The organism is Streptomyces sp. CNT372, assembly GCF_000377145.1.
Map to the genome: position 1 here is coordinate 229,254 of NZ_KB897777.1, position 115,343 is coordinate 344,596.

Annotated in this window: 95 protein-coding genes and 6 pseudogenes (2 of these 101 cut by a window edge); 47 read left to right on the forward strand and 54 right to left on the reverse strand. The window is 73.5% G+C overall.

Annotation, left to right across the window (positions count from 1 at the left end):
- Positions 1-1,749, reverse strand: the 5' portion of a protein-coding gene (locus C593_RS0103600; RefSeq protein WP_018845946.1) for a DUF262 domain-containing protein. 78 nt of this gene lie to the left of the window's left edge; 1,749 of the gene's 1,827 nt are visible here — the first part of the coding sequence; the start codon lies at positions 1,747-1,749; its stop codon lies beyond the left edge, outside the window.
- Positions 1,750-1,921: 172 nt separating this feature from the next.
- Here C593_RS0103600 and C593_RS0103605 point away from each other — a divergent pair, with 172 nt between their 5' ends.
- From C593_RS0103605 to C593_RS0103615, 3 genes are all read left to right on the forward strand, one after another.
- Positions 1,922-2,170: a type II toxin-antitoxin system CcdA family antitoxin gene (locus C593_RS0103605; RefSeq protein WP_026277314.1), complete on the forward strand. Its 249-nt coding sequence runs from the start codon at positions 1,922-1,924 to the stop codon at positions 2,168-2,170.
- Complete coding sequence (locus C593_RS0103610) at positions 2,167-2,568, forward strand: PIN domain-containing protein (RefSeq protein WP_018845948.1); 402 nt, start codon at positions 2,167-2,169, stop codon at positions 2,566-2,568. Before C593_RS0103605 ends, C593_RS0103610 begins: the two co-directional genes overlap by 4 nt.
- A gap of 806 nt (positions 2,569-3,374) precedes the next feature.
- Entirely contained in the window at positions 3,375-5,270 is a 1,896-nt protein-coding gene (locus tag C593_RS0103615; RefSeq protein ID WP_051093610.1) for a hypothetical protein, read from the forward strand.
- A gap of 26 nt (positions 5,271-5,296) precedes the next feature.
- Here the strand turns inward: C593_RS0103615 and C593_RS31240 are convergent.
- A pseudogene (locus tag C593_RS31240) lies at positions 5,297-5,531 on the reverse strand (SDR family NAD(P)-dependent oxidoreductase); the annotation flags it as partial.
- 201 nt (positions 5,532-5,732) lie between these two features.
- On the opposite strand from C593_RS31240, the gene kdpF (C593_RS31245) reads away from it, so the two are divergent.
- On the forward strand, positions 5,733-5,822 hold the full coding sequence (gene kdpF, locus C593_RS31245) for a K(+)-transporting ATPase subunit F (protein WP_018845950.1): 90 nt from the start codon (positions 5,733-5,735) through the stop codon (positions 5,820-5,822).
- 257 nt (positions 5,823-6,079) lie between these two features.
- On the opposite strand, the gene C593_RS0103625 is transcribed toward kdpF (C593_RS31245), so the two are convergent.
- From C593_RS0103625 to C593_RS0103675, 10 genes are all read right to left on the reverse strand, one after another.
- Complete coding sequence (locus tag C593_RS0103625; protein WP_018845951.1) at positions 6,080-8,626, reverse strand: sensor histidine kinase; 2,547 nt, start codon at positions 8,624-8,626, stop codon at positions 6,080-6,082.
- A gap of 182 nt (positions 8,627-8,808) precedes the next feature.
- Positions 8,809-9,444, reverse strand: coding sequence for a potassium-transporting ATPase subunit KdpC (kdpC, locus tag C593_RS0103630; RefSeq protein ID WP_018845952.1), 636 nt, complete (start codon positions 9,442-9,444; stop codon positions 8,809-8,811).
- 21 nt (positions 9,445-9,465) lie between these two features.
- Positions 9,466-11,604: a potassium-transporting ATPase subunit KdpB gene (kdpB, locus tag C593_RS0103635; RefSeq protein WP_018845953.1), complete on the reverse strand. Its 2,139-nt coding sequence runs from the start codon at positions 11,602-11,604 to the stop codon at positions 9,466-9,468.
- A complete protein-coding gene (gene kdpA / locus C593_RS0103640) occupies positions 11,601-13,265 on the reverse strand; it encodes a potassium-transporting ATPase subunit KdpA (RefSeq protein ID WP_026277316.1) in 1,665 nt (554 codons plus the stop codon). The genes kdpB and kdpA overlap by 4 nt, the downstream gene beginning before the upstream one ends.
- 8 nt (positions 13,266-13,273) lie before the next feature.
- Positions 13,274-13,363, reverse strand: coding sequence for a K(+)-transporting ATPase subunit F (kdpF, locus tag C593_RS31250; protein ID WP_018845955.1), 90 nt, complete (start codon positions 13,361-13,363; stop codon positions 13,274-13,276).
- Between the two features lie 169 nt (positions 13,364-13,532).
- Complete coding sequence (locus C593_RS32890) at positions 13,533-13,709, reverse strand: hypothetical protein (protein WP_018845957.1); 177 nt, start codon at positions 13,707-13,709, stop codon at positions 13,533-13,535.
- Positions 13,710-13,783: 74 nt separating this feature from the next.
- Entirely contained in the window at positions 13,784-13,930 is a 147-nt protein-coding gene (locus C593_RS32895; protein WP_018845958.1) for a hypothetical protein, read from the reverse strand.
- 60 nt (positions 13,931-13,990) lie between these two features.
- The gene (locus C593_RS0103665; RefSeq protein ID WP_018845959.1) at positions 13,991-14,821 is read right to left on the reverse strand and encodes a hypothetical protein; all 831 of its coding nucleotides are present in this window, start codon (positions 14,819-14,821) and stop codon (positions 13,991-13,993) included.
- Between the two features lie 278 nt (positions 14,822-15,099).
- On the reverse strand, positions 15,100-15,825 hold the full coding sequence (locus C593_RS0103670; RefSeq protein ID WP_018845960.1) for a sigma-70 family RNA polymerase sigma factor: 726 nt from the start codon (positions 15,823-15,825) through the stop codon (positions 15,100-15,102).
- A gap of 121 nt (positions 15,826-15,946) precedes the next feature.
- Positions 15,947-16,744 (reverse strand): hypothetical protein, encoded by a 798-nt coding sequence (locus C593_RS0103675; protein ID WP_018845961.1) that lies wholly within the window; start codon positions 16,742-16,744, stop codon positions 15,947-15,949.
- 285 nt (positions 16,745-17,029) lie between these two features.
- Between C593_RS0103675 and C593_RS0103680 the strand changes: the two genes are divergently transcribed.
- The gene (locus tag C593_RS0103680) at positions 17,030-18,385 is read left to right on the forward strand and encodes an MFS transporter (RefSeq protein ID WP_018845962.1); all 1,356 of its coding nucleotides are present in this window, start codon (positions 17,030-17,032) and stop codon (positions 18,383-18,385) included.
- Positions 18,382-19,812 carry a hypothetical protein gene (locus C593_RS33570; RefSeq protein WP_018845963.1) on the forward strand — a complete coding sequence of 477 codons (1,431 nt, stop codon included), beginning with the start codon at positions 18,382-18,384 and terminating at the stop codon, positions 19,810-19,812. The genes C593_RS0103680 and C593_RS33570 overlap by 4 nt, the downstream gene beginning before the upstream one ends.
- 684 nt (positions 19,813-20,496) lie before the next feature.
- Here C593_RS33570 and C593_RS0103690 read toward each other — a convergent pair.
- Positions 20,497-21,705 (reverse strand): acyl-CoA dehydrogenase family protein, encoded by a 1,209-nt coding sequence (locus C593_RS0103690; protein ID WP_078521157.1) that lies wholly within the window; start codon positions 21,703-21,705, stop codon positions 20,497-20,499.
- Positions 21,706-21,869: 164 nt separating this feature from the next.
- On the opposite strand from C593_RS0103690, the gene C593_RS0103695 reads away from it, so the two are divergent.
- Both C593_RS0103695 and C593_RS0103700 read left to right on the forward strand, forming a co-directional pair.
- The gene (locus C593_RS0103695) at positions 21,870-23,837 is read left to right on the forward strand and encodes a CoA transferase (protein ID WP_018845965.1); all 1,968 of its coding nucleotides are present in this window, start codon (positions 21,870-21,872) and stop codon (positions 23,835-23,837) included.
- Positions 23,834-25,639, forward strand: coding sequence for a class I adenylate-forming enzyme family protein (locus C593_RS0103700; RefSeq protein ID WP_018845966.1), 1,806 nt, complete (start codon positions 23,834-23,836; stop codon positions 25,637-25,639). Before C593_RS0103695 ends, C593_RS0103700 begins: the two co-directional genes overlap by 4 nt.
- A gap of 178 nt (positions 25,640-25,817) precedes the next feature.
- Here C593_RS0103700 and C593_RS0103705 read toward each other — a convergent pair whose 3' ends face one another.
- Genes C593_RS0103705 through C593_RS0103715 form a run of 3 tightly spaced genes read right to left on the reverse strand, consistent with a single transcriptional unit; the run spans position 25,818 to position 28,089 of the window.
- Positions 25,818-26,633, reverse strand: coding sequence for a metal ABC transporter solute-binding protein, Zn/Mn family (locus C593_RS0103705; RefSeq protein WP_018845967.1), 816 nt, complete (start codon positions 26,631-26,633; stop codon positions 25,818-25,820).
- A complete protein-coding gene (locus C593_RS0103710) occupies positions 26,582-27,454 on the reverse strand; it encodes a metal ABC transporter permease (protein WP_018845968.1) in 873 nt (290 codons plus the stop codon). Before C593_RS0103710 ends, C593_RS0103705 begins: the two co-directional genes overlap by 52 nt.
- Positions 27,451-28,089, reverse strand: coding sequence for an ATP-binding cassette domain-containing protein (locus C593_RS0103715; RefSeq protein ID WP_018845969.1), 639 nt, complete (start codon positions 28,087-28,089; stop codon positions 27,451-27,453). The genes C593_RS0103710 and C593_RS0103715 overlap by 4 nt, the downstream gene beginning before the upstream one ends.
- 330 nt (positions 28,090-28,419) lie before the next feature.
- Between C593_RS0103715 and C593_RS0103720 the strand changes: the two genes are divergently transcribed.
- A complete protein-coding gene (locus C593_RS0103720) occupies positions 28,420-28,629 on the forward strand; it encodes a hypothetical protein (protein ID WP_018845970.1) in 210 nt (69 codons plus the stop codon).
- Between the two features lie 55 nt (positions 28,630-28,684).
- Here C593_RS0103720 and C593_RS31255 read toward each other — a convergent pair.
- Positions 28,685-28,885: pseudogene (locus tag C593_RS31255) on the reverse strand (citrate/2-methylcitrate synthase); the annotation flags it as partial.
- Between C593_RS31255 and C593_RS31260 the strand changes: the two are divergent.
- The 3 genes and pseudogenes from C593_RS31260 to C593_RS0103735 form a co-directional block, all read left to right on the forward strand.
- Positions 28,876-29,348: pseudogene (locus C593_RS31260) on the forward strand (DUF2083 domain-containing protein); the annotation flags it as partial. The pseudogenes C593_RS31255 and C593_RS31260 overlap by 10 nt on opposite strands.
- 293 nt (positions 29,349-29,641) lie before the next feature.
- Positions 29,642-30,295 carry a fasciclin domain-containing protein gene (locus tag C593_RS0103730; RefSeq protein WP_018845972.1) on the forward strand — a complete coding sequence of 218 codons (654 nt, stop codon included), beginning with the start codon at positions 29,642-29,644 and terminating at the stop codon, positions 30,293-30,295.
- A gap of 101 nt (positions 30,296-30,396) precedes the next feature.
- Positions 30,397-30,648: a hypothetical protein gene (locus C593_RS0103735; RefSeq protein WP_158686796.1), complete on the forward strand. Its 252-nt coding sequence runs from the start codon at positions 30,397-30,399 to the stop codon at positions 30,646-30,648.
- Positions 30,649-30,679: 31 nt separating this feature from the next.
- Here C593_RS0103735 and C593_RS0103740 read toward each other — a convergent pair whose 3' ends face one another.
- The 4 genes from C593_RS0103740 to C593_RS0103755 all read right to left on the reverse strand — a co-directional run bounded on the left by C593_RS0103740 (position 30,680) and on the right by C593_RS0103755 (position 35,620).
- On the reverse strand, positions 30,680-31,702 hold the full coding sequence (locus C593_RS0103740; RefSeq protein ID WP_018845974.1) for a hemolysin family protein: 1,023 nt from the start codon (positions 31,700-31,702) through the stop codon (positions 30,680-30,682).
- Entirely contained in the window at positions 31,699-33,027 is a 1,329-nt protein-coding gene (locus C593_RS0103745) for a hemolysin family protein (protein WP_018845975.1), read from the reverse strand. The genes C593_RS0103740 and C593_RS0103745 overlap by 4 nt, the downstream gene beginning before the upstream one ends.
- Before the next feature lie 239 nt (positions 33,028-33,266).
- Positions 33,267-34,289, reverse strand: coding sequence for a hemolysin family protein (locus tag C593_RS0103750; RefSeq protein WP_018845976.1), 1,023 nt, complete (start codon positions 34,287-34,289; stop codon positions 33,267-33,269).
- A complete protein-coding gene (locus C593_RS0103755) occupies positions 34,286-35,620 on the reverse strand; it encodes a hemolysin family protein (protein WP_018845977.1) in 1,335 nt (444 codons plus the stop codon). Before C593_RS0103755 ends, C593_RS0103750 begins: the two co-directional genes overlap by 4 nt.
- Before the next feature lie 376 nt (positions 35,621-35,996).
- Between C593_RS0103755 and C593_RS0103760 the strand changes: the two genes are divergently transcribed.
- The 3 genes from C593_RS0103760 to C593_RS0103770 all read left to right on the forward strand — a co-directional run bounded on the left by C593_RS0103760 (position 35,997) and on the right by C593_RS0103770 (position 37,889).
- Positions 35,997-36,215 (forward strand): hypothetical protein, encoded by a 219-nt coding sequence (locus tag C593_RS0103760; protein ID WP_018845978.1) that lies wholly within the window; start codon positions 35,997-35,999, stop codon positions 36,213-36,215.
- 70 nt (positions 36,216-36,285) lie between these two features.
- Positions 36,286-37,296, forward strand: coding sequence for a sporulation protein (locus tag C593_RS0103765; RefSeq protein WP_018845979.1), 1,011 nt, complete (start codon positions 36,286-36,288; stop codon positions 37,294-37,296).
- 137 nt (positions 37,297-37,433) lie between these two features.
- Positions 37,434-37,889 carry a tellurite resistance TerB family protein gene (locus tag C593_RS0103770; RefSeq protein ID WP_018845980.1) on the forward strand — a complete coding sequence of 152 codons (456 nt, stop codon included), beginning with the start codon at positions 37,434-37,436 and terminating at the stop codon, positions 37,887-37,889.
- Between the two features lie 260 nt (positions 37,890-38,149).
- Here the strand turns inward: C593_RS0103770 and C593_RS0103775 are convergent, their stop codons facing one another.
- Both C593_RS0103775 and C593_RS0103780 read right to left on the reverse strand, forming a co-directional pair.
- A complete protein-coding gene (locus C593_RS0103775) occupies positions 38,150-39,085 on the reverse strand; it encodes a M56 family metallopeptidase (protein ID WP_018845981.1) in 936 nt (311 codons plus the stop codon).
- Positions 39,086-39,089: 4 nt separating this feature from the next.
- Positions 39,090-39,494 carry a BlaI/MecI/CopY family transcriptional regulator gene (locus C593_RS0103780; protein ID WP_018845982.1) on the reverse strand — a complete coding sequence of 135 codons (405 nt, stop codon included), beginning with the start codon at positions 39,492-39,494 and terminating at the stop codon, positions 39,090-39,092.
- A 212-nt stretch (positions 39,495-39,706) separates the two neighbouring features.
- Between C593_RS0103780 and C593_RS0103785 the strand changes: the two genes are divergently transcribed.
- Both C593_RS0103785 and C593_RS28775 read left to right on the forward strand, forming a co-directional pair.
- On the forward strand, positions 39,707-40,282 hold the full coding sequence (locus C593_RS0103785) for a TerD family protein (protein ID WP_018845983.1): 576 nt from the start codon (positions 39,707-39,709) through the stop codon (positions 40,280-40,282).
- 49 nt (positions 40,283-40,331) lie between these two features.
- Positions 40,332-40,649, forward strand: coding sequence for a twin-arginine translocase TatA/TatE family subunit (locus C593_RS28775; RefSeq protein ID WP_018845984.1), 318 nt, complete (start codon positions 40,332-40,334; stop codon positions 40,647-40,649).
- Positions 40,650-40,674: 25 nt separating this feature from the next.
- Here the strand turns inward: C593_RS28775 and C593_RS28780 are convergent, their stop codons facing one another.
- On the reverse strand, positions 40,675-40,929 hold the full coding sequence (locus C593_RS28780; RefSeq protein ID WP_018845985.1) for a hypothetical protein: 255 nt from the start codon (positions 40,927-40,929) through the stop codon (positions 40,675-40,677).
- Between the two features lie 246 nt (positions 40,930-41,175).
- On the reverse strand, positions 41,176-41,574 hold the full coding sequence (locus tag C593_RS0103800; RefSeq protein ID WP_026277320.1) for a nuclear transport factor 2 family protein: 399 nt from the start codon (positions 41,572-41,574) through the stop codon (positions 41,176-41,178).
- A gap of 114 nt (positions 41,575-41,688) precedes the next feature.
- Here C593_RS0103800 and C593_RS0103805 point away from each other — a divergent pair, with 114 nt between their 5' ends.
- Positions 41,689-42,261, forward strand: a complete 573-nt coding sequence (locus C593_RS0103805) for a PadR family transcriptional regulator (RefSeq protein WP_018845987.1) — start codon at positions 41,689-41,691, stop codon at positions 42,259-42,261.
- Positions 42,262-42,307: 46 nt separating this feature from the next.
- On the opposite strand, the gene C593_RS0103810 is transcribed toward C593_RS0103805, so the two are convergent.
- The 3 genes and pseudogenes from C593_RS0103810 to C593_RS0103820 all read right to left on the reverse strand — a co-directional run bounded on the left by C593_RS0103810 (position 42,308) and on the right by C593_RS0103820 (position 45,276).
- Entirely contained in the window at positions 42,308-42,493 is a 186-nt protein-coding gene (locus C593_RS0103810) for a hypothetical protein (protein WP_018845988.1), read from the reverse strand.
- Between the two features lie 153 nt (positions 42,494-42,646).
- A pseudogene (locus C593_RS28785) lies at positions 42,647-43,183 on the reverse strand (PadR family transcriptional regulator); the annotation flags it as partial.
- A gap of 44 nt (positions 43,184-43,227) precedes the next feature.
- A complete protein-coding gene (locus C593_RS0103820; RefSeq protein ID WP_018845990.1) occupies positions 43,228-45,276 on the reverse strand; it encodes an NADPH-dependent 2,4-dienoyl-CoA reductase in 2,049 nt (682 codons plus the stop codon).
- Positions 45,277-46,106: 830 nt separating this feature from the next.
- On the opposite strand from C593_RS0103820, the gene C593_RS33230 reads away from it, so the two are divergent.
- The 6 genes from C593_RS33230 to C593_RS0103850 all read left to right on the forward strand — a co-directional run bounded on the left by C593_RS33230 (position 46,107) and on the right by C593_RS0103850 (position 53,296).
- The gene (locus C593_RS33230) at positions 46,107-46,262 is read left to right on the forward strand and encodes a hypothetical protein (protein ID WP_199789989.1); all 156 of its coding nucleotides are present in this window, start codon (positions 46,107-46,109) and stop codon (positions 46,260-46,262) included.
- 45 nt (positions 46,263-46,307) lie between these two features.
- A complete protein-coding gene (locus tag C593_RS0103830) occupies positions 46,308-47,093 on the forward strand; it encodes a bestrophin-like domain (protein WP_018845992.1) in 786 nt (261 codons plus the stop codon).
- A 185-nt stretch (positions 47,094-47,278) separates the two neighbouring features.
- Positions 47,279-48,472, forward strand: coding sequence for an LLM class flavin-dependent oxidoreductase (locus tag C593_RS28795; protein WP_078521193.1), 1,194 nt, complete (start codon positions 47,279-47,281; stop codon positions 48,470-48,472).
- A gap of 5 nt (positions 48,473-48,477) precedes the next feature.
- Positions 48,478-49,158: an FMN reductase gene (locus C593_RS0103840; RefSeq protein ID WP_018845994.1), complete on the forward strand. Its 681-nt coding sequence runs from the start codon at positions 48,478-48,480 to the stop codon at positions 49,156-49,158.
- A 127-nt stretch (positions 49,159-49,285) separates the two neighbouring features.
- Complete coding sequence (locus C593_RS0103845) at positions 49,286-49,732, forward strand: universal stress protein (protein ID WP_018845995.1); 447 nt, start codon at positions 49,286-49,288, stop codon at positions 49,730-49,732.
- Between the two features lie 288 nt (positions 49,733-50,020).
- Complete coding sequence (locus tag C593_RS0103850) at positions 50,021-53,296, forward strand: AAA family ATPase (RefSeq protein WP_026277321.1); 3,276 nt, start codon at positions 50,021-50,023, stop codon at positions 53,294-53,296.
- Positions 53,297-53,522: 226 nt separating this feature from the next.
- Here C593_RS0103850 and C593_RS0103855 read toward each other — a convergent pair whose 3' ends face one another.
- The 4 genes from C593_RS0103855 to C593_RS0103870 all read right to left on the reverse strand — a co-directional run bounded on the left by C593_RS0103855 (position 53,523) and on the right by C593_RS0103870 (position 56,712).
- Entirely contained in the window at positions 53,523-54,380 is an 858-nt protein-coding gene (locus C593_RS0103855; protein WP_018845997.1) for an ABC transporter permease, read from the reverse strand.
- Positions 54,377-55,348: a daunorubicin resistance protein DrrA family ABC transporter ATP-binding protein gene (locus tag C593_RS0103860; protein ID WP_018845998.1), complete on the reverse strand. Its 972-nt coding sequence runs from the start codon at positions 55,346-55,348 to the stop codon at positions 54,377-54,379. Before C593_RS0103860 ends, C593_RS0103855 begins: the two co-directional genes overlap by 4 nt.
- A 126-nt stretch (positions 55,349-55,474) precedes the next feature.
- Positions 55,475-56,116: an NAD(P)H-dependent oxidoreductase gene (locus C593_RS0103865; RefSeq protein WP_018845999.1), complete on the reverse strand. Its 642-nt coding sequence runs from the start codon at positions 56,114-56,116 to the stop codon at positions 55,475-55,477.
- 188 nt (positions 56,117-56,304) lie between these two features.
- Positions 56,305-56,712 (reverse strand): hypothetical protein, encoded by a 408-nt coding sequence (locus C593_RS0103870; protein ID WP_026277323.1) that lies wholly within the window; start codon positions 56,710-56,712, stop codon positions 56,305-56,307.
- A gap of 244 nt (positions 56,713-56,956) precedes the next feature.
- On the opposite strand from C593_RS0103870, the gene C593_RS0103875 reads away from it, so the two are divergent.
- The 4 genes from C593_RS0103875 to C593_RS0103890 all read left to right on the forward strand — a co-directional run bounded on the left by C593_RS0103875 (position 56,957) and on the right by C593_RS0103890 (position 61,681).
- A complete protein-coding gene (locus C593_RS0103875) occupies positions 56,957-57,967 on the forward strand; it encodes an endonuclease/exonuclease/phosphatase family protein (protein ID WP_018846001.1) in 1,011 nt (336 codons plus the stop codon).
- A gap of 84 nt (positions 57,968-58,051) precedes the next feature.
- On the forward strand, positions 58,052-59,056 hold the full coding sequence (locus tag C593_RS0103880; protein ID WP_018846002.1) for an NADP-dependent oxidoreductase: 1,005 nt from the start codon (positions 58,052-58,054) through the stop codon (positions 59,054-59,056).
- Between the two features lie 117 nt (positions 59,057-59,173).
- A complete protein-coding gene (locus tag C593_RS0103885; protein ID WP_018846003.1) occupies positions 59,174-59,419 on the forward strand; it encodes a DUF2630 family protein in 246 nt (81 codons plus the stop codon).
- 171 nt (positions 59,420-59,590) lie between these two features.
- Complete coding sequence (locus C593_RS0103890; protein ID WP_018846004.1) at positions 59,591-61,681, forward strand: FUSC family protein; 2,091 nt, start codon at positions 59,591-59,593, stop codon at positions 61,679-61,681.
- Between the two features lie 236 nt (positions 61,682-61,917).
- Here C593_RS0103890 and C593_RS0103895 read toward each other — a convergent pair whose 3' ends face one another.
- Positions 61,918-62,313 (reverse strand): RNA-binding S4 domain-containing protein, encoded by a 396-nt coding sequence (locus tag C593_RS0103895; RefSeq protein ID WP_026277326.1) that lies wholly within the window; start codon positions 62,311-62,313, stop codon positions 61,918-61,920.
- A gap of 205 nt (positions 62,314-62,518) precedes the next feature.
- On the opposite strand from C593_RS0103895, the gene C593_RS0103900 reads away from it, so the two are divergent.
- Together C593_RS0103900 and C593_RS0103905 are read left to right on the forward strand one after the other, a co-directional pair.
- Positions 62,519-64,021: an APC family permease gene (locus C593_RS0103900; RefSeq protein WP_018846006.1), complete on the forward strand. Its 1,503-nt coding sequence runs from the start codon at positions 62,519-62,521 to the stop codon at positions 64,019-64,021.
- 107 nt (positions 64,022-64,128) lie between these two features.
- Positions 64,129-65,154: a hypothetical protein gene (locus C593_RS0103905; RefSeq protein WP_486591076.1), complete on the forward strand. Its 1,026-nt coding sequence runs from the start codon at positions 64,129-64,131 to the stop codon at positions 65,152-65,154.
- Positions 65,155-65,418: 264 nt separating this feature from the next.
- Here C593_RS0103905 and C593_RS0103910 read toward each other — a convergent pair whose 3' ends face one another.
- Entirely contained in the window at positions 65,419-67,500 is a 2,082-nt protein-coding gene (locus C593_RS0103910) for a PhoX family protein (protein ID WP_018846008.1), read from the reverse strand.
- A 360-nt stretch (positions 67,501-67,860) separates the two neighbouring features.
- On the opposite strand from C593_RS0103910, the gene C593_RS0103915 reads away from it, so the two are divergent.
- The gene (locus C593_RS0103915) at positions 67,861-69,714 is read left to right on the forward strand and encodes a VWA domain-containing protein (RefSeq protein WP_026277327.1); all 1,854 of its coding nucleotides are present in this window, start codon (positions 67,861-67,863) and stop codon (positions 69,712-69,714) included.
- A 212-nt stretch (positions 69,715-69,926) separates the two neighbouring features.
- Positions 69,927-71,534, forward strand: a complete 1,608-nt coding sequence (gene metG / locus C593_RS0103920; RefSeq protein WP_018846010.1) for a methionine--tRNA ligase — start codon at positions 69,927-69,929, stop codon at positions 71,532-71,534.
- A 207-nt stretch (positions 71,535-71,741) separates the two neighbouring features.
- Here the strand turns inward: metG and C593_RS0103925 are convergent, their stop codons facing one another.
- Complete coding sequence (locus C593_RS0103925) at positions 71,742-72,521, reverse strand: L,D-transpeptidase family protein (RefSeq protein ID WP_018846011.1); 780 nt, start codon at positions 72,519-72,521, stop codon at positions 71,742-71,744.
- 290 nt (positions 72,522-72,811) lie between these two features.
- Complete coding sequence (gene aspS, locus C593_RS0103930; RefSeq protein ID WP_018846012.1) at positions 72,812-74,584, reverse strand: aspartate--tRNA ligase; 1,773 nt, start codon at positions 74,582-74,584, stop codon at positions 72,812-72,814.
- 128 nt (positions 74,585-74,712) lie between these two features.
- Here aspS and C593_RS0103935 point away from each other — a divergent pair, with 128 nt between their 5' ends.
- The gene (locus C593_RS0103935) at positions 74,713-76,872 is read left to right on the forward strand and encodes a SpoIIE family protein phosphatase (protein ID WP_018846013.1); all 2,160 of its coding nucleotides are present in this window, start codon (positions 74,713-74,715) and stop codon (positions 76,870-76,872) included.
- On the opposite strand, the gene C593_RS0103940 is transcribed toward C593_RS0103935, so the two are convergent.
- From C593_RS0103940 to C593_RS0103950, 3 genes are all read right to left on the reverse strand, one after another.
- On the reverse strand, positions 76,806-77,903 hold the full coding sequence (locus C593_RS0103940; protein ID WP_018846014.1) for an AI-2E family transporter: 1,098 nt from the start codon (positions 77,901-77,903) through the stop codon (positions 76,806-76,808). The genes C593_RS0103935 and C593_RS0103940 overlap by 67 nt on opposite strands.
- Before the next feature lie 151 nt (positions 77,904-78,054).
- Positions 78,055-79,038 carry a pirin family protein gene (locus C593_RS0103945; protein ID WP_018846015.1) on the reverse strand — a complete coding sequence of 328 codons (984 nt, stop codon included), beginning with the start codon at positions 79,036-79,038 and terminating at the stop codon, positions 78,055-78,057.
- 153 nt (positions 79,039-79,191) lie between these two features.
- Positions 79,192-79,641 (reverse strand): SseB family protein, encoded by a 450-nt coding sequence (locus C593_RS0103950; protein ID WP_018846016.1) that lies wholly within the window; start codon positions 79,639-79,641, stop codon positions 79,192-79,194.
- 352 nt (positions 79,642-79,993) lie between these two features.
- Between C593_RS0103950 and C593_RS0103955 the strand changes: the two genes are divergently transcribed.
- Both C593_RS0103955 and C593_RS0103960 read left to right on the forward strand, forming a co-directional pair.
- Positions 79,994-81,820, forward strand: a complete 1,827-nt coding sequence (locus C593_RS0103955; protein WP_018846017.1) for an acyl-CoA dehydrogenase — start codon at positions 79,994-79,996, stop codon at positions 81,818-81,820.
- A gap of 196 nt (positions 81,821-82,016) precedes the next feature.
- A complete protein-coding gene (locus C593_RS0103960; RefSeq protein ID WP_018846018.1) occupies positions 82,017-83,336 on the forward strand; it encodes a M18 family aminopeptidase in 1,320 nt (439 codons plus the stop codon).
- A gap of 123 nt (positions 83,337-83,459) precedes the next feature.
- Here C593_RS0103960 and C593_RS0103965 read toward each other — a convergent pair whose 3' ends face one another.
- Positions 83,460-85,277 carry an NHL domain-containing thioredoxin family protein gene (locus tag C593_RS0103965; RefSeq protein WP_018846019.1) on the reverse strand — a complete coding sequence of 606 codons (1,818 nt, stop codon included), beginning with the start codon at positions 85,275-85,277 and terminating at the stop codon, positions 83,460-83,462.
- A gap of 173 nt (positions 85,278-85,450) precedes the next feature.
- Here C593_RS0103965 and C593_RS0103970 point away from each other — a divergent pair, with 173 nt between their 5' ends.
- Positions 85,451-86,056 (forward strand): hypothetical protein, encoded by a 606-nt coding sequence (locus tag C593_RS0103970; RefSeq protein ID WP_486591069.1) that lies wholly within the window; start codon positions 85,451-85,453, stop codon positions 86,054-86,056.
- A 41-nt stretch (positions 86,057-86,097) separates the two neighbouring features.
- On the opposite strand, the gene C593_RS28800 is transcribed toward C593_RS0103970, so the two are convergent.
- From C593_RS28800 to C593_RS30885, 4 genes are read right to left on the reverse strand one after another with little or no spacing between them, the layout of a single operon-like run.
- Entirely contained in the window at positions 86,098-87,321 is a 1,224-nt protein-coding gene (locus C593_RS28800; protein ID WP_018846021.1) for an FtsX-like permease family protein, read from the reverse strand.
- A complete protein-coding gene (locus tag C593_RS28805; protein WP_018846022.1) occupies positions 87,318-88,220 on the reverse strand; it encodes an ABC transporter ATP-binding protein in 903 nt (300 codons plus the stop codon). The genes C593_RS28800 and C593_RS28805 overlap by 4 nt, the downstream gene beginning before the upstream one ends.
- Positions 88,217-89,929, reverse strand: coding sequence for a hypothetical protein (locus C593_RS0103985; RefSeq protein ID WP_018846023.1), 1,713 nt, complete (start codon positions 89,927-89,929; stop codon positions 88,217-88,219). The genes C593_RS28805 and C593_RS0103985 overlap by 4 nt, the downstream gene beginning before the upstream one ends.
- An 11-nt stretch (positions 89,930-89,940) precedes the next feature.
- Positions 89,941-90,429, reverse strand: coding sequence for a hypothetical protein (locus C593_RS30885; protein ID WP_018846024.1), 489 nt, complete (start codon positions 90,427-90,429; stop codon positions 89,941-89,943).
- Between the two features lie 259 nt (positions 90,430-90,688).
- On the opposite strand from C593_RS30885, the gene C593_RS0103995 reads away from it, so the two are divergent.
- Positions 90,689-91,183: an LURP-one-related family protein gene (locus tag C593_RS0103995; RefSeq protein ID WP_026277329.1), complete on the forward strand. Its 495-nt coding sequence runs from the start codon at positions 90,689-90,691 to the stop codon at positions 91,181-91,183.
- Positions 91,184-91,282: 99 nt separating this feature from the next.
- Here C593_RS0103995 and C593_RS0104000 read toward each other — a convergent pair whose 3' ends face one another.
- The gene (locus C593_RS0104000) at positions 91,283-92,089 is read right to left on the reverse strand and encodes a carbon-nitrogen family hydrolase (protein WP_018846026.1); all 807 of its coding nucleotides are present in this window, start codon (positions 92,087-92,089) and stop codon (positions 91,283-91,285) included.
- Positions 92,090-92,258: 169 nt separating this feature from the next.
- Here C593_RS0104000 and C593_RS0104005 point away from each other — a divergent pair, with 169 nt between their 5' ends.
- The gene (locus tag C593_RS0104005) at positions 92,259-93,083 is read left to right on the forward strand and encodes a maleylpyruvate isomerase family mycothiol-dependent enzyme (RefSeq protein ID WP_018846027.1); all 825 of its coding nucleotides are present in this window, start codon (positions 92,259-92,261) and stop codon (positions 93,081-93,083) included.
- 11 nt (positions 93,084-93,094) lie between these two features.
- Here C593_RS0104005 and C593_RS0104010 read toward each other — a convergent pair whose 3' ends face one another.
- Both C593_RS0104010 and C593_RS0104015 read right to left on the reverse strand, forming a co-directional pair.
- Complete coding sequence (locus C593_RS0104010; protein WP_018846028.1) at positions 93,095-94,399, reverse strand: MFS transporter; 1,305 nt, start codon at positions 94,397-94,399, stop codon at positions 93,095-93,097.
- Complete coding sequence (locus C593_RS0104015; RefSeq protein ID WP_018846029.1) at positions 94,396-95,067, reverse strand: GntR family transcriptional regulator; 672 nt, start codon at positions 95,065-95,067, stop codon at positions 94,396-94,398. Before C593_RS0104015 ends, C593_RS0104010 begins: the two co-directional genes overlap by 4 nt.
- A 246-nt stretch (positions 95,068-95,313) precedes the next feature.
- Between C593_RS0104015 and C593_RS0104020 the strand changes: the two genes are divergently transcribed.
- On the forward strand, positions 95,314-95,679 hold the full coding sequence (locus tag C593_RS0104020; protein WP_018846030.1) for a hypothetical protein: 366 nt from the start codon (positions 95,314-95,316) through the stop codon (positions 95,677-95,679).
- An 83-nt stretch (positions 95,680-95,762) separates the two neighbouring features.
- Here the strand turns inward: C593_RS0104020 and C593_RS0104025 are convergent, their stop codons facing one another.
- Genes C593_RS0104025 through pdhA form a run of 3 tightly spaced genes read right to left on the reverse strand, consistent with a single transcriptional unit; the run spans position 95,763 to position 99,373 of the window.
- Entirely contained in the window at positions 95,763-97,217 is a 1,455-nt protein-coding gene (locus C593_RS0104025) for a dihydrolipoamide acetyltransferase family protein (RefSeq protein ID WP_018846031.1), read from the reverse strand.
- Between the two features lie 14 nt (positions 97,218-97,231).
- The gene (locus C593_RS0104030; protein WP_018846032.1) at positions 97,232-98,212 is read right to left on the reverse strand and encodes an alpha-ketoacid dehydrogenase subunit beta; all 981 of its coding nucleotides are present in this window, start codon (positions 98,210-98,212) and stop codon (positions 97,232-97,234) included.
- 3 nt (positions 98,213-98,215) lie between these two features.
- Positions 98,216-99,373 carry a pyruvate dehydrogenase (acetyl-transferring) E1 component subunit alpha gene (gene pdhA, locus C593_RS0104035; RefSeq protein WP_018846033.1) on the reverse strand — a complete coding sequence of 386 codons (1,158 nt, stop codon included), beginning with the start codon at positions 99,371-99,373 and terminating at the stop codon, positions 98,216-98,218.
- A gap of 332 nt (positions 99,374-99,705) precedes the next feature.
- Between pdhA and C593_RS28815 the strand changes: the two are divergent.
- Positions 99,706-100,359, forward strand: a pseudogene (locus C593_RS28815) (response regulator); the annotation flags it as partial.
- A gap of 648 nt (positions 100,360-101,007) precedes the next feature.
- Complete coding sequence (locus C593_RS0104050) at positions 101,008-102,063, forward strand: phosphotransferase (RefSeq protein WP_051093623.1); 1,056 nt, start codon at positions 101,008-101,010, stop codon at positions 102,061-102,063.
- 59 nt (positions 102,064-102,122) lie between these two features.
- Here the strand turns inward: C593_RS0104050 and C593_RS0104055 are convergent, their stop codons facing one another.
- Complete coding sequence (locus C593_RS0104055) at positions 102,123-103,685, reverse strand: protein kinase domain-containing protein (RefSeq protein WP_018846036.1); 1,563 nt, start codon at positions 103,683-103,685, stop codon at positions 102,123-102,125.
- A gap of 309 nt (positions 103,686-103,994) precedes the next feature.
- On the opposite strand from C593_RS0104055, the gene C593_RS0104060 reads away from it, so the two are divergent.
- The 6 genes and pseudogenes from C593_RS0104060 to C593_RS0104085 all read left to right on the forward strand — a co-directional run bounded on the left by C593_RS0104060 (position 103,995) and on the right by C593_RS0104085 (position 112,120).
- Positions 103,995-105,626, forward strand: a complete 1,632-nt coding sequence (locus tag C593_RS0104060; RefSeq protein ID WP_018846037.1) for a protein kinase domain-containing protein — start codon at positions 103,995-103,997, stop codon at positions 105,624-105,626.
- Between the two features lie 245 nt (positions 105,627-105,871).
- Positions 105,872-106,738 (forward strand): hypothetical protein, encoded by an 867-nt coding sequence (locus C593_RS30890; RefSeq protein ID WP_158686798.1) that lies wholly within the window; start codon positions 105,872-105,874, stop codon positions 106,736-106,738.
- Positions 106,739-106,823: 85 nt separating this feature from the next.
- Positions 106,824-107,373: pseudogene (locus tag C593_RS28830) on the forward strand (PadR family transcriptional regulator); the annotation flags it as partial.
- Positions 107,374-107,833: 460 nt separating this feature from the next.
- Complete coding sequence (locus tag C593_RS0104075; protein ID WP_051093612.1) at positions 107,834-108,604, forward strand: ABC transporter ATP-binding protein; 771 nt, start codon at positions 107,834-107,836, stop codon at positions 108,602-108,604.
- Positions 108,601-111,462: an ABC transporter permease gene (locus tag C593_RS0104080; protein ID WP_018846040.1), complete on the forward strand. Its 2,862-nt coding sequence runs from the start codon at positions 108,601-108,603 to the stop codon at positions 111,460-111,462. The genes C593_RS0104075 and C593_RS0104080 overlap by 4 nt, the downstream gene beginning before the upstream one ends.
- A 118-nt stretch (positions 111,463-111,580) precedes the next feature.
- Entirely contained in the window at positions 111,581-112,120 is a 540-nt protein-coding gene (locus tag C593_RS0104085; protein ID WP_078521161.1) for a bacterial proteasome activator family protein, read from the forward strand.
- 99 nt (positions 112,121-112,219) lie between these two features.
- Here C593_RS0104085 and C593_RS0104090 read toward each other — a convergent pair whose 3' ends face one another.
- The 3 genes in view from C593_RS0104090 to C593_RS31265 are tightly spaced (at most 10 nt apart) and all read right to left on the reverse strand, a layout consistent with a single transcriptional unit that may run on beyond the window.
- The gene (locus C593_RS0104090; RefSeq protein WP_018846042.1) at positions 112,220-113,197 is read right to left on the reverse strand and encodes an NAD(P)H-quinone oxidoreductase; all 978 of its coding nucleotides are present in this window, start codon (positions 113,195-113,197) and stop codon (positions 112,220-112,222) included.
- 10 nt (positions 113,198-113,207) lie between these two features.
- Positions 113,208-114,287: a potassium channel family protein gene (locus tag C593_RS0104095; protein WP_199789990.1), complete on the reverse strand. Its 1,080-nt coding sequence runs from the start codon at positions 114,285-114,287 to the stop codon at positions 113,208-113,210.
- Positions 114,284-115,343, reverse strand: the 3' portion of a protein-coding gene (locus C593_RS31265; RefSeq protein WP_018846044.1) for a molybdopterin-binding protein. 857 nt of this gene lie beyond the right edge of the window; the window shows 1,060 of its 1,917 coding nt (coding positions 858-1,917); its start codon lies beyond the right edge, outside the window — the gene reads right to left on this strand; its stop codon occupies positions 114,284-114,286. Before C593_RS31265 ends, C593_RS0104095 begins: the two co-directional genes overlap by 4 nt.

The window sequence follows — 115,343 nt, forward strand, 5'->3', positions numbered from 1 at the left end:
CTCGATCGACTCGACCAAAGCCTGCTGCCGGGCTTCGAAGAAGCCCGCGAAGTCGTCCTTGGCGAGCAGCGCGGGATCAACCAGGTGAGTATGAATGTGGTTGGCCACGGTGTCCGCGTCCACCTCGGCGTTCTTCGCGAGCCGAGGGAGGTAGACAGAGGGTGCTGTCCCGCCGATGATGCGGTTGGTGCGCCCGGTCAGCGGAGTCTTGTTGACGATTGAGTTGTAAGTGCCCCGGTCGATGTTCTCCCGCTCGCACCACGCCTGGGGGAAAATGTGGTGGATGTCCACGGCCTCCGCGAAGTACTCGGTGATCTCAGTCTTCTCACCAGTCCGCCAGTCGACGGCGCCTTCCTTCATCAGAAGTGCGTAGATCCCTTTGTAGGCAGCGCTGTTGCGGGTACGCAATGTCAACAGGCGGCTCTCACTGAACCTGGCATCCCGGATGGTCCGAGGTTCGGCCCCGGTGCCGCGTACCCAGCCCACGGTTTCGGGTAGGTCATGGCTGAACCTGGTCTCCGTCGAGCCGCCGTACAGCTCACCGAACACACCGCACCAGTACCAACGCGCCAGCTTCTGCTGCGCACCGGCCGGTTCGGCCTGCGGGCCGAGCGTGCTGAGGATCGCGGCGAGAGGGATCAACTGGGTCCCGTAGGGAAGGAACTTGGTGTCAAAGAGGTACTGCTGGCGGAGGAACTTGGCGGCGTCCTTGAAGCCTTGGACGACCAGTGGTGCGTAGCGTCGGTACTCGTCCAGACCCAGTTCCAGCATGTCCTTGCGCTTGCAGCCGATTCGCGGCAGGCGCTCTTCATCGATCCCGACGGTAGCGGCGTCGGCACGCCGGGCAGCCGTCGCCATAAGAGTGACGGCCTGCAGAAAGTCAGTGTTGGAAACGTCTTTGAGAACGCGGTACTCCGGCGCCTTCCACGCGGCCCGGACCACGTTGCTCCAATGGTCGCGTAGGTCGAACTCCTCGGCGGCATATGTGGCGGTGAGCAGCTCGAAGACTGTGAGGGTGACGCCGCCGGTGTTGACCTTCTCGAAGACCTGGCAGACAGCCTGCCGCTCGGTCTGCCTGCCTAGTTCGATCACCGGCACCTGGTAGAGCTCGAAGGGGCGGACGAATGCCTCTTCGAAGTCCCGCCACCACTTGCGGCCGTCCTTCCCCTGGTCCTTCCAGTAGTCCTCGTAACCGTAGCTCCAATCGCGGTTAGAAAAGAGCCGGGAGAGCGGAAAGAGCCGGGCCGCGTATTCCTTCTCCGGAGTCGAGTAGTCCTCGGTGAGATCGCCACGGAAGCTGCGGACCACCCGGTCCGCCGGCAGCAGACGGATGGCGTCCTCCCGGTCCACCTGGGGGTCGAGAGCCTTGGCCATGTCGACGTAGAACCAGCCGGTGACCCGCTGCTTACGCTGGTTCTGTGTCTCGACCGGCTTACCGAGCATGATCGACTGGAAGAGCGAGGTCATCCTCTGTTGGCCGTCGAGAATCAGGGTGTCCGGTTCAGTGTCCGGGGGAGGAGTGGCGCCCTCAACCGGGCGGCATTTGAAGCGGACGTCACCACCGGTCTGAAGCAACATGAGGGTGCCGACCGGGTATCCACGAGAGATCGAGGCAAGAAGACCGATGATGTTGTGGTCCGGCCACACCCAGCCGCGCTGGAACTCCGGTAGCTGCGCTTCGCCCTCTGCCACCCGCCGCAGCAGTTTGATCAGCTGAATCTTGTCGATCCCGAACGCTTGCTCAGCCACGACCCACCCCTCCTCGACACTGAACGTCGTCGAGAGGCTACCCGGGGGGCGAGTGGGCACGAGGCCAATGGTGAGATTTGGTGAGATTGTGGTCACCAAGGTTGGCGCCTGCCCCCGCGAGCAGCCGGAGCACCTCACAGCGGAATCCTGCATACTCCAGTATGCTGAGCTTATGTCTTCGACGACTCGGATCACCGTCACGCTCCCCAGCGAACAGGTGGCAGAGCTCCGCAAGCTCACGGACAACGTCTCCGGCTATGTGGCAGAAGCCGTAGCCCGCCAGATCCGGCACCAGCTGCTGGGCGACGACCTTCGCCGCCACGAGGAAGAACACGGACCCTTCACCGACGAGGAACTCGCCGGGGCGCGCGGGAGGATCTTCGGCGCCGGCAGCTCCTCCAAGGGCGCGGATGCCGCGTGAGCGAGCGCATCGAGACCGTCGTCCTGGACTCGGAAGGGCTCTCCGCCTGGATCGCGCAGGACCGCAAGCTTCTCGCGATGCTGCAGGTCTTCCACGACATGGGAGCCGACCTGGTGGTCGGAGCGAACACCATCGTGGAAGTCAGCCACTCCCGTACCAACATGCCTCGCCTGAACTGGGCTCTGTCCCGCGTCAAAGTGGAGCCGGTCACCGAACAGGCGGCGAAGGCGGCAGCGGAGCTGCTCAAAGGTACTGGGCTGCACGGGCACAAGTACGCTATCGACGCCACGGTCGCCGAGGTCGCCCTACGTCAGCAGAAGCCAGTCGCCCTCCTGACATCAGACAGCGACGACATGACCAAACTCTGCGGAAACCAGATCCGCGTCATCTCTCTCTGACGCGCCGTCCCACCCCGAGCGGACCCCCTGGCCGGGTCCGCTCCACTGCTGCTCTCGTGCCCCATCCGTGCCCAACAGAGCGGACAACAGCGGTCAGGTACAGCCTCCAGAGACCATGGCAATCCAAGCTTCGTCGCAGGAAAGTCGAGCCTTTCCAAAGGTCCAAGCACCGCTGATCCCCAAGCTCAGAGCGCGGGTTCGATTCCCGTCACCCGCTCCACGAGAAAGCCCCAGGCCGGCGGCCCGGGGCTTCTTTGTTGCCTGGCCTCTCGGGCTCGGGCGCCATTCGTGCCCTATGTGTCCCCAGGGAGCGTCGGATCTGGGCCCTGGTCGGCCGCTCGCGACGTTACGGTGCCGAGCGGCCTGCACCATACAGCCGGGGGTCCTGCTCACTGCCGGACCTTCTCGGCGTTGTCACCTCCTCCGAGCTGCTGCGTTGAATCCAGGCGGTGAGACGGGAACTTGCGGACCGCAGCTACCGTGCCGCCGCCCAGGTGCCGGGTCGCTGCCGCGCGCTGACGGCGGACGTCGGCGTCCATGTCGTGGGCGAGTTTCGGCTCGTGGGCCCTGGTGGAGTTCTGGTAGATCAGCTCCGGGCTCGCATGCCATGCGGGCGCCGCTGGAGTCGCTTGGTTCGGCCGCGAGAGGCGGAGCGCCGTCCATGGCTGGTCGTCGGCGGAGGTCCCGACCGATGGAGCGCGGTGTGCTACCCGGCGTCTGTGGCCGTCGGCTGACTGAGCACGCGGCGTGAGGCCGGACACCCCGGCTGGTGTCCGGCCTCCTGCCGTCCCGCCAGCGTCCGGTACATGGCGCGTGATCATAATGCGCGGGTGAACAGACCTCCCGTGCCGTTGCCCGCCGAACACATACCGCCCGGCACCGCCGAGTGGCGGACTCCGAACGCCGAGCGTTGGCTCGCTGCCGTGCCCGCCCGGTGGGCACACCCGCTGTGGGCGCTGCTGGCGCTGGTCGCCTCGCTGGTGTGGGACATCGTGGAGGCTCCCCTTGCCCCCTGCACGTCCGCCGCCCCGTGCGGCACCGACTGGCTGGGCCTCGGGACAGCCGTCGTGTTGCTGCTGACCCTGTACTGGGTGTGGCGGCAGCCGCGGCTCGCGCTCGCGGGGCTCGCGGCCGCGCTGACGGGGTTCGCCGTGGAGGGCGGCTTCACGTCGGCACTCGGCGAACCGTCCGCGCTCGCGTTCCTGATGGCCGCCGCGTTCACCACCGCCGGGCTCGTCCATCGACTGGCCGCCGCCGGGCGGCAGCGGGCGCGGGCCCTGGAGGCGGCCGGGCCGGCCGCACAACCGCTGCCCGCCGCCGCACGGACGTTCCGCCGGGGCCGGCTCTCCTTCGTCCTGGCCGCCCTGCTGCTGGGCGTCTCCGGGTTCGGCTGCTGGCAGGTGCAGCAGGTCGTCGACGCGTACGAGGAGCGGGCCGCGGGAGCCACGCACCTGTCCGGACGGGTCACGGCGCTGAAGCAGGACGACGACGACATCGACATCGTCGAAGTGGAGGCCGACGGGCGTACCCATCGCCTCGAGACGGCCTACCCCGAGGACTTCCCCGTGGGCAGCCCGGTCGACATCGTCGTGGACGGCGACTGGGCGGCGCTGGTCGCGGAGCCGTACGACGCCATCGGCTGGGAGCTGCCGGCGGTGGCCGGCTCCGTCGCAGGGCTGGCGTTCCTCGCCAACGGCGTGGACGGACGGAGGCGTTCGCACCGGCTGCGGCGCGAACCACTGCCGGTGCTGCGCGTGCTGGTGCGCGAGGGTCACGACGACGGCCGCACCTGGATGTTCGCGGCCGACGACCCGGAGGGTCTCCGGCCGATCCTGCACTTCCACTCGATGTACGCCTTCGAGAATGAAGCAGAGGAGGACGACGAGGACGAAGGCGACGCAGCCGTCGTCGAACTCGACAGGATCACGGAGATTCTCAAGGGTGAGGATCCTCCCCCGCCTCTTCGGGAGGCCGTTCTGTACGGCGTCCCCTACCCGGGCGCCGAAGTCGCCTTCGTCGCGCTCGACGACGAGGACGACGTCGAGGTGTCGGTGCAGTGCAGTGTCACCGCGGTGAGGCCGGCCGGCCCGGGGTTGATGGAGCGCGGGCAGGGGCGCCGTGCGCGAAAGAACGCGCAGCGCCCCAGCGACGAGATCGCCGCCGGCATGACGCCCACGGCGGGCCCGCGCACGTGGACGGCTCACGGCTTCTCCCGCGCCGTGGGTCTGGGCCTGCTGCTGGTGCAGGGCGGCGGCATCTGGGCCGCGCTCGATGACAGACCGTCGTGGCACTGGCTGTGGCTCGCAGTGGGTCTGCCGTGGCTGGTGACGGCCGTGGCGACGGCGCTCACCTGGCGGATCACCGCCGACCGTGACGGGCTGTGGGTGACCGGGGCGTGGCGCGTAACGCTGGTCCCGTGGAACGTGATCACGTCCGTGCGTCACTCCGCCGACGGCATCCGGGTCGGCCGGGCCAAGGAGTCTTCCGTCGAGCTGTCCCCCACCGGCTGGGCATGGCTGGAGCACCGTCTGGGCCGCGGGCCGCATGCGGTGCGCACCGCCGAGGAGTTGCGGGCGCTACTGCTCCACCCGGAACTACGGCCGCTGGAAGAGGCACCGGCGGGACGGCAGGGCATGCCGGTCGGACCGCCACTCGTGGCACTGTCGACGCTGTGGGGTGTGGCGGTGCTGCTCCTCCTGTGACCGGGCCGCTTCGGCGTTCCGGGGGGACCCGGCTCGCTGGTCAGGGCGGGCTCCAGGAGGCGGGCGAGCAGGTAGTGGGCGAGGAAGTTTGACCTGGAAGGCGACCTCGTTGCCGTCGGCGGTGACCGTGGGCCGCTCCGGGGCGGCCATACCCGCGTTGTTGACGAGGACGTCGAGGTGCGGGTGATCCGCCAGGACTCGGGCGGCGAGCTGCTCGACCTCCTCCGGTCGGGAGAAGTCGGCCCCGTGCGCGCACAGGCGGTCGGCCGCGTCGGCGATGGAGGAGGTGGTCGGGGCGCCCTGGCTGACGGATCATGCCGAAACGCGTCAGAACGGCGTCAGAACCGCTCCGGCCGGCGCAAGGAGCCCGTCAAGTCCACCCGACGCGGTGTGCTCGCGCGGTTTTCTGAGCCGGCAGGATTCGGGCGGGGCAGCCCGCGGCACAGGGGGAGTTGATCACTCGTGAACGAGGAGAACTGGGTCGGGCTGGTGGTGGCCCTGTCACTGGTCGGCTATCTGGTGGCGGCCGTACTGCGCCCGGACAAGTTCTGACGGCCTGTCGGGGACGCCTCTGCTCATGCCGCCGGTGTCCGCGGCGGACGGCGGGGCGACGAGTGCGTGCCGGCGCCGTTCACCTCCACCTCCGCGGTGTGCGGGACGGGCTTGGCCGGCGTCCGGGCGGGGCTTCACCCACGCCACTGCCGAGACCGTGGTCGCGAAGGGGGACGTCACCGTCGTCACCGGCAGGACGCTTGCGGTCGAGTCCTCCCCCGAACTGGGCTGACGTCGGGCCGGACGACCGGCGTGACTCAGGTGGTCGCCTCCGTCGGCAGCTCGGGACGGACCGGCTGGTGGGACGGAGTCCTGGGCAGTGCGATCACCATGGTCAGCCCGCCGCCGGGGGTGTCCTCGGCGGTGATGGTGCCGCCCATGGCCTCGACGAACCCGCGGGCGACCGCCAGGGCCAGCCCGACACCGATACCGCGCGGTGCGTCGCCGTACCGCTGGAAGGGCTCGAAAACGCGGTCCTTGGCCTCGTCGGGGATACCGGGGCCGCGGTCGACGACGCGCAGTTCCACGCGGTCGCCGATCGCGCCGGCGGACACCAGGACCGGCGTGCCGGTGGGGGTGTACTTCACGGAGTTCTCGACGACGTTGGCCACGGCTCGCTCAAGGAGGCCCCGGTCGACCGTGACCATGGGCAGGGTCTCGGGGATGTCCAGGACGACGCTGCCCTCGGGCACGCCGCCCAGCGCCATCGGCACGACCTCGTCGACGTCCGTCTCGCGGAACACCGGCATGACGGTCCCGGTCTGCAGCCGGGACATGTCGAGCAGGTTCCCGACAAGGTGGTCGAGGCGGTCGGTGCCCTCCTCGATGCCGGCGAGAAGCTCGGCCTGGTCCTCCTCCGACCACTCGACGTCGTCGGCGCGCAGGGAGGTGACGGCGGCCTTGATGGCGGCCAGCGGGGTGCGCAGGTCGTGACTCACGGCGGCGAGGAGGGCGGTGCGGATCTTGTTGCCCTCGGCGAGCTTGCGGGCCTGGGCCGCCTCGCCGACGAGGCGCTGACGGTCCAGGACGACGGCGGCCTGGGAGGCGAAGGCGCCCAGGACGCGGCGGTCTTCGGCGGGCAGGACACGGCCTGTCAGGGCCAGCACCAGGTGGTCGCTGACGGGCATGCCGACGTCGGCGTCCTCGGGCCGGGCGACAGGCCGGGCCGCACCGACACTGCCCACGCAGATCCACGGTTCGACGTCGCCGGCCCGCTCCAGCAGAGCGACCGACTCCATGGCGAAGGTCTCCCGCACCCTCTCCAGCAGCGCTTCCAGGCTGGTGTCGCCGCGCAGCACGCTGCCCGCGAGCAGGGACAGGGTTTCGGACTCCGCCCGCAGCCTCGCGGCCTGCTGAGTGCGGCGCGCCGCGAGGCCGACGACCGACGCCACGGACGTCGCGACGGCGAAGAAGACGAGGAAGGCGACGATGTTCTCGGGGTCGGCGATGGTCCACGTGCGGACAGGGGGTGTGAAGTGCCAGTTCAGGAGCAGTGAGGCGACGGTGGCCGAGGCGAGCGCCGGCCACATCCCGCCCACCAGGGCCGCCGCTACGGTCACGGCCATGAAGAGCTGCATCTCGTTGGCCAGCCCCGTCCCGCCGCCGAACGCCGTCAGCACCAGGGTGAGCAGGAGAGGCCCGGCCACCCCGACCAGCCAGCCCGCCACGAGGCGCCGGCCCCCCAGACGGCTGCGCTGCCGCCTGGGCAGCCCCCGACCGCGTCCGACGGCGTCGTGGGTGACGATGTGGACGTCCAGGTCGGGGCCCGACTCGCGGGCGACGGTGGCGCTGACCCCGGGCCCGAACACGTACTGCCACGAGCGGCGGCGGCTCGCACCCAGGACGATCTGGGTCGCGTTCACGCCACGCGAGAACTCCAGCAGGGCGGAGGGGATGTCGTCGCCGATGACGTGGTGGAAGGTGCCGCCCAGGTCTTCGACGAGGGTCCGCTGGACGGCCAGCTCCTTCGGCGATGCCGAGGTGAGGCCGTCGCTGCGGGAGATGTAAACGGCGAGGACCTCGCCGCCGGCGCCCTTCTCCGCGAGCCGGGCGGCCCGCCGGATGAGGGTCCGTCCCTCGGGGCCGCCGGTCAGGCCCACGACGATCCGCTCACGCGAGCCCCAGATCGCGGAGACCTCGTGGTCCGAGCGGTACTGGTTGAGGTACTCGTCGACCCGGTCGGCCACCCACAGCAGGGCGAGCTCACGCAGGGCGGTGAGGTTGCCGGGCCGGAAGTAGTTGGACAGGGCCGCGTCGATCTTGTCCGGCTTGTAGATGTTCCCGTGGGCCATCCGCCGGCGCAGCGCCTCCGGCGACATGTCGACCAGCTCGATCTGGCCGGCGTGCCGGACGACTGCGTCGGGCACGGTCTCCTTCTGCCGTACGCCGGTTATGGACTCCACGACGTCTCCCAGCGACTCCAGGTGCTGGATGTTCGCCGTCGAGATGACGTCGATGCCGGCGGCGAGGAGCTCCTCGACGTCCTGCCATCGCTTGGCGTTGCGCGAGCCGGGGACGTTGGTGTGCGGCAGCTCGTCGACCAGGGCGACGGCCGGCCGGCGGGCCAGGACGGCGTCGACGTCCATCTCCGTGAAGGTGCTGCCCCGGTACGCGATCTCACGGCGCGGGATCTGCTCCAGGCCGTGCAGCATGACCTCCGTACGCGGGCGGTTGTGGTGCTCGACGAAGGCGACGACGCAGTCCGTGCCCCGCTCGACTCGTCGGTGGGCTTCGGAGAGCATCGCGTACGTCTTGCCGACGCCCGGCGCCGCGCCGAGGTAGATCCGGAGCTTTCCGCGTCCCATGGGTGCGATCTCTCGTGTCGGAGCAGGTGATTGCGTGGCAGGCCGCAGAGCACGCGGCCGGGGGCGGCAGCCTTCTCAGGCTTCGAAGCGGTAGCCCATGCCCGGTAGGGGCCGCCCGCAGGGAACCGCCGGTCGGGAGTGGTCCCCGCCCGGCGGTTCCCGGCTCACTGCCGACGGGACCGTCAGCGTCCGGCCAGGTCCTTCAGCGCGAGGTTGAGCCTGAGGACGTTGACGTGCGGCTCGCCGAGGAACCCGGCCGCGCGGCCCCCGGTGTGGTCCTCGACCAGCTCCGCCACCTGCTGCTCGGACAGGCCGTTGGCCTTCGCCACCCGCTTGACCTGGATTGCCGCGTACTCAGGGGAGATGTGCGGGTCGATCGCGGAGGCCGAGCCGGTGACCGCGTCCTTGGGGACCTCGGACTGCGGCACGCCGTTGAAGGCGGCCACGGCCTTCTTGGTGTCGCCGACCAGCCTGGTCAGCGTCGGGTCGGACGCGCCGAGCTGGCTGGAGCCGGTGGACAGCGGGTCGTAACCGCTGTTGGACGGACGCGGCTGGAACCACTTCGGGTCCGGCCGGGCGGCCTCGTTCTCGTCGTCCGGGTTCTTCTTCGGCAGGTCCCAGCTCTGGCCGATCAGCTCGGAGCCGGCCTCCTTGCCCTCCACCTCCACGATCGAGCCGTTGGCCTTGTCGTGGAAGAGGCCCTGGGCGATGCCGGTGACGGCGAGGGGGTACAGGATGCCGGTCACGACCGTCAGGACGAGCAGCATGCGCAGCGCGGCCCAGGCCAGGCGTCCCGTGTTCGCTACGGAGTTGTTCATACCGATCAGCACGCTTTCTGACTAACGCAGCCCGGGGATGAGGGAGATGAGCATGTCGATGAGCTTGATGCCGACGAACGGGGCGACCAGGCCGCCCAGCCCGTAGAGACCGAGGTTGCGCCGGAGCATCTTGTCGGCGCTGGTCGGCCGGTACTGCACGCCCTTCAGGGCGAGCGGGACCAGCGCGATGATGATCAGCGCGTTGAAGATGACGGCCGACAGGATCGCTGACTCCGGAGAGGCCAGGCCCATGATGTTGAGCTTGTCCAGCGACGGATGGGCGACGGCGAACATCGCGGGGATGATCGCGAAGTACTTGGCGACGTCGTTGGCGATGGAGAAGGTGGTCAACGCGCCCCGGGTGATGAGGAGTTGCTTGCCGATCCCGACGATCTCGATGAGCTTGGTCGGGTTGGAGTCGAGGTCGACCATGTTCCCGGCCTCCTTGGCGGCCGAGGTGCCGGTGTTCATCGCGACGCCGACGTCCGCCTGGGCGAGTGCCGGGGCGTCGTTGGTGCCGTCGCCGGTCATGGCGACGAGTTTGCCGCCGGCCTGTTCCCGCTTGATGAGGGCCATCTTGTCCTCGGGGGTGGCCTCGGCGAGGAAGTCGTCGACCCCGGCCTCCTCGGCGATGGCCTTCGCGGTCAGCGGGTTGTCGCCGGTGATCATGACGGTCTTGATGCCCATGCGGCGCAGTTCGTCGAACCGCTCGCGCATGCCGTCCTTGACCACGTCCTTCAGGTGGATGGCGCCGAGGACGCGCGCGCCCTCGGCGTCCTTGACCGCCACGAGCAGCGGCGTGCCACCGGCTTCGGAGATCGTGTTCGCCAGGGTGCCGGCGTCGCCGGCGACCGTGCCGCCCTGCTCGCGGACCCAGGCGATGACCGAAGCGGCCGCGCCCTTACGGGTCTGCTTGCCGTCCGCGTCCACACCCGACATACGGGTCCGGGCGGTGAAATCGATCCAGGTGGCGTGCGCGAGTTCGCCCTGGCTGCGCTCGCGCAGGCCGTACTTCTCCTTGGCCAGGACCACGATCGAGCGGCCCTCTGGGGTCTCGTCGGCGAGCGAGGAGAGCTGGGCGGCGTCCGCCAGCTCGGCCTCCATGGCGCCCCTGACCGGGACGAACTCGGCCGCCTGGCGGTTGCCGAGGGTGATGGTGCCGGTCTTGTCGAGCAGCAGCGTCGACACGTCGCCGGCGGCCTCGACCGCGCGTCCCGACACGGCCAGGACGTTCCGCTGGACCAGGCGGTCCATGCCGGCGATGCCGATGGCGGAGAGCAGTGCGCCGATCGTGGTCGGGATCAGGCAGACCAGCAGCGCGGCCAGCACGATCATCGAGGTCTGCTCGTCGGCGCCCGCGTAGACCGCGAACGGCTTCAGGGTGACGACCGCGAGCAGGAAGACGATGGTGAGGGACGCCAGGAGGATGTTGAGGGCGATCTCGTTCGGGGTCTTCTGCCGGGCGGCACCCTCGACCAGGCTGATCATCCGGTCGATGAAGGTCTCGCCGGGCCTGGCCGTGATCCTGATGACGATCCGGTCGGACAGCACCTTCGTACCGCCGGTGACGGCCGAGCGGTCGCCGCCGGACTCGCGGATGACCGGGGCCGACTCGCCGGTGATGGCCGACTCGTCGACGCTCGCGACGCCTTCGACGACGTCGCCGTCTCCCGGGATGACGTCGCCGGCCTCGCATACCACCAGGTCGCCGATCCTCAGCTCGGTGCCGGGCACCCGCTCCTCGCCGGGGCCGGTGATCCGGCGGGCGACCGTGTCGGTCCTGGCCCTGCGCAGAGTGTCCGCCTGGGCCTTGCCCCGGCCTTCGGCGACCGCCTCGGCGAGGTTGGCGAAGATCGTGGTGAGCCACAGCCAGGCCGTGATCGCCCAGCCGAACCAGTCGCCCGGGTTCGTGACCGCCAGGGCGGTGGTGACCACCGAGCCGATCAGCACCACGAACATGACCGGCGACTTGACCATGATCCTGGGGTCGAGCTTGCGGAGCGCGTCCGGGAAGGACGTCAGGAGCTGCTTCGGGTCGAACAGACCCCCGCCGACCCGCCCGTCCCCGGGCCTGTGCCCGGTGGGAACGTCCGCGTGCGGCGCCGGGCCCGTCGTGGTGGTGGACATGTCGTCCTCGTACTTCTCTACGTCGGTGGTCATGCCGCGAGCCCTTCGGCGAGCGGGCCCAGCGCGAGGGCCGGGAAGAACGTCAGACCGGTGATGATCATGATCGTGCCGACCAGAAGCCCGGTGAACAGCGGCTTCTCGGTCCGCAGGGTGCCCGCGGTCCCGGGGACGGGCTTATGCTCCGCCAGCGAACCCGCGAGAGCGAGGACGAACACCATCGGCAGGAACCGCCCGAGGAGCATGCACAGGCCGAGCGCCGTGTTGTGGAACCCGGTGTTCGCGCCGAAGCCGGCGAAGGCCGAGCCGTTGTTGTTCGAGGCGGAGGTGTAGGCGTACAGGACCTCGGAGAAGCCGTGCGCCCCGATGTTCGTCATCGACGACTCGCCGTTGCCGGTGGCCATGGCGATGGCGGTGCCGGCCAGGACGAGGGCGGGGGTGACGAGGATGTAGCAGGCCGCGTACGTCATCTCGCGGGTGCCGATCTTCTTGCCCAGGTACTCCGGGGTGCGGCCGACCATCAGACCGGCGATGAACACGGCGACGACCGCCATGATCAGCATGCCGTAGAGGCCGGAGCCGACGCCGCCGGGCGCGATCTCGCCCAGCATCATGCCGAGCAGCAGCACGCCCCCGGAAAGCCCGCCGAAGGAGTCGTGGAAGGAGTTGACCGACCCGGTCGAGGTCATCGTCGTGGAGACCGCGAACAGGGAGGAGGCACCCTCGCCGAACCGCTGCTCCTTGCCCTCCATCGCACCGCCCGCGAGCTGCGAGGCGGTGCCCGGGTGGGCGAATTCCAGCCAGGTCACCAGGACGACGCCGACGAACCAGATCGTGGCCATGGCGCCGACGATCGCGTAGCCCTGCCGGACGCTGCCGACCATCTTGCCGAAGGTACGCGGCAGCGAGAACGGGATGACGAGGAGCAGGAAGATCGTCAGGAGGTTGGAGAAGCCGTTGGGGTTCTCGAAGGGGTGGGCCGAGTTGGCGTTGAAGTAGCCGCCGCCGTTCGTGCCCAGGTTCTTGACGGCCTCCTGGGAGGCGACCGCGCCGGGGCTGATCGGCTGCGTCTGCCCGGTCACCGTGGTGACCTCGTGGATGCCGGCGAAGTTCTGGACGGCACCGGCCGCGACGAGCAGGACCGCCGCGACCACGGAGATCGGGATCAGGATGCGGACGACACCGCGGACCAGGTCGGCCCAGAAGTTGCCCAGCTCACCGGTACGGGACCGGGCGAAACCGCGGACCAGCGCCACGGCCACGGCCATGCCGACGGCGGCCGAGACGAAGTTCTGCACGGCCAGGCCGGCGGTCTGGGCGACGTGGCCCATGGACGACTCGCCGGAGTACGACTGCCAGTTCGTGTTGGACGCGAAGGAGGCGGCCGTGTTGAACGCCTGGTCCGGGGTGATCGCCGCGAAGCCCAGCGACCCGGGCAGGTCGTCCTGGATCCGCAGGATCAGGTAGAGGAACAGCACGCTGACCGCGGAGAACGCCAGCACGCCGCGCAGATACGCGGGCCAGCGCATCCCCGTGTCGGGGTTGGCGCCGACGGCGCGGTACATCCACTTCTCGACGCGCAGGTGCTCGCCGGAGGTGAAGACGGCGGCCATGTAGTCGCCGAGGGGGCGGTGCACGAGGGCGAGCGCGACGATCAGCGCGGTCACCTGGAGCACGTCAGCAAGAACGGGGCTCATCTCCGTACTCAGAACCTCTCCGGCTTGACGAGGGCGAGGACGAGGTAGCCCAGCAGGGCGACGGCCACGACGAGGCCGACGATGTTCTCGGCGGTCACAGCTTCGCCACCCCCCGTGCGATCAGGACCACCAGCGCGAACACCGCGAGCGTGGTGACGACGAAGGCCACGTCGGCCATCGCAAGCTCCTAGAAGAGGTTCGGAGAGGAACGGACTCCCCGAGGAAAAGGCACGCCTGGCTCGAAAGCGCCCCCCATTGACGACGCCCTTACGGCACCGCGGACCCCCTTAGCGTCATCCATACGGCGCAGTGCCCCGCGTCACGCCCACGGCGGCCCGCACGGACCTCCTCGTCGTCGCCGAGCGCCCGGCGGGCCAGGTCCAGCAGGTCGGAGGCGCACAGCCCGGTCCGCAGCCCGGGGAACACGGGGAGGCGTTGGGTCACCAACGCTGGTGTCGAGGTCTGGCCACCGACAGCTCGGCGCCATCCAGACACCTCCGGGGCGGTAGCGGAGGTCTTCAGGCCGGTGTGGAGGCCTCGGTGACGACGGTCGCGTCGCGGGGGACGACGATCAGGGCGCGGCTCGCCTCCTGCACGCGCTGCACGGCGGCGTCGCGGTCGCGCTCGCTGACGGCGGGGGAGGGCTCGTGCGGCAGTGAGGTCACGGGGGCAGCCCAACGACTCCCTGGGGAGCTGGAGTTGGTGATGGAGACGCCGGCGGCGGATCAGTAGCGGTGGCCCGGCCAGTGGGGGTCCGTCCAGCGGGCCTCGTCGTGGAGGCCGAGGAGGCGGATCCGGTGCCGGAGGTCCGCGTGGGCGCCGGCGGTGTGGAGGCGGGGGGCCGCGTGGTCGAGGAGCCAGGTGGTCAGGTCGGTGCGCATCCGGTGCTCGTCGTGGTCGTACCAGGCGTGCCAGGGGAGGTTGTCGCCGAGGAGTTCGTACTCCCACTCCGCTGCTGCCTCGATGAGGCGCGCGTCGCTGAGGGGTCCGCGCCGGGTGGTCCAGGCGGTGAGCCAGGGCAGGACGGTGCCGGACGCCTCCGCGCAGACGGTGAGGACCTGGTGGGCCGGGACGGCGGCGTCCGGGTCGGTGAGGCTCTGCGCCCACCAGGCATGCAGGAACTCGTGTACCGGGCCGGCGTGGTCGGCGGGCCACCGCTGCCAGTGGGCGCGGGCGAAGGCTTGCCCGGCGGCCTCCGGGCCGAGACCGGCGTACGCGTGCCCGGTGGCCAGGGCCGTGGCGAACTGGGGCAGGACGCGGCGCAGGACGGCCGCGTGGTCGGTCCAGTCGGTGGCCGACCAGGCGCGGAGCAGGAGGTCCGGGTCGAGCTCGGTGTCCGGGGTCTTGAGGAGGGCGAGTTCCTCCGGACTGCCCCAGTGGCACTCGCAGTTGTGCTCGTCCGGGCGGGCGGTCATGCCGCGGAAGGTGACCGCGAGGGCGTCCAGGGCGGCGTCGAGCCGCCGGCGGGCGGGGTGGTCGGCGGGGCGGGCGGTGGGGTGCATGAGGTGGCCGGCCTTCGGGACTCCGTACGGCTTCCGCCGGCCGAAGGTCAGCACCCTATTCGCACCTCGCGCCGGGATGGGGCATCGGGTCAGCGGCAGCCTCGGGCGCCGTCGGGGGTGCGCGGAGGACGGTCCGGCGGGTGCCGGGGAACCGGATCGGCGGGAGGCGGCCACCTCCACTCGGAGCCGGTGGTCGTCGGATCCACCGCGCTCTTCGCCGGCAGCCCTGAGCCCCGTTCTCTGGGTTCCCGTTCTCTGGGTTCCCGTCCCGTGCCCCCTTGAGCCCCGCCCCGCCACGGTCGTTGTCCGGGGCGGGGCGGGGCCGGAGGGCGTCAGGCTGCCGTGAGGTGGGGGCGGCGGGACGGGGTGCGGCGCACGGGACGGACGGCGGGAGGCTGGTCCTCCGGGTCGCGCAGGAGGGCGACCAGGGTGGCGCGGGCGCGGGCCACCCGGGAGCGCACGGTGCCGACGGGACAGCCCAGCGCGTCTGCCGCGTCCGCGTAGGGCAGGCCCAGGAGTTGGGTCAGGACGAACGCCTCGCGTCGCTCCGCGGGGACGGCCGCGAGGAGTTCGGCCAGTGCGACGCCGTCCTCGAAGCCGGGTGTCCGGGGCTGGCGTCTCTCCGCCAGGCTCTGCCAGTCGTCCCGGTCCGAGAGGCGGGGGCGGGCGGCCGCGTGGCGCAGGCTGTCGACGACGGTGCGCCGGGCGATGGAGAGCAGCCAGGTACGGGCGGACGAGCGCCCCTCGAAACGGTGCAGGCTCCCGAGCGCGCGCAGAAAGGTCTCCTGGGTGAGGTCGTCGGCGGCCTGCGGGTCCGCGCTGAGGTAGGTGACGTAGCGCCGGATGTCGCGGTGCAGGGCGCGGACGAAGCTCTCCACGGCCTGCGGGTCGCCCCGGCGGGCGGCGAGCGCGATCCGGGTGACCTCGGCGTCGTCGGTGGCACGGGCGCCGCGCTCGGGGGCCCGTTCCGTAGGTTCCGGTGACCTGTTCTCCGTTGCGGGGGAGGGGAGTCGGCGGGTCGGCGGACGGGTGCGCGGGGGCGTGAGGGCAGGGGGCATCGCGAGATGTCCTTCGGGTCGGGGGCCGGCGCGTGCGGGCGCCGGTGAGCGGGACGGCCTGCCGGACGGCATGGCCGGTGCCCGAGGCGCGGCGCGGACGCGCGCGTCGGGGTGCCGGCTGTCAGACGACAGCGGTCCCGGCGGGTGGGCCCCGAGTCCCACGGGAGGAGGCGAGCAGCAGGCGGCGCAGTGGCGCGGTCGTGCGACGGCGGCGTACGCGGACGCGCGGGAGGCCGAGCGGGATCGGTACGCGCAGGACGAGGCGGAGCGGTGCCGCCAGCCGGCCCGCCACCGCGTGCAGGAGACGGAACACGGCGCGTTCGCCGTGGGCGAGCCACAGCCCGCACAGCAGGGCGGCGAGGAGGTGGGCGGCCAGCATGGCGGCGGGGGACACGGCCGCCATGTCGTGGCCGGCCGGCATCGCGCTGTGCGCGAGGTGGCCGGCGGCCTGGTGGGCGTGGTCGGCGGCGGCAGGGAGACCGGCGTCGGGCAGGAAACCGGTGCCGGGCAGGAGACCGGCGTCGGGCAGGAGACCGGCGTCGGGCAGGAGACCGGCGTCTGCGGCGTGCGCGGTGGTGCCGTGGGCATGGACCGTGACGGACGGCGCGGCGGGTGCGGGCGAGGTCCGGCAGAGCAGGTGGTCGGCCCACTGGCGGAGGAAGGACACCCCCGGGGGCCGGGCGGTGGCGCTCACGGCCTGGGCGAGGGAGAAGGCCGCGTGCAGGCCCGCCTGCACCGCGACGGTCGCCGCCGTCACCGCGCCCGCGCCGCGTTCGCGGCCGGTCAGGGCCCAGGCGGCCGTGCCCGTCACGGCGAACGCGACGGCGAGACCGGGCCAGGCGACGGGTGCGCCGGACATCAGGATGTGGCCGACCGCGGCGAGCAGCACACAGGTGGCCGCGAAGGTCGCGGCCCTCACTGCTCGACAACATCGGCCTGAAGTCATGGCGGGCTCATCCTTGCACTCATCGGCATGACCGGTACGGGCTGGTACGGAAATCCACAACCGGAATCCCCAGTGCGCACGGTGTGATTCGCGCCACAACTTTCGCCGGGAACCAGGCAGTTGGCCGGGCCGACTCCTGAGGACGGCCCGGCGGTCCGTACGGTGCCGTGGTGAGGCCGCGTCAGGTGGGCGGTACGCCGACGGCGCGGGGCGGGCGGGGCACGCGGGAGCGCGTGTGCGAGGGAGAGGCGGGCGGACGTGACAGGCGGGACGGGCAACGGGGCGGGCGGGACGGGCCTGGGGACGCGGCCGGGGGACGGAGCCGTCCCCGGCAGCGGCGAGGACGGCGCTCCGGGCGGCGGCGGACGGGCTCTGACGGCTCTGCTCACCGCGGCGATGGCGCTGTCCATGCTGCAGCTGTTCCTGCTGGGCGCCTTCGGGCCGCGGCTCACAGCCGAGTTGGGCGTCTCCCCCATGGTCCTCGGCCTGACGGCGACCCTCGGCTTCGGGACGGCCGCCGTGCTGTCGCCGCTGAGCGGGCGGCTCGTCGACCGCATCGGGCCGCGCCGGTCGCTGACCGCGCTGGCACTGGTCACGGCCGTGGCGCTGGCGCTGATCGCGCTCGCTCCCGGGGCCGGGCTGCTGCTGGGGGCGGTCGCCCTCGGCGGACTGCCGCAGGCGCTGGCGAACCCGGCGACCAACAAGGCGATCGTCGCGGCCGTGCCGCCCGCCCGGCGGGCGGCGGTGACGGGCTGGAAGCAGTCGGGCGTGCAGCTCGGCGCATTCGCGGCCGGGCTTCCGCTCGCCGGTCTGGCGGCCGGGCTGGGGTGGCGCGGGGCGGTCTGGGCGGCCTCGGCGTCGGCCCTCGTCGTCGCGGTGCTGGCCGCGCGGCTGCTGCCTCCGGACGCCCCCTCGCCGTCGACCACGCCCGGGAAGGGGCCGGTTGGGCTCCCTGGTGGCGCGGAGCGCGGGCATGTGAGGTGGCTGGCCGCGTTCTCGCTGTTCCTGGGCGCGGGCATCGCCTCCGTGAACACCTATCTCTCCCTGTTCGGCGACCGCAGACTCGGACTGGGGCCGACCGCCGCCGCCGCGCTCGTCGCCGTACTCGGCGTCGCGGGCATCGCGGGCCGGGTGGGCTGGTCGAAGGCGGCCCGGCCCGGGCGGGCCGAGTGGCTGCCCTCGCTGCTCGCGGGGGGCGCGGTGGGCGCCGCGCTGCTGCTGGTCGCCTCGGCGCGCGCCTCCTGGCTGGTGTGGGTGGCGGCGGTCGCGTTCGGCGTCTTCGCCGTGTCGGGCAACGCGGTCTCCATGGTGCTCGTCGTCCAGCGGGCGGCGCCGGGGCGTGCGGGGCAGGACTCCGCGCTGGTCGCCGCCGGGTTCTTCGCCGGATTCGCCGTCGGGCCGCCGCTGTTCGGGCTCCTGGCGCGTGGCGACCGGTACGCGGAGGGGTGGCTGGTGGTGGCCGCGGAGTTCGCCGTGGCGGCGGGCGTGGCCTGCGGGTGGGCGGCCCGCGACCGCCGGGCGGGGACCGGGGCGGGGCCGGCGGCGGGGGCGGGAGCGGAGCCGGGGCTCGGCAAGGGCGCGGAGCCGGGGCTCGGCAAGGGCGCGGCAGGGTGAGCGTCCCCGCGGGGCCCGGCGGTGGGGCGCCGGGGCACACGGCCTGGGCGGAGGCGGCACTGGACGCCGTGCTGGCGCGGGTCGCCGTCACCCGGGCCGAGGTCGGCGACCGCTTCCCTCTGTACGCCGACCCGGCCGACGGACGGTGGACGACCACCCGGCGCGGCTCGTGGACCGGCGGGTTCTGGGCGGGGTTGCTGTGGCTGCGGGCCAGGCGGACGGGCGCGGCCGACGACCTGGCCGCCGCCGTCGCCCGCACCCGCGCACTCGCGCCCTGGGCGGAAGCGGACACCGCGACCAGGGGCCTGATCGTCTGGTACGGGACCGCGCTCGCCAACCGGGGCACGGGGGCGGCGGAGCTGCGCGAGCGCGCGGCGCGCTCCTGCGTCGCCGCCTTCGACCCGGTGCTCGGCCTGGTCCCGTGGGGCGACGCCCTCGGGGGCGACCGGGCCCAGGCACGGACGGACGGGCTGCCCGGAATGCTGCAACTCCTCGCCTGCGCGGGGCCGGACGGGATCACGGCGGCCGTCGGGCACCTGGGCCGCCACCTCGGGCTCTGCCTGGGCGGCGGGAGCGGGGAGGGCGGCGCGGACGGGACCACGAGCCCGAGTGGCGAGGTGCGGCCGGCCTGGCGGCACGGCGGGGCGGGCCCGGACGTCCTGTGTTCGGACGCCCTGTGTCCGGGCCCGGGCCCGGATGCCGGCGACTTGGGCCCCGGCGCGGACGTCCGCTCCCGCCTGGGCTCCGGGTCCGACCCGGACGCCGGCCTCGGCCCGGGCCTGGGACCGAACGCCGACTCCGGCACGGGCTCCGGCTCCGGCTGGCAGCCGTGCGCCGAACCGGGGCCCGGCTGGAGCCGGGGCCGGGCGTGGCTGCTGCTCGCGGTCGCCGACGCGCTGCTCCACCCGGAGGCCGCGCGACGGCTGCGGCCGGGACCGGCCGCCCGCCGGATCGCGGACGGCCTCCTCACCGGACCTCTCGTGCCCCTCGCCGACACCGCGCACCCGGCGGGGCCGCTCGACACCTCGGCGGCGGCGATCACCGCGGTCGCGCTGCTCAAGCTGGCACGGGCCGAGGTGCCGGACGCGGAGCGGTACGGGGCGCGCGGCGTCGCGGTGCTGCGCCGGCTGACGACCGCGCACCTCTCGGGCGCGGGAGGTCCCGCCCCGGCCGCGCCCGTACCGCCCGCCGGTGCGGGGCCGCTTACGGCGAGGGCGGTGCCGCCGGACCCGCCGCACCCCGACGGGCGGGCCGCAGGCGGGGGCGTGGTCCCGGACGGGGGCGTGGTCCCGGCCGGGATGCTGCTGGACGGCTGCTACGACGCCGCGCGCGGGACGGCCGTACGCCATGAGCTGGTCTGGGGGGACTTCTTCCTCGCCCTCGGACTGGCCGTGCTCACGGGGTCGGTCGGGATCGACGAGGTCTGACGCCCGGCGGGGCGAAGCGCCCGAACGGGGCGCAGCCCGGCGCGGCGCGCAGACCGAGTGGGCGTTACCGGGCGCGGCGCGCAGCCTGACCCGGGGCGCGTTACCCGGCACGAGGCGCCGCCCAACGCGGGCGCAGCCCGGCGTGAGGCACAACCCGGCCCGGGGCCCAGCCCAACGCGGGCGCAGCCCGGCGCGGGGGCGCAGCCCGGCGCGGGGCCCAGCCCGAGGAGGCGTTACCCGGCCCGCGGGCCCAGCCCAACGCGGGCGCAGCCCGGCGCGGGGGCGCAGCCCGGCGCGGGGCCCAGCCCGAGGAGGCGTTACCCGGCCCGCGGGCCCAGCCCGGCCCGGGGTGCGTTACCCGGCACGAGGCGCCGCCCAACATGAGCCCAGCCCGGCCCGGGGCGCAGCCCGGCCCGGGGCGCAGCCCAGCCCGGCGCGGGCGCCCTGGCGTGCGGGGATGCCCGGCACGAGACTTTGCCCGGGCGGGGGGTCTACGCACCCGAGCCGCGCGCAACTCGCGGGGCCCCGACGAGGTCTGACGCCCGAGTGGGAGACAGTCCGGCGTGGGGCCCTCCTGGACGCGCCCGGCGCGAGACGTTGCCCGGACGACGCGACGCGCCCGAACGGGGCTCAGCCCGACCCGGGGCGCAGCCCCGCGGCTGGCGCGGCCCGGCCGCCGGGTGGTCAGCGGCCCGGGCCGGCCCCGTACCCCCGCAGCACCCGGCGGGCGACCGCCGTGACGTGGAGTTCGTCGGGGCCGTCGAGGATGCGGGCGGCGCGGGCCACGCGGAGGAGCGCGGGGAGGGCGGTGTCCGGGCCGAGGCCCGCCGCGCCATGGATCTGGACGGCCGCGTCCGTCACCTGCTGGAGCATCCGCGCAGCGGCGACCTTCGCGAGGCCGGTCTCCGTCCGCGCGTCCCGCCCGTCGGCGACCAGGGCCATCGCCTCGTGCACCAGCGGGCGGGTGGTGCGCAGCGCGAGCAGCGCCTCGAAGACGTGCTGCTGCACGAGTTGGTGATCCGCGAGCGCCCCGTGCGCACCCGCCCGGAACACCGCCCGCTCGCAGAGGAGGTCGAAGGCGCGCCCGGCCTGCCCGAGCCAGCGCAGAGCACGTAGCGTCCGGCCGAGCTGGAGCCGCTCGCCCGCCACGGCGAGCCCCTGCCCGGGCGTGCCCAGCAGATGGTCCGGCGGTACCGAGACGCCGTCCAGCTCGATCTCCCCCTGCCCCGCCGCCCCCAGTACCGGCGTCTCCCGCACGAAGCGGAAACCCGGCGCGTCGGCCGGGACCAGCAGCAGGGACAGGCCGTCGCGGTCCCCCGCCTCGCCGCTCGTGCGCGCGAGGACGGTCACGAGGTCGGCGTGCGCCGCGCCGGAGACGAACCACTTGCGGCCGGTGAGGCGCCAGGAGCCGTCCGGGGAGCGCTCGGCACGGGTGCGGGCGAGCAGGGGGTCGGTGCCGGGGCTGTCCGGCTCGGTCATCGCGTAACTGCCGGCCAGGTCCCCGGCGACCAGCCGCTTGAGGTAGCGGTCGCGGACCGCGGGCGCCGCGTGCCGGGCCAGCATCCGTGCGTCGAGGAGGGAAGCCGAGCCAAGGGCGGACGGACCGTGGTCGCTCGCGCCCTCCGCCTCCGCGATCCCCGCGTACGCGCGCAGGGTCAGTCCGCCGCCGCCCAGCTCCGCGGGGAGCGGGAGCGCCCACAGGCCCGCCGCCCTGGCCTCGCGGCGCAGCGCGGTGAGGGTGCGCCGGGCGTCCGGTCCGCCCGCGTCCAGCACCGCCTCCTGCGGGAACACCCGGGTGCGCACGAACTCCGCTACTCGCGCGCCGAGTTCGGAGCCGGGTACGGGTTGTGGCCCCCGGGCGGCGGGGGTCGCGGCGGGCGGGGGCTGCGTCATGGCTTCTCTCCGGTCTGCCGGGAACTCCCGGCCGCGGCGGTCCGACTGTCTGTTCCGTGGAACGGGTCGGGCGCGAGGCCCGCAAAGTTCCCGCCGCCGACGGGTCGTCAGCCGGGCCCGTCGAGTCGATGGCGCTGCCACCGCCGCGCCGCGAGAGGAGAGGCATGGCGTCACCAGTCACCACCAGGACGGACCGGCCGCTCGCGTCGTTCACCTTCACGCCGTCGGGGCCCGAGCCCTTCGCCCGGGTCGTCACGGGCCAACTGCGCCTGCTGGGAGCCGGCATCGCGTCAGCGCCCGACCAGGGCACGGCACGGGACCCGGCGGTGCTCGACGGGCCCGGCTTCGCACCCGTCCGCTCCCGTACCGCCTGGTCCGCGCCGGACAGCGGGATCACCGACGAGGCCACCGCGCAGGCGGCCACCGGGGTGATGGCCGTGCACGGCCGCCGCGACGGCGTGCCGTCCGCCCTGGCGGCCGACTACCTCGCCACCGCCACCGGGCTGCTCACCGTGCAGGGGCTGCTCGCCGCCCTCGTCGGGCAGGCGCGCGGGGTGGCCGCCCCGGCACGGGAGGTGACCACCCGTGCCGACCGTGCCGGGCTGCTGGCCGTCTCCCAGTACCTCGCCGCCGCCGGTGCGGAGGAGGGCGAGGCCGCCGAACTGGCCCCGGGCGGGCCGCCGTTCACCTCGGCCGACGGTGTGCTGTTCGAACTGGAGACCCTGGATCCGGGGGCGTGGGCCCGGTTCTGGCGGGCCCTCGGCGCTCCGGAGGACGCGATACGCGCGGGCTGGCGCCCCTTCCAGTTCCGCTACGCCACGGCGTGCGCGCCGCTGCCGGACGTCCTCCACCGCACCACGCGGCACCACCCCTTCGACGCGCTCGCGCGGGCCGCGGCCGAGTCGGGGGCGGATGTGTGCCGGCTGCGGACCCTGCGGGAGCGGGCCGCGGAACGCGACGCGGAGCACGGCGGGGAGCACGGCGGGGCAGAACCGTTCACCCTCACCCCGCTCACCCCGCTCACACCCCTCACACCGCCGGGCCTCGGCCGCCCCTGGTCCGGGCCCGCCCCCGGCTCGGACCGCGTACCCGGCCCCCGGACCGCGTCCGCCCCCGTCGGCCGCCCGCTGCACGGCATCACCGTGCTGGAGGCCGGCCGCCGTATCCAGGCCCCGCTCGCGGCCCACCTCCTCGGCCTGCTCGGCGCCGAGATCGTGCGCGTCGAGCCGCCGGGCGGCGACCCGCTGCGCGGTATGCCGCCCGCCTGCTCGGGCGTCTCCGCGCGCTGGCTCGCCCTCAACCGCGGCAAGAGCGCCGTCGAGATCGACATCAAGTCCCCAGCCGGTCGGGACAGCTTGCGGGAACTGGTCGCCGGGGCGGACGTGTTCCTGCACAACTGGGCGCCCGGCACCCCGGCCCGCCTCGGCCTCGACGCGGCCGACCTCGCCGCCGTCAACCCCGCCCTGGTGTACGCGTACACGGGCGGATGGGCGGACCGGATCGACGCGGCCCCGCTGGGCACCGACTTCATGGTCCAGGCCCGCACCGGCGTCGGCGAGGCGGTCCGCCCCGATGGCACGCCGCCCGCCCCCAGTCTGATGACGCTCCTCGATGTGCTGGGCGGCCTGCTGGGCGCGGAGGCGGTCCTCGCGGGCCTGCTGCTGCGCGAGCGCTCCGGGCGCGACGCGGACGGCGGGGACTGCGGGGACGTAGGGGACGGCGGGTACGGCACCCGCCCCGGAGGCCCCGGCCACGACGGCACCCGCCCCGCCCGCACCGCCGTCCGCGTCGAGTCCTCCCTCCTCGGCGCCGCCGACCTGCTGACCGGCCCCGCGCTGCGGCGCGCCGCCCGTGGGGAGAACCCCCGCCGGCCGGAAGGCTTCCGCCGCCCCCTGCCGACGGCGGACGGCTGGCTCGCACCGGACGACGCCTGCGCCCGCGCGGCCGCCGCGTTCGACCTCACCGCCCTCCCCACCGACGAGGCGCTGGCACGGCTGCGCGACCTCGGACTCGCGGCGACCCCGGTCACCACCGACCTGGCCGCCCTGCACGACGACCCGCGCTTCGCCGGCTCGATCAGCCGCGACGCGCACGGTGCCCCCGCCGTTCCCGACCCCTGGAGCTTCCTGTGACCGTTGCCCTGCACGATCTGCTGCCCGCCGGACTCCGCCGTGCCTGGGCCACCGACGGGACCTGTCCGGACCTCGACCTCTACAGCCTCTACCGTGCCCGGCAGGTCGCCGACCCGCACCGGACGGCGGTCCTGGATGCCAAGGGGAAGCTCTGCTACACGGCCCTGGACCGCAAGGTCCGATGTCTGGCCGCCGGGCTCAGAGACCTCGGCATCGGGCCCGGCGACGTCGTCGGCGTACAGCTGCCCGACAACCGCCAGGCCGTCATGACCGACCTGGCCCTCGCCGCGCTGGGGGCGGTGGCCCTGCCGTTCCCGGTCGGGCGGAGCGCGCTGGAGGCGGAGTGCCTGCTGCGGCGGGCGGAGGCGGTCGCCGTCGTGGCCCCGGTCGAGCACCGGGGCGCGCACCCGGCGGCCGCGCTGCGGGCGCTCGCCCCGGCACTGCCCGCGTTGCGGCAGGTGATCGCCGCCGGGCCGGGCGACGCACCCGAAGGAACGATTCCGCTGTCACGGCTGACCCGTACCGACGCCGCCGGCTTCGTGCCCGCGCGCCCGGACCCGGACTCCGCCGCCCGCATCCTGGTCTCCTCCGGCTCCGAGGCCGAGCCCAAGATGGTCGCGTACTCCCACAACGCTCTGGCCGGCGGCCGGGGCAACTTCCTCGCCTCCCTCATACCGGACGGCACCCCGCCGCGCTGCCTCTTCCTGGTGCCCCTGGCCTCCGCCTTCGGCTCCAACGGCACGGCGGTCGCACTGGCCCGGCACGGCGGCACCCTCGTCCTGCTCGACCGCTTCACCCCGGAGGCCGCCCTCGCGGCGATCCGGGAGCACCGGCCGACGCATGTCCTCGGCGTCCCGACCATGATCCGCATGATGCTCGACCACCTCGACCACCCGGACCACCCGGACGCGACGGTCGCCACGGACACGATCGACGCCGTGGACGCCACGGACGACGCCGGCGGCACGGCGGACCCGGGCGGCTCCGCGCCGGACCGGCTCCCCTCCCCCACCGCGCTCGTCCTCGGCGGCGCCCCCCTCGACGCGGACACCGCGCGGGCCGCCGCCGAGGCGTTCGGCTGCCCGGTCGTCAACCTGTACGGGTCCGCCGACGGCGTCAACTGCCATACCGGGCTGGACCACCGCACCCCGCCGACCGACGCCTCCGGGGTCGTCGCCGGCCGCCCCGACCCGCGTGTGGCGGACATCCGGATCACCGACCCGGCCACGCACGAGGCCCTGCCCGACGGCCGGGTCGGCGAGATCACCGCCCGGGGGCCGATGACCCCGCTCTGCTACGTCGGCGCGCCCGAACTCGACGCCCGCTACCGCACCCCCGACGGCTGGGTGCGCACCGGCGACCTCGGCTATCTCGACGAGGACCGGGTCCTGCACGTGGTCGGCCGGCTGAAGGACGTCGTCATACGCGGCGGCGCGAACATCAGCCCCGCCGAGGTGGAACGGGAACTGCGCACCCACCCGGGCGTGCGGGACGTGGTGTGCGTCGGCGTGCCGGACCCGCTGATGGGGGAACGCCTCGCCGCCTGCGTCGTACCACGCGGTTCCGGGACCGGTGACGGCGAGGACGCGCCGACGCCGGCCGCCCTGACCGCCCACCTGGACGGCCGGGGCCTGGAGCGCCGCAAGCACCCCGAACGCCTGCTCCTGGTGGCCGAGATCCCCCTGACCCCGGCGGGCAAACCCGACCGCGCGGCGCTGCGGGAACAGCTGGCGGCGGAGCCGGCGGACGACCGGGGCGACGGGACCGCCGGGTCCCGGCCGCCCCTCGCCCACGCGGGCTGAGCGGCCCGCACTCCGCCTGCGCGCGCCGGCACACCCGCCCCGCCGGCGCGCGCACCGGACACCACCTGCCCGTCCGCCGCGCCGGGCACCACGCACCCCGCCCGGCGCGCGCGCCGGGCACCACGCACCCCGGGCCCGGACCGCGCACGCGGTCCGGGCCCGGGGCGTACCGCGCGTCCTACGACGCCATGCCCTTCTTCAGCGCGTCCGCCGCGTTCCGGTACACGGCGAGCAGATCCAGGTCGTCGCCCGGGTAGTTGACGATCGGCACCTGCTTCGCGCCGGAGCCGGGGAGCACGGTCCCGGTCGACATGTGGGCGTTGTCGAGGACCAGGGCGGGCTTCTTCGCCGAGAGGTCCTTGAGCTGGCCGGGGGTGACCGCCTCCGGTCCGAAGGTGCCGACCGTCGTGGCCCCCGCCATCCGGGCGGCCCAGGCGGTGAAGACCTGGCTGACCACGTTCGGGCTCTTCCCCTCGGGCCAGGCGGACTTCAGCTCCTTGCCCAGCGTCGCGTACTCGGCGTCGAAGGTCTTCTGCCAGTCCGCCGCCGCGCCACCGGTGCCGAACTTCTCGGCCAGGCGCGCGACTTCGGCCTTCACCTTCGCCGGGTCGTTGTCGAGGGCCACCTCGACAAGCTCCCCCTTGGACCCCGCCGCCTCCTTGATCTTCTCCGCGTAGGGCTCGAAGGGCGCGTAGAGCACGAAGTCGGCCTGGGCGACGGCGGCCAGGTCGGAGGGCTTGGGGTCGTAGTCCGGGGCGTGGTGCACCGACTGCGGGACGATCACATCGATGTCCTTCGCCCCGGCCGCCTTGGCGAAGGCGCCCTCCCAGGTGGTGGTGACCACCACCTTCGGGCCGTCGGCGGCCGCCTTGTCCTGCGGCTTCGCGGCCGGGGAGTCGTCGGCGGCGCAGCCGGTGACCAGGGTGAGGGCGAGGCCGCAGCTCAGTGCGAGGAGGGCAGGGACGGCAGGGATGCGGACGCGGGTGCGCGCCATGAGCGGTTTCTCCGTTCGGGTACGAGATGGACCCCGAGGACGACGGCCCCCGCGGTCAGGACGAGGACCGGGCCGGGCGGCCAGTCCAGCCAGAGGGCCACCAGGAACCCCGTCAGGTTGACGGCGACGCCGATCGTCACCGCCCACAGAGTGATCGAGGTGAGCGAGGTGCCCAGCCGCCGGGCCGCGAGGGCGGGCAGCAGGGTGAGCGCGTCGACCAGCAGGGCACCGGTGAGCTTGATGGCCCCGGCGACGGAGACCGCCACCAGGACCAGCAGCACCAGGGTCAGGGCCCGGACCGGGACGCCCGAGCACTGGGCGAGTTCCCGGTCGTGGAGGAGGAGGGCGAGGTCGCGCCGGCGCCACCAGAAGAGGCCGGGCGCCACGACGGCGAGAACGCCGAGGACCACGAGGTCGGCGGTGCCGACGGACAGGATGGACCCCCACAGCAGCGCGAACGCGCCCGAGGCGTTGACCCCGGAGACGGCGAGGACCAGCAGGGCCGCCGCGATCGCGAGGCTCATCAGCAGGCCCATCGCGCCCGACAGACCGCTCGGGGTCCTGGCGAGCGGTGCGACACCCGCCCCCGCCAGCGCGCAGGCCACCAGGGCGCAGACCAGCGGATCGAGCCCGGTCAGCAGCCCGACCGCCACCCCGAGCAGGGCCACGTGCATCATCGCGAAGCGCACCGGCATGATGTCGAGGCCGACGATCACCACGCCGACGACCGGCAGTCCGACGGCCGCGAGCAGCAGGGCGAATCCGGCCCGCTGGACGGGTACGAGTTCGAGGAGGGCCCCGAGTTCGGCCGGGCTGTTCACCGGACCACCTCCCGCAGCCGTCCGGCGGCCATCTCCAGGACCCGGTCGCAGTGTTCGGCGAGGGCCCGGTCGTGGGTGACGACCACCAGCGTCACGGGCAGGCCGGTGAGTACGTCGGCCGCCTCGTCCTGGCCCGCGAAGTCCAGCGCGGCGGTGGGTTCGTCGGCGAGCAGCACCTGGGCGCCGGCGGCGACGCAGCCGAGCGCCCGGGCGAGGTACATACGCTGCAACTGGCCGCCGGAGAGCGTGTCCAGGGGGCGATCGAGCACCCCGCCGACACCGAGGCGCCCGGCGGCCCGGGCGGCCTCCTCCCGGTGGCCGCCGCTGGCCAGCAACTCGCCGCCCAGCAGGGGGAAGCGGCCGGTGGCGGGCTTCTGGGGGACCCAGGCGCAGTCCCGTCGCCGCCGCGCCCACTCGGCGCCGGACCGGGCGTCCCGGCCGCCGACCAGGACCGTTCCGCTCACCTGCCGGTGCAGGCCGAGCACGGCCCGCAGCAAGGTGCTCTTCCCCGACCCGTTGGTTCCGGTCAGGGCGACGCGCTCACCGGCGGCGATCTCCAGATCGACCCCGTCCACGGCCACCACCCGCCCGTGCCGGCAGGTCACCCCCCGCAGCCGCACATCGAGCCCGCCCATCGCTCCCACCCCTCCCCGGCGCCGGACGGCACCGGGCCGCCCGCTCACGGGGCAGTAGTCGGACGCGCCGGTCCGGAAGTTCCCGCGCGCCGGGAGAGTTTCCCGTTGGCCGCCCGTGCGGGCCGCTCACCAGGTAGTCGTGGGCGGCCCCCGTCCGGTGCCCGTGGAGTGGCGGGTTCCGGGGGCATCGGGGGCACGGCCGGGCCGGGGTGTGCATCCGGTCGCGGGCGTGCGCCCGCTTGACGGGGGCGCGGGACGGGCAGGGTCCTGGCGTCCGGACATGTCGGACGCGAGGTCCGGAGCCGGAAGCCCCAGCGAGAGGTGAGCGTGATGACCGACGTGCGAGACCTGGAACCCGTAGCGACGTTCTGCGGCAACTGCGACTGCGGCTGCCCGCAGTTGTTCGTCGACGAGAGCGCTCCGGCCGAGCGCCGGGTCGTGATCACGGACGACTTCGGCCAGCAGGTGCGGATGAGCGCCGACCAGTTCGCGTCCCTGGTCGCCGAGGCAAAGGCGGGCGCCCTGGACGCGATCGCCTGACCGGCGGGCGGGCGAGCCCGGGGCCGAACGGGTCACCGGGTGCTACGGGGGCGGGCTACGGGGCGGCGGCCGGGACCGGTCGCCGCCCCGGCCCGTCGTAGGAGGCCAGTGGCCTGACGAGGACGTTGCGGGCGAGCTGTTCGGTGATGTGGGCGGACCAGCCCCCGATGCGGCTCATCACGACGACCGGGGTGAAGAGCGGGATGTCGAAGCCCATCAGGTGGTACGCCGGCCCGGCCGGGTAGCCGGCGCGGGGTGCCGTTCTCCTTCCTGCGGGTCGACCGGGCCGGGAACACCTCCAAGCGCCGGTCCGCGACCGGCTTCCACTTCTCCCGCCTCGGCGGGACCTGCCCGCTGCGGACGGTGTACGCGGCGTTCTCCGCCGCCGGCCGGACCCTGACCCAGGTCGCCGAGATGCCTGACGGGAAGCGCTACTTCTGGGTCGCGCGCACGGTGAGCCGGGGCGGGCACGGGCACCGGGCCCCGCGCGCCGAGTTCGCCGTCGCCCTCGGCTGCGAACTCCGCCACGCCCACCGGCTGGTGCACGCCGAGGGCGTCGCCCTGGACGACCCCGGGCGGCGACCCCGACCGGCCCGGGCTGCCGTATCTGCGAACGCCGCAACTGCGCCCAGCGCGCCCGGCCCCCGGCCGGCGGTCTCCTCGCCGTCGACGCGGACCGGCGCACCCTTGTGCCGTATCCGGTGGTCACGGAGGGCTGAACGGCCGTGCGGCGCCCCGGAGGCCGGCAGCCCGGGAATTTCTTCGTCCCGGGACCAATCCGGGGCGGCCGGTGCGCCGAATAGAGGGCGTGACGATCAACGCGAGGTTCCCGCAGCGGCACCGGCCGAGTCGCGCCGGTGCGGCCGGTGCCGCGCGAAGACCGTGACCTGACGACCCCCTCGGCACGCCCCGGCCGGACGCCGACCGGGCCCCCGCGCCCCGCGCCTCCCCCGGACGTACCGCACCCTCCACCCGTCACTCAACGCAGTCGACCGACCACTCAGGAGTCACCATGAACGCCCTCCGCTTCCGCCGCGCCGCCGTCGCCGTGACCGCCGCCGCGGTCCTGCCCCTCGCCCTGACGGCCTGCGGCGGGGACGACAGCTCCTCCGACGCGGCCGCGGACAAGAGCACCAGCGCCCCGGCCGAGAACAAGGCGAGCCCCACCGCCGACGCCTCCGCCCCCATGGAGGGCCCCTTCGGCCCGGCGTGCGCGTCCGTGCCCGAGGACGGCGCGGGCTCCTTCGACGGCATGGCCCAGGACCCCGTCGCCACCGCCGCGTCCAACAACCCGGCGCTGTCCACCCTGGTCACCGCGGTCAAGAAGGCGGGCCTGGTCGACACCCTCAACAACGCCCAGAACATCACCGTGTTCGCGCCGACCAACGACGCCTTCGCCAAGATCCCGAAGGCCGACCTGGACAAGGTCCTCGCCGACAAGGAGATGCTGACCAACATCCTCACCTACCACGTGGTCGGCGAGAAGCTCACCCCGCAGCAGCTGGAGAACGGCACCTACGAGACCCTCCAGAAGTCGACCCTCACCACCGCGGGCTCCGGCGAGGACTACACCGTCAACGACTCCTCCAAGGTCGTCTGCGGCAACGTCCCCACCGCCAACGCCACGGTCTACATCGTCGACACGGTCCTGATGCCCAAGTCCTGACCGCAGGAAGGTCCCCGGCCGCCCCGCCCCCCGTCACCGGCTCCGGTCGTCGGCGGGACGCGGGCGGCCGGTGCCGTGAGCGACCCGAGCGGGCTCACCAAGTGGCACCCCGGCTGAAGGAACTTTGCGAGCTGCAGGGCAGGCTGCGCTCCCATGTGATCGCGCTGGGCCGGATCACCCGCATCCCGGACCCCGCCGGCCACCTCCGCGGCGCGGCCGAGGCCGCGATGCCGGGGAACGGGGCACCGGCGAACGGGGCACCGGCGGCCGGGACACCGGCCACCGCGGGCGGCCCGGCCGCGAGCCCGGCCGTGCCGCCCCAGCAGCCGCCGCCGGCCACCACGTCCCCCTGAGCGCCCGGGCCTCGCCCCCGCCGGACTCCCCCTACGCCGCCCGGTCCAGCCCCATCAGGCGGGCCAGGAGGTCGTCCAGGCTGATCAGGCCCGTCAGGCGGCCCGTGTCGTCGCGGAGGACGGCCAGCGAGGCGCGGTTGCGGCGGAGTTGTCCGACCGCGTGGATCACGCTGTCCGTGGTGCGCAGTTCCGGCACCGGGCGGGCCAGACGGCGGGCGTCGAGGGTGCGGCCGCGGGTGCGGGCGACGAGGGCGTCCCGGGCGTGGACCGAGCCCACGACCGTGTCGCCGTCGCGGACCAGCAGCCGGGAGCGGTCCGCGCCCGTCGCCACCGCGAGGACGGTGTCCAGGTCCGCGTCCGCCGGGACCGTGACGATCTCCGCCGCCGGGGTCTGGAGCTCCGCGACCGGGGTCTGCGGCTCGGTGAGGGAGCGGGTGATCAGCTCCGAGTCGGTCTTGTTGATCAGCCCCAACCGCTCCGACTCCACGACCAGATGGGTCAGCTGCTCGCGGTTGTGGACCGCGGCCAGCTCGTCCCGGGGCTGCACCCGGCAGAGCCGCACCAGCGCGTTGCTCACCTTGTTGAGCAGGGTGATCAGCGGCCGCACCACCCGCACCACGGCCCGGAACGCGGGGGTCAGCAGCATCGCCGAGCGCTCGGGGTGGGCGATCGCCCAGGACTTGGGCGCCATCTCGCCGACGACCATGTGCAGGAAGACGACGACCACCATGGCGAGGGCGAAGGCGATGCCGTAGCTCAGCCCGCTCGGCAGGCCGAGCTTCTCCAGCAGCGGGTCGATCTCGTGGGAGATGGCCGGCTTGGAGATGGAGCCCAGGCCCAGTGTGCAGACGGTGATGCCGAGCTGCGCGCCCGCCAGCATCAGGGACAGCTCGCGCATACCGGCGAGCGCCGCCTTGGCACCGCGCTGACCGTCGGCAGCGGCCTTCTCCATGCGGTGGCGCTTGGCGGCGACCAGGGCGAACTCGGCCGCGACGAAGAACCCGCTGCCGATCAGCAGCAGGACGGTGACGAAGAGGGCTGCCGGGAAACTCATGACTGCGCCTCCTCGGCGCCGGCGTGCGGTACGGGCGCGGTGCGCTCGATGCGCACCCGCTCGGGAACATGGCGGTCCAGGGTGAGGACCCGGATGTCGACACCGTCCACGGTGAGGCGGTCGCCGATGGCCGGGAAGCGGCCGAGCCGGTCGATGACCAGGCCGGCCACGGTGTCGTAGTCCTCCTCCTCGGGCAGGTCGATGCCCGTGGCGGCGCCGACCTCGTCCAGCCGGCGCCCGGCGTCCACCAGCCAGCCGTCCCCGTCCGGGACGGCCAGTTCGACGACGGTGTCGCTCTCGTCGGCGATGTCCCCGACGAGTTCCTCCGCGATGTCCTCGTAGGTGACGATGCCCGCGACCCCGCCGTGCTCGTCGAGGACGACGGCGAACTCGTCGTCGCGCTCCCGCATCTGGGCCACGGCGTCCGGCAGCGGCAGGGTCTCGGGCAGCAGCAGCGGACGGCGTGCGGCACGGCCCGCGGTGACGTGGTCCAGCCGGTCGGCGGGCAGCTGCATGAGGTCGCGGACCCCGACCACACCGGCGACGTCGTCGGGGTGGTCGCCGAAGACCGGGTAGGTGGAGTGGCCGTGCCGGGCGATCAGGTCGACCGCGGCGGCGGCCGTCGCGTCCCGGTGGACGAACACGGCGTCGGCCCGGGGGACCATCACCTCGCCGAGGGTGCGCTCGGAGAACTCCACCGCGTGGTCGAGGAGTTCGGCCGTGTCGGGCGGGAGGTGGCCCTGCTCGCGGGACTCGCCGATCAGATGGCTGAGCTCCTCCAGGGTGGCGCCGTGGTGCAGTTCCTCCACGGGCTCGATGCCGACCCGGCGCAGCAGCCGGTTGGCCGCCCCGTCGAAGACGTGCACCACCGGCCCGACGACCTTGAGGTAGACCAGGGTGGACGCGGCCAGGCTCTTGGCCAGCCGCTCGGGGACGGCGAGGGCGAGGTTCTTGGGCGCCAGTTCGCCGAGCACCATCTGGATGACGGTGGCGAGGACGAAGGCGAGCACGACGGAGACCGCCACGACGGCTCCCCCGGGCAGGCCGATGCCCTCCAGCACGGGCCGCAGCAGCGCGGAGACCGAGGGCTCGGCGAGGAAGCCGACCACCAGTCCGGTGACGGTGATGCCCAGCTGGGCGCCGGAGAGCATGAACGACAGGCGCTCCAGCACCTTCAGGGCGCGGGCGGCCCGCTTGTCGCCGGCCTCGGCCTCCCGGGCGAGGGCGAGGCGGTCGGCGGCCACGTACGCGAACTCCTGCGCGACGAAGTAGCCGGTGCCGGCGGTCAGCACGAGGACGGCCAGCAGGCCGAGAACGGCGGTCACCGGCGCCCCTCGGGGAGGTGCGGGCGGTGCGGCTGGTGCGGCTGGTGCGGGCGGTGCGCGCGGCGGGCCCGCGGGCGCGGGTCCGTCACTCTGGCGGACAAGGGGTGCTCCTTCGGGAGGCGTGGTGGCGTGGTGCGGAAGGGGAGGGGGAGGGGGAGGAGAGGCGGAGGTGCCTGCTCACCGGGCGGCGCGGCCGGGCCGGCGCGACCGCCGGGCGGCGGCCGCCCGGCGGTCGGGGATCACCGCGCGCCGGCCGCGGGGCCGACGAGTTCGCCGAGGACGTCCTCCATGGTCACGTAGCCGATGACGGTGCCGCTCGCCCCGGTGACGGCGGCCAGGTGGCTGCCGTCCGTGCGGAGAGCGGTGAGGGTGTCGTCGAGCGGCGTGTCTATCCGGACGCGGGTGACCGGGTGCAGCGCGGTCCGCGGGAACGGCCGGTCGCGGTCGGTGACCCCGAGGGTGTCCTTGATGTGCAGGTAGCCGAGGACCGTGCCGCTCGGGCCGATGACCGGGAAGCGGGAGAACTTGGCCGCGGCCGCGGCCCGCTCCAGTCCGGCGGGGGTGACCGTGTGGTCCACGGTGTGCATCCGGGCCGCGGGCACCAGGATCTCGCCGACCGGGCGGGTGCCCAGCTCCAGGGCGTCGCGCAGCCGCTCCCCGTCGGCGGGGGTGAGCAGTCCGGCCTCGCTGGAGTCGTCGACCATCCGGGCGAGCTCGTCGTCGGTGAAGACCGACTCCACCTCGTTCTTGGGCTCCACCTTCAGCAGGCGGAGCAGCAGGTTGGCGAAGGCGTTGATGGAGAAGATCACCGGCCGCAGCGCGCGGGTCACCGCGACCAGGGCCGGGCCGAGTGCCAGCGCGGTCTGCGCGGGCGCGGCGAGGGCGATGTTCTTGGGCACCATCTCGCCGATCAGCATGTGCGCGTAGGTGGCCGCGGTCAGCGCGATGGCGAAGGCGATCGGGTGGACCAGGAAGCCGGGCATGTGGACGGCCTCGAAGACCGGTTCCAGCAGGTGCGCGATGGCCGGTTCGGCGACCGCGCCGAGGACCAGGGAGGACACCGTGATGCCGAGCTGGGCGGTGGCCATCAGCTGGGAGAGGTGCTCCAGCCCCCACAGGGTGCTGCGGGCGCGCTTGTTCCCCTGCCGGGCCGCCGGTTCGATCTGGCTGCGGCGGACCGAGATCAGGGCGAACTCGGCGCCGACGAAGAAGGCGTTGGTCAGCAGCGTCACGCCGCCGATGATCAGTTGGAGCGTGGTCACCGGGCTTCCTCCAGGTCCTGCTGGATCAGCCGGGCGGGCCGGCTGATGAGCACCCGGTCGGCGCGGTGGTGCTCGACGTCGAGGACGTCGAGGCGCCAGCCGGCCACCTCGACACAGTCCCCTTCGACGGGGATGCGGGCCAGGGTGGTGGCGATCAGGCCGGCCACTGTCTCGTAGGGGCCGTCCGGCGCGACGAGTCCTATGCCGAGGAGCTGGTCGATACGGACGCCGCCGCCCGCCTCCCACGCGGTGCGGCCGTCGTCGGCGGACGGCGCGGGCAGCAGGTCGGGGATCTCCAGCGGGTCGTGCTCGTCGCGGACCTCGCCGACGACCTCCTCGACGATGTCCTCCACGGTGGCGACCCCGGCGGTGCCGCCGTACTCGTCGATGACCACGGCCATGGTGTGCTCGGCGCGCATGCGCTCCAGCAGCCGGTCGGCGGGGAGGCTGTCCGGGACCACCAGGGGGGCGGTGGCGAGGGAGAGCACGGGGGTGCCGGGCCGCCGCTCGGGGGCGAGGGCCAGCACGTCCCGGATGTGGACCGTGCCGACGACCTCGTCCAGGGTGTCTCGGTAGACGGGGAAGCGGGAGAGCCCGGTGGCGAGGGTGAGGTTCGCCGCGTCGGCGGCCGTGGCGTGCGCCTCCAGCGCGACGACGTCCACGCGCGGGGTCATCACGTTCTCGGCGGTCAGCTCGGAGAGGTGGAGGCTCTTCACGAACAGCTCGGCCGAGTCCTGCTCGATCGCGCCCTCGCGGGCGGAGTGCTCGGCGAGGGCGACCAGCTCCTCCGGGGTGCGGGCCGAGGCCAGCTCCTCGGCCGGCTCCAGGCCGAACCGCCGGACGAAACGGTTCGCGGTGCTGTTGAGGTGGCGGATGAACGGGCCGAAGGCCCCGGTGAACGCCCGCTGGGGGGTTGCGACCACCTTGGCGACGGCGAGCGGACGGGAGATGGCCCAGTTCTTGGGGACCAGTTCGCCGATCACCATGAGGACCACGGTGGAGAGGACCACACCGAGCACGGTGGCCACGCCGGACGCGGCCCCGCCGAGTCCGAGGGCGCGCAGCGGCCCGCGCAGCAGGGCGGCGATGGAGGGTTCCGCGAGCATGCCGATGACCAGCGAGGTCACGGTGATGCCGAGCTGGGCGCCGGAGAGCTGGAAGGTCAGCCGGCGTACGGCGGCGAGGGCGCTCTCGGCGCCGCGTTCACCGGAGGCGGCGGCGCGTTCCAGCTCGCCGCGCTCGACGGTGGTCAGCGAGAACTCGGCGGCCACGAACACCGCGCAGGCGAGCGTGAGCGCCAGGGCCAGCAGGAGCAGCAGGATCTCTGTCACCGTGCCACCCCCGCTCCTTCACGCCGGTGGCGTCTGCGGGTGGTGGCACGGCCGGTACTGGGAGGTTCACCCATCGGGGGTCCGTCGCTCCTTCTCTTCAGGGAGATGGCGAAGCGCCGCGGGCGCGGGCTTCTACAGTCACTGTAAAGGAATGGCAAACGGATCCGGGGGGTGTGCTTGCCCACGATCGGCGGCACGCGGTGCCCGGAGGCGGACCGGGATGGTCGATTTCCGGACTCTTCTGGAAATGGCTGGTAATCACCTTCGGTGAAGACCCCCTCACCCTATCCTTCTACATGCATGTAGAAGCTGCCGCGCACCCGCCCGTCCCGGGGGTGCGGGCACACCAGGATTCCGACTCCCGCAGGAGGACGCCGTGACGGCGATCGATCTGGGCAAGGTGCTGGACAAGGCATGGGCGGACAAGCCGCTCGCCGAGGTGCTGGCGGCCCCCGTGGCCGCCCTGAAGGGCGTGTCCGACCGCGACGGCGAACTGCTCGCGGAGGCGTTCGGCGTGAAGACGGTCGCCGATCTGGCCGAGCTGAAGTACGTCCGCTGGGCCCAGGCCCTCGCCGCCCTGGAAGCCGCCAAGTAGGACCCGGACGCCCCCCACAGGGGCGTCCGGCCGCTCAAATCGCAAGGATCACGAAGGAGAGAACGCCACGATGGTGTTCACACGCCTGCTCGGCGCGCTCGGCGTCGGCGGCCCCGAGGTCGACACGGTCCTGACCCCCGGCGCGGTGCAGCCCGGCGGGGACCTCACCGGCGAGGTACGCCTCAGAGGCGGCGGCGCCGACGTCGAGATCGAGCACATCACGCTCGAACTGGTCGCCCGCGTGGAGGCGGAGACCGAGCACGGGGAGCAGGACGGCACGGTCCCGTTCGAGCGCTTCACGGTCGGGGGCGGGTTCCGCCTCGGCGCCAAGGAGGAGCGCGCGGTGCCGTTCACGGTCGCGCTGCCGTGGGAGACGCCGGTCAGCGAGCTGCACGGCCAGCCCCTCGGCATCGTCCTCGGCGTCCGCACCGAACTCGGCATCGCCGGGGCCCGGGACAAGGGGGACCTGGACGCCCTCGCCGTGCGGCCGCTGCCGGTCCAGGAAGCGGTCCTGGAGGCGTTCGGCCGCTCGGGCTTCGGCTTCCGCTCGGCGGACCTGGAGTACGGCCGGATCGGCGGCACCGGGCAGCAGCTCCCCTTCTACCAGGAGATCGAGCTGACGCCCTCACCGCGGTACGCCCACGCGGTGAACGAGATCGAGGTGACCTTCCTCGCCACCCCGGGCGCCGTCGAGGTCGTCCTGGAGGCCGACAAGCGCGGTGGCCTCCTGACGGAGGGCCATGACACGGTGACCCGCTTCACGGTGAGCCAGTACGGCACCGAGCACACCGACTGGGACGCCGAGGTCGACGGCTGGGTCCGCCGGCTGGTCGAGCACCGCGCCGCGTACGGGACGCACGCGCCGTACGGGGCCGGGGCCCACGCCCCCCACGACCACGCGCACCACGACCACCACGGGCACGGGCACCGGTCCGGCCCCGGGATGGGGACCGCGGTCGCCGCCGGGGCCGCGGGCCTCGCGGTCGGCGTCGCGGGCGGACTGGTCGCGGCCGAAGTCGTCGACGAGGTGGGCGACTTCTTCGAGGGCGACGAGGGCGACGAGGAGGGCGAGGAGGGCTGACGGGGGCGAGGAGGACCGAGGCGCCCGCACCTCGCCCGCCCCCTCCTGATAACTTCTACAGTGCTGTAGAAGAAACCCCGTCCGTGCCGCTCTCCCCCGGGCGGCACGGACGGCCCCCGACACGACGGAGACTCCTCATGGCCCTGTGGGACCGCATCAAGGAATCCGCATCGACGATGCAGACCCAGCTCGTGGCGAAGAAGAACGACCTGAAGAGCGGCGCCTTCCGCGACGCGTCCATGGCGATGTGCGCCCTGGTGGCCGCGGCCGACGGCACGGTCGACCCCTCGGAGCGGCGCCGGGTGGCCCAGTTGATCGCCACCAACGAGGTTCTGCAGAACTTCCCCGCCGACGACCTCCAGCGGCGCTTCGACGCCAACCTGGACAAGCTGGTGGCCGACTTCGACTTCGGCAAGGTCGGCGTGATGCAGGAGATCGCCAAGGCGAAGAAGAAGCCCGCCGAGGCGCGGGCCGTGGTCCAGATCGGCATCGTCATCGGCGGCGCGGACGGCGACTTCGACAAGACCGAGCAGGCGGTCGTACGCGAGGCGTGCTACGCGCTCGACCTGCCGCCGCACGAGTTCGACCTCTGACCGCCCCGGGCGGTCCGCCGGGCCTCCGGGCCGGGCCCGTGCCAGGAGCCCTGGGGCCGGTCCCGGGTCCGGCCCGGAAGGGGCGGCCCGGAGGACGCGGCCTCGGAGCGGACAGTGGCTGACGCGGCCTCGAAGCTGGCAGCAGCAGACGCGGCCTCGGCGGGCAGGCCCCCGGGGCGGGCGGGACCCGGCCGGACGGGCCCCGGTCACGGTCCCGGAGTGAGCCCGTCCGACGCGGGGGCCGCCCTGGCGGCAGCCCGTCAGAGCGGGGTCGCCGCCCGGAGGATGAAGTACAGCGTGACGGCGGAGTTGGCCGACGAGGCCGCCGAGATCGTCGCCCCGGCCGCCGCACCCCACACCGCGAGCCCCACCGTGGTGGAGAGCGGCGGCCACACCCGTACCGCCGGTGGCGGCCCGAGCAGGGCCGCCACCCGGCGGGGCACCGGCCCCGCCGCCGCGAACCCGGCGAGCGTCGCGACGGGCGCGCCCCGCGAGACCAGCCCCGCCTTGCCGATCGCCCGGGCCACCGCCCGGCGGCTGCCGACGGCCGCCGCGGCCTCCTCGTCGGCCCACCGCTCCGCGGTGTAGGCGACCGCCGTACGCAGCGGCCGCAGAAAGGGATTGGCACGGGCGGCGAGCTGCACGGTCAGCAGGAAGCGGTGGTGACGCCCCGCCAGATGCGCCCGCTCGTGGGCGAACAGCGCCCGCCGCTCCGGCCCGTCCAGCGCGGCCAGCATCCCGCTGGTGACCACCACCCGCCCGCCGCGCGGTCCGCCGGGCAGCGCGTACGCGTACGGCGTGCGGTCCGGCAGCACCGCCACCGGCCTCGGCGGCAGCCCGGCCAGCGCCCGCGCGGCGCGGCGGCGCACCCGCCCATGCCGCCGGGCCACCTGGGCGCAGGACAGCAGCACGCCCGCCAGCGCGGGTATGGCGGCCTTGCCCGCGACCTCGTCGTACGGGAGCGCCGCGCGCACCTCGGGGTCGGACCAGCCGTCGGGAAGCGGGTTGCCGGGGAGTTGCGCGGTGCCCACGACGACCAGCAGGGCCAGGCAGAGAGTGCTGCACAGTGCGAGGACGCCGGCCACGGCGGCCAGCAGCCGGGTCGCCGTCCGCGGGTGCAGGTGCTGCTCGGCGAGACGGGCGACCGGCCAGGCGGTGAGCGGCAGGACGAGCGGCAGGAAGACGAAGACCCCCATGAGGTCAGTCTTCCCTGTCGTCCGCCGCGTGGGCCAGCAGTTCCCGGAGCAACTGCTCGTCGCCGGGCGGCAGGGCGGTCACGAAGCTGGCGAGCACCGCTTCGCGGTCCGTCTCCGCGTCGAGCATCCGGTGCATCCGCAGGGCGGCCAGCCCGGCCTCGTCGGCGGTCGGCGTCCACTGGAAGGAGCGCCCGGCCCGCTCGCGGGTGACCGCCCCCTTGGCGTGCAGCCGGGTCAGGATCGTGATGACGGTGGTGTACGCGAGGCCGCCACCGAGGCGCTCCTGCACCCACGCGGCGTTGACCGGGCCCGGGGCGCGGCGCAGGGCGGCGAGCACCTGCCCCTCCAGCTCCCCCTGACCCCGGCGCCGGGGCTGCGGGGAGGCTCCACCCTGGTTCTGGCCCGTCATGCCGTATCCCTCCGTCCGTGCGCCCGCCGTGCCGGTGACCGCCGCCCCTGCGCCCTCGCGCCCAGACGCCGGAACGGTCCATCGTACGCAGGGGCCGGTACCGGAGCGGTCTTCCCGATGACCCCACCGGCCTTCTACAGTGATGTAGATTTTTTCGCGCACGAGCGCACACGGGGAAGCAGCACGGGAAGCAACGGGGAAGGGGAACCACCATGGGTGTCAGCCTCGGCAAGGGCGGCAACGTCTCGCTGAGCAAGGAGGCTCCGGGCCTCACCGCGGTCGAGGTCGGCCTCGGCTGGGACGTGAGGACCACCTCCGGCGCCGACTTCGACCTCGACGCCAGCGCCCTGCTGCTGAACGCGAGCGGCAAGGTCGTCTCCGACAGCCACTTCGTCTTCTACAACAACCTGAGGAGCCCGGACGGTTCGGTGGAGCACACCGGCGACAACCTCACGGGTGAGGGCGACGGCGACGACGAGTCGGTCAAGGTCAACCTCGCCGCGGTGCCCGCCGAGGTCACCCGGATCGTCTTCCCGGTCTCGATCCACGACGCGGACGCGCGCGGCCAGTCCTTCGGCCAGGTGCGGAACGCGTTCATCCGGGTCGTCAACCAGACCGGCGGTGCGGAGCTGGCCCGTTACGACCTCTCCGAGGACGCCTCCACCGAGACCGCGATGGTCTTCGGCGAGCTGTACCGCCACGGCGCGGAGTGGAAGTTCCGCGCCGTGGGCCAGGGTTACGCCTCCGGCCTGCGCGGTATCGCACAGGACTTCGGCGTCAACGTCTGACGGTCCGCCCGCCCCGCACGACACCCACCCCAGACGAGAACGGAAACCGGTGTTCGGACTCAGCGAGCTCGCGATACTCCTGATCGTCCTCCTCATCGTGTTCGGCGCGAAGAAGCTCCCCGAGCTCGCCCGCAACGCGGGCAAGGCGGCACGCATCCTCAAGAGCGAGGCGCGGACGATGAAGAACCAGGACGGCTCGGACGCCCCCGCCCCCGGATCGCCGGCGGCCCACGGCACCGTGGCCCCGGCCCCGGGCCCGGCCGCCCACGACCCCGGCGCCCCGACGGCGGGGGCGCCGGCGGCGGACCCACGCGTCATCCGGGGCGAGACCGTCCCCGGCCCGGTCCCGCCTCCGCCGGGCTCCTGACACGCAGGGCCCGGCATCCGGCGCCTCAGGGCGTCGGGTCGCCCTCCGGGCCCGTCCCGGTCCACGGGTCCTCGTACACCGAGTGGGACGGGCCGCGCGTGGGCTCCGCCTCGGGGTGGGCGAACGGCCCGGACCGGGTCCCCATCATGATCATCACGATGCCGACCACCACGACCACCACCACGGTGAGCGCCAGCCCGACCGGATTGTTCGGGTTGAACTCGTAGTTGCTCGTCCCCCACCGGCTGCGCCGGATGACGGGCTCATGACGGTCCCCCACGCGACCCTCCCTCTCGCTCCCGACGGCCGCTGCCCCTTCCCGGCAGTACCGGCCGCCCGGGTTCCACCGTAGGCGCGGAGAACGGGCAGGCATCAGCCCCCCGACCGGCAGGGACCCACCCACCCGGCCTGCCGGAACCCGGCAACCGGGCCCCTTCACGCCGGGTACGGCTTCCGGAGCGGGGCCCGCCCACGCCCACGCCCGGGCTCGGCCCACGCCCACGGGTCCGGCCCGGCGCCGGGCCGGTCAGGCGGTGGTGCCCGACGCCTCCGCGCGGATACGGTCGAACTGCGCCCCCATCGCCTCGGAGAGCGCCTGCGCCGCCGAGAGCGGGCGGACCATCACGGTGAAGTCGTCGATCAGGCCCTCCTCGTTCAGGTGGAGGAAGTCGCAGCCCTCGATGGTGAGTTCACCCACCCGCGCAGTGAACACCAGCGCGTGGTCGCGGCCGTCCGGGTCGCCGATCTGCCGGACGTAGCGGAAGTCCTCGAAGACCCGCGAGACCCCGCGCAGGATCGCGGCGGTGATCGCCTTGCCCGGGTACGGGCGGAAGGCGACCGGGCTGGTGAAGACCACGTCGTCGGCCAGCAGCGCGGCGACGGCGTCATGGTCCCCGGCCTCCACGGCCCTGCGGAATGCTTGCACGGTCCACTCCCTCGCTCCGACCGGCGCCGGTCCGTCCCTACCGGGCCGACGCACATACTCAACAATTTGAATAGGTGCGGAGGAGAATAATCACCCCGGTGCTAGCGTGTCCAGATGTCCTTGAAGCACGCGGTCCTGGCGGCCCTCCTGGAGGGCGAGGCGTCCGGCTACGACCTGGCCAAGCTCTTCGACGCCGCCGTGGCGAACTTCTGGTCCGCGACCCCGCAGCAGCTCTACCGGGAGCTGGAACGCCTCGCCGGCGAGGAGCTGATCAGCGCCCGGGTGGTGGTGCAGCAACGACGCCCGGACAAGAGGGTGTTCACACTCACGGAGGCGGGCCTCGCGGAACTCGCCGCGTTCACGGCCGAGCCGCCCCGGCCCACCGCCGTCCGGGACGACCTCCTGGTGAAGATCCAGGCGGTGGACGCGGGCGATCCGGCCGCCGCCCGGGCTCTGGTGGCGGCGCGCGCCGAGGCGTCGCGTCAGAAGCTGGCCCGGTACGAGCGGCTGCGCGAGCGGCTGCTGGACGGCCGGGACGAGGAGCGGTACCTGCGCGAGGCGGAGCGGGTCGGCCCCTATCTGACCCTCATGCGGGGCCGGGCCTTCGAGGAGGAGAACCTGCGCTGGTGCGCGCGGGTGCTGGCGGTCCTGGACGAGCGGGCGGCCGGCGGCCGGGAGCGGCGCTGACCCGGGCGGATCCGTGGCACCGGGTCACACCGGGCGTCGGCAGCCGTCAGGCGAGGGCGATGAAGAGGCCCAGGGTCACCAGCGCGAGCACCGCCCCGTACACGGCCAGGGTCACCGACCGGGCCTCCGCCGAGGGGTCGCCCCCGCCCCCGGCCCTGCGGAGGCCGACGACGGACCGGGCCATCAGAACGAGCGCGGCCGCACAGCAGGCGGCGATCAGTGAGTCGGTCACGCGGCGACGATCTCACGGACCGTCAGGGACCGCATCCGGAGCCGTCCCGCCGGGGCCCTCCGCCGGCTCGGCCGGAACGGGCTCTGCCAGGGCGGGCTCTGCCGGGACGGGCTCGGCCTGGACGGGCTCTGCCGGGACGGGCTCGGCCGGGACGGGCTCGTCCGCCAGCTCCGCCAGCGTCCGCGTCAGCCAGGTCGTCCAGAAGGTCTCCAGCTCGATGCCCCCGCGCAGCACCACATGGCGCAGCCGGTCCTCCCGGCTGATCCGGCGCTCGGGCGGGAAGTCGCGGCGTTCGATCTCCTCGTAATCCGCCAACTGGGCCCGGTGCAGCTCCAGATGGCGTACCAGCTCGTCCGTCAGGTCCGACCCGCCGACGACCGCGGCGGCGCGCAGCCGCAGCAGCAGCGGCTCGCGCACGGCCCGCGGGTCCTCGCTGCGGTCCACCCAGGCGGCCAGCTCCCCGCGGCCCGCGGGCAGCACCTCGTACTCCTTCTTCTGCCCGCGGGTCGGCTGTGCGGACGGCAGGACGCGGATGTGGCCGGCCTGCTCCAGTTTTCCCAGCTCCCGGTAGATCTGCTGGTGGGTGGAGGGCCAGAAGTAGCCGATCGACCGGTCGAACCGCCGGGTCAGCTCCAGTCCGGACGAGGGCTTCTCCAGCAGGGCCGTGAGGATGGCGTGGGGCAGGGACATGGCCGCATCCTAGGGACGCGCGCCGGGACGGCCCGTGCGCCGGGTCACAGCTCGGCCGCGAGGCGGGTGCCCTGGTCGATGGCGCGCTTGGCGTCCAGCTCGGCGGCCACGTCCGCGCCGCCGATGAGATGCACCGTGCGGCCGGCGGCGCGCAGTTCCTCGTGGAGGGCGCGCTGCGGCTCCTGGCCCGTGCACAGTACGACGGTGTCGACCGCCAGCACGGACGGTGCGCCGTCCACCGTGATGTGCAGGCCCTCGTCGTCGATCCGGTCGTAGCTCACGCCCGCCGTCATGGTGACCCCGCGGTGCTTCAGCTCGGTGCGGTGGATCCAGCCGGTGGTCTTGCCGAGGCCGGCACCGACCTTGCTCGTCTTGCGCTGGAGGAGGTGCACGGTCCGCGGCGGGGCCGGGCGCTCAGGTGTGGTGAGGCCGCCCGGGGCGGCGTAGGAGGTGTCGACGCCCCACTGCCGGAACCAGGTCTCCGGGTCCCGGCTCGCGTCCTCGCCGCCGTCGGTCAGGTACTCGGCGACGTCGAAGCCGATCCCGCCCGCGCCGACCACGGCGACCCGCTCGCCCACCGGGGCGCCGTCGCGCAGCACGTCCAGATAGCTGACGACGCTGGGGTGGCCGACGCCCTCGATCCCGGGGACGCGGGGGGTGACACCGGTCGCGACCACGACCTCGTCGTACTCCTCGGCCGGCAGGTCGGCGGCGGTGACGCGGACGCCGAGCCGGACGTCGACGCCCTCCTCGTCGAGCCGGTGGCGGAAGTAGCGCAGGGTCTCGTCGAACTCCTGCTTGCCCGGGACGCGCTTGGCGATGTTGAGCTGGCCGCCGATCTCCCCGGCCGCGTCGAACAGGGTGACGGTGTGGCCGCGTTCGGCGGCCGAGACCGCGCAGGCGAGCCCGGCGGGTCCGGCGCCGACGACGGCGACGCGCTTGGCACGCCGGGTGGGGGCGAGGACCAGCTCGGTCTCGTGGCAGGCGCGCGGATTGACCAGGCAGGAGGTGATCTTCAGGCTGAAGGTGTGGTCCAGGCAGGCCTGGTTGCAGCCGATGCAGGTGTTGATCGCCTCGGGCCGCCCGGCCGCCGCCTTGGCGACGAACGCGGGGTCGGCGAGGAACGGCCGCGCCATGGACACCATGTCCGCCCGCCCCTCGGCGAGCAGCTGCTCGGCGACCTCGGGGGTGTTGATCCGGTTGCTGGTGACGAGCGGCACGGAGACCGCGCCCATCAGCCTCTTCGTCACCCAGGTGTACGCGGCGCGCGGCACGGAGGTGGCGATGGTGGGGATACGGGCCTCGTGCCAGCCGATGCCGGTGTTGATGATGGTCGCCCCGGCCGCCTCGACCGCCTTGGCGAGGGTGACCACCTCCTCCAGGGAGGAGCCGCCGGGGACCAGGTCGAGCATGGAGAGCCGGTAGATCAGGATGAAGTCCTCGCCGACCGCCTCACGGGTGCGCCGGACGATCTCCAGCGGCAGCCGTATGCGGTTCTCGTAGGAGCCGCCCCAGCGGTCGGTGCGGTGGTTGGTGCACGCCGCGATGAACTCGTTGACGAAGTAGCCCTCGGAGCCCATGACCTCGACTCCGTCGTAGCCCGCCGACTTCGCGAGGACGGCGGCGCGGACGAAGTCCCCGATGGTCTCCTCGATCTCGTCGTCGGTGAGCGCGTGCGGGACGAAGGGGCTGATGGGGGCCTTGATCGCGCTCGGGGCGACCAGGTCCTGGTGGTACGCGTACCGCCCGAAGTGCAGGATCTGCATGGCGATCCGGCCGCCCTCGGCATGCACCGCGTCCGTGACCACCCGGTGCCGGTCCGCCTCCGCCGCGGTGGTGAGGGTGGCCCCGCCCTCGTAGGGGCGGCCCCGGTCGTTGGGGGCGATACCGCCCGTGACGATGAGGCCGACGCCCCCGCGGGCGCGCTCCGCGTAGAAGGCGGCCATCCGCTCGAAGCCCCGCTCGGCCTCCTCCAGACCGACGTGCATCGACCCCATGAGCACCCGGTTGGGGAGGGTGGTGAATCCGAGGTCGAGCGGGCGCAGCAGGTGGGGGTACGGGGCCGGGGTCGGCGGTGCGGTGCGCGTACTCATCGGAGCCTCCTCGCTCGGGTGTCGAGCCAGTTCTATGCGCCTCCCGGGTTTTTTGCAACAAGGTGCAAAATGATGTCCGTCACCGTAGCCGAGGAACGGCCGGAATATGTACGGCGAACACACCGGTCATCCGTACGGGTGATATTGGCCATTCGACCCCATTCCCGACCTCTACCGTGGCGCTCGTGGCGGGATGGCAGCAGGTGAGCGCGCTGGGGATCGCGGTGGTTCTCGGCGCCCAGGGGGCGGGCATCGGGACCTCGGCGTCCGACGACGGGGGTGCGGACGGGGCAGCGCCCCGGGTCACCTCGGCATCCGACGACGGGGGTACGGACGGGGCAGCGCCCCGGGTCGGCGTCACCGCCGGGACCGTCTCGGTCACGGGAGGCCCGGTGCCCGGCGTCGGGGTCGGGACGGTCTCGGTGACGGGCGGCTCGCACCCCGGGGTGTGCGTGGACGTCGAGCTGCCGTCCGGGGCGCACGCCTCCGTGTCCGTCGGCCACTGCCCCCCGCCGCCGCCCTGCCCGGAACCACCGGAGCCGACACCGACCCCCACACCCACACCCACACCCACACCCACACCCAGTCCTACGCCTACGCCTACGCCGTCACCCACCCCCACCCCGGCACCCACGCCTCCGCCGCCGCCTCCACCCGCGCCGGCGCCCGCACCACCGGAGCCCCCCGACCCCGCGCCGGCCCAGGTGCCCCCGCCGGCCCCGCGGCCGGAACCCGAGCCCGAGCCGGAGCCCGCCGAGGCTCCCGCCCCGGCCCTGCCCCGTGCGGTGCCGCCCGCCCCCGCGCCGGGCCCGCCCCGGCAGGTGGAGGCGGTGACCATCCGGACCTACCGCCCCGCCGCCGGCGCACCCGAGAGGCCCGGGACACCGCTCACCGTGCTCATGCTCGTGACCACCACACCGGCCGTGCTGGCGGCGGCCCTGCTGCGACCGCGCTCGCAGTCCGCCGCCCGGCGCGGACGCGCCTGATCCACACCCCGCCCCAACCGTTCCGCATCCCCACGGAGTTCACCCATGTCCGAATGGCTCGTCCTGGGCACCGTGATGGCGGCCGCCTGCGCCGTCGTCCTCGTCGTCACCGTCCTCAGCCAGCGCAGGCGCGCGACGGCGGAGGCGGCGCCGGCGGCCGAGCCCCCGCAGACACCGGACGTCCTCGAGTACATGGTGATGATGGTCGGGGTGGTCTACGCGATCGTCCTCGGCCTGGCCATCGCGGGCGTCTGGGAGGCGCGCGGCGCGGCCCAGGACGCGGTGCGCGCCGAGGCGCAGGCCCTCCACGAGGTCACCCAGCGCGCCCAGGTCTACCCGGCGGACTTCAGGGAGCGGCTGCGCACGGACATCGACGCCTATGTCACCGAGGTCGTGGTGGACGAGTGGCCGCGCATGATCGAGCGGGAGGAGCTGTCGCCGCGCGGGACGGAGCTGCTCGCCTCGGTGCGCACGGTCGTGGCGGAGCGCCCCCCGGCGAACGAACTGGAGGCGCAGGCGTACCAGCCGATGCTGGACAAGGTGGCCCTGGCCGAGGACGCGCGCAACGCACGGGCGGAAGGGGCGGAGGCGACCCTGCCCGGCATCGTCTGGTTCGGACTCATCAGCGGTGCGGTCATCACCGTGGGGCTGATCTTCACCATGCAGATCGGGCGGTCGTTCCGGGAGCTGCTGCTCGCCGGGCTGTTCAGTGCGCTGATCGCTTTCCTGCTGTTCCTGGTGTGGGACTTCGACGCGCCCTTCGGCCGCTCGGGCACCGAGTCCGCAGACGCCTTCCGCCAGCTCTTCCCGGCGGCGTCCGGGCTGGAGTGACCTGCGAGCCCCGGCCTGCGGAGTCCCCGACCTGCGAATCCTCGCTTCCGACGGCCCCGCGGCGCAGGCCCGGGGCCGTCGGAATAGAGGGAGAGGGGTCGTGGTTGAATGGCATAGTTCAACATTCAACCAACATGGTGGGCAACGGACGACGGACCATGGACCACCAGGGAGAGGTGACCGTCATGCAGTTCGGCATCTTCACCGTCGGCGACGTCACGACCGACCCGACCACGGGCCGCACGCCGAGCGAGCACGAGCGGATCAAGGCCACCCTCGCCATCGCACAGAAGGCGGAGGAGGTCGGGCTCGACGTCTTCGCGACCGGCGAGCACCACAACCCGCCCTTCGTCCCCTCCTCGCCGACCACTCTGCTCGGCTACCTGGCGGCACGCACGGACCGGCTGATCCTCTCCACCTCGACCACCCTGATCACCACCAACGACCCGGTGAAGATCGCCGAGGACTACGCCTACCTCCAGCACATCGCGGACGGCCGCGTCGACCTGATGATGGGCCGCGGCAACACCGGCCCGGTGTACCCGTGGTTCGGCCAGGACATCCGCCAGGGCATACCGCTCGCCATCGAGAACTACGCACTCCTCCACAGGCTGTGGAGGGAGGACGTGGTCGACTGGGAGGGCACGTTCCGCAGCCCCCTCCAGGGCTTCACGTCCACCCCGCGCCCGCTGGACGGAGTCCCGCCGTTCGTCTGGCACGGCTCGATCCGCTCCCCGGAGATCGCCGAGCAGGCCGCGTACTACGGTGACGGCTTCTTCCACAACAACATCTTCTGGCCCATGTCCCACACCCGGAAGATGGTCGACCTCTACCGGAAGAGGTACGCCTTCTACGGGCACGGCACCCCGGAGCAGGCGATCGTCGGCCTCGGCGGTCAGGTGTTCATGCGGAAGAACTCCCAGGACGCGGTGCGCGAGTTCCGCCCCTACTTCGACAACGCCCCGGTCTACGGGCACGGCCCCTCGCTGGAGGACTTCACCGAGCAGACGCCGCTGACCGTGGGCTCCCCGCAGCAGGTCATCGAGCGGACGCTGGGCTTCCGCGACGCCGTCGGCGACTACCAGCGCCAGCTGTTCCTGATGGACCACGCGGGACTTCCGCTGAAGACCGTGCTGGAGCAGCTCGACATCCTCGGCGAGGAGGTCGTGCCGGTGCTGCGCAAGGAGTTCGCGAGCCTGCGGCCGGCCGGCGTGCCGGAGTCCGCGCCGCTTCACCCGGCAGTGCCGGGGGCGGGCGCGGGCGAGGCGACCGGGCCCGGCGAAGACCTGGCCGCCGCGGCCCCCGCACCGGCTTCCGCTGCCGGCCCCGTTTCTCTTGCTGCCGTTTCCCTGTCCGCCGACGCTCCGAAGGAGGCATGACGGCCATGACCACCGCTCAGCAGACGAACGGCGCTGCCGCCGGTGCCGGTGCCAGTGCCGGTGCCGACGCCGGTGTCGGCGCCCTGAAGCTCGTCGTCGTGTCCGCCGGACTCGGCGTCCCCTCGTCCACCCGGCTGCTCGCCGACCGGATCACCGAGTCCGTCCGCCGTGAACTGGCGTCGGACGACCGGCCCGTGGACCTCCGCGTCGTCGAACTGCGCGACCTCGCCGTGTCGATCGCCAACAACTTCGTGACCGGCTTCCCCGCGCCGGCCCTGGAGGAGGCGATCGGGGCGGTGACGGAGGCGGACGGCCTGATCGCCGTCACCCCGGTGTTCACCGCCTCCTACAGCGGGCTGTTCAAGTCCTTCTTCGACCTGGTCGAGCCCGAGGCACTGACCGGCACCCCGGTGCTCGTGGCGGCGACCGGCGGCACCGCCCGGCACTCCCTCGTCCTGGAGCACGCGCTGCGTCCGCTCTTCGCGTACCTGCGGGCCCTGGTCGTGCCGACGGCGGTGTACGCGGCCTCGGAGGACTGGGGCGGGAGCGGCGACGCGCTCACCGAGGGGCTGCCGGAACGCATCGCCCGGGCGGGCCGCGAACTGGCCTCGCTGATGCCCGCCCATGCGGCGGGACGTGCGGCGGAACGTGCGGAGCGACCCAGCCCTGCCCACCTGTTTGCGTAGTTTTGCATAGGCTTGCGTGGGGGTGCCGCGAAAGCGCGCACCCCCACCAGGCACGATGCGACGACGCGACGCGGCAGCGGCGCGACGACGCGTCGCACAGCAGCTCGGCGGCCGCGGAGGTGGCGACATGGCAGGGAACGGACGGATCGTCGTGGGCGTGGACGGTTCCGAACCGTCCGTCGAGGCGCTCCGGTGGGCGGTGCGGCAGGCCGGCCTGAGCGGGGAGACGCTGGAGGCCGTCATCAGCTGGGAGTACCCGGCGGCCGGCTGGGCGTCGATGGTCCCCGCGCTGCCGCCGGACTTCGACCCGGAGCAAATGGCCGCCAAGATCCTCGACGACACCCTGGAGCAGACCCTCGGCGCGCAGGCCGCGGCGGCCGTGGAGCGCACGGTCCTGGTCGGCAACCCCGCGCAGGCGCTCATGGACCGCGCCCAGGGGGCATCCCTGGTGGTCGTCGGGGACCGGGGCTACAGCGGGTTCAAGGCAGCTCTGCTGGGCTCGGTCGGGCTGCACCTTTCGCAGCACGCGCCGTGTCCGGTGGTGGTGGTGCGGGGGACGACGGCGACGGCGTAGGGACGCCGGGGCCGGCTCCTGCCGCCCGGTCCGGGCCGGGGGGCACGGACCGGACCGGCTCGGCACGGTCCGGCTCCGACCGGACCGGCTCTGCCCGCCCGGGTCTGCCCGATCGGGTCTGCCCGATCGGGCCCGGCTGCCCGCGCGGACGCGCGACGGTCCTCCCGCCGTCCCGGGCCGGCCCGTGCGACAGGCGGAATCAGGGATTTCCCCAGGTCGCGGGGAGCGGAACGCGGGGTTCTCCACAGGGCCGGTGGGATGTCCGAGCAGCGGCCTATCGTGTGGCGCATGACCTCTGGACTCATCGGGCGCGACCACCCCGCGGGCGTCCTCCGGACCGAGATCGGCCGGGCGACGGACAGCCACGGGGGCCTGGTGCTGGTCACCGGCGAGGCCGGCATCGGCAAGACGACCCTGGTCACCGAGGCGGCCGACGAGGCCCGCCGGCGCGGTGCGCTCGTCCTCGGCGGCTCCTGCTGGGACTCGGACAGCGCCCCGGGCTACTGGCCCTGGGTGCAGGTGGTCCGGGGGCTGCGCCGGGGGGCCGGGCCCGAGGTCTGGGAGGAGGCCGAGAAGGCCGCGGGCGGGCTGCTGGCCGTGCTGCTCGGGGAGGCCCAGGGTGAGGCGGAGTCGGCCGGCCCCGAGCCGGGCGGGGAGAGCTTCCCCCTGTTCGACGCGGTGACGACGGCCCTGGTCACCGTCTCCCAGCACCGGCCGGTCGTGGTCGTCCTGGAGGACCTGCACTGGGCCGATCCCGCCTCCCTGCGGCTGCTGGAGTTCGCGGCGCAGCACGCCTGGTTCGAACGGCTGCTGCTGATCGGCACCTACCGGGACGTGGAGGTGGAGGCCCCCGACCACCCGCTCCAGCGTCTGATCCTGCCCCTCGCCGCCCGCGCGGGCGCCGCTGTGACCCTGACCGGCCTGGAGCGGGACGAGGTCGGCGCGCTGATCGCCGTCATCGCCGGGGGCGAGCCCGAGCCCGCGCTCGTCGACGAGGTGCACCGGCGCACCGGGGGGAATCCGTTCTTCGTCGAGCAGACCGCCCGTATCTGGCACAGCGGACACCCGGTCACCGCGATCGCCCCGGGGGTCCGGGAGGCGGTCAGACGGCGGCTCGCCCTGCTCCCGGACCCGGTCGGCGAGCTGCTGGTCACGGCCGCGGTGCTGGGGCGCGAGTTCCACCGGCAGGTGCTCGCCGCCGCCTCCTCGGCGCCCGTCCCCCATGTGGACCGGCTGCTGGAGCGGGCCGTCGCCGCCCGGCTGGTCACACCGCGCACGAGCGGGCGGTTCGCCTTCGCCCACGACCTGGTCCGGGAGACCCTGTACGACGGGCTGGGCGAGGCGGAGGCACGGACCCGGCACGCGGCCGCCGTCCGGGCGCTCCGGGACCGGCCCGGGCCGCCCGGCTCCGGGGTGCCCGCCCTCCCGGCGGACCTGGCGCGGCACGCCTATCTGGCCGGTGGCGAGGTGGACCGGGGCACCCGGGTCGATCTGCTGGTCGCCGCCGCGCGGGACGCCTCGGGCCGGCTCTCCGCGGAGGAGGCCATCGGGCACTTCCGCCGCGCCGCCGAGGCGGCCGAGGGGGACGCCCGCCGGAGTGCGCTGGTCCTGCTCGACCTGGGCGGCGAGCTGCGCCACGCGGGCGAGGAGACCGAGGCGTGGGAGTGCTTCGACCGCGCGGCGGACCTCGCCGAGGAGCTGGACGCCCCCGAGCTGCTGGCCCGGGTGGCGATCACCCTGCACAGCCAGGCCGAGATGCACGGGGAGCAGGAGCGCCGGCGCACCCAGCGGCTGCTCCGCGACTCCTACCGGCGACTCGTCGCCCGCGACCAGGAGGAACTCGCCGGGCTGTCGAACGAGCAGATCGCCCGGGATCTCGCGATCCGCTGCACGGCCCTCGCCCGCGACGAGGGGGACGACGACGCGCTGTCCTTCTCCCTGTGGGCCCGGCACGACGCGATCTGGGGGCTGGGCACCGCCGCGGAGCGGCTCGATCTGACGGACGAGATGGCCGATGTCGCCCGCCGCACGGGGAACCCCGAGATGGAGCTGCACGCCACCTCGATGCGCTGGGTCTCGCTGCTGGAGCTGGGGGACCCGGGCTTCCACGCCCAGGTGCATCGCTTCGTGGCCCTGGCCGAGCGGGCGGGGGTGCGCCGTTTCGAGATGGCCGTGTCGGTGGACCGGTCCCTGGTCGCCGGGCTGACCGGCCGGTTCGACGAGGCGAGGGAACTGCTGGACAGCGCCATGGAGGAGCAGCACCAGCACGCGGCCTTCCTGTTCATGGCGCTGCACATGGACTGGGCCCTGAAGCTGCTCATGGGACGGCTCGACGAGGCGCAGGCGGTGCTCACCGGGGTCGACGAGACCGGGCACCCCTATCCGCGTCTGCTGGAGGCCCTGACGGCCGTGGAGCGGGGGGAGACGGAGCTCGCCCGGCGGCTGGTGGAGGAGCTGGACGCCCTGCCGGAGCCGATGCCGCGGGCGTTCGCGCCGCTGATGATGCGGGTGCGGGCGCAGACGGCGGCGGCCACGGGCGACACCCGGGCGATCGCCCGCTCGCGGGCGGAGCTCGAGCCGTACGGCGGCCAGTGGGTGGTCTCCCTCTACGGCTGCGACATCGGCGGGCCGGTCGATCTGTGGCGGGGCCTGCTGGACGCCGCCGAGCACCGCACCGGGGACGCGGTCGCCGCCCTGACGGCGGCCGCCGAGTCCGCCGACCGGCTCCAGGCCAGGCCCTGGGCGGTCCGGGCGCGGGCCGCCCTCGCCGGGGTCCTGGAGGAGGCGGAGGGTCCGGCCGCGGCGCTGCGGTTGCGGGTCCGGGTGAGGGAGGAGGCCCGGGAGCTGGGGCTGACCCATCTGCTGCCCGCACCGGGCCCGGAAGCCGGGCCGGACACTGGGCCGGACACCCCCGCTCCCGCTGTCATCGGCCGCCCCGGGGCCGGGCCGGGGCCGGGGTTGGGGTTGGCGCCCGTGGCGGCGGGTCCGACGGCGCCCCGTCCGGCGACGGAGGCGGAGCGGCCCGAGTTCCGCCGGGACGGGGCGGTGTGGGCGCTCACCTTCGCCGGGCGGAGTGTGCACGTACCGGACGCCAAGGGGCTGCGGGATCTGCACACCCTGCTGCGGCACGCCGGGAGCGACCTCTCGGCCGTGTCCCTGCTCGCCCCGGAGGGCGGGGCCGAGGTCGTCGCCGCCCGCGGACTCGGTGGTGACGCGGTCCTCGACGAGGAGGCCAAGCACCGCTACCGGCAGCACCTCGACCGGCTGGACGAGGAGATCGACCGGGCCGCGGCCCTCGGTGACACGGCCCGTGTCACCGCATACGAAACCGAACGGAAGGCGCTGCTGGAGGAGTTGCGCAAGGCCGCCGGGCTGGGCGGCCGGACCCGCCGCCTCGGCGACGAGGCGGAACGGGCCCGCAAGACCGTCACCGCCCGCATCCGCGACACCCTGCGCCGCCTGGACTCCCTCCACCCAGAACTCGCCGCCCATCTCCGGGAGTCCGTCGGCACCGGCTCCTCCTGCGCCTACCGCCCGGTCCGGCCCGTCCACTGGCGGCTCTGACCCCGGGCCGGGGCAGAGGGGGAGCCGGGGCAGAGGGGGAAGGGTCGTGAGCAACGAACGGCGAAGGGCGAACAGTCCCTGGCCCTCCCGGCCTCCCGGCACGCCGCTGCCGCCGTCCGGCGGGCCGGGCGGCGGCAGGGGTAGGGGCAGGGGCAGGGGGCAGGGGCAGGGGAAACTGCGCGGTGGTACGGAGGGGTGGTCGGGGCGGCCGGGGGCCGTCCCGCCGTCACTTGCGGTTGTAGAGCCGCATCGTGACCGAACCGAAGACCACCAGGAGCGCAGCCGCCCAGCCGAGCGACCAGGCGATGTCCGCGGTGGGCCAGTTGCCCGCCATCAGCTCGCGGACCGCGGTCGCCACATGCGTGACCGGGCTGTTGTTGACGAACGCCTGGAGCCAGCCCGGCATGGTGCGCGGGTCCACGAAGACATTGCTCAGGAAGGTCAGCGGGAAGATCACCATCATGCTGACGCCCATGACCGACTTCTCGGTGCGCAGCAGCAGGCCGAACATGGTCCAGATCCAGGAGAACGCGAAGGCGAAGACCAGGAGCAGGGCGACGCCGAGGACCACCCCGACGACCCCGCCGTGGGGCCGGTAGCCGAGGATCATGCCCACCGCGAGCATCACCGCGGAGGCGATCACATAGCGCACCATGTCACCCAGCAGGTAGCCGACCATCGGGGACGGCCGCCAGATGGGCAGGGTGCGGAAGCGGTCGAAGACGCCCTTGGTGATGTCGGTGTTCACCGCGACGCCCGTGTACATCGTGATCATCACGACGCTCATGGTCAGGATGCCCGGCAGCAGGAACTGGATGTAGTCCGAGACGGAGCCGGCGATCGCACCTCCGAAGAGGTACGTGTACATCACGACCATCATGATCGGGAACGCCGTCACATCGAAGAGCTGCTCCGGCACATGCTTGATCTTGAGCATCGCCCGCCAGCCGAAGGTCAGCGAGGCGGAGAGCGCGCTCGGCCGCGGCGGGCGGTCCGTGGCGACCAGCAGGCGCGCCAGGTCGTCGGCCCGGGGGGCCTCCAACTCGACGTCGACGGTGTCCTTGGTGGTGGTCGCGGTGCTCATGCTGCCGCCCCCTTCTTCTTGTCGGTGAGGGCGAGGAAGACCTCGTCCAGGCTGGGCTGGCCCAGCGCGAAGTTGTCCACGACGATGCCGCCCCGGGCCAGTTCGGCCAGGGCGTGTGCCGCCTGTTCGGCGGCACCGCGCTCGCTGCCGTTGCGCACCCGGGCGGTGAGGGCGACCGGGTCGGAGTCGAGCTGGACTTCGGCGCCGAGTACCGAGACCAGGACCCGCTCCGCCTCGGGCCGCTGGTCCGCCTCGCGCAGCCGCAAGTGCACCGAACCGGAGCCGACGGACGACTTCAGCTCTCCCTTGGTGCCCTCGGCGATCACCCTGCCGTGGTCGATCACGGCGATCCGCGAGGCGAGCTGATCGGCCTCGTCCAGGTACTGCGTGGTCAGCAGGACGGTGGTGCCGTGCGCGACCACCGCCCGGACGATGTCCCAGACCTGGTTGCGGCTGCGCGGGTCCAGACCGGTGGTGGGCTCGTCGAGGAAGAGCAGCTCCGGGGTGTTGAGGATCGAGGCGGCGATGTCGATACGGCGCCGCATACCACCCGAGTAGTTCTTCACCTGCTTGTCGGACGCCTCGCTGAGGCCGAACGCCTCCAGCAGCTGCGCGGCCCGGTCGCGGGCGGCCGGCTTGGAGTGGCCGAGAAGCCGGGCGAGGAGCACGAGGTTCTCCGTGCCCGTCAGGTCCTCGTCGACCGAGGCGTACTGCCCGGTGAGGCTGACCCGGCTGCGGACCGCGTCGGCGTCCTTCTGCACGTCCTTGCCGAAGACCCGGGCTTCGCCGCCGTCCGGGCGGAGCAGGGTCGCGAGCATCCGCACGGTGGTCGTCTTGCCCGCTCCGTTGGGACCGAGGACCCCGTAGACCGTACCGGTCGGCACCCGGAGGTCGACGCCGTCGACGGCGCGCTTGTCGCCGAACACTTTGACCAGCCCGGTGGTCTCGATCGCAAGATCTGTACTCATCGTCAGTCCTTCGGTTCCTTTGGTCCGTGGAAGGGGAGACCCCGGCGGGTGCGGGAAGTCATCGGTCGGCGCGGCCCGGGCCGCGGGCGGGCGGCGGGTGGCGGGTGGCGGGTGGCGGGTGGCGGGTCATGAGGCGTAGGGGCGCCGGGCGCGGGCGTCCCGCAGGGCCGTGCCCCACCAGTGGAGCTGGTCGAGCATCAGGGAGGCGGCGCCGGCGCGCTCGTCGAGCACGTCGTCGAGGAGGTTGACCGCGACTCCGTTGCGCATGGTCACGGTGTGGAGTTCGGTGAAGACGGAGCGGAGGTGCTCCACCGCGTACAGACCGCGGGAGCCGTGGCCGTAGCTGACGAAGGCCACCGGCTTGGTGTGCCACTCGTCGTACGCGTAGTCGATGGCCTGCTTGAGGGAGGCGGGAAAGGAGCGGTTGTACTCCGGGGTCACGACGACGAAGGCGTCCGCACGGTCGACCTCTTGGACGAAATCCCGGATGTGCGCGGTGGTGTGGTCCGGGTAGCGGGCCGGGAAGTCGAAGTCGACCAGGTCGACGGCCCGGGGCTCCACGTCGTCGCGGTCGCCGGCGAGGCGGAGGAACCACTCGCCGACCTTCTCGCCGACGCGGCCCTCCCGCGTGCTGCCGATGATCACGGCGACCCGCAGGGGCCCGGTGTCGTCTCCGTCCGCTTCCCGCTCCGGTCGCCGCCGCGGTGCGGCGACCTCGTGGCTGTCGTCACCACCCGCTCGGCTCTGGCCCCGGTCCTCCTCCCGCACGGTGCGCCTCCCTCCGCCGGTCTCCGTCCGGCTCCCGTGGCCGGCTGTTTCCGGCTCTCACGTAGAAGGCGCGAGACGCGACCGCGCGCCCGCCAGATCCGATCCGGCGGGCCGCCCGCCATCCCCTGGACGCACGCGAGTCCCGGCCGCGCGAGGTGCTGGACCGGGACTCGCGCACAGTAGGTATGTCACTCCCGTACGTAGAAGGCGTAGAAGGTGGCCGCCCCGACGCCGGCCCCGCAGGCCAGGCCGATGGCGGCGGCGCGCAGCACGCTGCCCCCGGCCAGGCTCGTCATGAAGCCGATCGTCGCTCCGCCCAGGGCGCCCCAGGCCGCGGCGCGGGCCTCCCTGGGCAGGGCCTTGCCATAGCGGCCGAGCACGAAGGCCAGTGCCCCGAGCACGATCGCCAGGATGATGCCGACGAGCCACTGTCCGCCGGTGGCGACGCCTCCGTCCTGGAAGCGCAGGACGGAGGCCGCCCACACGCCCGCCGTCACCGCCAGCAGGGCCGGCAGCACGAAGCCCATCGGGCTGCGGTGCTCCCGATCGGACCTGCGGTGTTGCCGCCCACCGGGCGTCACAGTCTGTGTGGCCATGGCGCAGAGCTCCTTCCCGCTCACCCCCGCGCGTCCTCCTCTCAGGGCACACCCGCTCGCGCCGCCGGGCAAGTCCGGGCGGAGGCGGGCGAGGCTGGCTCCTGGACGGAGGCCGCGTGCGCCCCGCGGCCCCGCCCGGCCCGGGAGGTGCCGTGCGCCGTACCCGGCGACGCGGTGCCGCCGCCAGGAACGATCTCGCGGGGACCGGCGTCCTTGTCGGCGGGAGGCACAGGAAGTGATCGATGTGACGGACGGCTCGCCCGGTGGCACGGCGTACGGCAGCGCGCCCGCGCCCGGCCGGAAGGGCCGTGGCACCGCCTGGACGGTGGGCCTGCTGCTGACTGCGCCGACGGCGGCGGCCGTCTGCCGGGCCGCGGATACCGACGGCCCCACCCCGGTCGTCCAGCTGCTCGCCTTCCTGCCGTGGCTGCTCGTCCCCGCGGGCCTCGCCCTGGTGCCGGCCCTGCTCGCCCGCCGCCGTCTCCTCACCATCTGGGCGGTGGTGGTGCTTGCGGTCGTCGGCTGGTTCGTCAGACCGCACGACACCGGGCTGGACGACCCGCCACCGGGGCGGGCGGTCGCCCGCGTCGAGGTCCTCACGGCGAACGTCGAATACGGCGCGGCGACCGGCGCCCTGGTCGACACCCTGCGAGAGGAGCGACCCGACCTCGTCTTCGTACAGGAGTGCGACCCCGCCTGCTCCCGGACCCTCACCGCCGGTCTTCCCCGCGACCTGTACCCGTACCGGCATGTCGTGGACGAGGGCGGCGCCGCGGGGTCGGCGATCCTCAGCACCCACCCCCTGACCCCCACCGCCGGGGTGCCCGCCACCCTCGCCATGCCCGGCGCGGTGGCGGACATCGCGGGCCACCGCGTGAACCTCCAGCTCGCACACCCCATGCCGCCCGTGCCGGGGGCCCTCGCCGAGTGGCGTCGCGAGCTCGGCGAGCTGCGCACCTGGGCCGCCGGGCACCGGGACGGACCGACGGTGCTCGCGGGGGACTTCAACGCCACCGGCGACCACGCCGCGTTCCGCCGGGTCGTGGCCGCGGGCGGACTGCGGGACAGCGCGGTCCTTGCGGGCGCAGGGCGCACCCCGAGCTGGCCCGCCGCGGCACCCCGGCCGTTCGGGGCGCAGATCGACCATGTGCTGGTGGGGAGGGACTTCTCGGTGCGCTCGGCGCGCTTCCTGGACCTCCCCGGCACCGACCATCGTGCCGTGCTCGTCGGCCTCGACCTGCACGACGTGCGCTGACCGGCCCACAGGGTCAGAGTGAGGAGGCGAGAAGCCGGGGCACCCTTCAGGGGGCCCGGGCACCCTTTCAGGGAGGCATGGCGGATGCGCGCTGTCACGGTGGGCGGATTCGGGGCCGAGCCCGAGGTGGTGCAGGTGCCCAAGCCGGAGCCCGGTGAGGGCGAGATCGTGGTCAAGGTCGAGTACGCGGCGCTCAACCCGGTCGACTGGCAGACCGCGGACGGCGTCGGCCGCCAGGCCGGCAGCGGTCCGGAGCGGGACGCCCTGGCGGGCCGGGGCACGGTGGCCGACGGTGACGCGGCCGCGTTCCCGCTGGTCCTCGGCGCGGACTTCGCCGGGAAGGTGGACGTGGTCGGACCGGGGGACAACCGCTTCCGGGTCGGCGACCCCGTCTTCGGCCGGGCACGGCCCCGGCATGCGGCGGCCGGGGCGGGCGCCTACGCCGAGTACCTCGCCGTCCACCAGGACGGACCCGTCGCCCTGGTGCCCGCCGGGCTCGACCTGCGCACGGCCGCGATGCTGCCCACCGCGGGTATGACCGCCGCCCAGCTCCTCGCCGGCACGGGCCTCGTCGGCGGCCAGACCCTGCTGGTGACGGGCGCCGCCGGCGGGGTGGGCAGCTGCCTGACCCAGCTCGGGGCGGCCCGCGGTCTCCGGGTGGTGGCCGTGGTCCGGGGCGACGAACGCCGGCGGATGGGCGAGCTGGGCGCCGCGGTCACGGTGGACGCCACCGCCGGGGATCTCGGCGAGTCGGTCCGGGCCGCCTGCCCGGACGGGGTCGACGCCGTCGCCGACCTGGTCTCGGACACCCCCGGCGCCTTCGCCCGGAACGCGGCGCTCGTACGGCCCGGCGGACTGGCCGTGGCCACCTGCGCCGGGGCCGAACCGGCCGCGCTGACGGGCGAGGTGGAGGGTGTGGCGTTCACCCTGCACGCCTCCTCGACCCTGCTCGAGGCGCTGGCCGCGGCTGCCGCCGAGGGCTCGCTGCGGACGCCGCTCGACGCCGAACTCCCCCTGGAGAAGGCCCCGGACGCCCTCGCGCAGAACCGCGCCGGCGGCGCACGCGGCAAGACCGTCTTCACACTCTGACCCACCGGCCGGGACCGGCGGGAGAACCACCCGGGACCGGTCGGAGAACCGCCGGGACCGGCGGGAGAAACAGCACCGCACATCGAGCCGCACCTCGGCTACGGAAAGGCCGCCGTCATGGACGACGAGCAGATCATCGACAGCATCGGCGAACTGGTCGAGGAGGAACGCGCCCTGCGCGACCACGCCCTGAGCCAGGGCGGCCTGGACGCCGGCCGGCAGGCGCGGCTGAAGGAGCTGGAGATCCGCCTCGACCAGTGCTGGGACCTGCTCCGCAGGCGCCGCGCCAAGTCCGAGTACGGCGAGGACCCGGACACGGCCCAGCTCCAGCCGGCCGACGAGGTCGAGAACTACCAGGGCTGACCTCCGCCCACCGCCCACCGCCCGCACCCGCGTCCGGTCCGGCCCCGGCGGAACGAGCGAGGCGGGCGGATCGAGCGAGGCGCGCGGGACAAGCCGGGCAAACAGAGCGGACGGGGCAGGCAGGGCTGGCGGATTTGCGCCGGCGGGCCGCGCGGGGGTGTGGTGGCAACCATGAGGGAGCGCGAGGAGGACACGTCCGGCCACGGCTCCGGGGGCGACGGGCCCGAGGCCGCCGCCGCTGACGACGGCCCCGAGGCCGGCGCCACCGCCGACGGTCCCGTGCGCCGCCGCACGTCAGGCGCCAGACCAGTGGTGCGGCGTCCCGGGAGTCCGCCCGGCTGGCTGCTGCGCGGGCTGCGCCCGCAGGACGCGCCCATCCCCTGGGCCTCCGTCGTCCGCGCCGGGATCGCGCTCGCCACGCCGATCGCCGTCGGCACCGCCGCCGGCCGGCCCGAGTACGGCGCGCTCGCCTCGATGGGCGCGCTATCCGGCGTCCTCGGCGACACCGCCGACGCCTACCGGATGCGCCTGCTGAACATCGCAGTCCCGCAGTTCTTCGGCGCGGTCGGGGTGACCATCGGGACCCTGGTCTACGGGCACGGCTGGACCGCCGTCGCCGTGATCACCTTCGTCGCCCTGATCTCCGGGATGATCTCGACCATCGGCGCGGTGGCCTCGGTGTCAGGGCTGCTCCTCCTGCTGAACTCCGTGGTCGGCGCCGGCCTGCCGATGCCGCAACCGTGGTGGACGGCCCCACTGCTGCTCTCCGCTGGCGGCCTCTTCGTCCTGCTGCTCACCCTGCTGGGCTGGCCTCTGCGCCGTCGCGCCCCGGAGCAGTCCGCGGTCGCCGGGGCGTACCGCGCCGTCGCCGCGCTGTTCGAGATCGCGGGCACGGACGACACCGCCCTCTACGACGCCCGGCGCCATGAGGTGACCCGGGCGCTCGATGCCTCCTATGACGCCGTCCTGGGCCGCCGGGCCCGCGACCACGGGCGGCGCGGTCCGATGGTGCGGCTGCTCGCGCAGCTCAACGCGGTGATCCCGCTCGTCGAGTCGGCCGCCGCGGCGCACCGGTACGGCCGGGCCTCACGCCGTCCGGAGATCGCGGCGGCCGTCCGGGAGCTGGCTCACTCCATCGACTCGGGCCGCCGCTCCGCACCGCCGCTCGATCTGCCGCCGCCCGAGGGCCCGGCGGACCGGGCGGTCGACAGCGCGCTGCGCTACGCCTCCGACGTAGTGCACCATCCGGACCTGGAGTCCGCGCCCACCGACGACGACCGGCTCGGACGCCCCGCGGCCCTGCGGATCCGCGTCCGGCGCGCGGCGCGGGACGTCCTGCTCTCCGAGGAGTCGTGGCGCTACGGGCTGCGGCTGGCCCTGTGCATCGGCGTCGCCCAGTCCTTCGTGTCGCTGGTGCCGGTGGCCCGGTCGTACTGGGTCGCCCTGACCGTCACCTTCGTGATGAAGCCGGACTTCGGCTCGGTGTTCTCGCGCGCGCTGTTGCGCGCGCTCGGGACGGCCGCCGGGCTGCTGGTCGCGGCGGCCGTGCTGGCGGCGGTGCCGCGCGGCTGGGCGGACGTGCCGGTGATGGTCCTGCTCGCCGCACTGATCCCGGCGTTCGCGGCGAAGGGCTTCGTCTTCCAGACGATGGCGGTCACGCCGGTGATCCTGCTGCTGTCTGACCTGCTCAACCACGAGGGCTTCCATCTGGTGCTGCCGCGCCTCGTGGACAGCCTGATCGGCTGCACGATCGCGATCGTGGCCGGGTATCTGCTGTGGCCGGAGAGCTGGCACACCCGGATCGGGGACCGGCTGGCGGACGCGGTGGACGAGACGGCGGCGTATGTGGCGGGGGCGTTCGGCGGTTTCGCTCAGGCGGAGCGGGTCCGGCGGCGGAGGAAGCTGTACCGGGACCTGTCGTCCGTCCGCTCGGAGTTCCAGCGCGCGCTGACCGAGCCGCCGCCGACCGGCAGACGGGCGGCCGCCTGGTGGCCGCTGGTCGTCGCGGTGGAGCGGATCGTCGACGCGACGACGGCGGCCCGGGTGCGCGTCGACCACGGCGCGGAGCCGCCCGGGGACGACGAGGTCACCGCCGTGGAGCGGCAGTTGCGGGGACTGGCGGAGGGGGTGCGGACCAACGAGGAGCTGGTCGAGGTACGGGCCGACCTGCCCGGTGAGGCGGACGGGGTGCTGGAACCCCTGCGCCAGGAGGTCCGGGCGGCCCGCGCGATCACGTCCCCGGCCAGGGACGACAACGCTTGACGGACCGGGAACGGCGCGGCCCACCGGGTGGGGGCGAGGCTCGGACGGGGACGGACGAGGCCCATCGCGCCCGGACGGGGACGGCCGGGTGCGGGTATCGCCGGGACGGGCCGGGTGCGGGCGGCGCTCCGACGGTGACGCACGGAGACGTAGGGGAACGGACAAGGTCCGGCTGTGCCCGGACGGGACGGCCGGGTGCGGGTGGCGCCCGGACGGGGGCGGGCCGGGTCGGGGGCTCAGTCCTTCGGACGGTTGCCGAAGAGCCGCTCCAGCTCCCGCCGGTCCCGCTTGGTCGGCCGCCCCGCCCCCCGGTCGCGGACCACGGCCGGGGCGGTGAACTCCCGGGGCGGGGGCGGCGGGCTGTGGTCCTCGTACGCCAGGGCCGCGACCGGCGGGCCGACCCGCTTGCGGAGGATCTGCCTGACGACGACCACGCGTTCGCGGCCCGAGTGGAACACCCGGACCTGGTCCCCGACCCGTACCGGCTGCGAGGGCTTGACCCGCTCGCCGCCGAGGCGGACGTGCCCCGCGCGGCAGGCCGCGGAGGCCTGGGAGCGCGTCTTGGTCAGCCGCGCTGACCAGACCCACACGTCGATCCGCACGGTTGGGGAGTCCGCTGCCTCTGCTGCCATGCCTCCGACTCTACGACCTCGCCGCCGGACCGCCCCGGAAACCGCCACCCCGATCACCACCCCCGCCCCCTCACCTCAGCGCACACATCCGACTACGATGCGCACGATCTCCCGTCGACGGAGGGGTCCCCTCCGCACACGGGCGTCCGTCCGTTTCCGACCCGCCCCGCAACTCCCGCGCGGCACCAGGGCATTCGGAGATTTCATGCGCAGCAGCTCCGCCCGAGGGCTTCGGCCGGGTGTCCTCGGGACGTTCGACATCGTCGTCGTGGCCGTCGCGGGCAGCGCCCCGGCGTACTCGATCGCGGCGACCACCGCCGTGCTCGTCGCCACCGTGGGGCTCGCCGGCCCGGCCGCCCTCCTCTACTGCGCGATCCCGATGCTGGGCATCGTTCTCGCCTACGGACGCCTGGGGCGGCTCGACGTCAACGCGGGCGCGGGCTACTCATGGGTGGGCCGCACCCTCCACCCGTTCCTCGGGTTCCTGTCCGGCTGGGCGCTGGTCGTGTCCACCACGATCTTCATGGTGGCCGGTTCGCTGCCCGCCGGGCAGATGACCCTGGCGCTCTTCGACCCGGCGCTCGCCGGGGACCGGCTGCTCGCCACCCTCGCGGGCGCCGGGTGGTTCCTGGCGATGCTGCTGGTGGTGCTCGGCGGCATCCGGCTGACCGTACGGGCCCAACTCCTGCTGTCCGGTGTGGAGCTGGTGATCCTGGTCGTCTTCGTGGCCGCCGCGCTGGTGCACGGCGGGGCCGGGGTCGCGTTCGACTGGTCGTGGCTGGGCTTCGCGCACTTCGACGGGCCGGCCGGCTTCGCCTCGGGCGCGCTGATCGCCGCGTTCTACTACTGGGGCTGGGACGTGACCAGCAACCTCAGCGAGGAGACCCGGGACAGCCGGCGCACGGCCGGGCTCGCCGCGCTCATCGGCGTCGGCGTCGTCTTCCTCCTCTTCGAGGCGTTCACCATCGCGGTCAACACCGTGCTCTCCGCCGAGCAGATCCACGCGGCCGGCTCCCAGGTGCTCACCGTCCTCGGGGAGGCGGTCTGGCCGGGCATCGGCGGGAAGCTGCTGATCGTGGCCGTGCTGCTGTCCACGGTCGCGACCCTGGAGACGACGCTCCTCCAGGTGACGCGTTCGCTCTTCGCCATGGGCCGGGACCGGACGATGCCGCCGGCGCTGGGTCTGGTGCACCGGCGGCGGCACACACCCTGGGTCGCGATCTGCGCGGTCGGTGGCGTGGCGCTGGTGATGTTCCTGGCCTCCACCGTGCTCGGCTCCGTCGGCGATGTCCTCGCGGCAGCGGTGGCGGCCATAGGGCTCCAGATCGCGTTCTACTACGGGCTGGCGGGCATCGCCGCCGTGGTCGCGTACCGCAGGACGCTGCTGCGGTCGGTGCGGGACGCGGTCCTCGGCGGGCTGTGGCCCCTGTTCGGGGCGCTGTTCATGCTGTGGATCTTCGTCGAGGCGCTGGCGGCGCTGAGCCGGGCGTCGATCGTGATCGGGCTGGGCGGGCTGGCGGCCGGGCTGGTGCCGATGCTGGTGTACCGGCGCCGCGGCAGCTCCTACTACCGGCCCGCACGGCTGGACGCCTCGGTGCCCCCGCCGGGTGGCGGCCGGGTCGAGGGGCCGGGCTCCGGGCACCCGGACCACCCGGACCATCCGGAGCATCCCGGGTACCGCGACCGCGCCCTCGCCACGGACTTCTGACCCGGCGGTCCCCAGGGCCACCGCGTCGTTCCGGCTCCGGTACCGCCACCGGTACCGGGGGTTCCGACCCCCACGCACCCGCAGAAGGGAGGTACGCAGTGCCCCGGATACCCCGTGTCCGCAGGACGCCGCGTGCGCCCCGCCCGTCCCGTGTGCCGCGCGCCCAGCGCCGCCGCTTCGTCCCCGACTTCGACCCCTCGCACGGCGACCGGGCCCTCTCCGAGACCCTGGACGACATCGTCATCGGACGCTGGCAGGGCGTGCGCGACCTGCTGCGCGACGGCGGTGACGACTGGGCCCGGCGCACCCACCGCATCCGGGTCCTCGCCCACGCCGCGGCCGGCCGGTCGGCGACGCGGATGTGGCAGGACGCCGAACCGGCCAGCGCCGACGCCGCCGTGCTCCGCGCCGCCACGGAGGTCGTCGGCGTCTTCCACCGGGCGATCGCCGCGGGTCACGCGCCGCCCCGGCGGGGCACCGGGGTCGGCCGCGACCACCTCGACGCCGCCGTCCGCGTCTGCCTGGACGCCGCGTCCCGGCACCCGGCCGACCCCATGCCGTGGGTGTCGCTGCTGACCGTGGCCCGGCTCTACGAGGACGGGGTGCCGCGCCGCGAACTGCGCCGCTGGTGGGACGAGATGCGGCGGCGCGACCCGTACAACGTCGAGGGCCATGTGCAGTTGATGCGCTACCACTCGGCCCGCTGGCACGGCTCGCACGGCCGGATGTACGACTTCGCGCGGGACGCGGCGGGGGCGGCGCCGCCCGGCTCCCCGCTGCCGGTGCTGGTGCAGGTGGCGCGCGCGGAGGAGTACCGGTACGTGCGCGACACCGCGCAGGGCCGCGTGGTCCGCGGCTTCGACCAGCACTGGAAGCACGAACTGGCCGTCACGGAGATCCGCCGCACCTGGGAGCGGTGGATCCTGCTGCGGGCTGACGGGCCGGTCCCGCCGCAGGAGGTCCCCGAGCTGAACTACCTGTCCCACGCGGCCTGCCACGCGGGGCTGCACCTGGAGGCGGGCGGGCTCTTCGTGCTCCTCGGGGACCGGGCCGCGCATCTGCCGTGGGCGTGGACGGGCGACCCGGCGGCGCAGTTCACGGCCTGGCGGGCGCGACTGGGTGTCACGGGCTGAGCCCCGGGGGCCCGGCCGGCTTCAGGACCCGGGCGACTTCAGGACCGGACGCCCCCCGGAACCGGACCGAACCCGACCGAACCCGAAGGCCGGGCGCCCCCCGGGACCGGCCGGACCGGGACGGACGACCGGGCGACTCCCGGTACCGAACCGAACCGAACCCGACCGGGCCCCGACGACCGGGCGACTCCCCGGAACCGAACCGGACCGGGTCGGACCGGACCGGACCGTAACGGGCGGCCCGGTCCGGGGAGTCGGGCCGCCTCAGACGCCGATGTCGCGGCCGTCCTTGCGGTAGACGGCGACGACCGACGGGCGCACGATCCGGCCCGGCCCGTCCGGCCAGGCGCTCGCGGGCTTCTCGACGGACGCGCCGTCGACCTCGCCCGGGTGCTGCACGGCCACCAGGACCCGGCGGTCCTGGATCACCGGCCCGCAGGTCTCGGCCCCGGTCGGCACGGTCAGGAACTGCTTGAGCTCACCGCGCCGTTCACCGTGGGTCGCGACGCCGAAGAGTCCGTCGTGCGAGCCGAGGGCGTTGCCGTCGGTGGAGATCCACAGGTTGCCGTGCGGGTCGAAGGCGACGTTGTCCGGGCAGGAGATGGGGCTCACCCGGTCCTTCGGGAACCCGGCGAAGTAGGTGCCCGGGTCCTTCGGGTCGCCCGCGACAAGGAACAGCCGCCAGGCGAAACCGTCGGAGGCCGGGTCGTCCCAGTTCTCGGCCAGCTCCAGGATGTGACCGTGCTTGTTGGCGTTGCGCGGGTTGGCCTCGTCCGCGCCGGCCTTGCCCGCCTTGCCGCGGTCCGAGTTGTTGGTGAGCGCGACGTACACCCGGCCGGAGCGGGGGCTCGGCTCGACGTCCTCGGGGCGGTCCATCTTGGTGGCGCCGACCTTGTCGCCCGCGAGCCGGGTGAAGACGTACACCTCGTCGGCGGTCATCCCGGGGACGTGCGAGACCTCGCCGGTGGCGAGCGGGATCCACACGCCGGAACCGTCGAACTCGCCGTCGTTCGGGAGCTTTCCAGTGCCGTCGATCTCGGCGGCCGGGCTGTCGCCGGTCAGCTTGGCGACGTAGAGGGTGCCGTGGTCGAGGAGGGTGAGGTTGTGCGCGCGGGCGGCACGGCCCCTGCCCTTCTTCATCCGCTTCGAGGAGACGAACTTGTAGAGGTAGTCGAAGCGCTCGTCGTCGCCCATGTAGACGACCGGGCGGCCGTCCGCGGTCAGCCGGGGCTGGGCCGCCTCGTGCTTGAAGCGGCCGAGCGCGGTCCGCTTGGCCGGGACGGAGTCGGGGTCGTACGGGTCCAGTTCGACGACCCAGCCCTGGCGGTGCGCCTCGTTCGGCTCCTGTGCCACGTCGAACCGCTTGTCGAACCGCTCCCACTTGCGCTCGGTGGCGCCGGAGCCGATGCCGTAGCGCTTGTCGGTGGCGCTGGAGCCGTTGGCGAAGTACTGGTTGAAGTTCTCCTCGCCGTGCAGGGTCGTCCCCCAGGGTGTGGTGCCGCCGGCGCAGTTGTTGAGAGTGCCGAGCACCCGGCTGCCGGTGCGGTCGGCGGAGGTGCGCAGCAGGGGGCTGCCGGCGGCGGGGCCGGTCAGCTCGAAGCGGCTGGTGGTGGTGAGCCGGCGGTTCAGCGGGTGCCGGGGGACGGGGGTCAGCTTCCCGGTCCGGCTCTCCTCCTGGACGACGACCACGGAGAGGCCGTGTGCGGCCCAGGCGATCTCCACCTGCTTGCGGGTCGGGTTCTCGGGGTCGTAGCCCTTGAACATCAGGAACTCGTCCGTGTACTCGTGGTTGGCCACGAGCAGCTGACGGCCGGGCTCGCCGGGGAGCGGCAGCAGGCTGAGGAAGTCGTTGTTGTAACCGAACTGGCCCGCCTGCGCCTTGGGGGTCTGGCGGTCCGGGTCGAAGGCGGGGGCGCCGCGCAGGATCGGCTCGCCCCAGCGGATCACCACGTTCTGGGCGTAGCCCTGGGGGACGGTGACCTTGTCGTCCTTGTTGGGGGCGACGGGGGCGAAGCGGAGGCCGCGGGCGCCGTCCGCCCTGCCCTTGCCGCCGTTCCCGCCACCGCCGTTGCCGCCCGCGGCGGGGGCGGAACCGAGGGCGGCGGCCGGGGGTGCGCCGGGCACGAGGGCGGCGCCGCCGGCCGCGGCGGCGACCGTCACGACGGCCGCGGTGCGCAGCATCGAGCGGCGGGACAGAGCGCTCGCTATGACGTCGCCGACGTACTCGTTGTCGCTGGTGTTGGGGACCTCTTGGAAGCAGGCGTCGCCGCAGCGGTAGCGGCAGGTGAGCGCGGAACGTCCGCCCGCGTGCGACGGGGTGTTCAACAGCGGCAGCAGTTTGCGCACGTTGTCCTCCTTCGGCGCACCTGCGCCGACATGGTGTCGGAATGATTCCGGCCGAGACGTTAGGGGTGCGCACGGGCCCGGCGGCGGACACGAAGTGAACGGCGCATGAATGCGGCGGGGCCGGGGCGGAGTGGGGGTGTGGGCGCGGTGCCGGTGTGATGCGTGCGGGGTGTCCGTGCCGTGCCGTGCGCGCGGGTGGCTTCGGGTGCCGTGCCATGCGCGCGGACGGCTCCGGGTGCCCTCCCGGGAGCCGCCGCGGACGGCCGCTAACCTTACGTGTCAGCCCTGGCCCACGGGTCGGGCGCCATGTCTGCAGGAGCGGACAGTCACCGCACCCAACTCATGCGAAAGGCCCCGCACATGGGTATTCGGAGCTTGCTGCGCAAGGTGTTCGGCCGCGAGAACGCCGGCCACGAGGAGTCGGCGGCGACCTCCGTTCCGGCCCAGGCCGAGCGTACGGAACCGGCCACGCAGTCGCCCGCGGCGGGCGGGGCGACGTCCTCGGGCGCGGAGGCGGAGGCCGCCAAGCCGGCGGTCCCGTCGCAGACCCCGTCGGAGCACGCGGCGGACCTGGTCTCCGCCGCGTTCGACAACCCGGCCCCGCGCCTGGCGGTCCCGGCCCAGCCGACCCCGCCGACGGTGGCCCCGGCCTCGGCCTCGGCCCGGCCGGAGGCGGACGCGCCCGTGACGAAGCCCGAGCCCGAGGCGGACGCGCTCGATCCGCGGGGTGACGCGCCCCGGGCCGACGCCCCCGCCGCGGAAGAAAGCGCGGCCCAGACCGAAGCCCGTGCCCCACAGCCCGAGCATGCCACCCCCGCCCAGACCGACACCCCCGAGGCACGGCCCGCGCCCAAGGCCGACCCGGCCCCCGAGGCGAGCGCCCCCGAAGCGAGCCCCGCCCAGGCGAGCGCCCCCGAAGCCGTGGCGACGCCCGAAGCGAACCCGGCCGCTGAGGCGGACGCACCCCGAGCCAAGGCGGAGCCCGAGACCGACGCAGACGCCGCGCAGCCCGAGCCCGCGGCCCCCGGGGCGGACGCCCTTGACCGGCGGGGTGACGCGCCCCCGGCCGAAGCCCCCGCCGCGGAAGGAAGCGCGGCCCAGCCCGAGGCCCCTGCCCCACAGCCCGAGCAGGCCACCCCCGCCCAGACCGACGCCCCCGAGGCGCAGCCCGCGCCCAAGGCCGAACCGGCCCCCGAGGCGCAGCCCGCGCCCAAGGCCGAACCGGCCCCCGAAGCGAGCCCCGCCCCCGCCCAGGAGGACGCCCCCGAGGCAGAGCCCGAGGCCGACGCCCCCGAAGCCGTGGCGACGCCCGAAGCGAACCCGGCCGCCGAGGCGGACGCACCCCGAGCCAAGGCGGAGCCCGAGACCGACGCGGACGCCGCGCAGCCCGAGCCCGAGGCGAGCGCACCCGAAGCCTCGGCGACCCCCGAGGCCGACACCCCCGAAGCCACGGCGCAGCCCGCCCCCGAACCGGGCCCGGCCCCCGAACCGGGCCCCGCCCCCGAGGCCGGCGCGACCGCCGCCCCCGCGGGCAAGCCCGCGATCTCGCTCGCGCGGGTCAAGTCGCGCGCGCCTCTCGTCGTGGACGCGTACCGGACCGCGGGGGCCGCGCTCAAGAAGGCGCAGCTCGCCGGGGCCCGTGCGCGGGTCTACCTCGTGCTGGACCGGTCCGGGTCGATGCGGCCGTACTTCAAGGACGGCAGCGCCCAGGGCCTCGGCGAGCAGGCGCTCGCCCTCGCCGCCCACCTCGACGAACGGGCCACCGTCGACGTCGTCTTCTTCTCCACCGAGGTCGACGGCACCGGACAGCTCACCCTCGACGCCCACGACGGCCGGATCGACGAGCTGCACGCGGGCCTCGGCCGGATGGGCCGGACCAACTACCACCTCGCCGTCGAGGAGGTCCTCGCGCTGCACGCCAAGGCCGCCGACCCGGACGCCCCCGCCCTGGTGATCTTCCAGACGGACGGCGCCCCCGAGTCGAGGACCGCCGCCACCGCCGCGCTCGCCGCCGCCGCGGACCGGCCTGTCTTCTGGCAGTTCGTGGCCTGGGGCGAGCACGACGCGAAGGCCTTCGACTACCTGCGCCGGCTCACCGCCGCCAACACCGGCTACTTCCCCGCCGGTCCCACACCCCGCGAGCTGACGGACGCGGAGCTGTACGCCGGTCTGCTGGAGGGCTTCGGCCCCTGGCTCGCGGCCCGCACCGCCTGACCGGCCGCGCACCCGGCAGATCCGCGCCCCCGTTCCCGGAGCCCCCGGGGACGGGGGCGCGGTCGTCGCCCGCGGAGCCGAGCCCACAGGCGAGCACACAGCCAGGAGGCGCACAGCCGAGCGCGGAGCCAGGCGCACAGCCGAGCATGCAGCCGCGCACACAGCGAAGCGCGCGGTGAAGCGGGCTCCGCGGGGCCGATAGGATTTCGACCATGGCGGCCACTGGATCCGAGAAGCAGGGGGCGGCGGCGTACTACGTCTCGACCCCCATCTACTACGTCAACGACGCTCCTCACCTGGGCCACGCCTACACGACCGTCGCAGGCGACGTGCTCACCCGCTGGCACCGCCAGCGCGGCGAGAAGGTGTGGTACCTCACCGGCACGGACGAGCACGGTCAGAAGATCATGCGCACGGCCGAGGCGAACGGCGTCACACCGCAGGAGTGGTGCGACAAGCTGGTCACCGAGGCCTGGAAGCCCCTCTGGGAGCACCTGAACATCGCGAACGACGACTTCATCCGCACCACGGAGAAGCGGCACACCGACCGTGTGCAGGAGTTCGTGCAGGACCTGTACGACAAGGGCGAGATCTACAAGGGCGGCTACGAGGGCCCGTACTGCGTCGGCTGCGAGGAGTACAAGCTCCCCGGCGAGCTGATCGAGGCCGAGGACGGCACCAAGCTCTGCCCGATCCACAAGAAGCCGGTGGAGATCCTCAAGGAGGAGAACTACTTCTTCAAGCTCTCCGAGTACGGCCCGAAGCTCCTCGACCTCTACGCCGCCAACCCGGACTTCATCCAGCCCGAGTCCGCGCGCAACGAGGTCGTGAACTTCGTCAAGCAGGGCCTCCAGGACCTGTCGATCTCGCGCTCGACCTTCGACTGGGGCGTCCCGGTCCCTTGGGACGAGAAGCACGTCATCTATGTGTGGGTGGACGCGCTCCTCAACTACGCGACCGCCGTCGGCTACAACGAGAACCCGGCGAAGTTCGAGGAGACCTTCCCGGCGAACGTGCACCTGGTCGGCAAGGACATCCTCCGCTTCCACGCGGTCATCTGGCCCGCGATGCTGATGGCGCAGGGCCTGCCGGTGCCCGGCCGTGTCGCGGCCAACGGCTGGCTGATGGTCGGCGGCGAGAAGATGTCGAAGTCCAACCTGACCGGCATCAAGCCGCAGGACCTGACCTCGCACTTCGGCGTGGACGCCTACCGCTGGTACTTCCTGCGCGCCATCGCCTTCGGCAGTGACGGCTCGTTCTCCTGGGAGGACTTCACCGCCCGCTACACCTCCGAACTGGCCAACGACTACGGCAACCTCGCCTCCCGCGTCGCGGCCATGGTCGGCAAGTACTTCGGCGGCGCGCTGCCGGCCGCGGCGGCCGACGGCGACGCGGAGAAGGCGGTCCAGGAGGGCCTGGCGAAGGCGGTGGCCGAGGCCGACCGGAAGATCGGCGAGGAGCTGGACTTCCAGGGCGGCATCCTGGCGGTCTTCGACTTCGTGAAGCAGGTCAACGGCTACATCACGGAGCAGGAGCCGTGGAAGGTCGCCAAGGACGAGTCGGCCGAGGGCCGCGCCCGTCTCGCGACGATCCTCTACACGGCCGCCGAGTCCCTGCGCGCGGTCGCGGTGCTGCTGAACGCGATCATGCCGGAGACCTCCGCGAAGCTGTGGGAGTCCCTCGGCGCCGAGGAGTCCCTGGGCGCCTTGGCCGACCAGCGCGTCCAGGACGCCGGTACCTGGGGTCTCCTCCCGGCCGGTGCCACGGTGACCAAGGGCGCGGTGCTCTTCCCGCGCCTGGAGGAGCCGAAGAAGGACTGAAGGGCTTGAGGGCTGAAGGGCTGAAGGGCTGACCGCGCAGCTTGCGCGAGAACGAGGGGCCCGGGACGCGACCGCGCAGACGGTCCGTCCCGGGCCCTCCGCGCCCACCGGGCCCGGCCATCGGCGTCCACGGGGAGGGGTTCCCGGCGTCCACGGGGACGGGCACTCTCCGTCCATGGGCCGGGCACTCCGCGCCCGTACGGCCGCTCAGCGCGCCAGCGACCCCGTGTCCCCCATGACCACCACCGGCCGCAGCTGCGGGTTGAGCGCCCGCAGGAGCTGCTTCATATGGTCGAGGGAGAGCGAGACGCAGCCCTGGGTGGGCCCGCCGTGGTCGACGTGGATCCAGATGCCGCCGCCCTTCTCCTCACCCAGCGGCCGGGCCCCGTCCAGCGGGCTGGTGCCCGGCTCGCGGTTGTAGTTGATCGCCACGACATGGTCGAAGGAGCCCTCCAGCGGCTCCCCCTCGAAGCCCCGTCCGCTGATGCTGAACAGCGGGCCCCGGTCGTACGGGAGGCGGGTGCCGGGATCGGGCAGCAGGCCCCCCGCGTCGGTGAGGCCGTAGACCCCGATCGGTGAGCGGAGATCGCCCTGGCGGTGGTCGTCGGTCCAGCCGCGCAGGGCGTTGTGGGCGTGCCAGGGGCCTGCCGTGCGCTGCCAGCCGCGTTCGGTGTCGCGCACATAGAGGGCGACCGAGGAGGCGTCCTCGTCGCGGCCCTCGCCGGTGACGACCAGGGCCTGCCGGGTGCCGTCCGGGATCTGCGCCCGGGTCCGGGGGCCGAGGCCGGGGATCGCGTCCGCGCGGGCGGTCCGGTCCCGGGCGAAGAGAGGAGCCATCCGGTCCGTGTCCCGCCCCTCGCCGGCCGGGGCCGCCGCTTTGTCGTCCGTCTGCCGCGCACTGTCCGCCAGGGTCGTCCCGCAGCCGGTCATCAGCGCCGCCGTGCAGAGCAGGGCGGCGGCCGGGAGCGTTCGGTGGCGCAGGGACATCAGGGGCGGCCTTTCCGTCCGGAGGTCTCGTGGTGACGCCACCGGCCGTCGGCCGGGACGTCGTCGGGCACTCTTTCCAGAGTGGCAGGCCGACGCCGATCCGCAGCTCGCGCAATGCGGGAAAGGGCCGCTTTCGACCGCATCGGTGCAGGTCGGACAGCGGCACGGCGGTCCTGAACGGCCGGTGGACGGCGCTTGACGCGGGCACCGGCCCGGCACGTACACGGCCCCCGGGACCAGGTGGTCCCGGGGGCCTCGTACGCCCCGCCGCGCTCGCGGCCGGGCGGCGGCTACTCGCCGGACTTGGCGACCGGCTTGCGCAGCGCGATGTTCAGCTCGCGCAGCCGGGCCTCCTCCAGCTCCGTCGGGGCGCCCATCATCAGGTCCTGGGCGTTGCCGTTGAGCGGGAAGGCGATGGTCTCGCGGATGTTGGGCTCGTCGGCGAGGAGCATCACGATCCGGTCCACGCCCGGGGCGATGCCGCCGTGCGGCGGGGCGCCGAACTGGAAGGCGCGGAGCATGCCGGCGAACTCGCGCTCGACGGTCTCCTTGTCGTAGCCCGCGATCTCGAAGGCCTTGAACATGATCTCGGGCTCGTGGTTCCGGATGGCGCCGGAGGAGAGCTCCACGCCGTTGCAGACGATGTCGTACTGCCAGCCGAGGACGTCCAGCGGGTCCTGGTTCTCCAGGGCCTCCAGCCCGCCCTGCGGCATGGAGAACGGGTTGTGCGAGAAGTCGATCTTCCCGGTCTCCTCGTCCTTCTCGTACATCGGGAAGTCGACGATCCAGCAGAAGCGGAAGACGCCCTCCTCGAAGTGGCCCGCCCGCTTGGCGGCCTCGACGCGCACCGCGCCCATGATCTTGGAGACCTCGTCGAACTCGCCCGCGCCGAAGAACACGGCGTGGCCGGGGGCCAGGCCCAGGCGCTCGGTGAGGACCTTGACGTTCTCCTCGGTGAGGAACTTGGCGATCGGGCCGGTCAGCGAGCCCTCCTCGCCCACGCGGACCCAGGCCAGGCCCTTGGCACCCTGCTCCACGGCGTAGTCGCCGAGGCTGTCGAAGAACTTCCGGGGCTGGTCCTGTACGGCCGGCACCGGCAGGGCGCGGACGTGCTTGCCGGCGAAGGCCTTGAATTCGGAGCCCTCGAAGACGTCGGTGATGTCGACGAGCTCCAGCCGGGCGCGCAGGTCGGGCTTGTCGTTGCCGTACTTGAGCATCGACTCGCGGAACGGGATGCGCGGGAAGGGCGAGGTGACATGGCGCCCGCCGCCGAACTCCTCGAAGAGCTCGGTCATGAGCTTCTCGATCGGCTGGAAGACGTCCTCCTGCTCGACGAAGCTCATCTCCACGTCGAGCTGGTAGAACTCGCCGGGGGAGCGGTCGGCGCGGGCGTCCTCGTCACGGAAGCAGGGCGCGATCTGGAAGTAGCGGTCGAAGCCCGAGATCATGAAGAGCTGCTTGAACTGCTGCGGGGCCTGCGGCAGGGCGTAGAACTTGCCCGGGTTCAGCCGGGAGGGGACCACGAAGTCGCGTGCGCCCTCGGGGGAGGTCGCGGTGAGGATCGGGGTCGCCATCTCGTTGAAGCCGAGGGCCACCATCTTGGCGCGGATCGCGGCGATGACCGCCGAGCGCAGCATGATGTTGCGGTGCATGCGCTCACGGCGCAGGTCGAGGAAGCGGTACTCCAGACGGCGCTCCTCGCCGACACCGTCGTCGGTGTTGATCTGGAACGGGAGCTGCTGGGACGCCCCGAGCAGTTCGACGGAGCCGACCTCGACCTCCACCTCACCGGTGGGCAGCTCGGTGTTGACGTTCTCGGCGCCACGGGAGACGACCGAGCCGTCGACGCGGACGACCGACTCCTTGTTCAGCTTGTCCAGGGCCTCGTAGGCGGGGGTGCCCGGCCGGGCGACGAGCTGCGTGATGCCGTAGTGGTCGCGCAGATCGATGAAGAGGATGCCGCCCAGGTCTCGGCGATTGTGCAGCCAGCCGCTCAGCCGGACGTCGGCACCGACGTCAGAGGCGCGGAGCTCGCCGCAGGTGTGGGACCTGTACCGATGCATCGTCGTTCATCCAGTCTTCGCGGATCGGGGACCTGTTTCACGTGAAACAGGTCCCAGGGTACCGGCCGCCCGGTCGTGCCCCGGGGCCCGGCAGGTCATCACCGAGGACATCTGCCTACAGTGAGCGAATGCGCACCGAGGACGTCCTGGTCGCCGTGGCGACCGGTATCTGGCGCTGGGAGCACGCGTCGGGGATCGTCACTCTCGACGCCGAGGCCACCCGGCTGCTGGGCCTGCCGCAGGGCTCCGGCCGGTTCTCCGAAGCGGCTGTGCGGTCCTGCTTCCACCCGGTCGACTGGGGCGAGCTGAACAGCGTCACCACCCTGGCGGCGATGGAGGGGACCCTCGCGGAGGCGCGGCTGCGGGTGGTCGACGCCCAGGGCCGGGTGCAGCGGGTCCTGCGGTCCCGGGGAAAGCCGTTCACCGTGTCCGGGAGCCCCTGTCTGGTGGGCACCGTCCAGGAGGTCACGGACCAGCCCGAGGACGCGGTCGCCCAGGCCCCGGTCACGGGCGACTGGCGCCGCTCGCGGGAGGCGTTCCTGCTGGACGCGGGGCGGGCGCTGGCGGAGGCGCGGTCCACCGCCGAGGTGCTGCGGGTGGCCGCCTCCCTGTCCATGCCCGGCTTCTCACCGGACGGGCTCGCCGTCTTCGGGGTCGCGGGGGACCGGCTGACGATCGTCGGCCACCACGGCCACAGCGCGGGCGACGACGAGCCGTTCAGGGATGTGCCGCTGGACACGGACTACCCGGCCGCCGAGGTCGTCCGCACGGGCCGCGCGGTCTATCTGCCCACCCCCGACGACTACAAGGAGCGCTTCCCGGTCACCTGGCCGCTGGCCCAGCGGTTCGGCCGCCAGTCCTGGGCTTTCCTGCCACTGGTGGTGTCGGGGAGCACGATCGGGACGTGGATGGCCGCGTTCCGGCACCCGGTGGCGTTCACGCCCGACGAGCGCTCGGTGCTCACCACGGTCGCCCGGATGCTGGCCCAGGCCCTCGCCCGGGCCGGGGCCGCCGAGTCGGAGCGGGAACTGTCGCTGGGGCTCCAGCGCTCGATGATGCCCACCCTCGTCCCCGGTGTGCGCGGGGTGACCCTGGCCGGCCGGTACGTCCCCACGGGCGGGGGTCTCCAGGTGGGCGGCGACTGGTACGACACCATCCCGCTGCCCTCGGGCGGGGCCTTCCGGGGTGAGGGCTTCGACGGCCGGATCGCGCTCGTCATCGGGGACGTCCAGGGCCATGACGTCCGGGCCGCCGGACTGATGGGCCAGCTCCGGATCGCCCTGCGGGCCTACGCAGCCGAGGGCCACCGGCCGGACGCGGTGCTCTCGCGGGCCTCGCGCTTTCTGCACGGCATCACCGAGGAGGAGGAGCCGGGCACCGGTCCCGACCTCGGCGGGCCGCGCTTCGCGACCTGCCTCTACCTGGAGTTCGAGCCGTCCACGGGCACGGTGGAGATCGCCCGCGCGGGCCACCCGGAGCCGGCGGTGCTGACCTCGGACGGCACGGTGTTCCAGCGCTCCACGGAGGGCGGGCTGCCGCTCGGCATCGACCCGGACTCGGACTACCCGACCACCCGTTTCGTGCTGGAGCCCGGTGACACCCTGCTGATCTGCACGGACGGCCTGCTGGAGACCGGCGGCCACGACCTGGACACCGGCTGGGCCCGGCTGCGCGCCGTCCTGGAGCGGCACGGGAGGGGCTCCTCCCTGGAGGAGCTGGCCGACGCCCTGGTCCAGGCGGTGCACGGACCGACCTCGCACCACACCACCGGACCGCTCGCCGACCGTCGCGAGGACGACATCGCGGTGCTGCTGCTCACCCGCGAGGGCGCGCCCGCCGGGACCCCGACCCGGCGGACGGCGATGAGCGTGGCGCAGGCGGAGCCGGAGCGGATCGCGGCGGCGCGCCGGCAGGTGCGCGAGCTGCTGCACGACTGGACGGACGCCGAGCAGGTGGACTCGGCGGTCCTGATGGTCTCCGAGATGGTCACGAATGTGCTGGTGCACACGGACGGCACGGCCCTGCTGGCGGCCGAGGTGGACCACGGCGACTCCGCCCGGCGTCTGCGGGTGGAGGTCACGGACGGCAGTGACGACCTCCCCCACCGCCGCAGGCCCGGCGAGATGGCCTCCTCGGGGCGGGGTCTGGTGCTGATGGAGATGCTGGCCGACGCCTGGGGCGTGGACCCGCGCGGCGAGGGCAAGTCGATCTGGTTCGAGCTCTACGAGCCCCCGGCGCCGGACTCCGCGCCGGCCCCGTCGACCGGCGGGTCGGCGGGCGGCCCGTAGCGGGCCCGCAGCTCCCCGATCACTCCGAAGGCGGCCGCCGTCACGGGCACCGCCAGCAGCATCCCGAGGATCCCGGCGAGACTGGCCCCCGCCGTGAGGGCCAGCATCACGATCGCGGGATGCATCTGGACCGTGCGGCTCTGGATCATGGGCTGGAGGACGTGGCCCTCCAGCATCTGCACCGCCAGCACCACACCGAGCGCCCAGAGCGCGATCACGAACCCCCGGTCGGCGAGGGCCACCAGGACGGCGACCGCGCCGGAGACGAAGGCCCCCAGATAGGGGATGTACGCGCCGACGAAGACGAGCGCGCCGAGCCCGACCGCCCCGGGGACGCGCAGGATCAGCAGGCCCAGGGTGATGCAGAAGGCGTCGATCAGGGCGATGAAGGTGGTGCCCCGCATAAAGCCCTCGACCGCCTCGAAGGCCCGGCGCGCCATGGCCTCCAGCAGATCGCCGGTGGAGTTCGGCGCGAGGGAGCGCAGGGCGCCGACGGCGCGGTCGGAGTCGCGCAGGAAGAAGAAGACGAGGAGGAGGGCGAGGACGGCGATCGCGATCATCTCGCCGACCACACTGAGCCCGGTGATCACCCCGGAGGCCGCGGTGCCGCCGAACCTGCCCAGCAGTTCCCGGGCGTTGGCCGCGATGTCGTCCAGGGAGGTGCCGGCGGCGCCGAAGTGGCGGGTGAGGTCGGTGGCGGCCTGCCGCAGCGAGGCCACGATCTGGTCGCCCGTCTCCACCAGGGCGTTGACCACGATCCAGACCGCCCCGCCGACCACGGCGAGCACCGCCACGCAGGTCAGCCCGGCGGCGAGCGAGGGCTGCACCTTCATCCGCAGCAGCCGCCGGTACAACGGCCCGAGCAGCGCGGTGCCCAGCAGTGCGAGAAGGACCGAGGTCACGGCCGTCTTGAGAGTGACGACCAGCCAGACCCCGACGCCCACGACACCGGCCACCAGCAGAGCGACCACACACCAGGCGGCGAGCCGCCGCACGGGCTCGGGCAGAACGGGACGCGGGTGGACGGTCACCCGCCCACCCGACCACGCCGCCGCCCCGGGGGCCCGCCCGGGCGGTCCGCCGGAGTGACGGGCCGTCAGCCGGGGGGCGGGGGCGGGGCGCACTGCGGCCGCCGGCCGGACCGGGTCGTTCCGTGCGCCGGGCCGGTTCGCGCCGGTCGCGTCACTCCCCGGACGGCCCCGAGGGCTGCATGCCGTGCACCGCCGGGACGGTGCCCAGGCGGCCCTTCTGGAAGTCCTCGAACGCCTGCTGGAGCTCGGCGCGGGTGTTCATCACGAACGGGCCGTAGTGCGCCATGGGTTCGCGGATGGGGGCGCCGCCCAGGAGCACGATCTCCAGGTCGCCGCCGCCCGGCCCGGTCTGCGCGTCGTCGGCCCATACGGTGAGCGCGCCGCCGTCGCCGAAGACCGCGGTCTGGCCCGCGCGGACCGGACGCCGCTCGTCTCCGACCGCGCCGCTGCCGGACAGGACGTAGGCGAGCCCGTTGAAGTCCTCGCGCCACGGCAGCCGGATCCGCGCTCCGGGCCGGAGGGTGGCGTGGATCATCGTGATCGGGGTGTGGGTGATGCCGGGGCCCTGGTGCCCGTCGAGCTCGCCCGCGATGACGCGGAGCAGCGCGCCGCCGTCGGGGGAGGTGAGGAGCTGGACCTGGCCGCCGCGGATGTCCTGGTAACGGGGGTCCATCATCTTGTCCTTGGCGGGCAGGTTGACCCAGAGCTGGAGGCCGTGGAACAGCCCCCCGGACATCACCAGCTGCTCGGGCGGCGCCTCGATGTGCAGCAGGCCGGAGCCGGCCGTCATCCACTGGGTGTCGCCGTTGCGGATCGTCCCGCCGCCGCCGTTGCTGTCCTGGTGGACGAAGGTGCCGTCGATCAGGTAGGTGACGGTCTCGAAGCCGCGGTGGGGGTGCCAGGGGGTGCCCTTGGGCTCGCCCGGCGCGTAGTCCACCTCGCCCATCTGGTCCATCATGATGAACGGGTCGAGGTGCTGGTAGTTGATCCCGGCGAAGGCCCGGCGCACCGGGAAGCCCTCCCCCTCGAAGCCGGCGGGCGCCGTGGTCACCGCGCGGACCGGCCGGGACACGGCCTCGGCGGGTGCGGCGACGCGCGGCAGGGTGAGCGTGTTCTCGACGGTCACTGCGGGCATGGCGGGGGGCCTCCTTGTGCGCTTGCGCGACACTTTAGTTGAAGAATGAACTTCTTGCCATCGGGAACGACGAACGCCCGGGAGGAATTCCTCCCGGGCGTCCAGGTGCGGTCCTACGGTCCCGCGGCGGCGGCGCCGCGCACGCACGGCGGCTCAGCCGTACATCCGGCGCATCGCGAAGTCGACCATCTGCTCGACCGCCTTGGCGTCGAACACCATCCGGTGCTCCCCCTCCATGTCCAGCACGAAGCCGTAGCCCGTGGGGAGCAGGTCGATCACCTCGGCGCCGGTGATCACGAAGTACTTGGACTCCTTGCCCGCGTACCGGCGCAGCTCCTTCAGCGAGGTGAACATCGGGATCACCGGCTGCTGGGTGTTGTGCAGCGCCAGGAAGCCCGGGTTGTCGCCGCGCGGGCAGTAGACCTTGGAGGTCGCGAAGATCTGCTGGAAGTCCTCGGCGGACAGCGATCCGGTGGTGAAGGCCCGCACCGCGTCCGCGAGCGACGGCGGCGACGGTTCGGGGTAGAGCGGCTGCTCCCCGTAGGAAGGCTGCTGCGGCACGTACTGCTGCTGTGCACCCGCGGACTGGTCGTAGCCGTACATGAGCGCAAGGGTACTGAACCCGGCGCCCCCGCGGGGCCGTGCCCGTAGTCTGGCCAGAGGTTCGACGGGGGAACACAGGGGGGAACCATGGACGAGGGGACGGCGACCCTCTCCCCGGTCGGCGGCCGACGGGTCGCCCACGCCCCCGGAGTGGCCGGCAGGGGATCGCGCTGCTGCTCGCCGGGGCCGCGTCGGCGGGGTGGGGAACGCACCGGCTGCGGGCCGCGGGCGAGCCGCGTCACAGATGACGGGTCAGGGGTTGCGCTTTATTACCGACGGGTAGCATCATCGTAGCTACTAACTGGTACGTGGATGTCCGGTCCAATTTCCGATCTTCAACGGAGCCGTCGCCATGGGGCACTACAAGTCGAATCTCCGCGACATCGAGTTCAACCTCTTCGAGGTCCTCGGGCGCGACAAGCTGTACGGCACCGGCCCGTTCGCGGAGATGGACGTCGACACCGCCAAGTCCATCCTGGAGGAGCTCGCCCGTCTCGCGGAGAACGAGCTGGCCGAGTCCTTCGCCGACGCCGACCGCAACCCGCCGGTCTTCGACCCGGCGACCAACACCGCCCCGGTGCCCGAGTCCTTCAAGAAGAGCTACAAGGCCTTCATGGACTCCGAGTACTGGCGTCTCGGCCTCCCCGAGGAGATAGGCGGCACCACCTCGCCGCGCTCCCTGGTGTGGTCCTACGCGGAGCTGCTGCTCGGCTCGAACCCGGCCATCTGGATGTACTCCTCCGGCCCGGCCTTCGCCGGTGTGCTGTTCGAGGAGGGCAACGAGGCCCAGAAGAAGATCGCGGAGATCGCGGTCGAGAAGCGCTGGGGCTCCACCATGGTCCTCACCGAGCCGGACGCCGGCTCGGACGTCGGCGCCGGCCGCACCAAGGCCATCCAGCAGGAGGACGGCTCCTGGCACATCGAGGGCGTGAAGCGCTTCATCACCTCCGGCGAGCACGACATGGAGGAGAACATCCTCCACTACGTCCTCGCCCGCCCCGAGGGCGCCGGCCCCGGCACCAAGGGCCTCTCCCTCTTCCTGGTGCCGAAGTACCACTTCGACTGGGAGACCGGCGAGCTGGGCGAGCGCAACGGCGTCTACGCCACCAACGTCGAGCACAAGATGGGCCTCAAGGCGTCCAACACCTGCGAGATGACCTTCGGCGACCAGCACCCCGCCAAGGGCTGGCTGATCGGCGACAAGCACGACGGCATCCGGCAGATGTTCATGATCATCGAGTTCGCCCGGATGATGGTCGGCACCAAGGCCATCGCCACCCTGTCCACCGGCTACCTGAACGCGCTGGAGTACGCCAAGGAGCGCGTCCAGGGCCAGGACCTGGTGAACTTCATGGACAAGACCGCGCCCAAGGTCACCATCACGCACCACCCCGACGTCCGCCGCTCGCTGATGACGCAGAAGGCGTACGCCGAGGGCATGCGCGCCCTGGTCCTCTACACGGCCGCCATCCAGGACGACATCGCCGTCAAGGAGGCCGCCGGCGAGGACGCCAAGGCCCTCGTCGCCCTCAACGACCTGCTGCTGCCGATCGTGAAGGGCTACGGCTCGGAGAAGTCCTACGAGCAGCTGGCCCAGTCCCTCCAGACCTTCGGCGGCTCCGGCTACCTCCAGGAGTACCCGGTCGAGCAGTACATCCGGGACGCCAAGATCGACACCCTCTACGAGGGCACCACCGCCATCCAGGGCCAGGACTACTTCTTCCGGAAGATCGTCCGCGACCAGGGCCAGGCGCTGAACGCCCTCTCCGAGGAGATCAAGAAGTTCCTCGCCCTCGCCACGGGCGGCGAGGAGCTGGCCCCCGCCCGCGACGCGCTCGCCAAGGCCGCCGTGGACCTGGAGGCCATCGTCGGCACGATGACCAACGACCTCATCGCCACCGGCGAGGACGTCAGGAGCATCTACAAGGTCGGCCTCAACACCACCCGCCTGCTGATGGCCTCCGGTGACGTGGTCGTCGGCTACCTGCTGCTGCGCGGCGCCTCGGTCGCCGCCGAGAAGCTTCAGACCGCCTCCGCCAAGGACAAGGCGTTCTACCAGGGCAAGATCGCGGCCGCGAAGTTCTTCGCCGCCAACGTCCTGCCGGGTGTCTCGGTCGAGCGCGCGCTCGCCGAGAGCGTGGACAGCTCGCTGATGGACCTGGACGAGGCCGCGTTCTAGCCTCCCGGCACGCATCGGCACACCGGCACACACCGGCACCGGAGCCGCCGCCCGACCTCCTCGGGCGGCGGCTCCGTCGTGTCCGCCCCACCCCCACAAGCCCCCACAGGGAGCGCGAGCGCCCGCGAAGCCGCACGAACCGGGGCATCGCGCCGGGGCAGCCGGCGGGCGCTCATCCCTCGTTAAGGTGAACCACATGAGCAGCAGCGACCCCGCCCCCACAGCGCACGCGCCCTCGCCGTTCGACCGCGGCCACACGGACGACATGATGGCCTTCCTCGCCGCGGCCCCCACGCCGTACCACGCCGTGGCGACCGCCGCCGCCCGACTGGAGAAGGCGGGCTTCCAGCAGGTCCGCGAGACCGACGCCTGGGACGGCACCGCGGGCGGCCGCTACGTGCAGCGGGGCGGCGCGCTGATCGCCTGGTACGTCCCCGGCAACGCCACCGCGCACACCCCGTTCCGTATCGTCGGCGCCCACACCGACTCCCCCAACCTGCGCGTCAAGCCGCTCCCCGACACCGGCTCGCACGGCTGGCGCCAGGTCGCCGTCGAGGTGTACGGCGGGACCCTGCTCAACACCTGGCTCGACCGGGACCTCGGCCTCGCCGGCCGGCTCACCCTGCGCGACGGCTCCCACCGGCTGGTGAACATCGACCGCCCGCTGCTGCGCGTGCCCCAGCTCGCCGTCCACCTCGACCGCTCGGTCAACACCGACGGGCTCAAGCTGGACCGGCAGCGCCATATGCAGCCGATCTGGGGCCTCGGCGAGGTCGAGGAGGGCGATCTGATCGCCTTCCTGGAAGAGGAGTCCGGCATCCCCGCCGGTGAGGTCACCGGCTGGGACCTGATGCCCCACTCCGTGGAGCCGCCCGCCTACCTCGGCCGGGACCGGGAGCTGGTCGCCGGGCCGCGCATGGACAACCTGCTCTCCGTGCACGCCGGCACCGCCGCGCTGGCCTCGGTCGCCGCGCGGGGCGAGCTGCCGTACATCCCCGTCCTCGCCGCGTTCGACCACGAGGAGAACGGCTCCCAGTCCGACACCGGTGCCGACGGCCCGCTGCTCGGCTCGGTGCTGGAGCGCTCCGTGTACTCGCGCGGCGGCAGCCTGGAGGACCGGGCCCGCGCCTTCGCCGGCACCGTCTGCCTGTCCTCCGACACCGGCCACGCCGTCCACCCCAACTACGGCGAGCGGCACGACCCCACACACCACCCGCGCGCCAACGGCGGCCCGATCCTCAAGGTCAACGTCAACCAGCGCTACGCCACCGACGGCACCGGCCGGGCCGTGTTCGCCGCCGCCTGCGAGCGGGCGGGCGTGCCGTGGCAGACCTTCGTCTCCAACAACGCCATGCCGTGCGGCACGACGATCGGCCCCATCACGGCGGCCCGCCACGGCATCCACACCGTGGACATCGGCGTGGCGATCCTGTCCATGCACAGCGCCCGCGAGCTGTGCGGAGCGGACGACCCGTATCTGCTGGCGAACGCGCTGGTGGCGTTCCTGGAGGGCTGAAACGGCCGGGGCGCGACGCCGGCCTCAGGGTTCCCGGACGCGTCACCCGGCCCTGGGGCCCGGGACGCGTCACTCCGCCTCGCGCCCCCCGGACCCGTCACCCGGCCCTGGGGCCCGGACGCGTCACCCGGCCTCGGGGTCCATCCCGGCGAGCACCAGGGGAAGCCGGGCGGCACCACCCGGGACGACCCGCACCGGAACGCCCCAGTCCTGCTGGTGCACATGGCAGGCCGGATACTCGTTCGCGGGGTCGTCGTCGCAGGAGGCGGCCATCGCCGAGACATGCAGGACGCCCTCCCCGGCCTCGGGGTCGATCTCCAGCTCGCGCCGCAGCTCCGTGCCCGTACCCTCGCCCGCGCGCAGCAGCTCCGGCGGGGTCGAGGAGACCAGCAGCCGGGTGGACGGCCCGTAGCGGGTGTCCAGCTTCTGCCCGGCGGGGGCCTGGAAGACCACGTCCAGGGTGAGCGCACCCGGCGCGACCTCGGTCGCCGCGCGCCGGGTGCGGTGCGCGACGGCCTCCACCCGCACCGCCTCCTCCGGCAGCCGCAGCCGGGTCAGCCGGTGCCGCGCCGACTCCACGACCACGATCTCCTCGCCGTCCAGCACCGCCCCGCTGGGCTCGCGCAGATCGGTGGCGAGAGTGGTGACCTGCCCGTTCGCCGGGTCGTAGCGGCGCAGCGCGTGGTTGTAGGTGTCACTGACGGCCACCGAGCCGTCGGGCAGCGCGGTCACGCCCAGCGGGTGCTGGAGGAGCGCCTGCGCGGCCTCGCCGTCCCGGTGCCCGAAGTCGAAGAGACCGGTGCCGACGGCGGTGTGCACGGTGAGGTCCCGGTCGATCCAGCGCAGGGCCGAAGTCTCGGAGTCGGCGATCCACAGCCGGTCTCCGGCGGCCGCCAGGCCCGAGGGCTGGGCGAACCACGCCTCGGCGGCGGGCCCGTCGACCAGCCCCTCGTTGGTCGTCCCCGCCGCCACCCGCACCGTCCCCGCCCCGGGGTCGTACGTCCACAGCTGGTGGACGCCCGCCATCGCGATCCACAGCCGGTCGTTCCACCAGGCCACGTCCCACGGCGAGGAGAGCGACACCTCACGGGCCGGGCCGGAGACCGGATCGCCCTGCCACCACTGCTTCCCGGTCCCGGCCAGCAGCTCGATCGCACCGGTCTGCGGGTCGTACGCGCGAATCGCGTGGTTGACGGTGTCGGCGACGGCCACCCGGCCGTCCGGCAGCGGGGCGAGGCCCTGCGGCTCGTTGAACTCGCCGTCCCCGATCCGGCGCACCACGCTCTCGCCGTCCGGGGCCAGCTCCACGAGCTGGTGCCGTGTCGAGTCGGAGACCAGAAAGTTCCCGGAGGGCAGCCGCAGCGCCTTGCCGGGGAAGCGCAGGTCGGTGGCGACGGGCTCCGGCGGTACATACGGGCCGTCGCCGCGCCGCAGCGTCCCCTTGGCCTCGTGTTCGGCCTCCAGCTCCTCGACCAGCCGCGCGATGGCGTGCGCATGCCCCTCGCCCGCGTGCTGGGCGACGACGTACCCCTCGGGGTCGATCACCACGAGCGTGGGCCAGGCCCGGACCGCGTACTGCTTCCAGGTCGCCAGCTCGGGGTCGTCCAGCACGGGGTGGTGGACCTGGTAGCGCTCGACGGCGTCCACGACGGCCTGGTGCTCGGCCTCGTGCACGAACTTGGGCGAGTGCACGCCGATGATGACCACGGTGTCGCGGTGCTTCTCCTCCAGCTCGCGCAGCTCGTCGAGGACATGCAGGCAGTTGATGCAGCAGAAGGTCCAGAAATCAACAACAACGCACTTACCTCGCAGGTCGGCGAGGGTCAGCTCTTTGCCTCCGGTGTTCAGCCAGCCCCCCTTGCCGATCAGCTCGGGAGCACGGACACGGGCACGCTTGCGAGGTGCGGGCGCGGGGGTGGGCGCCGGGGCAGCATCGTTCATCCTTCAAGCTTGCCATCTTGGTATGGACGTCGGATCACACACATACGGCGGGGGCGCGACGGATGGCTGCGGACGGAAACGAGACGACTGCCGGCGGGACGGCACAGACGGTGCAGGGGTTCATGGCGCTGCCGGGGCCTGTGGAGGCCCGTAGGGAGGTGTTCGCCGGATGCGTGGCGGAGGTCGTCCGGGTCCTCGGGCTCGATGTCGCTCACGAGCTGCAGCCCGGCGATCCACGAGCCTGGATGAACCACGCTCGGACGGCGCTGTGCAAGGCCTGCCGCCGGGGCCTGATCCTTTCCGAGGAGTCCTTCGAGACACTGATCAAGGCAGCCGTCTACGACCCCGACCCGAGCTTCAACCGCCATTTCCTCGAGCCGGCGCTGAACGCGTTCGGGCACAGGCGGGTCCAGGCCTCGCTGCTCGGATACCTGCGGGCGGGCACGAACCTCGAGCGGGCGGGCGCGGCGAACGCCTGGTACTGGTCGGCCCTGCCCCTGCGTATGCCCACCGTACGGGCGGAGAATTCCGCAGCCACCGGTCCAGCGGAGCCTGACGACGCCCCCACCGTCGGGGCCGAGTGGTACGAAACCGCGCTACGCGAGTTCGTGAACAACGAGCATCTGGACGTCCGGCGCTGCATCCTGCCGGGTCTGCCGCTCCGGAAGTCGGCCCATCCGCTGGAGCTGCACGACCTGGTGGACGCGGCCGTGGCGATAGCCCGATCCCATCCGGACAAGTACATCCGCCACCGCGTGGAACACCAGGTCGGCGACTAACCCCTTCACTGGACATGCTCGGGGAATCACGCGCGGTCCCCTCAGCGGTCGCGCAGGGCGCGGACCGGGTCGAGGCGGGCGGCGCGGAGGAGGGGGCGGGCGGCGCCGAGGAGGACGGCCGCGGCCGGGAGGAGCAGCGTCAACAGCACGGTCCAGGGGGCGGGGAGGACGGCGCCGTGCTCGGGAAGGCGGCCCGCGAGGACCTCGGATCCGGCGAGCCGGCCGACGGCCAGTGCCCCGGCGGCGGTCCCGAGGAGCGCCCCGGCCGCCCCCGCGAGCAGCCCGGTGGCGCCCAGCTCCACGGCGAACACCCCCGCGACCCGGCGGCGGCGGTACCCCACGGCCCGCAGCAGCCCGATCTCGTGGACGCGCTCCCGCAGCAGCGCCCCGCCCATCCCGAGTCCGGTGGCGACGGCGGTGACCGCGAGCAGTGCGAGCATCACCAGGGAACCCCAGCGGAACAGCTCCAGCAGCGGCGGCAGTTCCCGGAGCCGGTCGGCGACGGCGTACGCGTAATGGCCCTCCGCCTGGAGGCGGCGGAGCACGGGGGCGACGGAGCCGGGCCGGTCGACGACGACGGTCGCCCCGTCCCAGCCGCGTGCCGCGAGGAACCGCTCGGCGCTCACCCCGTCGCGGTCGGCCGCCCACTCGGCGACCAGCGGGGCGTCGGCGTAGGCGGCGCCGGGGCCGTCGACCTGCCAGGACGGGTCGTAGAGGCCGACGACCCTGACGCGGGCCGGGACGGCCGTGCCCCGGTTCTCGCCGGTGCGCCGCGTGTGGGCCACGGTCACCGTGCGGCCGAGCAGGGGGGTGAGGTCGTGGCCGTCGCCGGTGGCGGGCAGCACGACCTCGTTGCCGCGCAGCGGGAAGACCGCCGCGCGGGACTGCCGGACCAGGGGCGGGGGGAGGGAGCCGCGCACAGCGGTGGCGTAGAGGAGGAAGGGCGGCAGGCTCTCGTCGGCGCCGCTGTCGAAGGACGCCTGGATGACGGGTTCGACCGCGCGGACCCCGGGGAGCGCGCGGACGGCGTCGAGCGCTGCGGGGGTGAGGCGTTTGACCTCCGGGTCGTCGTCGCGTGCTTCGAGGTCGATCTGCCGCAGACCGGTCCCGGAGGCGAGGGCGGCCTCGGCGGCCCGGTCGGCGCCGCGTACGATGGTGGCGGCGGCCAGGGCGACGGTCGCGCACACGGCGAGGGTGAGGACGGCGGCGAGGGACCGGCGCAGCCGGCGGCGGGCGCCCAGGAGCCCGAGTCGGAGCGGGCTCACCGGGGGGCCTCCTGGCTGGTCGCAGGGGTCTCGTCGTCGGGTTCTGGGGTGCCGGAGGCGGGCAACGGGCGGGGGGCGGGAGCCGGTTCGGGAGCCGGGCCGAGGGCTGGGCCGAGGGCTTCGGCGGCCGGGTCGCGGGAGCTGCCGGCGGTCGGGCGGAGGGCGCCGTCGGCCAGGTGCAGCACCCGGTCCGCGCGGGCGGCGACCTCCCGGCTGTGGGTGACCAGCAGGACGGCGCAGCCGCGGTCGGCGGCGCCGCGCGCCAGCAGGTCCAGGACCTCGGCCTCGGTGGCGGCGTCGAGGTTGCCGGTGGGCTCGTCGGCGAGCAGCACCCCCGGCTCGTTGACCAGCGCCCGGGCGAGCGCGACGCGCTGCTGTTCCCCGGCGGACAGCTCGCCCGGCCGGTGCCGCAGCCGGTGCGCCAGCCCGACGTCCCCGAGCAGCCGCCGGGCGGGGCCGAGGCCGGCCCGGGGACCGGAGCGATGCGCCAGGGCGACGTTCTCCGCCGCGGTGAGGTGGGCGAGCAGATGGAACGACTGGAACACGAACCCGATCCGGTCCCGGCGCAGCGCGGAGCGGGCGGCGTCGGAGAGTCCCGCGGTGTTCTGCCCGTCGATCTGGACGGTGCCCGTGTCGGGAGTGGCCAGCAGCCCGAGCGCCATCAGCAGGCTGGTCTTGCCGCTGCCCGAACGCCCGATCAGCGCCACGGTCTCGCCCCGGCGCACGCCGAGGCCGACGTCCCGGAGGACGGCGACCGGGCCCGCCGGGCCGCGGTGGGTGATGCCGAGGCGGTCGGCACGCAGGACGACGCGGTCGGCGGGGGCGGCGGAGGCGGCGCGGTCGGCGGGGTTGGGCGCGGGGTCGGGGGCGGGCGCAGGGTCGGGGGCGGGGGCGCTCACCGGGCGGCCCGCTCGACCGGGCGCGCGCCTTCGAGCAGCGCGACGATCCGGTACCCGGCCCGCGTGCCGGGGACGCCGCACTCCGTGTCCCGCGCGGAGTCCCGGTAGAAGGCCCCGGCCCCGGGGCACGTCCGCCGCTTCTCCAGCAGCGCGCCGATCCGGGTGGCGGCGGTGGCGTCGGGGGTCCAGCCGAGGGCGTGGGCGGCTTCGAGGGCCTCGGCACCCTCACGTACGGTCCCCTCCCTGAGCCGCTCCTCGGCCTGTGCCACCAATTCGGCTGCGGGCGGGAGGTTGTTCAAGGTGCTCAGCCGCTCAACACGGTCGAGACCGTTGATCAACAGGGACCTGCCGTAGCGATGCTCCGGGCTGTCCGCCTTCCAGGCGGTCGGCTCGGCGGCCGGAACCGGCTCGTCCAGGCCGGTCAGAATGTCGGTGTACCGGTTCCAGACCTCGACGTTGCGCTCGTCCACCGTGCGCGGGACGGCCGCTTCGACGGCGGCCACGATCCTGTGGCGCTCCTGCTCCGGCACCTTCCCGCCCACGGTGTCCATGAGTGACAGCCACGCCCCGCGCAGCAGGGGGTCGTAGTCGGCGAGGACCGACGACCGCATGGCCGTCAGCGCGTCCCGCAGTTCGGGGTCGTCGAGCGGCAGCCCGGCGACCATACGCAGCCGGACCACCTCGTAGGTGGACGTCAGCGATCCCTGGCGGACCTGCACGGAGGACATCAGGCCGCTGGGCAGCCGGCGCTTCTCCAACCGCTCGGTCAGTCCGTCGAGTTCCTTCGCGGGACCGCCGAGCGCCTGCCACGCCCGTGCGGTCAGGGCGGCGACCTGGGTGTCGGTGGACACGGGCCGTTCCGGTGAGAGCACAGCCCGCAGGTGTGCGCGGCGGTCGGCGAGATCGATTCCGAGGCGGTCGGCGAGCAGGACGAAGTAGGCGGCCTCGATGACGTCCGTCTCCCCGCTCGCCGAGGTCAGCTTCGCGCCCACGGCACGCCACCAGGTCTCGGCCCGTTCCGACAGGTCGCGGCGAGGGCTCTCGCCGACCGCGTCCGCGATGCGGGCGAGATGGTGGAGCTGGACCGGCCGGTCCGGGGCCGAACGCTCCGCCGTCGCCAGCCAGGTGCGCACCGCCGCCCGGCGCTCGTCGCTCAGGCGGGCGCCGAACTCATCGAGAGCGGTGAGGGCCTCGGAGGTGTCGTTCAGCAGTGCGGACACATCGCCGGAGTCCGAGCCGGGGTTGCGGAAGTACCCCTTGGCGGAGAAATGGTTCAGCAGTTCGGCCTCGTCCTGGCGGGTGTGCAGTTTCCGGCCGGTCGCGGATTCGATCCGTGACAGCCACACTCGCGCGGCGAATGGCTCCCTCTCCAGCTCCGCCGAGAAACCCTTGCGCAGAGAATTCACGGAGCCGGAAATCCTCGGGTCTTTCCCACCTGCCGCACGGAGCGCGGTCAGCCCGTGCGCGGATTCATAGAGCCCGGGACGTCCCGCGGCACCGATCGCGGCGGTGAAAAGGCCGTCGTCGGCCCGTAGTTGTTCGATCTGGTCCGCGAGGCTTCGCTGCTGCGGCGAGAGCGGAACCGCGTGATGGTCATCGAACGGATCGAGCATGTTCCCGAACAGGCGCGTGCCGAGCAGAGCCACGATCAGTCCCGCACCCACGACGACGGCGGTCGTCCGAGAACGCGGCAGCGCCCTCCAGGTCATCCTCGGCCTCCTCAGCCGGCACAGGCGGACGTCGTCCCCTGGACCCCGAGCCGCTTGTGGTACGTGGATGCGTGCGAACACGTCTCGATGCCCCAGACCATCGACAGATACCCCGACCGCGCCTGGCCCGAGAGGTCCGACGTCCAGTTGTTGAAGTTGGTCCACTCGAACGAGTGGCTGCCCGCGCTGCCGCTGCCGGAGACGCCCGTGCCGCTGCCGCCGATCGAGACCGAGCCGCCCTTGCCGGTGATCTGGGCGACGTTCTTGACCCAGGTCATCTTCTGGCGCTTCGACCCCCGGTAGACCTTCGCCGAGGTCTTCCAGTCGCACGCCTTCGCCCAGAGATTGCACTCCCAGGCATTGGCCTGAAGGCTGATGCCTCCGCCGATCCCCCGTTTCGAACTGTCGCTGATCGCCGCCGCGGTACCGGCACCTACACCGGCACTCGCGGAGACCGCGACAAGGACCGCCGCTCCGGCGGAGAGAATCTTCCTTTTCATTTCCACCCCAGGGCCGAGGAATTCGGTTCGGCGGCCGACTGTAGCGGCGCTCCACCGGCGCGTTCCGCCGCCGGAATCGGTGCCTCGCCCGGACGCATCGTTCCTTCGGCCGGCCCCCGCGGGCGTGCATGATCGATACGGCGGCTTCCCGGAACGGGCCCCGCTCCCGCAGGGCGGCACCGGCCCCCGGCACCCCGGATCTTCACCTCTTCGGGTAACGCCCCCCGTTCCCTTGCCGCGCACCGGGTAAGCGGGTCACATGAAATACCTGGTGCGGGACAAGATCTTCGCGATCGGTGACGACTACTGGATCGAGGACGAGCACGGGCGGCACGCCTTCCTGGTCGACGGCAAGGCGCTGCGCGTGCGGGACACGCTGGAGCTGAAGGATCAGAGCGGGTATGTGCTCGTCACGCTGCGGCAGAAACTGCTGAGCCTGCGCGGTGCGATGACGATCGAACGGGACAGCGAGACCCTGGCGACCATCCGGCGCAAGCGCCTGTCGCTGCTGCGCAACCACTACCGCGTCACCCTCGCGGAGGGGACGGAGCTGGACGTCAGCGGGCGGATCCTGGACCGGGAGTTCGCCGTCGAGTACGAGGGGGAGCTGCTGGCGCACATCTCCCGCCGGTGGCTGACCCTCCGGGACACCTACGGTGTGGACGTCGTACGGGAGGACGCGGACGCGGCGCTGATGATCGCGGTCGCGGTGTGCGTGATCCGCATGGCGGAGCGGGAGCGCGAGGAGGACTGACCCCGCGCGTCCGCACCACCACCCGCCCGGTCCTGAACGGTCCAGACACGGTCCTGAACGGTCCAGGCATCATCCAGAACGGTCCGGAACGGGGCCGGGTCAGTCCCGCGTCACCGGGTCCGCGAGGCCCAGGCGCCGGTCCTTGAGGGCCGGGAAGTCCTCGCGGGTCCTCGCCACGACGCCCGGGTCGAGGTCCACGGTCAGGACCTCCTCCCCGGGCCCGGCCTCGGCGAGGACCTCGCCCCAGGGGTCGACCACGATGCTGTGCCCGGCCTGTTCGACGCCCGCGTGCGTACCGGCCGTGCCGCAGGCCAGCACGTACGCCTGGTTCTCGACGGCCCGGGCGCGCGCCAGCAGGGTCCAGTGGCCGCGCCGCCGGGCGGGCCAGCCCGCGGGGACGACCAGGGCCTCGGCGCCCGCGTCGACGAGGGTGCGGAACAGCTCGGGGAAGCGCAGGTCGTAGCAGGTGCCGAGGCCGAGCGTGAGTGAGCCGGGGACCGGCACCGTCACCGGCTCCGCCCCCGCGCCCATCATCACGGCCTCGCCCTTGTCGAAGCCGAAGCGGTGGATCTTGCGGTAGACGGCGGCGGGTTCACCGGTCGGGGCGAGGACGAGGGAGGTGTTGTAGAGCGTTCCGTCCGCCGCCCGTTCCACGACCGAGCCGGCGTGCAGCCAGACCCCGGCGTCCCGGGCGGCGCCGGCCATCACCTGGCAGGTGGGACCGGTGGGCGGCGTCTCCGCGTGCGCCGCGAACTCCTGGTACGCGAAGGCGCCGACGGGCCACAGCTCGGGGAGGACCACCAGATCCGCGTCCCGCTGCTCGCGTACGAGCGCGGCGACGCGCCGCCTGCGGGAATCGACCGATTCGTCCTGGTCCACTGCGATCTGAATGAGCGAGGCGCGCACACTACCACCGTCCTGGCATTCGAGCCGTCAACGCGGGCCTACGATCGTCACACGAAAGCACTGCCGGGGTGCCTGCGGGCAGCGTACTGTGCTCAACCGGGGGCCGCCCCCGGACCCCCACGCAGCGCCGCCCGTCCAGATTGCCCGCGTACGACCGCCGAGGGGTCCCGTGACCGTCCATCCCAGCCTCCAGAACTACGCCGATGCCTGGACCCACTCCGTCGAATCCATAGCCGAGTTGGTCGGGCCGCTCGTCGAGGGCGAGTGGAACCGTGCGACGCCGTGCCCGGGGTGGTCCGTGCGGGACATCGTCTCGCACGTCATCGGCATGGAGTGCGAGATGCTCGGCGACCCGCGGCCGATCCACTCGCTGCCCCGCGATCTCTACCATGTACGCAGTGACTTCGCGCGCTACATGGAGATGCAGGTCGATGTGCGCCGGCACCACACCGCACCGGAGATGACCTCCGAGCTGGAGTACGTGCTGATCCGGCGGGCCCGCCGGCTGCGCAACGAGAACCGCTCCCCCGACACCACGGTCCGGGCGCCGCTGGGCGCGGAGCAGACCCTGGAACTGGCCTACCGGATGCGGGCCTTCGACACCTGGGTGCACGAGCAGGACCTGCGCCGGGCGCTCGGCACGCCGGGGCATCTGGACGCGCCCGGCGCGCTGATCGCCCGGGACGTGCTGATCGAGGCGCTGCCGAAGGTGGTCGCCAAGGACGCGGGCGCGCCCGCGAATTCGGCGGTCGTCTTCGATGTGAGCGGTCCCGTGGAGTTCCTGCGGACGGTGCGGGTGGACGCGGACGGGCGCGGCTCGGTCGACGGTTCGCCCTCCCTCGGCCCGCTGGTGACGATCGCGACGGACTGGGAGACCTTCTACCGGCTGGCCTGCGGCCGGGTCCGGCCGGCGGCCGTGGCGGACCGGGTGAAGATCGACGGGGACACGGAGCTGGGCGAGGCGATCCTGGGGGTCGTCGCGGTCACGCCGTAACCGCCCCGGTGTCACGCCGGGACGTGCACCGCCTCCACCCGGCTCGCGACCAGGCGTTCCCGCTCCCGCCGCGCGGTGCGGCCGCGCAGCCGCAGGATCTGGCTCACCCCGAGGGCCTGGAGCACGAACACCGAGGCGAACGCGATGCGGTAGTTGCCGCCGGTCGCGTCCAGGAGCACGCCCACCGCGAGCAGGGTCGTCATCGAGGCCACGAAACCGCCCATGTTGACGATTCCGGAGGCCGTGCCCTGACGTTCGGGCGGATTGGCCGGGCGGGCGAAGTCGAAGCCGATCATGGAGGCCGGGCCGCAGGCGCCGAGGACCGCGCACAGGGTGACCAGCAGCCACATCGGGGCTTCGCCGGGGTGGGCGATCGTCACACCCCACAGCAGGGCGCTCGCCCCGATGGTGCCGAGCGCGAGCGGCGCCCGCGCGGCGTGGTGCCGGGCGATGACCTGGCCGTAGACGAGGCCGACGACCATGTTGGAGGCCACCACCAGGGTCAGCAGACCGCCCGCGGTCTCCCGGCTCAGGTGCTGGGCCTCCACCAGGAACGGCATGCCCCACAGCAGCAGGAACACCATCGCGGGGAACTGCGTGGTGAAGTGCACCCACATCCCGAGCCGGGTGCCGGGCTCCCGCCAGGAGGCGGCGATCTGACGGCGCACATAGCCCGCGCCCGCGTGGCGGACGGGCGGCGGCTCATGGCCCTCGGGGTGGTCCTTGAGGAACAGCAGGAGCAGCACCAGGACCACCGCACCGGCCAGGGCGCTGCCCGCGAAGGTCGCGGTCCAGCCCATGCCGTGCAGCATCCGTGCGATGAGGAGGGTGGAGACCAGGTTGCCCGCCATCCCGCACAGGGCGGCGACCTGGGCGATCAGGGGCCCGCGGCGGACCGGGAACCACCGGGACCCCAGGCGCAGCACGCTGATGAAGGTCATCGCGTCGCCGCAGCCGAGGAGGGCGCGGGAGGCGAGGGCCATCCCGAAGGAGGGGGAGAGGGCGAAGCCGAGCTGGCCCGCGGTGAACAGGACCGCCCCGATGGTGAGCACCTTCTTGGTGCCCAGCCGGTCCACCAGCAGCCCGACGGGTATCTGCATCCCCGCGTAGACGAGGAGCTGGAGGATCGAGAACGTGGAGAGGGCGGAGGCCCCCACGCCGAACCGGTCCGCCGCGTCCAGCCCGGCGACGCCGAGCGAGGTGCGGAAGATGACCGCGACGAAGTAGACGGCGACGCCGATGCCCCAGACCGCGGCGGCACGCCGGCCACCGGGCGGATCGGCGGGGAGCACGGCGTCTGCGGAAACCGCGGTCACCGGTCCTCCCCGCGGACCAGGTCCTTCACCCGGCCGAGGTGCTGCCGCACACAGGCGGCCGCCCCGTCGGCGTCGCCCGCCCTGATGCGCTCCAGGATCTCGGTGTGCTCGGCGTGGTTGCGGTTGATGCGGTCGGGCAGGGCCTGCATGATCGCGACGCCCATGCGGAGCTGGCGGTCGCGGAGCTGGTCGTAGAGCTTGGCGATGATCTCGTTGCCCGCGTGCCGGACGATCTGGGCGTGGAAGCAGCGGTCGCTCGAGGCGAAGGCGGCGAGGTCTCCGGCCTCGGCGTGCGCCCGCTGCTCGTCGAGCAGTTCCTCCAGCCGTGCGAGGAGGTGCGGGGGCGCGGGGACGGCCTTGCGGACGGCGAACTCCTCGACCAGCAGCCGGGTCTCGACGACATCCGCGATCTCCTGGGCGGAGACGGCGAGGACGAGGGCGCCCTTCTTGGGATAGAGCTTGATCAGCCCTTCCACTTCCAGCTTGAGCAGCGCCTCGCGCACCGGCGTCCGGGAGACCCCGACGGCCTCGGCCAGCTCGCCCTCGGTGAGGAGGGTCCCGCCCTCGTACTCGCGGTCCAGCACCGCCTGCTTGATGTGCGCGTAGACGCGTTCGGCCGCGGCCGGCGGCTTGCCGGAGGTGGCGGGAGCGGTGGCTGAGGCAGGCATGCACACAGCATAGATACAACAGACTTCAACGAGAAAGCCCCGTCCGCGATCCGGACGGGGCTGGCGTCACGTCAGCAGGAGTGGGGGGACCGGGCGGCTCGTCGCTGAGGCGGCCGGTTCGACGCTGCCGGTCAAGGCACTGGCACGGATCGTCAATTGCCGGCCCGGATGACCTGCCACGATGGGCCGAGACCGGGGCCGAGACCGAGACACCCACCGGCCCGGGGCGGAGCGAAAGGGGAACAGATGAGGAAGAACCTGAGGGCGGGCGCCGTAGCGGGCCTGTCGATCGCCGTGTTCGGCACGATGCTGGCCCTGCCGGGGCAGGCCGTCGCCGCGAAGAAGGACAGCATCATACGGTTCGACTGCGCCGTCCGCAAGACCTCGGACAGATTCGGCGTCACGGAGTACAAGGGCTGCAAGGTGAACGGGAAGTACAGCGTCTCCATCCGCACGACGGACACCAAGCGGGACGGCTGGCCCTCGATTGCCACGATCCGCAGGAACGGGATCAACATCGTCACCGCCCGCGCCGACGGCAAGGGGAAGAAGTCCCCCTGGATGACCACCGGGTGGACCACCAACAAGGGTCCCTACCACGTCAATCCGTGAACCGCTGACGGACGAACGCCCGGCCGGGGAGCATCCCGGCCGGGCGTTTCACGTGGAACAGGGCATGGGCCCCGTCTGGGGCATCAGGCCCAGGTGATCAGGCGCTTCGGCTGTTCCAGGACCGCCGCGATGTCCGCGAGGACCTTGGAGCCCAGCTCGCCGTCGACCAGGCGGTGGTCGAAGGAGAGCGCCAGCGTGGTCACCTGACGCGGCTTCACCTTGCCCTTGTGCACCCACGGCTGGAGCTTGATCGCGCCGACCGCGAGGATCGCGGACTCGCCGGGGTTGAGGATGGGGGTGCCCGTGTCGACGCCGAAGACGCCGACGTTGGTGATGGTCACCGTGCCGCCCTGCATGGCCGCCGGGGTCGTCTTGCCCTCACGGGCCGTCGCCACCAGCTCGCCCAGCGCGGAGGCCAGCTCCGGCAGGGTCTTGTCGTGCGCGTCCTTGATGTTCGGCACGATCAGACCGCGCGGGGTGGCCGCGGCGATGCCCAGGTTGACGTAGTGCTTGAGCACGATCTCCTGAGCGGCCTCGTCCCAGGCGGCGTTGACCCCCGGGTTGCGCCTGATGGCCACGAGGAGCGCCTTGGCGATCAGCAGCAGCGGGTTGACCCGCAGCCCGGCCATGTCCTTGTCGGACTTGAGCTCCTCGACGAGCTTCATCGTGCGGGTGACGTCCACCGTCACGAACTCGGTGACATGCGGCGCCGTGAAGGCGCTGCCCACCATCGCGGCGGCGGTCGCCTTGCGCACGCCCTTGATCGGGACCCGCGTCTCCCGGGCGCCGGCCGCTGCCGTCTCCGCCGGAGCGGGCGCGGCGGCGGCCACCGGGGCCCCCTGCGGCTCGGCGACCGGGGCGGCGGGCGCCTCGGCGGGAGCGGCGGCCGCGTGCACGTCCTCGCGGGTGATGACCCCGTCCGGACCGGTCGGGACCACGGTCGCCAGGTCGATGCCCAGGTCCTTGGCCAGCTTGCGCACCGGCGGCTTGGCCAGCGGGCGCGCCTGCTCGGCCGTACCCGGGGCAGCAGCCGGGGCGGCGGGGGCGCCGTGCCCGTTCATCTCCGCCTGGATCGCGGCCGCGGCCGCCTGCTCCGCCACGGAGACGGCCTGCTTGCGAGGCCGGCGCTTGGTGGAGGACTCGGCGACGCCGTAGCCGACGAGCACGGGCTGGCGGCCCTTGGGCTTGTCGTCCTCCGGCTCCTCGGCCGCCGCCGGCTCCGGGGCGGGCGCCGCGGCCGGAGCGGCGGGGGCCTCGGGCTCGGCGGGGCCGGAGCCGGGCGCCACGTCGATGGTGATGATCGAGGTGCCGACGTCGACGGTGGTGCCCTCGCTGAAGCGCAGCTCGTGCACCACGCCGTCGTACGGGATCGGGAGCTCGACGGCGGCCTTGGCCGTCTCGACCTCGCACACCACCTGGCCGTCGGTGACGCTGTCGCCGGGCTTGACGTACCAGGTGAGGATCTCGGCTTCGGTGAGCCCTTCGCCCACGTCGGGCATCTTGAACTCGCGGAAGCGCAGGGAAGTGTCTGCGGTCATGATCTCGGCACCCCTCAGTACGCGAGCGAGCGGTCGACGGCGTCCAGCACCCGGTCGAGACCGGGGAGGTACTCCTCCTCGACCCGCGCCGGCGGGTACGGGGCGTGGTAGCCGCCCACCCGCAGCACCGGGGCCTCCAGGTGGTAGAAGCACCGCTCGGTGATCCGGGCGGCGATCTCCGCGCCCGAGCCGTAGAAGACCGGGGCCTCGTGGACGACGACCAGCCGGCCGGTCCGCTCCACCGACGCCTGGACGGTGTCGAAGTCGATCGGGGACATCGAGCGCAGGTCGACGACCTCCAGCGACGTGCCCTCCTCCGCGGCGGCCGCGGCGGCCTCCAGGCAGACCTTCACCATCGGCCCGTAGGCGGCCAGGGTCAGATCGGTGCCCTCGCGGGCCACCCGGGCGGAGTGCAGCGGGTCGGGGATGGCCTCGGTGTCGACCTCGCCCTTGTCCCAGTAGCGCCGCTTCGGCTCGAAGAAGATCACCGGGTCGTCGCTCTGGATGGCCTGCTGGAGCATCCAGTAGGCGTCCGAGGCGTTCGAGGGGGAGACCACCTTGAGGCCCGCCACATGCGCGAAGAGCGCCTCGGGGGACTCCGAGTGGTGCTCGACCGCGCCGATGCCGCCGCCGTAGGGGATCCGGACCACGACGGGCAGCTTGATCTTGCCGAGCGCGCGGGCGTGCATCTTGGCGAGCTGGGTGACGATCTGGTCGTACGCCGGGAAGACGAAGCCGTCGAACTGGATCTCCACGACGGGCCGGTAGCCGCGCAGGGCCAGGCCGATCGCGGTGCCGACGATGCCGGACTCGGCGAGCGGGGTGTCGATCACCCGGTCCTCGCCGAAGTCCTTCTGGAGCCCGTCGGTGATCCGGAAGACGCCGCCGAGCTTGCCGACGTCCTCACCCATGATCAGGACCTTGGGGTCGGTCTCCAGGGCCTTGCGCAGCGACTCGTTGAGCGCCTTCGCGAGAGGAAGCTTCTGGACTGCCATGGCTTACTTGCCCTCCTCGGCGAACGACGCCTGGTACGCGGCGTACTGTGCGCGCTCCTCGTCGACCAGCGCATGACCGTCGGCGTAGACGTGGTCGAACATCGACAGGTCGTCCGGGTCGGGCATGGCCCGCACGGCCTCGCGGACCCGCTTGGCGAGGGCGTCGCTCTCCTCGTCCAGAGCGGCGAAGAAGGCCGCGGCCTCGTCCTTGCCGAGGACGTCGTTCTCCAGGTACGCGCGCAGGCGCAGGATCGGGTCCTTGGCCTCCCACGCCTGGCGCTCGTCGTCGTGGCGGTACTTGGTCGGGTCGTCGGAGGTGGTGTGGGCGCCCATCCGGTAGGTGAACGCCTCGATCAGGGTCGGGCCCTCGCCGCTGCGCGCCCGCTCCAGCGCGGACCGGGTCACGGCCAGGCAGGCGAGGACGTCGTTGCCGTCGACGCGGACGCCGGGGAAGCCGAAGCCCTGGGCGCGCTGGTAGAGCGGCACCCGGGTCTGCTTCTCGGTCGGCTCGGAGATCGCCCACTGGTTGTTCTGGCAGAAGAAGACCACCGGCGCGTTGTAGACCGCGGAGAAGGTGAAGGACTCCGCCACGTCGCCCTGGCTGGACGCGCCGTCACCGAAGTACGCGATCACGGCCGAGTCCGCGCCGTCCTTGGCAACGCCCATGGCGTAGCCGGTGGCGTGCAGGGTCTGCGAGCCGATGACGATCGTGTAGAGGTGGAAGTTGTTGCTGCTCGGGTCCCAGCCGCCGTGGTTCACGCCGCGGAACATGCCGAGCAGATTGGTGGGGTTGACCCCGCGACACCAGGCGACACCGTGCTCACGGTAGGTCGGGAAGACGTAGTCGTCGTCACGCAGCGCGCGGCCGGAGCCGATCTGGGCGGCCTCCTGGCCGAGCAGGGAGGCCCACAGGCCCAGCTCGCCCTGGCGCTGGAGGGCCGTGGCCTCGCCGTCGAAGCGGCGGGTGAGGACCATGTCGCGGTACAGGCCGCGCAGTTCCTCCGCGCTCAGGTCGATGCCGTAGTCCGGGTGCTCGACGCGTACGCCCTCGGGCGTCAGCAACTGCACGAGCTGGGGCTCGGCACTCTGCGGCTTCTTCGCCGCGCTCACGCGCTTGGTGCTGCGTCGCGGTTTGCGCGCGGCAGTGCTCTCCACGGTCACGTTGCGTGCTCCTCCGTCGGTCCGGCCCCCGGGGTCCGCCGGTGAGCCAGTGCGGCTCGCCCGGTGCCCGGGCCCGCCGCACGGGGGTGTGCGCGGCCGGCCGGAAACCAGGCGTGTCAGGTGCCCCGGCGAACGCCCTGTCATAGGCACGTTACCCAGTGGGGAGCATTACTGCGAAACCCCATTTGACCTGCGTTTTTGCTTGGATTTCCAAGTAAACCGAGGAAAAGGGGAAACAACCACTGGTCAGGGCCCTGCGGACGGCCGGAACAGGGGGCACGGTATCTCGCGCACCCCGGGCACGGGAAGAGTCGATGTGTTTGACCTCCCGCGTGCGCGAAGAAGGAAAAATCATGGTATTCCTGCTGGACGATCATGAGGTCGTACGGCGCGGGGTCCATGAACCGCTCTCCTCCCAGCCCGGCATCGAGGTGGTCGGGGAGGCGGGAACCGGGGAAGAAGCCCTGGTCAGAATCCCGGCGGCGGCACCCGACGCGGCGATTCTGGATGTCCGCCTGCCCGACGGCAGCGGAGTCGAGGTGTGCCGCGAAATCCGTTCCCGGGACGAGTCCGTGAAGTGCCTGATGCTCACCTCGTTCGCTGACGACGAAGCCCTTTTCGACGCGATCATGGCCGGCGCCTCGGGATACGTGCTCAAGGCGATCCGCGGCCAGGAGCTGCTGAACGCGGTCCGGGACGTCGCCGCCGGCGGGTCCCTGCTCGATCCGGTGGCCACCGCGCGGGTCCTGGAGCGTCTGCGCGACGGTGCGAAGCCGCGCGGCGAGGAGCGGCTCGCCGGCCTCACCGAGCAGGAGCGGCGGATCCTGGACCTGACCGGGGAGGGGCTGACCAACCGGGCGATCGGCGAACGCCTCCACCTCGCCGAGAAGACGATCAAGAACTATGTCTCCAGTCTGCTCGCCAAGCCGGGCATGGAACGGCGCTCCCAGGCCGCCGCCTGTGTGGCCCGGCTGGACGCCGAGCGCGGCCAGCGCACCGACGCCCGATCGCGGAGGGTGACCAAGGGCGACCGTTCAGGACTTTCGCCCCTTCCGGGAACGGGTCCGGCGCCCCTGCCGAGCGGTGGGCCGGTCACGGAGAGTGGAGCCATGTCCACCGAGGAACGCCGTGCCGTCGAACTGCTCACCCGTGTCCGGTACGGGCGGCCGGCCATCACTCTGCGGGCGACGCGCCGTGTCCGGTAGGGACGGCCGGCCATCACTCTGCGGGCGACGCCCCTCCTGGCACCCGCCCGGCACATCGTGGCCGACGGCGCGGTGCCGCTCCGGACGCACGGCGGCCCGGGTACCACCGCGCCTGCCACGGCAGCGTGGTCGCCTACGGCGCGGACAACCTGGAAGCCGCGGACCGGGCGGACGCGGCGGGGGAGGACCGGCCCGTGGTCGGTCCAGGTCACCGGCACGGCGCGGATCGCGGAACCGACCGGGGAGGAGCCGCCGCGGTCCGGTGCCGGGCCGTACCGCGTCGACGGACAGGAGTTCGCCCCCGTCCACCTGCGCGTCGAACCCCAGGTGGCGACCGTGCACACGATGGAGTGCTCCGCAGAGCAGCCGGACCACCACTCCGAGTGATCTAACATATGACAGGTGCCGCGCTCATCTGTTGCCCCTGCTCTGCCCGCGCCCAGCGCCCCGCCCGACGACGTACCCGCGCCCCCTCCCGCCGCCGTCACCCCGGACGCCGCCCCGCCCGTCGACCGGCTGCTGCGCCGCTACCCGCACATCGGCGAACCGCTCTCGGTGCGGACCGTGACCCTGGGACTGCTCAACCGCGGCTACCGCCTCGCCACCACCCGCGGCACCTACTTCCTCAAGCACCACCTCGACGGCGACCGGCCGGCCATCGCCCGCCAGCACGCGGCGACCCGCCGGCTCCAGGAGGTCGGCGTCCCCGTCGCCCCGCCGGTCGCGGACCGGACCGGCTCCACCGTCGTGGTCGTCGGCGGCGACTGCTACGCCCTGCACCCCTGGATCGACGGCCGGCACCGCGACGGCGCCCAGCTCACCACCGCGCAGTCCCGGCGCCTCGGCGCCCTGCTCGGCGCGGTGCACAGCCGCCTCGCCGAGGTGATGGACCCCGCCGCGGACAGCCCCGGCACCCACGCCAGCGCCGACCCCGAGGACACCTTCGCCCTCATCGAGGACCTGCTGCGCCTGTCCCGCGGCAACCGCCCCCGTGACTCCTTCGACACCCTCGCCGAGCACCGGCTGCTGCAACGGCGCGCCCTGCTGGAGCGGCACGCCGCCCGGCGGCCGCCGCCGGGCCGGGCCGGCGGCTGGGTGCACGGGGACTTCCATCCGCTGAACCTCCTCTACCGGGGCACCGAGCCGGCCGCGATCGTGGACTGGGACCGGCTGGGCGTGCAGCCGCGGGCGGAGGAGGCGGTCCGGGCGGCGGCGATCTTCTTCGTCCAGCCGGCCGGGCGCCTGGACCTGCCGAAGGTGCGCGCCTACGCACGGGCCTACCGGCGGGCGGCGGGCGCGGACGCGGCGGAGCTGGCGGCGGCGGTGCACCGGGTGTGGTGGGAACGCCTCAACGACTTCTGGATACTGCGGTGGCGCTACGAGCTCCACGACCGAAGGGCCGACCCGCAGTTCCCCGCGGTGTCGGCCCTGGTGGTCTGGTGGACGCGTGAGTACGCGGCGGTCCGCGACGCGTTCACCGACTGAGCGGCACGGTCAGCCGGCTGCCGCCCGCTTGCCGGCCGGGTCAGCGGGCCGAGGCCCGGTCAGCCGCCCTCCGTGCCGGCTGGGTCGCCCTCACCGCCGCCCGCGCCCGCGCTCGTCCCGGCGTTGGCGGCGCCGCCCGAGACGTCGCCGGTCGCCCCGCCCGTCTCGGTGGGCGGGGTGGAGGGCTCCGGCGGCTCCGAGGCGGTCGGGTCGTCCGAGGGCTCCACCGGGTCGGACGGTGTCGGCTCCTCGCTCGGCGTCGGAGGCGTGCTCGGCGTGAAGGACGGCACCTGGGACGGCGTCCACGAGGGCTGCTGGTTGCCGCCCGAGGAGGTGTCCGGCTCCTCGCTCGGCTCCGGCTCCTCCTCCGTCGGGGTCGGCGACTCCTCCGGCGCCGAGGGCGACTCGGAGGTCGTCTTGCCGTCCTGCGGGCTGGTGTCGGCGCCCTTGGTCGCGTTGAGCGCGAAGGCGATGCCCGCCACGACCGCGATCACCGCGAGCGCGGCCATCAGCCAGACCCTGCCCCGGCCGCCGCGTCCGCCGCCGCGCGGGGAGCCGTCGTAGCCGCCGTCGTCCGGGTTGGACGGGGGCAGGATCGGGCCCTGCGAGGTCTCGCCGTGCACCGGGTGCAACGCGGTGGCCCCGGTCATGTTCCGCGTCGCCGCCGGACCGTCGTAGAGGTCCACCGGTCCGGTGTTCCAGGCGCCGCCGTGGCCGCCCTGCTGCTGGAGCATCTGGAGCGCGTACTGGACCAGCCCGCGCATCTCCTCGGCGCTCTGGAACCGGTCATCCGGGTCCTTCGCGAGGGAGCGCATCACCAGCCCGTCCAGCTCCGGCGGCACACCGGAGTGCACCTCGGAGGGCGGCACGGGGATGTCCTGGACGTGCTGGTACACCACCGACAGCGGTGTCTCGCCCGTGAACGGGGGGCGCAGGGCGAGGAGTTCGTAGAGGAGGCAGCCCGTCGCGTACAGGTCGGAGCGGTGGTCGACCGCCTTGCCCAGCGCCTGCTCGGGGGAGAGGTACTGCGGGGTGCCCATGACCATGCCGGTCTGCGTCATCGTCGACTGCGCGCCGTGCAGCGCGCGGGCGATGCCGAAGTCCATCACCTTCACCGCACCGGAGTTGGTGATGATGACGTTCGCGGGCTTGATGTCCCGGTGCACGATGCCGTGCTGGTGCGAGTAGGCGAGCGCCTCCAGGACACCGGAGACGATGAGCAACGCCTGCTCGGGCGGCGGGGCTTCGGCGCTGACGAGGAGGTCGCGGATGGTGCGTCCCTCGACCAGCTCCATCACGATGTAGGGCACGGTCTGGCTGCCGACGACGTCCTCGCCGGAGTCGTAGACCGCCACCACCGCATGGTGGTTGAGGCCGGCTACGGACTGCGCCTCGCGCGTGAAGCGGGCCTTGGAGACCGGGTCCTCGGCGAGGTCCGCGCGCAGCAGCTTGACGGCGACGGTCCGGCCGAGCCGCACGTCCTCGGCCGCGAACACCTCGGCCATGCCGCCGCGTCCGAGACGGTGCGTCATCCGGTAGCGGCCGTCGCCGACCAGACCGCCGATGCCCCAGGCGTCGGACGACTCCGGCACGCCGCCGCCTGCTTCGGGTTCGGGTGCCATCAGTCCTCGCCGTCGTATCTGTCCGCGCACGTCGCTGAGCGTTGCGGGGTGAACCATGTCCTCCGGTGCTGTGCACGTCACGCTACAGCCTTCACGGGGCATGCCGGTCTCGAAGGAGACCGGCCATCAAACCCCCGGTCCCACGCCTCACGCAAATTCCATGCTGTTCGTGTAACGCTTCCGGGACTCTTGTTGTGCGTACGGTCACGGAACGGGCACCCGGCTTGACGTGTCGGTGCCCTCGGGCAGACTTGGCCCGTAAATCCGAGAGCAGCCGCGGTCGGTCCGCGCGCACAGGGGGAAGCACAGATGAGCCAGGACGGCGCACAGGGCCGCTACGCGGGCGGTTCCGTGGCGGGCGGCCGGTACCAGCTTCGCGACCTGCTCGGCGAGGGCGGCATGGCCTCCGTCTACCTGGCGTACGACAGTGCCCTGGACCGCCAGGTGGCCATCAAGACCCTGCACACGGAGCTCGGGCGGGAGCAGTCCTTCCGCGAGCGGTTCCGCCGCGAGGCCCAGGCCGTCGCCAAGCTGTCGCACACCAACATCGTCTCCGTCTTCGACACCGGCGAGGACGAGCTCGACGGCGCGCTGATGCCGTACATCGTCATGGAGTACGTGGAGGGCCGCCCCCTCGGCTCGGTGCTCGCCGAGGACATCCGGCAGTACGGCGCGATGCCCGCGGACAAGGCCCTCAAGGTCACCGCGGACGTGCTCGCCGCGCTGGAGACCAGCCACGAGATGGGCCTGGTCCACCGCGACATCAAACCGGGCAACGTGATGATGACCAAGCGCGGTGTGGTCAAGGTCATGGACTTCGGCATCGCCCGCGCCATGCAGTCCGGCGTCACCTCCATGACGCAGACCGGCATGGTCGTCGGCACCCCCCAGTACCTCTCCCCCGAGCAGGCCCTCGGCCGCGGCGTGGACGCGCGGTCCGACCTCTACTCGGTCGGCATCATGCTCTTCCAGCTCCTGACCGGCCGGCTCCCCTTCGACGCCGACTCCCCTCTGGCCATCGCGTACGCGCATGTGCAGGAGGAGCCCGTCGCGCCGTCCTCCATCAACCGCTCCATCCCGCCGGCCCTGGACGCCCTCGTCGCCCGGGCGCTGAAGAAGAACCCGAACGAGCGGTTCCCGAGTGCCGCCGCGATGCGCGACGAGTGCGCCCGGGTCGCCGGAGCGGGCGGGACGGGCGCTCCCGCGATCATCGGCGGGGCGGCCCCGGCGAACAGTGGTTCAGGGGTCGGCTCGGCCGTCTTCCCGCCGCTGGACCAGTCAGCCCCCGCGCCGCAGGGCGTGCAGACGCCGTACCAGCCCCACCCGCACACGCCGTACGGTCCGGGCCCCGCCACCCCGGCGCCCGCCCCGCACTACGGCTATCCGACGCCCGCCCCCGGCTACCAGCCCCCGGGGCAGATGGCACCGGCGCCGTCCCCGTACACGATCGCCCCGCAGGGCGCCCCGGCCGGCGGCTCCGGCGGCGGCAAGCGGAACATGCCGGTCGTCGTGGGCGCGATCGTGGTGGCCCTGCTGGCGGTGGGCGGTCTGATCACCGCCATCGCGCTGAACGGCGGGGACAAGGGCGAGGAGGCGGGCAGCGGCGGCAGCGGCGGTTCGACCTCGGGCGAGTCCCAGGACCCGGGCACCGGCTTCCGCCCGCCCGAGCGCAACCGGACCATCGACGACGACAAGTGCAGCGAGGCGACCGAGGACGGCGTCGACCCGGCCAAGGTCCAGGCGCCCGACCTGCGCTACAAGGACGTCCTCTCGGTGAAGGAGTGCCTGCGCGCGGCCGGCTGGACGTGGAAGGTCACCGAGGTGAACGAGCCCGCGTACGCGCAGGACACCGTGATGAAGCAGTTCCCGACCCAGGGGACCGCCGTGGTGCCCGGCAACCAGGAGTTCGAGCTCAGCATCTCCACGGGCCGCGCGGGCTGACACCCGCGCGCCGCCCGCACGGCCTGGGGCGCCCGGCACGGCCTCATCCCGCACGGCCCCGGGCGCGCGGCCCGGCACGACGGGCTCCGCGCGGCCGGTCCCGGGTGCGCGGCACCACGGGACGGCACCGTCCGGCGGACCCCGTACACCCCTCTCTGCCCCGGCGGCGGCCGGGATGCCGAACCTCCCCCGCCGTGTGACGCTGAGTGCGTTCCTCGGCGTCTCGGCACGGGAGGGGTCCCGCGGTGACTCCAGAGCTCCATGCGCGGTGCGTGCTCACCGCGGCCACGCTCCTCCTGGTGATGGCCGCGCCCCTCGCGCCGCAGGCGCACGCCGGCCCCCTCTCACGCGGCGCGGGGACCGCGCCCACCACCGCCCCCGTGCCCCAGGGCGCGCCGGGCGACCGGGGCACCCGCGTGGCGCACGCCGAGCGCTCACCGGGCCCCACCACCCCCGGGCGGGACACGGAGAAGCCCGGACCCGGCCGGTCCCCCGGCGCGGCGGACGTCGTCCGGCACGACGAACGGCCGACGCGCCCCGCCGCCACCGCCCGTCCCGCCGGCCGGCAGGGCCCCGGCCACCAGCCGCCCGCCGCCCGCCCGGACGCACCGCGCGTACAGCGGCCGGACGCCCGGCGACCCGAGGTACGGCCCTGGGCGCTGACCAGCCCCTCGCCGACGCCCTCCCTGGCCGGACGGCAGGCCGGTGAGGGCCGCCCCAGGCCCGGCTGGCGGCCCCCGGCACTGCCGGGCAGCGCCACCCCGGACGCCGGGGACTCCGCCACCCCGTCGGCGCCCCCGGACCCCACCGCCTCCCGGCCCGCCGCCGAACCGCCCGCCGACCCCCGTACACCGGACGCGGCCGAGGACGGGTCCGGCGAGGGCGTCACCCCCGAGGGGGACGGGACGCGCGAGGACGACGGCAACCCCTCGGCCGAGAGCGAACCGTTCACCGGGGACCCGCCCTCCGCCGACGCGGTGGTCCACGACCAGGGGTCACCGGCCCTGCCCGCGCCCGTCGCCCGGCAGATCTCCCCGGCGTCCCTCGGCGTCGGGCTGGCCCTGATGGGGCTCGGGGTGGGCTTCCTCGGTATCCGGCTCCGCCGTCGCTGAGCGGCGCGTCCTCCTCAGGAGGGACCCGGCACATCCGTCCGGAGGCGGTTGGAGAGCCCCGGCATACCCGGTATACATACTGGGTATGTCCATCCGTCACGGGCTCCTCGCCCTCCTCGAGACCGGTCCGCGCTACGGCTCCCAGCTCCGCTCCGACTTCGAGTCCCGCACCGGCGCGACCTGGCCGCTCAACGTCGGCCAGGTCTACACGACCCTGAACCGTCTCGAACGGGACGGCATGGTCGCCCAGGACGGCGAGGACGAGGCGGGGCACGCGCTGTACGTCATCACCGACCGCGGCCGGGCGGAGCTGCGCGCCTGGTTCGCGACCCCGGTCGACCGCACCAACCCGCCCCGGGACGAACTGGCCATCAAACTGGCGATGGCCGTGGGCACTCCGGGTGTCGACATCCGTGCCGTCATCCAGTCCCAGCGGCACCACACGGTGAAGGCGATGCAGGACTGCACCCGGCTCAAGGCCCAGGCGCTGGCCGCGATCGAGAGCGGCGGCAGCGCCGAGCGGGACGACGTGGCCTGGCTGCTCGTGCTGGAGCAGCTCATCTTCCAGACCGAGGCGGAGGCCCGCTGGCTCGACCACTGCGAGATGCGGCTCATCCGGCTCTCCGCCGCGACGGCGCGGGACGCGGCCCCGCCCTCGCGCCCGGCCGGCGGAGGCGGCACCGGCCCGCTGCCGGCGGAGGCGCATGAGTCCGGCGCACCCCGGGCCGACGCGCCGCAGGCCCACGTGCCGTACGCCCAAGTGCCGCCCGCCGACGTACCCAGGGCCGACGCACCGCTCACGGACGCACCGCGCACCGACTCGCCCCACGCAGAATCAGCGCACGCCGAATCACCGCACGCCGGTGAGCGTCCCGCCGTCGGGGGACGCCCGGTGCGCCGCCCCGGTTAGCGACCGGGCCGGCTTCCGCGCGACACCGCCCCGCACGGGGTGTCGCCCCCGGCGCCGCAGGCGCCCCCGCGCACCGGTTCCCGCCACCGCCCGTCGTCCCGTCGACGGCCCGGGGCCGGTCCGCCACACCCAGAACTCGCGCGCACCCGCTCGTGTGCGTGCACCGCCCAAGGGGGAACCCACCCATGCCACAACACCCGTCACCACAGTCACATCAGTCCCAGAAGTCGCAACAGCCTGTGCTGCAACTCCAGCAACTGGCCCGTGTGCACGGCAGCGGCGCCACCGAAGTGCACGCCCTGCGCGGCATCGACCTCGACGTCTACCCGGGCGAACTCGTCGCCGTCATGGGCCCGTCGGGCTCCGGCAAGTCGACGCTGCTCACCATGGCGGGCGGTCTCGACATGCCCACCTCGGGACGGGTGATCGTCGAGGGCACCGACATCACCACGTCCGACCGCAGGACCCTCGCCGCCCTGCGCCGCCGCAGCATCGGCTATGTCTTCCAGGACTACAACCTGATCCCCGCGCTGACCGCCGCCGAGAACGTCGCCCTGCCCCGCGAACTGGACGGCGTCTCCGCGCGCAAGGCGCGCGCCGAGGCGCTGGCCGCCCTCGCGGAGATGGACCTCGGCCACCTCGCCGAGCGGTTCCCCGACGAGATGTCCGGCGGCCAGCAGCAGCGCATCGCCATCGCCCGGGCGCTCGTCGGCGACCGCCGGCTGGTCCTCGCCGACGAGCCGACCGGCGCCCTGGACTCCGAGACCGGTGAGTCCGTGCTCGCCCTGCTGCGGGCGCGGTGCGACGCGGGCGCCGCCGGCGTTCTCGTCACCCATGAGCCGCGGTTCGCCGCCTGGGCGGACCGGGTCGTGTTCCTGCGCGACGGCGCGGTGGTGGACCAGACCGTCCGCAGCGAGGCCGACTCGCTCCTGTCGGGCCAGGCGGCCGAGCTGTGAGGACCTGGTATCACTCCTGGCGCGCCGCGGTCCGGATCGCGCGCCGCGACGCCTGGCGTTCGAAGGGCCGCAGCTTCCTGGTCCTCGCGATGATCGCGCTGCCCATCCTGGGCGTGAGCGCCGCCGACCTGACCCTGCGCAGCGCGGAACTCTCCCCCGAGCAGAGCGTCTCGCGGAAGCTCGGCGAGGCCGACGGACGGCTGAGCGACCCCGGCGTGGGCGGTGTCGCGATCCTCCAGTCGCCCGACGCCGAGTTCTACACCACCGCCGAGAACTACGACGACAAGCCCTACCCGGAGGGCTCCACCGACCTCACCACGGTGCTCCCGGACGGGGCGCGGACGCTGACGGACACCGTCGCCTCCGCCCGGCTGCGCACGGCGCACGGCCTGATGCGGGCCGAGGTGCGGGAGCTGAAGGCCGCCGACCCGATGGCCGCCGGCATCATGCCGGTCGTCGAGGGACGCCTGCCGAAGACCTCCGGCGAGGTCGCGGCGACCACCCACTTCCTGGAGACCAGCGGGCTGAGGGTCGGCTCGGAGCTGACCGCGCGCGGACTGGACCGCGTCTACACGATCGTCGGCGCGTACGAACTGCCCGACGACCTGAAGGCCGATCAGGTCAACGCCCTCCCGGGGGCGTTGATCGAACCCCTCGGCGAGGCGCTGGAGAAGGACGGGCTGCAGAAGCCCGGCGAGAGCACCACGCTGCTCGTCACCGTGCCCGGCGGCTACCCGTGGGACGCCGTGCAGCGCGTCAACGCCAAGGGCGTGACGGTCGAGTCCCGCGCGGTGGCCCTCGACCCGCCCGCCCGGGCGGACGTGCCGCTGTTCCAGCGGGAGGGCTGGGGCGGCTTCCAGGAGAGCACCGCGGCCAAGGCGGCGGCCCTCGCCGCGGCCGGCACGGTCGTCGGCCTCGCGATGCTGGAGATCTGCCTCCTCGCCGGTCCCGCCTTCGCCGTGGGGGCGCGCCGCTCCCGCCGGCAGCTCGGGCTCGTGGGCGCCAACGGCGGCGACCGCCGGCACATCCGCGCCATTGTCCTCGCGGGCGGGCTGGTCATCGGCGTCGCCGCGGCGGTCGTCGGCACCCTGCTCGGCCTCGGCCTCACCTATGCCCTCCGGCCGCTGCTGGAGGACGCTCTCGGCAGGCGCTTCGGCCACTTCGACGTGCGCCCGCTGGAGCTGCTGGGCATCGCGCTGCTCGCCGTGGTGACGGGTCTGCTGGCCGCCGTCGTCCCGGCGATCACCTCCTCCCGGCAGTCGGTGCTGGCCTCCCTGACCGGCCGCAGGGGCGTGCGCCGCAGCAGCCGCGTCCTGCCCGCGGTGGGTCTGGCCGCCCTGGTGCTGGGCGCCTCCATCGCCCTCTACGGTTCCATGGTCACCGACCAGTTCGCCGTGGTCGCGGGCGGCAGCGCCCTGGCCGAGCTGGGGATCGTGGCACTCACTCCGGCGCTGGTGGGCCTCTTCGGCCGCACCGGCCGCTTCCTCCCGCTCTCCCCGCGCCTCGCCCTGCGCGACGCCGTCCGCAACCGGGGACGCACGGCGCCCGCCGTGGCCGCGGTGCTCGCCGCCGTGGCCGGCACGGTGGCCGTCGCGACGTACGCGGCGAGCAGCGACGCCCAGTCGCGGGCCGACTACACGCCGAGCCTGCCGCACGGCGCGGTCTCCGTGTCGATCGCCGAGGCCGGCGGGCGGGACGTGCCGGGGGTGCGCGAGACGGTGCAGCGACTGCTGCCCGTCGAGGTGCGCGCGGACGTGGACCGGATCGCCGTGGGCAAGTCCTCGTGCGCGATCTGGGACTCCGGCGACGGCTGCGGCCGCTACGAGGTCCTGGTGCCGCTGAAGCAGCAGTGCCCGCTCAACGTCCCGGTCCCCGGCAAGCCCGAGGCGGACCCCGCGGAGCGCTTCACCACGGAGGAACGCCGCAGGCTCGCCGAGGACTGGCGCTGCAAGGAGAAGGAAGGCCCCGGGATCATGACCGAGGGCGGTGTCCTGGTCGGCGACGAGAAGCTGCTCGACGTGCTGGAGATCGACGACCCCGCCGCCGCCGAAGCCCTGACCGAGGGCCGCGCGGTGGCCTTCGACAAGCGCCCGGTCGACACCGACGGCACGGTCTCCGTCAAGCTGATCACCGACACCGAGGCCGCCGACCGTGCCACCGAGGCGGGCAAGGAGGCCCCGGGCGAGATCAGGAAACTGCCCGCGCACCGGGCGGCGGACGACACCGACAGCTACGGCGTCAAGCTGATCGTCCCGCCCGCCCTGGCGAAGTCCGCGGACCTGGCCACGGCACCCTTCGGCGCGTACTTCTCCACCGACCCAATGCCGAGCAGCGAGCAGCGGCAGAGGCTCGACGGCGAGCTGGACAAGACGGGCGCCGAGGTCGACCTCACGGTGGAGGAGGGCTACGTCAGCGACAGCAGCACCGTCCTGCTGGCCCTGACCGTCTTCGCGGGCCTGGTCACCATCGGCGCCGCGGGCATCGCCACCGGGCTGGCCCAGGCGGACGCCGAGGCCGACCTCAAGACGCTCGCCGCGGTGGGTGCCGCGCCCCGGGTCCGCCGGACGCTGAGCGGCTTCCAGTGCGGGGTGGTCGCCGCGATGGGTGTGGTGCTGGGCTCGGCGGCGGGAGTGCTCCCGGCGATCGGGCTGCGGCTCACGGAGAAGCGCGAGGCCGCCGCCTGGTACCAGAAGGCCCTGGACAACGGCTGGAGCTACGGGGGCGAACCCTTCGTGCCCATCGTGGTGCCGTGGGAGACGCTGGCCGCGCTGCTCGTCGCCGTCCCGCTGGGCGCCGCACTGCTCGCCGCGCTGGTCACCCGCTCACGAGGGGCGCTGGCCCGGCGCGAGGCGGCCTGACCGGCCCAGCGGCGCCGAAAGGCACGGCACCGGCGGATTCGTGCCCCCGCCGGAGGGTGGATCACCTTCCGATGGGGGCACACCGTGTGGTGAGGCCACGGTGCGAGAGAATGGCGGCATGGAGATGCCGAGGAATGAACGGTCGCAGGAATCCCCTCACGTTCTGGTCGTAGGGCAGGACGGGATGGCGCTCGGCGGCGGTGACGGTGACGACGAGTCGCGTGAGGTCCCGGTGACGGACATGGTCGAACAGCCGGCGAAGGTCATGCGCATCGGCAGCATGATCAAGCAGTTGCTGGAGGAAGTGCGGGCGGCACCTCTGGACGAGGCGAGCCGGGTGCGGCTCAAGGAGATCCACCGCGGTTCGGTCAAGGAGCTGGAGGACGGTCTCGCCCCCGAACTGGTGGAGGAGCTGGAGCGGCTCTCCCTGCCGTTCACGGACGAGGCGATCCCCTCCGAGGCGGAACTGCGGATCGCCCAGGCGCAGTTGGTCGGCTGGCTGGAGGGCCTGTTCCACGGCATCCAGACGGCGCTGTTCGCCCAGCAGATGGCCGCCAGGGCGCAGTTGGAGCAGATGCGCCGTGCGCTGCCGCCCGGTGTGGGCCACGACGAGGAGGGCGCGCCGCACGGCCCCGTCCGCTCGGGCCCGTATCTGTAGCTCCGCCTTCCCGGCTCCGGTTCCACCGGTTCCGCACCGCGACGTCCGACGTCCCGGCCCCTCGCTGGAGGGTGCCGGGACGTTCGCGTGCGGGGCCGCTCAGGTCAGGAGCAGCACCTTGCCGATGTGGTCGCCGGCCTCCAGGGCGCGGTGGGCGTCGGCTGCCGCGGCGACGGGAAAGGTGCGGTCGACGACGGGACGCACCCGGCCGGAGGAGATCAGTGGCCAGACGTGCTCCCGTACCGCCGCGACGATAGCCGCCTTCTCGGCGGGCGGCCGGGCGCGCAGGGAGGTGGCCGTCACGGCGGCGCGCTTCGCCAGCAGGGCGCCGAGGTTGAGTTCACCCTTGACGCCGCCCTGGAGGCCGATGACCGCGAGCCGCCCGTTGACGGCGAGCGCCCGCACGTTCCGGTCCAGGTACTTGGCGCCGATGATGTCGAGGATGACGTCCGCGCCCGCGCCTGAGGTGGCCTCGCGGATCTCCGCGACGAAGTCCTGTTCGCGGTGGTCGATGAGGATGTCCGCGCCCAACTCGGCGCAGCGGGCGAGCTTTCCGGGGCTGCCGGCGGTGACCGCGACGCGGGCGCCGACCGCCTTGGCCAGCTGGATCGCCATGGTGCCGATGCCGCTCGCACCGCCGTGGACGAGGACGGTCTCGCCGGGCCGCAGATGGGCGACCATGAAGACGTTGGACCAGACCGTCGCCGTCACCTCGGGCAGAGCGGCCGCCGTGACCAGGTCGACGCCGTCCGGGACGGGGAGCAACTGCCCGGCGGGGACGGCGACCTGCTCCGCGTAGCCGCCGCCGGAGAGGAGGGCGCACACCTCGTCGCCGACCGCCCAGCCCGACACCCCGGGGCCCAGGACGGTGATCCGGCCCGAGCACTCCAGTCCCGGGTGGGGGGAGGCGCCCGGCGGCGGGTCGTAGAAGCCCTGGCGCTGGAGGAGGTCGGCCCGGTTCACACCGGCGGCGGCGATCTCCACGAGGACCTCGCCCTCGCCGGGGACGGGGTCGGGGGCCTCGGACCAGAGCAGGGCCTCGGGGCCGCCCGGTTCGGGAATCGTGATCGCATGCATGGCGGCGAGGCTACTCCCGGGCGCCCGGCGCGGGTTCGTTCTGCGCGCGGACGATGGTGATCAGACGGTCCGTCAACTGGAGGGGGCTCGCGTGCGGATCGTCGTACGCCAGCAGCCGGTGGCCGCGCAGCACGCTCACCACCAGGTCGTCGGTCTCCCGCACACTGCGGCCGACCTCGGACTTTATGACCGGGCGTTCGATGAGGTCGAGGCCGCTGCCCTGCTGGATCAGGTCCTCCATCACGGTGCCGGCGCTGGGGCTGAGCACGGAGAGACCGAGGAGACGGCCGGCGGCGCCGGAACTGGTGATCACCGCGTCGGCGCCGGACTGGCGCAGCAGAGGGGCGTTCTCCTCCTCCCGGACCGCGGCGACGATCTTCGCGCCCCGGTTGAGCTGCCGGGCGGTGAGGGTCACCAGCACCGCCGTGTCGTCCCGTTGCGGCGCGATGATCACCTGCCGGGCCTTCTGGAGCTCGGCCCGGGTGAGGACGTCGCTGCGCGTGGCGTCGCCCACGACACCGACGAAGCCCTCGGCGTTGGCCGCGTCGATCACCTTGCTGCTCGGGTCGACGATGACGATCTGGTCCTTCCGGAGCCCGGTGGCACAGAGCGTCTGCACCGCCGAACGGCCCTTGGTGCCGAAGCCGACGATGACGGTGTGGTCGCGCAAGTTGGACCTCCAGCGGTTCAGCCGCCACTCCTCCCGGGTGCGCTCCGTGAGCACTTCGAGAGTGGTGCCGACCAGGATGATCAGGAAGAGCACGCGCAGCGGGGTGATCAGCAGCACGTTGATCAGACGGGCGGTGTCACTGCGCGGCACGATGTCGCCGTATCCCGTGGTCGAGAGGGTGACGGTCGTGTAGTAGACGCAGTCGAGGAAGTCGACCCCGCCACCGGCGTTGTCGTAGTAGCCCTCGCGGTCGGACCACACCAGGAGCACGGTGACGGCCAGCACCGCCGCCGCCATCAGCAGGCGCTTGCTGACCTGGCGCAGCGGGCGCTCGACGACGCGACGGGGCAGCTTCACCCTGCCGGTGACCAGGTGTTCGTCGGCATTCCGGGCGATGACGTCCTGACCGGGAAGTTTCACGTGAAACACCCTCCGCCGGAAGCCGGGGCGGCGGCACCGGGGGGCGTCGGCGCCCAGCCGGACCATGGCAGTTCGAGCACGTTCAGTTCCTCCCCCGGACGGGCGCCCCCGGGCGGGACGACGGCGAGGCCGTCGGCCGCCGCGATCCCGCGCAGCATGGCGGGACCGTTGAAGCGCAGTGGAACGATCAGATCGCCGTCGTACACGAACGGTACGAGTCGGGTGTCGTGCGGATGCCCCTGTGCCGCCTCGCGTACCGGGACACGGTAGGGGCGGGCCGGGGGTCGGCCGGAGAGGCCGCGCAACAGGGGCTCGGCCAGGGTCAGCAGCCCGGAGACGGCGGCCAGCGGATTGCCCGGCAGTCCCACGAGGTAACGCCCGGACGGGAGTCGGGCGAGGAGCATCGGGTGGCCCGGGCGGACGGCCACGCCGTCCACGAGGAGGCGCACCCCGGCACGGCGCAGCACGGGGTGGACGTGGTCCACGGGGCCGGAAGCGGTGCCGCCGGTGGTGATCACCAGGTCCGCACCCGACTCCGTGACGGCCCGGTAGAGGGTCTCCTCGTCGTCCGCGATCCGGCGGGTGGCGAGGACGTCGACGCCGAGAGAACGGAGCCAGGGGCCGATCATCGGGCCGAGGGCGTCACGGATCAGCCCGTCGTGGGGGAGTCCGGCGTCCAGGAGTTCATCGCCCAGGACCAGGATCTCGGCGCGGGGCGGGACGACGGTGGGCAGCGTGTCGTAGCCGGCGGCCGCGGCGAGGCCGATCACGGCCGGGGTGACCACGGTCCCGGCGGCGAGCAGCCGGGCGCCGGTACGGCACTCCTGGCCACGCGGGCGGATGTCCTGGCCGGGGACCACCGCGCGCTCGGCGTGCAGCAGCCGCTTGTCCTCGTCAAGACGGGCGTGCTCACTGCGGATCACGGCGGTGACGCCCCGGGGGACGCGGGCGCCCGTGGCGATCCGCACGGCGGTGCCGTCCTCCAGGGTCCCGGCCTCCGCGTGCCCGGCCAGGATCGAGTCCGACGGGCGGGCGGCCCAGGGGCCCGGTCCCGCG

Excerpts from the sequence above, each read along its gene's own strand:
- C593_RS0104015 (WP_018846029.1), bottom strand. The coding sequence starts at position 95,067 with ATGCCTGCCTCAGCCACCGCTCCCGCCACCTCCGGCAAGCCGCCGGCC.
- C593_RS0103805 (WP_018845987.1), top strand. The coding sequence starts at position 41,689 with ATGTCCTTGAAGCACGCGGTCCTGGCGGCCCTCCTGGAGGGCGAGGCG.
- C593_RS0103945 (WP_018846015.1), bottom strand. The coding sequence starts at position 79,038 with ATGCCCGCAGTGACCGTCGAGAACACGCTCACCCTGCCGCGCGTCGCC.
- C593_RS30885 (WP_018846024.1), bottom strand. The coding sequence starts at position 90,429 with ATGAAAAGGAAGATTCTCTCCGCCGGAGCGGCGGTCCTTGTCGCGGTC.
- C593_RS0103820 (WP_018845990.1), bottom strand. The coding sequence starts at position 45,276 with ATGAGTACGCGCACCGCACCGCCGACCCCGGCCCCGTACCCCCACCTG.
- kdpA (WP_026277316.1), bottom strand. The coding sequence starts at position 13,265 with ATGAGCCCCGTTCTTGCTGACGTGCTCCAGGTGACCGCGCTGATCGTC.
- C593_RS0103730 (WP_018845972.1), top strand. The coding sequence starts at position 29,642 with ATGAACGCCCTCCGCTTCCGCCGCGCCGCCGTCGCCGTGACCGCCGCC.
- C593_RS0103880 (WP_018846002.1), top strand. The coding sequence starts at position 58,052 with ATGCGCGCTGTCACGGTGGGCGGATTCGGGGCCGAGCCCGAGGTGGTG.
- C593_RS0103955 (WP_018846017.1), top strand. The coding sequence starts at position 79,994 with ATGGGGCACTACAAGTCGAATCTCCGCGACATCGAGTTCAACCTCTTC.
- C593_RS0103885 (WP_018846003.1), top strand. The coding sequence starts at position 59,174 with ATGGACGACGAGCAGATCATCGACAGCATCGGCGAACTGGTCGAGGAG.
- C593_RS0103705 (WP_018845967.1), bottom strand. The coding sequence starts at position 26,633 with ATGGCGCGCACCCGCGTCCGCATCCCTGCCGTCCCTGCCCTCCTCGCA.
- C593_RS0104085 (WP_078521161.1), top strand. The coding sequence starts at position 111,581 with ATGGAGATGCCGAGGAATGAACGGTCGCAGGAATCCCCTCACGTTCTG.
- C593_RS0103765 (WP_018845979.1), top strand. The coding sequence starts at position 36,286 with ATGGTGTTCACACGCCTGCTCGGCGCGCTCGGCGTCGGCGGCCCCGAG.
- C593_RS0103775 (WP_018845981.1), bottom strand. The coding sequence starts at position 39,085 with ATGGGGGTCTTCGTCTTCCTGCCGCTCGTCCTGCCGCTCACCGCCTGG.
- C593_RS0103605 (WP_026277314.1), top strand. The coding sequence starts at position 1,922 with ATGTCTTCGACGACTCGGATCACCGTCACGCTCCCCAGCGAACAGGTG.
- kdpB (WP_018845953.1), bottom strand. The coding sequence starts at position 11,604 with ATGACCACCGACGTAGAGAAGTACGAGGACGACATGTCCACCACCACG.
- C593_RS0104020 (WP_018846030.1), top strand. The coding sequence starts at position 95,314 with ATGAGGAAGAACCTGAGGGCGGGCGCCGTAGCGGGCCTGTCGATCGCC.
- C593_RS0104025 (WP_018846031.1), bottom strand. The coding sequence starts at position 97,217 with ATGACCGCAGACACTTCCCTGCGCTTCCGCGAGTTCAAGATGCCCGAC.
- C593_RS0104075 (WP_051093612.1), top strand. The coding sequence starts at position 107,834 with ATGCCACAACACCCGTCACCACAGTCACATCAGTCCCAGAAGTCGCAA.
- C593_RS0103625 (WP_018845951.1), bottom strand. The coding sequence starts at position 8,626 with ATGGGACGCGGAAAGCTCCGGATCTACCTCGGCGCGGCGCCGGGCGTC.
- C593_RS0103715 (WP_018845969.1), bottom strand. The coding sequence starts at position 28,089 with ATGGGCGGGCTCGATGTGCGGCTGCGGGGGGTGACCTGCCGGCACGGG.
- C593_RS0103895 (WP_026277326.1), bottom strand. The coding sequence starts at position 62,313 with ATGGCAGCAGAGGCAGCGGACTCCCCAACCGTGCGGATCGACGTGTGG.
- C593_RS0103785 (WP_018845983.1), top strand. The coding sequence starts at position 39,707 with ATGGGTGTCAGCCTCGGCAAGGGCGGCAACGTCTCGCTGAGCAAGGAG.
- C593_RS0104060 (WP_018846037.1), top strand. The coding sequence starts at position 103,995 with ATGAGCCAGGACGGCGCACAGGGCCGCTACGCGGGCGGTTCCGTGGCG.
- C593_RS0103615 (WP_051093610.1), top strand. The coding sequence starts at position 3,375 with ATGGCGCGTGATCATAATGCGCGGGTGAACAGACCTCCCGTGCCGTTG.
- C593_RS0103915 (WP_026277327.1), top strand. The coding sequence starts at position 67,861 with ATGGGTATTCGGAGCTTGCTGCGCAAGGTGTTCGGCCGCGAGAACGCC.
- C593_RS0103960 (WP_018846018.1), top strand. The coding sequence starts at position 82,017 with ATGAGCAGCAGCGACCCCGCCCCCACAGCGCACGCGCCCTCGCCGTTC.
- C593_RS0104030 (WP_018846032.1), bottom strand. The coding sequence starts at position 98,212 with ATGGCAGTCCAGAAGCTTCCTCTCGCGAAGGCGCTCAACGAGTCGCTG.
- C593_RS28795 (WP_078521193.1), top strand. The coding sequence starts at position 47,279 with ATGCAGTTCGGCATCTTCACCGTCGGCGACGTCACGACCGACCCGACC.
- C593_RS0103985 (WP_018846023.1), bottom strand. The coding sequence starts at position 89,929 with ATGACCTGGAGGGCGCTGCCGCGTTCTCGGACGACCGCCGTCGTCGTG.
- C593_RS0103950 (WP_018846016.1), bottom strand. The coding sequence starts at position 79,641 with ATGTACGGCTACGACCAGTCCGCGGGTGCACAGCAGCAGTACGTGCCG.
- kdpC (WP_018845952.1), bottom strand. The coding sequence starts at position 9,444 with ATGAACAACTCCGTAGCGAACACGGGACGCCTGGCCTGGGCCGCGCTG.
- C593_RS0103850 (WP_026277321.1), top strand. The coding sequence starts at position 50,021 with ATGACCTCTGGACTCATCGGGCGCGACCACCCCGCGGGCGTCCTCCGG.
- C593_RS0103690 (WP_078521157.1), bottom strand. The coding sequence starts at position 21,705 with ATGACGCAGCCCCCGCCCGCCGCGACCCCCGCCGCCCGGGGGCCACAA.
- C593_RS0103855 (WP_018845997.1), bottom strand. The coding sequence starts at position 54,380 with ATGAGCACCGCGACCACCACCAAGGACACCGTCGACGTCGAGTTGGAG.
- C593_RS0103900 (WP_018846006.1), top strand. The coding sequence starts at position 62,519 with ATGCGCAGCAGCTCCGCCCGAGGGCTTCGGCCGGGTGTCCTCGGGACG.
- C593_RS0103780 (WP_018845982.1), bottom strand. The coding sequence starts at position 39,494 with ATGACGGGCCAGAACCAGGGTGGAGCCTCCCCGCAGCCCCGGCGCCGG.
- C593_RS0103830 (WP_018845992.1), top strand. The coding sequence starts at position 46,308 with ATGTCCGAATGGCTCGTCCTGGGCACCGTGATGGCGGCCGCCTGCGCC.
- C593_RS0103870 (WP_026277323.1), bottom strand. The coding sequence starts at position 56,712 with ATGGCCACACAGACTGTGACGCCCGGTGGGCGGCAACACCGCAGGTCC.
- C593_RS0103925 (WP_018846011.1), bottom strand. The coding sequence starts at position 72,521 with ATGTCCCTGCGCCACCGAACGCTCCCGGCCGCCGCCCTGCTCTGCACG.
- C593_RS0103845 (WP_018845995.1), top strand. The coding sequence starts at position 49,286 with ATGGCAGGGAACGGACGGATCGTCGTGGGCGTGGACGGTTCCGAACCG.
- C593_RS0103995 (WP_026277329.1), top strand. The coding sequence starts at position 90,689 with ATGAAATACCTGGTGCGGGACAAGATCTTCGCGATCGGTGACGACTAC.
- aspS (WP_018846012.1), bottom strand. The coding sequence starts at position 74,584 with ATGCATCGGTACAGGTCCCACACCTGCGGCGAGCTCCGCGCCTCTGAC.
- C593_RS0103740 (WP_018845974.1), bottom strand. The coding sequence starts at position 31,702 with ATGAGTTTCCCGGCAGCCCTCTTCGTCACCGTCCTGCTGCTGATCGGC.
- C593_RS0103720 (WP_018845970.1), top strand. The coding sequence starts at position 28,420 with ATGACCGACGTGCGAGACCTGGAACCCGTAGCGACGTTCTGCGGCAAC.
- C593_RS0103770 (WP_018845980.1), top strand. The coding sequence starts at position 37,434 with ATGGCCCTGTGGGACCGCATCAAGGAATCCGCATCGACGATGCAGACC.
- C593_RS0103695 (WP_018845965.1), top strand. The coding sequence starts at position 21,870 with ATGGCGTCACCAGTCACCACCAGGACGGACCGGCCGCTCGCGTCGTTC.
- metG (WP_018846010.1), top strand. The coding sequence starts at position 69,927 with ATGGCGGCCACTGGATCCGAGAAGCAGGGGGCGGCGGCGTACTACGTC.
- C593_RS0103840 (WP_018845994.1), top strand. The coding sequence starts at position 48,478 with ATGACCACCGCTCAGCAGACGAACGGCGCTGCCGCCGGTGCCGGTGCC.
- C593_RS0103890 (WP_018846004.1), top strand. The coding sequence starts at position 59,591 with ATGAGGGAGCGCGAGGAGGACACGTCCGGCCACGGCTCCGGGGGCGAC.
- C593_RS0103965 (WP_018846019.1), bottom strand. The coding sequence starts at position 85,277 with ATGAACGATGCTGCCCCGGCGCCCACCCCCGCGCCCGCACCTCGCAAG.
- C593_RS0103935 (WP_018846013.1), top strand. The coding sequence starts at position 74,713 with ATGCGCACCGAGGACGTCCTGGTCGCCGTGGCGACCGGTATCTGGCGC.
- C593_RS0103670 (WP_018845960.1), bottom strand. The coding sequence starts at position 15,825 with ATGCCCCCTGCCCTCACGCCCCCGCGCACCCGTCCGCCGACCCGCCGA.
- C593_RS0103860 (WP_018845998.1), bottom strand. The coding sequence starts at position 55,348 with ATGAGTACAGATCTTGCGATCGAGACCACCGGGCTGGTCAAAGTGTTC.
- C593_RS0104055 (WP_018846036.1), bottom strand. The coding sequence starts at position 103,685 with ATGGCACCCGAACCCGAAGCAGGCGGCGGCGTGCCGGAGTCGTCCGAC.
- C593_RS0104090 (WP_018846042.1), bottom strand. The coding sequence starts at position 113,197 with ATGCATGCGATCACGATTCCCGAACCGGGCGGCCCCGAGGCCCTGCTC.